94 protein-coding genes and 1 tRNA gene (1 of these 95 only partly in view) are annotated in these 100,582 nt (G+C 59.8%); 41 read left to right on the forward strand and 54 right to left on the reverse strand.

Annotation, left to right across the window (positions count from 1 at the left end):
• Both E4O97_RS12145 and E4O97_RS12150 read left to right on the forward strand, forming a co-directional pair.
• Positions 1-214, forward strand: the final stretch of a protein-coding gene (locus tag E4O97_RS12145; protein WP_032879089.1) for a DUF2780 domain-containing protein. 359 nt of this gene lie to the left of the window's left edge; the window shows 214 of its 573 coding nt (coding positions 360-573); the start codon falls outside the window, past its left edge; the stop codon is at positions 212-214.
• A 194-nt stretch (positions 215-408) separates the two neighbouring features.
• Positions 409-1,239, forward strand: a complete 831-nt coding sequence (locus E4O97_RS12150; RefSeq protein ID WP_248161412.1) for a hypothetical protein — start codon at positions 409-411, stop codon at positions 1,237-1,239.
• Positions 1,240-1,331: 92 nt separating this feature from the next.
• Here E4O97_RS12150 and E4O97_RS12155 read toward each other — a convergent pair whose 3' ends face one another.
• Positions 1,332-2,240, reverse strand: a complete 909-nt coding sequence (locus E4O97_RS12155) for an acyltransferase (RefSeq protein WP_248131231.1) — start codon at positions 2,238-2,240, stop codon at positions 1,332-1,334.
• Positions 2,241-2,413: 173 nt separating this feature from the next.
• Here E4O97_RS12155 and E4O97_RS12160 point away from each other — a divergent pair, with 173 nt between their 5' ends.
• Genes E4O97_RS12160 through creD form a run of 4 tightly spaced genes read left to right on the forward strand, consistent with a single transcriptional unit; the run spans position 2,414 to position 6,432 of the window.
• Positions 2,414-2,914, forward strand: a complete 501-nt coding sequence (locus E4O97_RS12160) for an ATP-dependent zinc protease (RefSeq protein WP_005792112.1) — start codon at positions 2,414-2,416, stop codon at positions 2,912-2,914.
• Positions 2,915-2,922: 8 nt separating this feature from the next.
• Positions 2,923-3,591 (forward strand): two-component system response regulator CreB, encoded by a 669-nt coding sequence (gene creB, locus E4O97_RS12165; RefSeq protein WP_078822503.1) that lies wholly within the window; start codon positions 2,923-2,925, stop codon positions 3,589-3,591.
• Positions 3,591-5,030, forward strand: coding sequence for a two-component system sensor histidine kinase CreC (creC, locus tag E4O97_RS12170; protein WP_248131229.1), 1,440 nt, complete (start codon positions 3,591-3,593; stop codon positions 5,028-5,030). The genes creB and creC overlap by 1 nt, the downstream gene beginning before the upstream one ends.
• A 52-nt stretch (positions 5,031-5,082) precedes the next feature.
• Positions 5,083-6,432, forward strand: coding sequence for a cell envelope integrity protein CreD (gene creD / locus E4O97_RS12175; RefSeq protein ID WP_248161414.1), 1,350 nt, complete (start codon positions 5,083-5,085; stop codon positions 6,430-6,432).
• A gap of 186 nt (positions 6,433-6,618) precedes the next feature.
• On the opposite strand, the gene E4O97_RS12180 is transcribed toward creD, so the two are convergent.
• The 8 genes from E4O97_RS12180 to E4O97_RS12215 form a co-directional block, all read right to left on the reverse strand.
• Complete coding sequence (locus E4O97_RS12180) at positions 6,619-7,248, reverse strand: glutathione S-transferase family protein (protein WP_032879098.1); 630 nt, start codon at positions 7,246-7,248, stop codon at positions 6,619-6,621.
• 162 nt (positions 7,249-7,410) lie between these two features.
• A complete protein-coding gene (locus E4O97_RS12185; protein ID WP_078822500.1) occupies positions 7,411-7,593 on the reverse strand; it encodes a hypothetical protein in 183 nt (60 codons plus the stop codon).
• Positions 7,590-8,693, reverse strand: coding sequence for a PepSY-associated TM helix domain-containing protein (locus E4O97_RS12190; RefSeq protein WP_248131227.1), 1,104 nt, complete (start codon positions 8,691-8,693; stop codon positions 7,590-7,592). Before E4O97_RS12190 ends, E4O97_RS12185 begins: the two co-directional genes overlap by 4 nt.
• Before the next feature lie 62 nt (positions 8,694-8,755).
• Positions 8,756-11,194 carry a TonB-dependent siderophore receptor gene (locus E4O97_RS12195; protein WP_248161416.1) on the reverse strand — a complete coding sequence of 813 codons (2,439 nt, stop codon included), beginning with the start codon at positions 11,192-11,194 and terminating at the stop codon, positions 8,756-8,758.
• Between the two features lie 206 nt (positions 11,195-11,400).
• The gene (locus tag E4O97_RS12200) at positions 11,401-12,369 is read right to left on the reverse strand and encodes a FecR family protein (RefSeq protein ID WP_248161418.1); all 969 of its coding nucleotides are present in this window, start codon (positions 12,367-12,369) and stop codon (positions 11,401-11,403) included.
• Entirely contained in the window at positions 12,366-12,884 is a 519-nt protein-coding gene (locus tag E4O97_RS12205; RefSeq protein WP_216090398.1) for an RNA polymerase sigma factor, read from the reverse strand. Before E4O97_RS12205 ends, E4O97_RS12200 begins: the two co-directional genes overlap by 4 nt.
• 100 nt (positions 12,885-12,984) lie before the next feature.
• Positions 12,985-13,692 (reverse strand): 3'-5' exonuclease, encoded by a 708-nt coding sequence (locus E4O97_RS12210; RefSeq protein WP_005792102.1) that lies wholly within the window; start codon positions 13,690-13,692, stop codon positions 12,985-12,987.
• Positions 13,689-15,611: a putative nucleotidyltransferase substrate binding domain-containing protein gene (locus E4O97_RS12215; protein ID WP_216092203.1), complete on the reverse strand. Its 1,923-nt coding sequence runs from the start codon at positions 15,609-15,611 to the stop codon at positions 13,689-13,691. Before E4O97_RS12215 ends, E4O97_RS12210 begins: the two co-directional genes overlap by 4 nt.
• A gap of 245 nt (positions 15,612-15,856) precedes the next feature.
• On the opposite strand from E4O97_RS12215, the gene E4O97_RS12220 reads away from it, so the two are divergent.
• Positions 15,857-16,303: a response regulator gene (locus tag E4O97_RS12220; protein ID WP_032879104.1), complete on the forward strand. Its 447-nt coding sequence runs from the start codon at positions 15,857-15,859 to the stop codon at positions 16,301-16,303.
• 162 nt (positions 16,304-16,465) lie between these two features.
• On the opposite strand, the gene E4O97_RS12225 is transcribed toward E4O97_RS12220, so the two are convergent.
• Positions 16,466-18,643 (reverse strand): malate synthase G, encoded by a 2,178-nt coding sequence (locus E4O97_RS12225; RefSeq protein WP_216090397.1) that lies wholly within the window; start codon positions 18,641-18,643, stop codon positions 16,466-16,468.
• Between the two features lie 267 nt (positions 18,644-18,910).
• Here E4O97_RS12225 and E4O97_RS12230 point away from each other — a divergent pair, with 267 nt between their 5' ends.
• Entirely contained in the window at positions 18,911-19,423 is a 513-nt protein-coding gene (locus E4O97_RS12230) for an ACT domain-containing protein (RefSeq protein WP_078822494.1), read from the forward strand.
• 222 nt (positions 19,424-19,645) lie between these two features.
• On the opposite strand, the gene rarD is transcribed toward E4O97_RS12230, so the two are convergent.
• The 5 genes from rarD to E4O97_RS12255 form a co-directional block, all read right to left on the reverse strand.
• Complete coding sequence (gene rarD / locus E4O97_RS12235; protein ID WP_248161420.1) at positions 19,646-20,530, reverse strand: EamA family transporter RarD; 885 nt, start codon at positions 20,528-20,530, stop codon at positions 19,646-19,648.
• 126 nt (positions 20,531-20,656) lie between these two features.
• Complete coding sequence (locus E4O97_RS12240; RefSeq protein WP_248161421.1) at positions 20,657-21,631, reverse strand: serine/threonine protein kinase; 975 nt, start codon at positions 21,629-21,631, stop codon at positions 20,657-20,659.
• Between the two features lie 169 nt (positions 21,632-21,800).
• On the reverse strand, positions 21,801-23,699 hold the full coding sequence (locus tag E4O97_RS12245) for a PhoX family phosphatase (protein WP_078822492.1): 1,899 nt from the start codon (positions 23,697-23,699) through the stop codon (positions 21,801-21,803).
• A 70-nt stretch (positions 23,700-23,769) separates the two neighbouring features.
• Entirely contained in the window at positions 23,770-24,534 is a 765-nt protein-coding gene (locus E4O97_RS12250) for a TOBE domain-containing protein (RefSeq protein ID WP_216090395.1), read from the reverse strand.
• 57 nt (positions 24,535-24,591) lie between these two features.
• On the reverse strand, positions 24,592-25,329 hold the full coding sequence (locus E4O97_RS12255) for a ComF family protein (RefSeq protein WP_248131220.1): 738 nt from the start codon (positions 25,327-25,329) through the stop codon (positions 24,592-24,594).
• A gap of 92 nt (positions 25,330-25,421) precedes the next feature.
• Here E4O97_RS12255 and bioB point away from each other — a divergent pair, with 92 nt between their 5' ends.
• From bioB to E4O97_RS12300, 9 genes are all read left to right on the forward strand, one after another.
• Positions 25,422-26,477 carry a biotin synthase BioB gene (bioB, locus tag E4O97_RS12260; protein ID WP_005792092.1) on the forward strand — a complete coding sequence of 352 codons (1,056 nt, stop codon included), beginning with the start codon at positions 25,422-25,424 and terminating at the stop codon, positions 26,475-26,477.
• A gap of 11 nt (positions 26,478-26,488) precedes the next feature.
• Positions 26,489-27,670, forward strand: coding sequence for an 8-amino-7-oxononanoate synthase (gene bioF / locus E4O97_RS12265; RefSeq protein WP_248161422.1), 1,182 nt, complete (start codon positions 26,489-26,491; stop codon positions 27,668-27,670).
• Positions 27,663-28,394: an alpha/beta fold hydrolase gene (locus E4O97_RS12270; RefSeq protein ID WP_032879110.1), complete on the forward strand. Its 732-nt coding sequence runs from the start codon at positions 27,663-27,665 to the stop codon at positions 28,392-28,394. The genes bioF and E4O97_RS12270 overlap by 8 nt, the downstream gene beginning before the upstream one ends.
• A complete protein-coding gene (gene bioC / locus E4O97_RS12275) occupies positions 28,387-29,199 on the forward strand; it encodes a malonyl-ACP O-methyltransferase BioC (protein WP_078822490.1) in 813 nt (270 codons plus the stop codon). Before E4O97_RS12270 ends, bioC begins: the two co-directional genes overlap by 8 nt.
• Positions 29,196-29,876, forward strand: a complete 681-nt coding sequence (gene bioD / locus E4O97_RS12280; RefSeq protein ID WP_216090392.1) for a dethiobiotin synthase — start codon at positions 29,196-29,198, stop codon at positions 29,874-29,876. The genes bioC and bioD overlap by 4 nt, the downstream gene beginning before the upstream one ends.
• A gap of 105 nt (positions 29,877-29,981) precedes the next feature.
• Complete coding sequence (locus E4O97_RS12285; RefSeq protein WP_078822488.1) at positions 29,982-30,263, forward strand: pyrroloquinoline quinone biosynthesis protein PqqE; 282 nt, start codon at positions 29,982-29,984, stop codon at positions 30,261-30,263.
• Between the two features lie 334 nt (positions 30,264-30,597).
• Positions 30,598-32,403 (forward strand): phenylacyl-CoA dehydrogenase, encoded by a 1,806-nt coding sequence (locus E4O97_RS12290; RefSeq protein WP_103735243.1) that lies wholly within the window; start codon positions 30,598-30,600, stop codon positions 32,401-32,403.
• A 218-nt stretch (positions 32,404-32,621) separates the two neighbouring features.
• Complete coding sequence (locus E4O97_RS12295) at positions 32,622-33,911, forward strand: GGDEF domain-containing protein (protein WP_032879116.1); 1,290 nt, start codon at positions 32,622-32,624, stop codon at positions 33,909-33,911.
• 143 nt (positions 33,912-34,054) lie between these two features.
• Complete coding sequence (locus E4O97_RS12300; RefSeq protein WP_078822486.1) at positions 34,055-35,833, forward strand: acyl-CoA dehydrogenase C-terminal domain-containing protein; 1,779 nt, start codon at positions 34,055-34,057, stop codon at positions 35,831-35,833.
• A 226-nt stretch (positions 35,834-36,059) separates the two neighbouring features.
• Here E4O97_RS12300 and E4O97_RS12305 read toward each other — a convergent pair whose 3' ends face one another.
• Entirely contained in the window at positions 36,060-36,959 is a 900-nt protein-coding gene (locus E4O97_RS12305) for a LysR family transcriptional regulator (RefSeq protein WP_005792083.1), read from the reverse strand.
• A gap of 209 nt (positions 36,960-37,168) precedes the next feature.
• Between E4O97_RS12305 and E4O97_RS12310 the strand changes: the two genes are divergently transcribed.
• The 4 genes from E4O97_RS12310 to E4O97_RS12325 all read left to right on the forward strand — a co-directional run bounded on the left by E4O97_RS12310 (position 37,169) and on the right by E4O97_RS12325 (position 39,584).
• Positions 37,169-38,437 carry an aminotransferase class III-fold pyridoxal phosphate-dependent enzyme gene (locus E4O97_RS12310; RefSeq protein WP_248161423.1) on the forward strand — a complete coding sequence of 423 codons (1,269 nt, stop codon included), beginning with the start codon at positions 37,169-37,171 and terminating at the stop codon, positions 38,435-38,437.
• 225 nt (positions 38,438-38,662) lie between these two features.
• Positions 38,663-39,028, forward strand: coding sequence for a type II toxin-antitoxin system RelE/ParE family toxin (locus E4O97_RS12315; protein WP_032879120.1), 366 nt, complete (start codon positions 38,663-38,665; stop codon positions 39,026-39,028).
• Positions 39,012-39,332, forward strand: coding sequence for a DNA-binding transcriptional regulator (locus tag E4O97_RS12320; RefSeq protein ID WP_032879122.1), 321 nt, complete (start codon positions 39,012-39,014; stop codon positions 39,330-39,332). The genes E4O97_RS12315 and E4O97_RS12320 overlap by 17 nt, the downstream gene beginning before the upstream one ends.
• A 93-nt stretch (positions 39,333-39,425) precedes the next feature.
• A complete protein-coding gene (locus tag E4O97_RS12325; RefSeq protein ID WP_003194776.1) occupies positions 39,426-39,584 on the forward strand; it encodes a YqaE/Pmp3 family membrane protein in 159 nt (52 codons plus the stop codon).
• A gap of 5 nt (positions 39,585-39,589) precedes the next feature.
• Here E4O97_RS12325 and pqqE read toward each other — a convergent pair whose 3' ends face one another.
• The 9 genes from pqqE to E4O97_RS12370 form a co-directional block, all read right to left on the reverse strand.
• A complete protein-coding gene (gene pqqE / locus E4O97_RS12330) occupies positions 39,590-40,741 on the reverse strand; it encodes a pyrroloquinoline quinone biosynthesis protein PqqE (protein ID WP_005792079.1) in 1,152 nt (383 codons plus the stop codon).
• Positions 40,713-40,988: a pyrroloquinoline quinone biosynthesis peptide chaperone PqqD gene (gene pqqD / locus E4O97_RS12335; RefSeq protein ID WP_216090390.1), complete on the reverse strand. Its 276-nt coding sequence runs from the start codon at positions 40,986-40,988 to the stop codon at positions 40,713-40,715. Before pqqD ends, pqqE begins: the two co-directional genes overlap by 29 nt.
• On the reverse strand, positions 40,985-41,737 hold the full coding sequence (gene pqqC, locus E4O97_RS12340) for a pyrroloquinoline-quinone synthase PqqC (protein ID WP_017138042.1): 753 nt from the start codon (positions 41,735-41,737) through the stop codon (positions 40,985-40,987). The genes pqqD and pqqC overlap by 4 nt, the downstream gene beginning before the upstream one ends.
• Positions 41,738-41,748: 11 nt before the next feature.
• The gene (pqqB, locus tag E4O97_RS12345) at positions 41,749-42,660 is read right to left on the reverse strand and encodes a pyrroloquinoline quinone biosynthesis protein PqqB (RefSeq protein WP_005792074.1); all 912 of its coding nucleotides are present in this window, start codon (positions 42,658-42,660) and stop codon (positions 41,749-41,751) included.
• 71 nt (positions 42,661-42,731) lie between these two features.
• Complete coding sequence (gene pqqA, locus E4O97_RS12350; RefSeq protein ID WP_003194766.1) at positions 42,732-42,806, reverse strand: pyrroloquinoline quinone precursor peptide PqqA; 75 nt, start codon at positions 42,804-42,806, stop codon at positions 42,732-42,734.
• A 158-nt stretch (positions 42,807-42,964) separates the two neighbouring features.
• The gene (gene pqqF / locus E4O97_RS12355; protein ID WP_248161424.1) at positions 42,965-45,340 is read right to left on the reverse strand and encodes a pyrroloquinoline quinone biosynthesis protein PqqF; all 2,376 of its coding nucleotides are present in this window, start codon (positions 45,338-45,340) and stop codon (positions 42,965-42,967) included.
• A gap of 48 nt (positions 45,341-45,388) precedes the next feature.
• Positions 45,389-46,183, reverse strand: a complete 795-nt coding sequence (locus E4O97_RS12360) for a carbon-nitrogen hydrolase family protein (protein WP_032879127.1) — start codon at positions 46,181-46,183, stop codon at positions 45,389-45,391.
• A gap of 10 nt (positions 46,184-46,193) precedes the next feature.
• Positions 46,194-47,876: an NAD(P)/FAD-dependent oxidoreductase gene (locus E4O97_RS12365; protein ID WP_032881195.1), complete on the reverse strand. Its 1,683-nt coding sequence runs from the start codon at positions 47,874-47,876 to the stop codon at positions 46,194-46,196.
• A 167-nt stretch (positions 47,877-48,043) separates the two neighbouring features.
• Complete coding sequence (locus E4O97_RS12370; protein ID WP_003194755.1) at positions 48,044-48,490, reverse strand: Lrp/AsnC family transcriptional regulator; 447 nt, start codon at positions 48,488-48,490, stop codon at positions 48,044-48,046.
• A 281-nt stretch (positions 48,491-48,771) separates the two neighbouring features.
• Here E4O97_RS12370 and E4O97_RS12375 point away from each other — a divergent pair, with 281 nt between their 5' ends.
• A complete protein-coding gene (locus tag E4O97_RS12375; protein ID WP_082629601.1) occupies positions 48,772-48,954 on the forward strand; it encodes a type II toxin-antitoxin system HicA family toxin in 183 nt (60 codons plus the stop codon).
• A gap of 52 nt (positions 48,955-49,006) precedes the next feature.
• The gene (locus E4O97_RS12380; protein WP_216090387.1) at positions 49,007-49,408 is read left to right on the forward strand and encodes a type II toxin-antitoxin system HicB family antitoxin; all 402 of its coding nucleotides are present in this window, start codon (positions 49,007-49,009) and stop codon (positions 49,406-49,408) included.
• Positions 49,409-49,455: 47 nt separating this feature from the next.
• On the opposite strand, the gene E4O97_RS12385 is transcribed toward E4O97_RS12380, so the two are convergent.
• The 5 genes from E4O97_RS12385 to rpsU form a co-directional block, all read right to left on the reverse strand.
• Positions 49,456-49,532, reverse strand: a tRNA-Ile gene (locus E4O97_RS12385).
• A 15-nt stretch (positions 49,533-49,547) separates the two neighbouring features.
• Positions 49,548-53,291, reverse strand: a complete 3,744-nt coding sequence (locus E4O97_RS12390) for a bifunctional diguanylate cyclase/phosphodiesterase (protein WP_216090386.1) — start codon at positions 53,289-53,291, stop codon at positions 49,548-49,550.
• 121 nt (positions 53,292-53,412) lie between these two features.
• Positions 53,413-55,263: an RNA polymerase sigma factor RpoD gene (rpoD, locus tag E4O97_RS12395; RefSeq protein WP_005792068.1), complete on the reverse strand. Its 1,851-nt coding sequence runs from the start codon at positions 55,261-55,263 to the stop codon at positions 53,413-53,415.
• Positions 55,264-55,330: 67 nt separating this feature from the next.
• Positions 55,331-57,301 (reverse strand): DNA primase, encoded by a 1,971-nt coding sequence (gene dnaG, locus E4O97_RS12400; RefSeq protein WP_005792066.1) that lies wholly within the window; start codon positions 57,299-57,301, stop codon positions 55,331-55,333.
• Positions 57,302-57,744: 443 nt separating this feature from the next.
• Entirely contained in the window at positions 57,745-57,960 is a 216-nt protein-coding gene (gene rpsU / locus E4O97_RS12405; protein ID WP_002551877.1) for a 30S ribosomal protein S21, read from the reverse strand.
• A gap of 203 nt (positions 57,961-58,163) precedes the next feature.
• Here rpsU and tsaD point away from each other — a divergent pair, with 203 nt between their 5' ends.
• On the forward strand, positions 58,164-59,189 hold the full coding sequence (gene tsaD / locus E4O97_RS12410) for a tRNA (adenosine(37)-N6)-threonylcarbamoyltransferase complex transferase subunit TsaD (RefSeq protein ID WP_005792063.1): 1,026 nt from the start codon (positions 58,164-58,166) through the stop codon (positions 59,187-59,189).
• A 31-nt stretch (positions 59,190-59,220) separates the two neighbouring features.
• Here tsaD and plsY read toward each other — a convergent pair whose 3' ends face one another.
• Complete coding sequence (gene plsY, locus E4O97_RS12415; RefSeq protein WP_078822482.1) at positions 59,221-59,790, reverse strand: glycerol-3-phosphate 1-O-acyltransferase PlsY; 570 nt, start codon at positions 59,788-59,790, stop codon at positions 59,221-59,223.
• A 74-nt stretch (positions 59,791-59,864) separates the two neighbouring features.
• Between plsY and folB the strand changes: the two genes are divergently transcribed.
• Positions 59,865-60,218, forward strand: coding sequence for a dihydroneopterin aldolase (folB, locus tag E4O97_RS12420; RefSeq protein ID WP_032879173.1), 354 nt, complete (start codon positions 59,865-59,867; stop codon positions 60,216-60,218).
• A complete protein-coding gene (gene folK / locus E4O97_RS12425; protein ID WP_032879174.1) occupies positions 60,209-60,727 on the forward strand; it encodes a 2-amino-4-hydroxy-6-hydroxymethyldihydropteridine diphosphokinase in 519 nt (172 codons plus the stop codon). Before folB ends, folK begins: the two co-directional genes overlap by 10 nt.
• A gap of 114 nt (positions 60,728-60,841) precedes the next feature.
• On the opposite strand, the gene E4O97_RS12430 is transcribed toward folK, so the two are convergent.
• From E4O97_RS12430 to E4O97_RS12480, 11 genes are all read right to left on the reverse strand, one after another.
• Entirely contained in the window at positions 60,842-62,074 is a 1,233-nt protein-coding gene (locus tag E4O97_RS12430; RefSeq protein WP_248161425.1) for a multifunctional CCA addition/repair protein, read from the reverse strand.
• 63 nt (positions 62,075-62,137) lie between these two features.
• On the reverse strand, positions 62,138-63,703 hold the full coding sequence (locus E4O97_RS12435; protein ID WP_005792056.1) for a SpoVR family protein: 1,566 nt from the start codon (positions 63,701-63,703) through the stop codon (positions 62,138-62,140).
• Positions 63,700-64,971 (reverse strand): YeaH/YhbH family protein, encoded by a 1,272-nt coding sequence (locus E4O97_RS12440; RefSeq protein WP_122735999.1) that lies wholly within the window; start codon positions 64,969-64,971, stop codon positions 63,700-63,702. Before E4O97_RS12440 ends, E4O97_RS12435 begins: the two co-directional genes overlap by 4 nt.
• A 113-nt stretch (positions 64,972-65,084) precedes the next feature.
• Positions 65,085-67,007 carry a PrkA family serine protein kinase gene (locus tag E4O97_RS12445; RefSeq protein WP_003194732.1) on the reverse strand — a complete coding sequence of 641 codons (1,923 nt, stop codon included), beginning with the start codon at positions 67,005-67,007 and terminating at the stop codon, positions 65,085-65,087.
• 285 nt (positions 67,008-67,292) lie between these two features.
• The gene (gene glpE, locus E4O97_RS12450; RefSeq protein ID WP_032879179.1) at positions 67,293-67,622 is read right to left on the reverse strand and encodes a thiosulfate sulfurtransferase GlpE; all 330 of its coding nucleotides are present in this window, start codon (positions 67,620-67,622) and stop codon (positions 67,293-67,295) included.
• A gap of 9 nt (positions 67,623-67,631) precedes the next feature.
• Positions 67,632-68,483, reverse strand: coding sequence for a symmetrical bis(5'-nucleosyl)-tetraphosphatase (locus tag E4O97_RS12455; RefSeq protein WP_078822480.1), 852 nt, complete (start codon positions 68,481-68,483; stop codon positions 67,632-67,634).
• Positions 68,483-68,863, reverse strand: a complete 381-nt coding sequence (gene apaG, locus E4O97_RS12460; RefSeq protein ID WP_248161426.1) for a Co2+/Mg2+ efflux protein ApaG — start codon at positions 68,861-68,863, stop codon at positions 68,483-68,485. Before apaG ends, E4O97_RS12455 begins: the two co-directional genes overlap by 1 nt.
• A 190-nt stretch (positions 68,864-69,053) precedes the next feature.
• Entirely contained in the window at positions 69,054-69,866 is an 813-nt protein-coding gene (gene rsmA / locus E4O97_RS12465; RefSeq protein WP_005792048.1) for a 16S rRNA (adenine(1518)-N(6)/adenine(1519)-N(6))-dimethyltransferase RsmA, read from the reverse strand.
• On the reverse strand, positions 69,863-70,852 hold the full coding sequence (gene pdxA, locus E4O97_RS12470) for a 4-hydroxythreonine-4-phosphate dehydrogenase PdxA (RefSeq protein ID WP_248161428.1): 990 nt from the start codon (positions 70,850-70,852) through the stop codon (positions 69,863-69,865). The genes rsmA and pdxA overlap by 4 nt, the downstream gene beginning before the upstream one ends.
• The gene (locus E4O97_RS12475; RefSeq protein WP_164366076.1) at positions 70,849-72,183 is read right to left on the reverse strand and encodes a peptidylprolyl isomerase; all 1,335 of its coding nucleotides are present in this window, start codon (positions 72,181-72,183) and stop codon (positions 70,849-70,851) included. Before E4O97_RS12475 ends, pdxA begins: the two co-directional genes overlap by 4 nt.
• Complete coding sequence (locus tag E4O97_RS12480) at positions 72,164-75,004, reverse strand: LPS-assembly protein LptD (protein ID WP_122736004.1); 2,841 nt, start codon at positions 75,002-75,004, stop codon at positions 72,164-72,166. Before E4O97_RS12480 ends, E4O97_RS12475 begins: the two co-directional genes overlap by 20 nt.
• Before the next feature lie 130 nt (positions 75,005-75,134).
• Here E4O97_RS12480 and E4O97_RS12485 point away from each other — a divergent pair, with 130 nt between their 5' ends.
• From E4O97_RS12485 to E4O97_RS12495, 3 genes are read left to right on the forward strand one after another with little or no spacing between them, the layout of a single operon-like run.
• Positions 75,135-76,160, forward strand: a complete 1,026-nt coding sequence (locus E4O97_RS12485) for a phosphotransferase (protein WP_216090384.1) — start codon at positions 75,135-75,137, stop codon at positions 76,158-76,160.
• Positions 76,157-76,831 carry an N-acetylmuramate alpha-1-phosphate uridylyltransferase MurU gene (gene murU / locus E4O97_RS12490; RefSeq protein ID WP_223019017.1) on the forward strand — a complete coding sequence of 225 codons (675 nt, stop codon included), beginning with the start codon at positions 76,157-76,159 and terminating at the stop codon, positions 76,829-76,831. Before E4O97_RS12485 ends, murU begins: the two co-directional genes overlap by 4 nt.
• A 1-nt stretch (position 76,832) precedes the next feature.
• Positions 76,833-77,600: a TerB family tellurite resistance protein gene (locus tag E4O97_RS12495; RefSeq protein ID WP_248161430.1), complete on the forward strand. Its 768-nt coding sequence runs from the start codon at positions 76,833-76,835 to the stop codon at positions 77,598-77,600.
• A gap of 58 nt (positions 77,601-77,658) precedes the next feature.
• Here E4O97_RS12495 and E4O97_RS12500 read toward each other — a convergent pair whose 3' ends face one another.
• Positions 77,659-78,633 (reverse strand): alpha/beta hydrolase family protein, encoded by a 975-nt coding sequence (locus E4O97_RS12500; RefSeq protein WP_032879192.1) that lies wholly within the window; start codon positions 78,631-78,633, stop codon positions 77,659-77,661.
• A 183-nt stretch (positions 78,634-78,816) separates the two neighbouring features.
• On the opposite strand from E4O97_RS12500, the gene E4O97_RS12505 reads away from it, so the two are divergent.
• The 4 genes from E4O97_RS12505 (at position 78,817) to trpE (ending at position 83,090) form a co-directional block, all read left to right on the forward strand.
• Positions 78,817-79,965, forward strand: coding sequence for an iron-containing alcohol dehydrogenase (locus tag E4O97_RS12505; protein WP_248161432.1), 1,149 nt, complete (start codon positions 78,817-78,819; stop codon positions 79,963-79,965).
• Positions 79,966-80,049: 84 nt separating this feature from the next.
• A complete protein-coding gene (gene rpe / locus E4O97_RS12510) occupies positions 80,050-80,724 on the forward strand; it encodes a ribulose-phosphate 3-epimerase (RefSeq protein WP_078822472.1) in 675 nt (224 codons plus the stop codon).
• Positions 80,721-81,539: a phosphoglycolate phosphatase gene (locus E4O97_RS12515; protein ID WP_005792030.1), complete on the forward strand. Its 819-nt coding sequence runs from the start codon at positions 80,721-80,723 to the stop codon at positions 81,537-81,539. The genes rpe and E4O97_RS12515 overlap by 4 nt, the downstream gene beginning before the upstream one ends.
• Before the next feature lie 69 nt (positions 81,540-81,608).
• Positions 81,609-83,090, forward strand: a complete 1,482-nt coding sequence (gene trpE / locus E4O97_RS12520; RefSeq protein WP_005792028.1) for an anthranilate synthase component I — start codon at positions 81,609-81,611, stop codon at positions 83,088-83,090.
• Positions 83,091-83,212: 122 nt separating this feature from the next.
• On the opposite strand, the gene estP is transcribed toward trpE, so the two are convergent.
• Complete coding sequence (gene estP / locus E4O97_RS12525) at positions 83,213-85,135, reverse strand: esterase EstP (protein ID WP_032879196.1); 1,923 nt, start codon at positions 85,133-85,135, stop codon at positions 83,213-83,215.
• Positions 85,136-85,545: 410 nt separating this feature from the next.
• Here estP and E4O97_RS12530 point away from each other — a divergent pair, with 410 nt between their 5' ends.
• The 4 genes from E4O97_RS12530 to E4O97_RS12545 all read left to right on the forward strand — a co-directional run bounded on the left by E4O97_RS12530 (position 85,546) and on the right by E4O97_RS12545 (position 88,871).
• A complete protein-coding gene (locus tag E4O97_RS12530; RefSeq protein ID WP_032879198.1) occupies positions 85,546-86,139 on the forward strand; it encodes an aminodeoxychorismate/anthranilate synthase component II in 594 nt (197 codons plus the stop codon).
• Positions 86,140-86,148: 9 nt separating this feature from the next.
• A complete protein-coding gene (gene trpD / locus E4O97_RS12535) occupies positions 86,149-87,198 on the forward strand; it encodes an anthranilate phosphoribosyltransferase (protein ID WP_003194694.1) in 1,050 nt (349 codons plus the stop codon).
• The gene (gene trpC, locus E4O97_RS12540) at positions 87,195-88,031 is read left to right on the forward strand and encodes an indole-3-glycerol phosphate synthase TrpC (RefSeq protein ID WP_248136217.1); all 837 of its coding nucleotides are present in this window, start codon (positions 87,195-87,197) and stop codon (positions 88,029-88,031) included. Before trpD ends, trpC begins: the two co-directional genes overlap by 4 nt.
• Positions 88,032-88,175: 144 nt before the next feature.
• Positions 88,176-88,871, forward strand: a complete 696-nt coding sequence (locus E4O97_RS12545; RefSeq protein WP_078822469.1) for a lipoate--protein ligase family protein — start codon at positions 88,176-88,178, stop codon at positions 88,869-88,871.
• On the opposite strand, the gene crp is transcribed toward E4O97_RS12545, so the two are convergent.
• Positions 88,868-89,512 carry a cAMP-activated global transcriptional regulator CRP gene (gene crp / locus E4O97_RS12550; RefSeq protein ID WP_103735280.1) on the reverse strand — a complete coding sequence of 215 codons (645 nt, stop codon included), beginning with the start codon at positions 89,510-89,512 and terminating at the stop codon, positions 88,868-88,870. The genes E4O97_RS12545 and crp overlap by 4 nt on opposite strands.
• A gap of 246 nt (positions 89,513-89,758) precedes the next feature.
• Between crp and E4O97_RS12555 the strand changes: the two genes are divergently transcribed.
• Positions 89,759-90,181 carry an OsmC family protein gene (locus E4O97_RS12555; RefSeq protein ID WP_003210947.1) on the forward strand — a complete coding sequence of 141 codons (423 nt, stop codon included), beginning with the start codon at positions 89,759-89,761 and terminating at the stop codon, positions 90,179-90,181.
• 49 nt (positions 90,182-90,230) lie between these two features.
• Here E4O97_RS12555 and coq7 read toward each other — a convergent pair whose 3' ends face one another.
• The 6 genes from coq7 to hemJ all read right to left on the reverse strand — a co-directional run bounded on the left by coq7 (position 90,231) and on the right by hemJ (position 94,647).
• A complete protein-coding gene (coq7, locus tag E4O97_RS12560; RefSeq protein WP_005792017.1) occupies positions 90,231-90,878 on the reverse strand; it encodes a 2-polyprenyl-3-methyl-6-methoxy-1,4-benzoquinone monooxygenase in 648 nt (215 codons plus the stop codon).
• Positions 90,879-90,963: 85 nt separating this feature from the next.
• Positions 90,964-91,302: a histidine triad nucleotide-binding protein gene (locus E4O97_RS12565; RefSeq protein WP_032879203.1), complete on the reverse strand. Its 339-nt coding sequence runs from the start codon at positions 91,300-91,302 to the stop codon at positions 90,964-90,966.
• Positions 91,303-91,347: 45 nt separating this feature from the next.
• Positions 91,348-92,136 (reverse strand): SDR family oxidoreductase, encoded by a 789-nt coding sequence (locus E4O97_RS12570; RefSeq protein WP_032879204.1) that lies wholly within the window; start codon positions 92,134-92,136, stop codon positions 91,348-91,350.
• A gap of 63 nt (positions 92,137-92,199) precedes the next feature.
• Positions 92,200-93,162, reverse strand: coding sequence for a DUF805 domain-containing protein (locus tag E4O97_RS12575; RefSeq protein ID WP_032879205.1), 963 nt, complete (start codon positions 93,160-93,162; stop codon positions 92,200-92,202).
• 68 nt (positions 93,163-93,230) lie between these two features.
• Entirely contained in the window at positions 93,231-94,193 is a 963-nt protein-coding gene (locus E4O97_RS12580; protein ID WP_005792009.1) for a nitronate monooxygenase family protein, read from the reverse strand.
• Between the two features lie 25 nt (positions 94,194-94,218).
• A complete protein-coding gene (gene hemJ / locus E4O97_RS12585) occupies positions 94,219-94,647 on the reverse strand; it encodes a protoporphyrinogen oxidase HemJ (RefSeq protein WP_032879206.1) in 429 nt (142 codons plus the stop codon).
• A 134-nt stretch (positions 94,648-94,781) separates the two neighbouring features.
• On the opposite strand from hemJ, the gene argC reads away from it, so the two are divergent.
• Both argC and erpA read left to right on the forward strand, forming a co-directional pair.
• Positions 94,782-95,816, forward strand: a complete 1,035-nt coding sequence (gene argC / locus E4O97_RS12590) for an N-acetyl-gamma-glutamyl-phosphate reductase (protein WP_078822468.1) — start codon at positions 94,782-94,784, stop codon at positions 95,814-95,816.
• A 164-nt stretch (positions 95,817-95,980) separates the two neighbouring features.
• Positions 95,981-96,331: an iron-sulfur cluster insertion protein ErpA gene (gene erpA / locus E4O97_RS12595; RefSeq protein WP_003176443.1), complete on the forward strand. Its 351-nt coding sequence runs from the start codon at positions 95,981-95,983 to the stop codon at positions 96,329-96,331.
• Between the two features lie 69 nt (positions 96,332-96,400).
• Here erpA and E4O97_RS12600 read toward each other — a convergent pair whose 3' ends face one another.
• Complete coding sequence (locus E4O97_RS12600) at positions 96,401-97,492, reverse strand: anhydro-N-acetylmuramic acid kinase (RefSeq protein WP_032879209.1); 1,092 nt, start codon at positions 97,490-97,492, stop codon at positions 96,401-96,403.
• 3 nt (positions 97,493-97,495) lie between these two features.
• Complete coding sequence (locus E4O97_RS12605; protein ID WP_005792000.1) at positions 97,496-98,908, reverse strand: peptidoglycan DD-metalloendopeptidase family protein; 1,413 nt, start codon at positions 98,906-98,908, stop codon at positions 97,496-97,498.
• 208 nt (positions 98,909-99,116) lie between these two features.
• On the opposite strand from E4O97_RS12605, the gene tyrS reads away from it, so the two are divergent.
• A complete protein-coding gene (tyrS, locus tag E4O97_RS12610) occupies positions 99,117-100,316 on the forward strand; it encodes a tyrosine--tRNA ligase (RefSeq protein WP_078822466.1) in 1,200 nt (399 codons plus the stop codon).
• Positions 100,317-100,352: 36 nt separating this feature from the next.
• Here the strand turns inward: tyrS and E4O97_RS12615 are convergent.
• Positions 100,353-100,582, reverse strand: a 230-nt coding sequence (locus E4O97_RS12615; protein ID WP_248161434.1) for a hypothetical protein, incomplete at its 5' end; no start/stop codon positions are given.

A 100,582-nucleotide genomic window follows, 5' to 3' on the forward strand; every position in this document is an offset into this window, starting at 1 on the left:
CGGCCAGAGCGGCGGCAGCAAGACCAGCGGCCTTGATGGTTTGCTGGGTAACGTGAAGAACACCAACGACCTGAATACCGCGTTCAGTGCCTTGGGCATGGACAGTGGGATGGTAAGCCAGTTTGCCCCGGTGATCCTCAAATACCTGGGCGGGCAAGGCGCCAGCGACTCGGTGCTGGGCAAGCTTGCCCAGGCTTGGGGGGCCAGCAGTTAAGCGGCCTTCTCCAAGAATCGCGTTTCCTATAGTTATTTCTGAATCATCTTTCATGATGCGTTGGATGTGGACGAAATAAATTGTAGTGAACCAGTAGGAACGGCAGGAAAGTTGGGTGCCACGTAGTAGTAACTTTCGCAGCATCACGTGGTGCTGTTCGAAGGTCAATCGACGAACTAACTACATGGTGCCTGATGAGTTCTATTAACCAGCTGCAAACCACACTCCAGAATATATACAACCAGGTTGGCGCCAATGTGCCGGCCAGCAAGGCTGGGCTGATCGACCACAATGTGTTGCATAACCTGGGGTTGAGCGCGAATTTGCTGCAGAACTTGCGCAACGATCTGAGTGCCGTCGCTAACGGATCGAATCCTGAGCGGGCACTCAATAACTTGATGTCTGGGCTGCAACAAATCTCGGGTTCTACCAATGCTCGGGCCAAAGAGTGGCCGGCAGACAAACTGTTGCCTGAAGGCGGCGTGCACCTTGTGAGGGGTGCGGACGGTCAACCAGAAGCAGTCACTGCTGCTAAAGAGTGGCCGGTAGACAAACCGTTGCCTGAAGGCGGCGTGCACCTTGTGAAGGGTGCGGACGGTCAACCAGAAGCAATCACTGCTGCTAAAGAGTGGCCGGTAGACAAACCGTTGCCTGAAGGTGGCGTGCACCTTGTGAAGGGTACGGACGGTCAACCAGAAGCAGTCACTGCTGCTAAAGAGTGGCCGGTAGACAAACCGTTGCCTGAAGGCGGTGTGCACCTTGTGAAGGGTGAGGACGGCCAACCAAAAGAGGTTGATGCATCCGGAGTGCCGCGCAGCGATTTGGCAAATGTGCCCTCGTCTGTGCAGGCTTCCGCTGACGCAGTGATTTCCAATCTCGTTGAGGTGTTGGGCGTCCAGGCCGCTGGAGGCGATATCTCGCAAGCATCAGCAAAGATGCGCACTGCTTTGGATTCCCTTTTTGACAGGACCAACCCTACGCAGGTACGAGATGCTCTGCGCAACAGCATAAATGAGCTGGCTTGAGCGGTAGCGTCGAAACAGTAGGGAGCTGCAGGAAGCAAGACACCACTATGGATTACCTTTCAAGGTCTCGTGTATGACCTTGGAAGGTTCCATCATCGTTGGCTTTCGCATTGCATGCCGTCGTTTTCCAGCAGTTCATGGATTCGACGGTCCTTTTCCGCCCAGAGCTGGTTGACCCAGTTCTGGACGGTCTGGCGAAACGCCGGATCATTCTCGTAATCCCCTTGCCACAACGCCGGGTCCAGCTCGCGGGTGCGGATATCCACGATCACCTTCGGCACCGCGCCACTGATCAAGTCCCAGAACCCCGGGATCTTGTGTTGCGGGTAGACCACGGTGACGTCGAGTACCGCGTCCAGCTGTTCACCCATCGCCGCCAGTACAAACGCGACGCCGCCTGCCTTGGGCTTGAGTAGCCGGGTAAAGGGTGAATCCTGTTGCGCGCGCTTGGCCTCGCTGAACCGCGTGCCTTCCAGGTAATTGACCACCGTCACCGGCTGGCGCTTGAATAGCTCGCAGGCCTCTTTGGTGATTTTCAGATCCTGCCCTGCCAGTTCAGGATGCTTGGCCAGAAATGCCTTGGTATAGCGCTTCATGAACGGGTAATCCAGCGCCCACCAGGCCAGGCCGAGGAAGGGCACCCAGATCAGCTCTTTTTTCAGGAAGAATTTGAAGAACGGCGTGCGCCGGTTCAGCGCCTGGATGAGTGCCGGAATATCGACCCAGGATTGGTGGTTGCTGATGACCAGGTAGGAGGTGTCACTGCGCAGGTCCTCACCGCCGCGGATATCCCATTGGGTTGGAATGCACAGCGAGAAAATCAACTTGTCGATCTCGGCCCAGGTCTCGGCGATCCACATTACCGCCCAGGATGCATAGTCACGCGAGCGGCCCGGCGCCACCAGCTTGAGCAGGGCAAACACCATCAAGGGGCCGATCAGGATCAGCGTGTTGAGTAACAGCAGCAGTGTGACCAAACAGCCGGTGAGCAGGCGGCGCATAAATAACTCTTGGAATCTTGTGGGTGGGCCATGATAAGCAAGGTCAGTCTAGAGGCCAAATCGCAAATCAGCGGACGAATGTTTCACAATGTGCCGTGTAGGGTGGCAGTCACTAACCAAGTGCCGCGTTTGCGGTCTAGAATCCGCCTACTTCTTTCCGAGGAACTCACTTCGTGAAACTGTTATTTGCCTCCCTCGCTCTGCTGGCCCTGCCTGTCATGGCTGCCGAACCGACCCTTTATGGTCGCTACGAATACATCCAGTTGCCGGAGATCGGCGAAACCTTCAAGGCCAAGATGGATACCGGCGCGCTGACCGCCTCGCTGTCGGCCCGGGACATCGAGACCTTCACCCGCGACGGCGACGATTGGGTGCGCTTCCGCCTCGGCGGCAAGGACGCCGGCAACAAGGTCTACGAGCACAAGGTGTCGCGCATCAGCAAGATCAAGAGCCGTGCCGACGAAGACGATGACAAGGACGAAGCCAGCGTGGCCAAGCGTCCGGTGATCGATCTGGAGATGTGCCTGGGCGACGTCAAGCGCACCGTCGAGGTTAACCTCACCGACCGCAGCAGCTTCAACTACCCGCTGTTGATCGGCGCCAAGGCCCTGCGTGAATTTGGCGCGGCGGTGAACCCGGCACGTCGCTACACTGCCGACAAACCGGACTGCTGATCGAACCCATGCCGCACATCCTGATTGTCGAAGACGAAGCGGCGATAGCCGACACGCTGATCTTTGCCCTGCAAGGCGAGGGCTTCACCACCACCTGGCTGACCCTTGGCCAGGCGGCGCTGGAGCATCAGCGCCAGAGCCCGGCCGACCTCATAATTCTCGACATCGGCCTGCCGGACATCACTGGCTTTGAAACCTGCAAGCACCTGCGCCGGTTCAGCGAAGTGCCAGTGATGTTCCTCAGTGCCCGGGATGCCGAGATCGACCGGGTGGTGGGGCTGGAAATCGGTGCCGACGATTATGTAGTCAAGCCCTTCAGCCCTCGGGAAGTAGCGGCGCGGGTCCGGGCGATTCTCAAGCGTGTTGGCCCGGGTGCGGCCCCGATGCTGTTCCAGGTGGACCTGGAGCGCATGCAGATCCACTATCGCGGGCAACCCCTGAGCCTCACGCGCCATGAGTTCCGCCTGCTGCAAAGCCTGTTGGAGCAACCCGAGCGCGTGTTCAGCCGCGAGCAACTGCTGGACGCCGTCGGTGTGCCCGCCGATGCCGGCTACGAGCGCAATATCGACAGCCACATCAAAAGCCTGCGCAGCAAATTGCGTAGCGTGGCGGCGCAGGCCGAGCCGATCCAGACCCATCGCGGCCTGGGCTACAGCTACAGCCCGAGCCACAGCTGATGCGCCTGGGGCTGCGGATTTTCCTGGTGTATGCGCTGTTTATCGGCCTGACCGGCTACTTCGTACTCAACACGGTGATGAAAGAAATCCGCCCCGGCGTGCGCCAGTCTACCGAAGAAACATTGGTAGACACCGCCAACCTGCTGGCTGAAATCCTGCGCGAAGATGTGAAGAACGGCACCCTGGGCCAGAGTCATTGGCCAGCGCTGCTCAAGGCTTACGGCAATCGCCAGCCGGGTGCGGTGATCTGGGGCCTGCCGAAAAACCAGGTCAACCATCGTATTTATGTGACCGACGCCAAGGGCCGGGTCCTGCTTGACTCCAGCGGTGAAGCGGTGGGTCAGGACTATTCGAAGTGGAACGACGTGTACCTGACCCTGCGCGGCGAATACGGTGCGCGCTCCACCCGCAGCGACGCGGACGATCCCACGTCATCCGTGATGCACGTGGGGGCGCCGATTCGCGATAACGGCCAGATCATCGGCGTGGTCACCGTGGCCAAGCCCAACAGCTCGTTGCAACCCTACGTGGATCGTACTGAGCGTCGCCTGCTGTGGTACGGCGCGGGCCTGGTCATTCTGGGCCTGCTGCTGGGGGCGCTATTGTCGTGGTGGCTGACCGTTGCCCTTCGACGCCTTACCGCCTATGCCGAAGCCGTAAGCGAGGGCCGCCGCGCCGAGTTGCCGCATTATCGCGGCGGCGAGCTCAAGCAGTTGTCCACCGCCGTGGAACACATGCGCACGCAGTTGGAAGGCAAGGCTTACGTAGAGCGCTACGTGCATACGCTGACCCATGAATTGAAAAGCCCGTTGGCGGCGATTCGCGGTGCGGCGGAGCTGTTGCAGGGCGATATGAGCCGTGAGCAGCAGCAGCGGTTTGTCGGCAATATCGACAGCGAAAGCGCGCGCCTGCAACAGTTGATCGAACGCCTGTTGAACCTGGCCCAGGTTGAGCAACGTCAGGGGCTGGAGGAACAGTCGAACATCCCGCTGGCGGTGTTGGTCGATGAGGTGCTCAAGGCCCAATGTGCGCGAATCGAAGGCGCCGGCTTGCAGGTGGAGCAGGTCATCGCCGCCGATGTGAAGGTGTTTGGCGAACCCTTCCTGCTGCGTCAGGCCCTGGGCAACCTGCTCGACAATGCGCTGGATTTCACCCCTCCCGGCGGCACGCTGAGATTCAGCGCCCAGGTGCGGCATAACGATGTGCAGGTCAGTCTGTTCAACCAGGCCGCGGCGATTCCCGATTACGCGCTGCCGCGCCTGAGCGAGCGGTTCTACTCGCTGCCACGCCCGGCCAGCGGGCGCAAAAGCACGGGCCTGGGGCTCAACTTTGTCGAGGAGGTGATGAAGCTGCACGGCGGCTCGCTGCAGATCGGCAATGTGCCAGGCGGCGTGCAAGCAGTGCTGCATCTCCACACAGTCTCCACATTGCCCACATAAATCCCCCATACCGGCTGGGCAGACTCTCCCCCATTCAAACAGGGAGAGACTCATGAACCGCAGCCTGCTTTTCAAACTTGGCGCGATTGCGCTGCTGATCCTGCTGTTGCTGATTCCGTTGCTGATGATCAATGGCATCATCACCGACCGCCAGCAACTGCGCGACGGCGTATTGATGGACATCGCCCGCAGCTCCAGTTACGCCCAGCGCCTCACCGGGCCGGTGATGGTGGTGCCGTTTCGCAAGACGGTGCGTGAATGGAAGCTCAATGAAAAGCTCAATAAACGCTACGAAGAAACCCGTGAAGAGCGTGGCCGGTTGTATTTCCTGCCGGAGCATTTCGAGCTCGACGGCAAGGTGCAAACCGAACTGCGTGCGCGGGGTATCTACCAGGCGCGGTTGTTCCATGCCGACAACCGTATCAGCGGGCGTTTTGAATTGCCTGCGCAGTTGGGAATCACCGAAGACTTTGCCGATTACCGCTTTGAGCCTGCGTTTCTGGCGGTGGGCATCAGCGATATTCGCGGCATTGAAAACGCTTTGAAGCTGGAGCTGGGTGATCAGCGCCTGGAGTTCTCGCCGGGCTCGCAGGTGGACTGGCTGGGCGAGGGCGTGCATGTGATGTTGCCGACGCAAGACGGCAAGAAACCTGCCGTGCTGGATTTCGCCTTCGACCTGCGTCTGCAAGGCACCGAACAACTGCAAGTGGTGCCGGTGGGCAAGACCAGCCAGGTGTCCCTGGCGTCCAACTGGCCGCACCCGAGTTTCATCGGCAACTTCCTGCCGGCTCAACGGGAAGTCAACGACCAGGGCTTCAGTGCCAGTTGGCAGACCTCATTCTTCTCCACCAACCTTGAACAAGCGCTGCAAAGCTGCCTGGACCGCCAGGGCTGCGAAGACTTCAACAACCGCAGCTTTGGTGTGAACTTCATCGACCCGGTGGACCAGTACCTCAAGAGCGACCGTGCGATCAAATACGCGCTGTTGTTTATCGCCCTGACCTTCGCTGGCTTCTTCCTGTTCGAAGTGCTCAAGAGCCTGACGGTGCACCCGATTCAGTATGCACTGGTGGGTGTGGCGCTGGCGTTCTTCTACCTGTTGCTGTTGTCGCTGTCCGAGCATGTGGGCTTTGCCTTGGCGTACCTGATATCGGCCAGTGCCTGTGTGCTGTTGATCGGTTTCTACGTGTGCCACGTGCTGCGCAGCGTCGTCCATGGGCTGGGGTTCTCGGCAGGGTTGGCGGCGTTGTATGGTTTGTTGTTCGGGTTGCTCAGTGCCGAGGATTACGCGCTGTTGATGGGCTCGCTGTTGCTGTTTGGCCTGCTGGGCACGGTCATGGTGCTGACGCGCAAGCTGGATTGGTATGGGGTGGGTAAGCGCAAGGTGGAGCAAGTGCAATGATTGGGTTGCGGGAGGATCAGCAAGCGGGGGCGCAGTTGGCCTCAAGGATCGCCACCTTCCTCAATACCACCACCGTCCCCTGTAGGAGCGGGCTTGCCCGCGATAGAGGTGGTTCAGAAGCAGATGTACCGAATGACACGCCGCAATCGCGGGCAAGCCCGCTCCCACAGGGGGTAGGTATGCATGTCAGGCGGGCGGTTGGGTCTGCTGCATCGAAGGCCGCTGGCTGACCTCGGCGTACCAGGCGGCGAGCTTGGGGTTGTCCGAGCGCCACTGCATATCCGGATGGCGAAAGTCGAGGTAGCCCAGGGCGCAGGCGACGCTGATCGAAGCGATATCGAAATGGCTGGCCAGTTCGGCGATGGCGTCCTGCTCCAGCTCGGCGAGAGCGCGACGAATCTTGTTGCGCTGTTCGTCGAGCCATTGATCCCAGTGTTTTTCCAGCGGGCGCATGGCGGTCTCGTAACGCACCAGCACGGCGGCATCCATGATGCCGTCGGCCATCGACGCCAACGTCAGGCGCCGCCAGCGCGCCGAGCCATCGCGAGGGATCAGCGGGTTGCCGACATGCTGGTGGTCGAAGTAATCGAGGATCACCCGGCTGTCGTGCAGTACTGAACCGTCGGCCAGGCGCAGGGCCGGGATCTTGCCCACCGGGTTGCCTTGCAGTACTTGGGCATCCGGGTTGACCGGTGTCGGCAGGCAAGCGTGCAGGGCCACGCGGTCCTGCTGGCCGGTCTCGCTCAGCAGCACGCGGACTTTGCGTACGAACGGCGAAGCGGGGTTGTGGAACAAGGTCATGCTGGGGGCGGACATGGGCATTCCTCGAAATGGACTGGGGCTAGCGTAGATGCTTGCGCAGTGGCTGGCGAGGGGGATTTTTGTGATCCAGAGGGCCTCATCGGGGGCAAGCCCCCTCCCACAGTGGACGGCGTTCACAAATCAAATGTGGGAGGGGGCTTGCCCCCGATAGCGCCCTCAGCCGCGCCGCTTGCCCAACGCCCAAGCGCCAATGGCAGCAGGTACGCCCAACCCCACCCAACTCAAGGAATCCCACACCCCATCCCCCAGCAACGCCGCAAACAACCCGGCGGCACTGAGCAGGCCAATCCCCATTGGTATGCCAAACACTTTCCAGAAATTCGACTGCCGAGGCTTCATACCTTGGCCGCCTTGCGCCGCACGATCCACAAGTAAATGCCGCTGACCAGCACGACGATGGTCAGCACATCCAGCACTGCCCACAAGATCTTCATCGGCATCCCGCCGTAATCACCGAAGTGCAGCGGTTGGGACATGCCCATGGCGTCCATGTACCAAGGGCGCTCGGCGATGGCGGTGACGGCCAGGGTGCTGGCGTCGATCAGCACCGGCGTGAGCAGATGGGAGGTGAGGTGCGTGCTGCCTTTCATGAACACCGCATAGTGATGCTCGCTGGAGAAGCGTGTGCCGGGGAAGGCGATAAAGTCCGGCTCCATGCCCGGCGCTGCCTGGGCGGCAATGCTCAGCAGCTCGGTGGCCGGTGCGCGGTGGGTCAGCGGCGGGGCGTTCTGGTAGGGTTCGATCATGGCGCTGAGGCTGTCCTGGCGCCAGGCGGCGATGATCAGGTCGGCGCAGGCGCTGATCACGCCGGTCACGCCCACCACCAGCGCCCACGTCAGGGTGACCACGCCGATCAGGTTGTGCAGGTCGAGCCAGCGCAGGCGGGTGGACTTGTCCTGACGCACGGTGGCGAACTTCAAGCGGCGCATGAACGGCAGGTACAACACCGTGCCCGAAACAATCGCCAGCACAAACAGAAGGCCCATGAATGCCAGCAACAACTTGCCCGGCAGGCCGGCGAACATGTCCACATGCAGGCGCAGCAGGAACAGGGTCAGCCCGCCATTGGCCGCCGGGGTTTCCACTGCTTCGCCAGTGCGGGCGTCAAGCATGAAGGTGTGCGACGAATTCGGTTCGGTGCCGGCCGTGGCGGCCATGATCGCGATCACACCGTTCTTGTCGTCTTCGTCCCACGCCAGGTACTGCATGGCCTGGCCGGGTCGATGGGCCTGGGCTTTGGCCACAAGCTGCTCAAGGTTGAGCTGCGGCGTATCGGCCGGCATCTGTGCCAACTCGGGCTCGTTACCCAGCAGGTGGTCGATCTCGTGGTGGAACACCAACGGCAAGCCGGTGAGGGCGAGCAGTAGCAGGAATACGGTGCAGATCAGGCTGGTCCAGGTGTGGATGAAGGACCAGCGGCGGATGGTTTTGCTTTTCATCACGGCTCCAAGGCAAAAGGGCCGCAGTTCAGGCGGCCCTTCATAAGCGGTTTTTCACCGTCTTAGAATTTGTAGTTCACGCTGGCGACCACGTTGCGCTGGTCACCGTAGTAGCAATAGAAACCGTCGCAGGTGGAGAGGTAGTCCTTGTTGAAGATGTTCTTGGCGTCCACGGCCACTGTGACACCCTTCATGGCGCTGTTCACACGGCCTAGGTCGTAGTGCACCGAGGCGTCGTAGACAGTGTAGGAACCTACATGGCCGAGTTCGGTGTTGGCGGCGTTGCCGTAGGTATCGCCAACGTAGCGCACGCCTGCACCCACACCGAAGCCGTCCAGTAACCCACTGCGCCACGTGTAATCGGCCCATCCTGTCGCCTGGTTGCGTGGTAGCTGGTTCATGCGATTGCCTTCTTCACCGGTCGCGCCCTTGGTGATCTCGCTATCGTTATAAGTGTAGGAGCCTACCAGTTTGAGGCTGTCGGTGACGTCGGCGCTGGCTTCCAACTCCAGACCTCGATTGCGCACTTCACCGATCTGGCGCGTGATGCTGCCCTCAGTCACCGTGGAGTTCTTTTGGGTCAGGTCAAATACCGCCGCTGTAAGCAAGGCCTTTGTGCCCGGTGGCTGGTACTTGATCCCTGCTTCGTACTGCTTGCCTTCGGTCGGCTTGAAAGCCCCGGTGCTGGCCACTTGTGTACCGGTACCAGCTTGGAACGATTCGGCATAGGACAGGTACGGCGTGATGCCGTTATCGAACACATAGCTCAGCGCGGCATTTGCGCTGAAATGCTTGTCGCGTTGTGTGTTGGTGACGTCGTTCAGGTTATGGAAAGTAGTGCCGGTGTGTACCCAGTCTTCCCGCCCGCCTAACGTCAGTCGCCAATTGTCCAGTGCCATCTGGTCTTGGATATAAAGGCCGGTCTGTTGGGTCTTCTGGGTGTAGTCATACATGGTGAAGTACTGGACATTGGAGAAGTCCTGTCCATACACCGGGCGATTGAAATTGATGGTTGGCACGCCGGTCGAGCCCCAGTCCCAGCGCGCATTGCTGGTGGAGCGCTGATGGTCCAGACCCAGCAGCAGTGTGTGGTTCACGGCGCCAGTCTTGAAGTCGGCCTGCAAGTTGTTGTCGACCGCGAACTGACTGATGTCCTCATCGACCTTGCCGGCTGAACGACGCACGTTGCCGTCAGCGTCAACCGCGGTTTCCGGGCCATTCGGAAAGAACGCACCACCGGCGGTCAGGCCCTGGAACGACAAGTCGTTCTTGGTATAGCGCAGGTTCTGTTGGAGCTGCCAAGTGTCGTTCAGGCGCGTTTCAAACGCGTAGCCCAGTGCGTAGTAAGTGCGGTCATAGAACTCCCAATCTGGATCGCCCAGGTTCTTATGATGGGAAATCTTGCCGGCTGGCGAGCTCAATTTGGTGCCTTGCAACGGCAGGAACTGGCCGGTAATACCGGTATCGTCGCGAGTAAACTGGGTGAGCAACGTCAGCTTGGTGTCGTCGTTGATATTCCAAGTGAGACTGGGCGCAACGTTGTATCGCTTGTCCGGGATGTGGTCCACCGCCGTATTGCTGTCGCGCACGACGCCACTGACTCGGTAAAGGAACTGGCCTTCGTCGTCGATTTTTCCGGTGCTATCGAAGTTGATCTGCTTGTGGTTATTGCTGCCGGCCTGTACTTCAATTTCGTTTGAGCTTTCGGCCTGGGGGCGACGGCTAACCATATCCAATAAGCCGCCGGGTGGGGTTTGCCCGTAGACCGACGAAGCGGGACCTCGCAGGACAGCGATACGCTCTAGATTCCAAGTGTCGATTTTCGGCGTTGCGTAGTTACCCTTGGGCAGTGGTAGGCCATCGAGGAATTGGGTGGGGACAAAGCCGCGAACCAGTAACCAATCACTACGCGAGTCGGAGCCATAGCCACTGCTCTGCACGCCGGCGGTGTAGCGCAAGGCGTCGTTGAGGTTGAGAACGGAGCGGTCTTCCATTTGCTGGCGAGTAATGACCGTGACGGAACGGGGCAACTCGGCAATAGGTGTATCAGTCTTCGTGCCCGCTGCTGTGCGAGTAGCCACATACCCCTCCACCGGCCCCCAAGCGCTTTCATAGTTGCCCTGGCCGGTGATGTTGGTAGTCGGCAAGGCGACGACGCCCTCCGGAACCGGCACCAGGGTGTAAGTGCCCGTACTGCTTTGTTCCAACTGCAAGCCAGTACCGCGCAAGGCCTCGCGCAACGCGCTCTGTGCATCGAACTGGCCCTTGACCGGGGCCGAGGTCTTGCCGGCGGCGAGTGCCGGGTTGAGGGTCAGCGCCAGGCCAGCCTGGCTGGCGATCTGGTTCAGGGTGCTGGCCAATGGGGCTGCCGGCAGGTTATAGGCGCGCACGCTCAAGGCTTGTTCAGCAGCGATCAGCGAAGTGCTCGCCAGCGGGGCGCTGAGGGCGATGGCCAGGGCTAACAGACTGGGACGCAACAAGGTGTCTAGCGTGCGGGACATAAGGGCGGCTCCTGAATGGAAATATTTCTCAATTGCCTAGGTGCCGAGCGAGAATCGGAAAGTGATAGGGTTGGGTGAAACTATTTTTTGGCGGTGTGTTTCAGGGCCTCATCGGGAGCAAGCTCCCTCTCACATTTTGATGCGTGAGTACCTTCCGATGTGGGAGGGGGCTTGCTCCCGATGGCGATTGCCCGGTCACACAGAATCTAAGGCTTGGCAGCGACAGTCACCCACCACGGCGTGTGCTGCTCGATCTGCACCGGCAAGGTCGGCAACAGCGCATTCAACGCCAGCGTGGTGTCGTGCAGGGGGAAGCTGCCGGTGATGCGCAGGTCGGCCACGTTGTCATCCACGCCCAAGTGCCCGGTGCGGTAGCGGCCCAGTTCTTCGATCACATCGCCCAGGCGGGCGTTGTCGACCACCAACATGCCGCGGGTCCAGGCGTCGGTGGCGGGTGTCACGGCCAGCAGCGGGCCAAGGCCATCGCTGCGCATCAACACTTGCTGGCCTGCTTTGAAAACGTGCTCCTGATGCAGCGCTTCAGGCTGGGCGGCCACGGCGGACTGCAACACGCTCAAGCGCGTAGCGTCGTCTTCGCGCTTGACGATAAACCGGGTACCCAGCGCTCGCAGGCTGCCGTCGCGGGTTTGCACATAGAACGGGCGTGAATCGTCGTGGCCGGTTTCGACGAGGATTTCGCCCTCCTGCAACACAATCAATCGGCGCTGTTCGTCGAAGCGCACATCTATGGCGCTATGGGTATTGAGGTTGATCGAGGTGCCATCGTCCAGTTTCAGCGTGCGTTGCTCGCCGGTGGCGGTGCGCTGGTCGGCCAGCCAATAGTGGATCGGCACATAACGCTCGCCGGCAAACAAGCCCAGGCCACACACCAGGCCGATACTCGCCAGGCCACGGCCCAGCTTGCGTACGCGCTGGCGAATGCCGTGGCGCGATTGCAGCAACGCCGCCCGGGCCGGGCCGGCGGCCACGCTGAAGCGCTGATCGAGCATGCCCAGTTGGCGCCAGGCGCGGGCATGTTCCTCATCGCTGGCCAGCCATTTGGCGAACTCTTGCTGTTCCACCGCGCTGCCGTCGCCCGAGTCCAGAGACAGTTGCCAGGCAATCGCGGCATCCAGCACCCGTGCCGAAACCGGTTTGGAGCCAATGGCTGTCACGACGGCTCGCCATACAGCGCGATGTAGCACTGACGTATACCTTGGGCCAGGTACTGGCGCACACGGGGCACCGACACACCGAGGCGCTGGGCGATTTCTGCGTGGCCCAGGCCGTCTAGGCGGTTATAGAGGAACGCGGCGCGGGCCTTGCTCGACAGCTTGCCGAGCAGGCGGTCGATGGCCTTGAGGTCTTCAAGGATCAGTTGCTGTTCTTCGGGCGATGGGTGTTCGCTTTCGGGGATCAGCATCAATTCGGTGAGATACGCCTGTTCCAGAGCGGCACGACGGAAGTAGTCGAACAGCAGGCCCTTGGCGATGGCCACCAGGAACGCCCTGGGTTCACGGGGCTCGCGCAAGCCGTCGCGGCCCAGCAGGCGCATGAAGGTGTCCTGGCTCAGGTCCTCGGCGCGGCTCGGGCAGGCTACATTGCGGCGTAGCCAGGCCAACAGCCAGCTACGATGGTCGCGATACAACGCGCCAACAAGCTCACTGTGTGGGGTCTGGACCGACGACAAGGCATCACCGAATAAATAGTAGGTTTAAACTAACGAGAATTATTCGCGATTGTGTCAGAGGCGTGGGGTGGGCGCAATTAGCGTCTGTCGGGAGGTGACATTAAAACGATGGCGCTTGTTGGCGCCGTTTCCACTGGGCCAAACGCTCTTGCAGCGCGTGGGGCGTGTCGATCTGCTGCTGCCGTGCACGGCTGAACAGGATCAGCATCAACTCCGCCGTGACCAGTGCATCGGCGCTGGCGTGATGACGCTCGCCGACCTGCAGCTGGAAATGCTTGACCCAGTCGTCCAACCCGGCCTCGCGCAGCGTGGCGTCGGGGCACAAGAGCGGTGCCAGGTCGGCCACGTCGAGAAACGGGTGGGCCAGTCGATAACCCAGGCTGTCCTTGAGCGCCCGGCCCAGCATGTGTTGATCGAACGGTGCATGGAAGGCCAGCAACGGGCTGTCGCCCACGAATGCCATGAAATCCAGCAGCGCCTCGGCCGGGTCGCTGCCGGCGGCAATCGCACTGGGGCCGAGACCATGAATCAATACGCTGGGGCTGAGTTTGGTGTCGGTACGTTGCAGGGTGCGTTCAAACAGTTGCGAAAAATCCACCGCACCGTCCTCGATCACCACGGCGCCGATGGACAGCACCTGGTCACGGTTTAGGTTCAGGCCGCTGGTTTCCAGATCCACCACGACCCAGCGTTGGTTGCGCAACGAACCATCGCCCAATGCGCAAGGCTTGGGCAGTTGTTCCAGGCGCTGTTGTTGCGCGGCATTCAGCCCCGGTTTTTGCTTATGAAACCAGCCGAACCAACTCACAGTTGATACCGCAAGGTCAGGCTGCTTTGCAGGCGCTGGGCCTGGCGCAGGGATTCACGCAGGATACGTCGGTCGAGGTGGTTGAGGCTGTCGGGGTCGACGCGGTTGGAGTAGGGCTGGTTCTCGCGGGTCTGCAATTGGTGCTGCTGCATACGGGTTTGCTGAATGAAGTGGTAGGCCTCTTCGTAGGCCGCGCCATCCAGGGGCTCGATCACTTGCTTGTCGACCAACTGACGCAGGCGCTCCAGTGTGTTGTTGACGTGGATACCATTGGCCAGGGCGAGCAGGCGTGCGCCGTCGACAAAGGGGGTCAAGCCCTGCACCTTGAGATCCAGGGTGGCCTTTTCGCCGCCCTTGCGGGTCAGCACGAACTCGCGAAAGCGTCCCACCGGCGGGCGCTGGCGTAATGCGTTTTCGGCCAACATGCGCTGGAACAAACGGTTGTCCGCGACCTGATCGAGAATGCCCTGACGCAGTTGCTCGCAACCACGCTCGTCGCCCCACACTGCACGCAAATCAAAATAGATGCTCGAGCTAAGCAGGTTCTCCGGCGTCGCCTCGCGAATAAACGCGCCGAAGCGCCGCGCCCACTCTACCCGGGACAAGCACAGCTCGGGGTTGCCGGCCATGATATTGCCTTTGCACAGGCTGAAGCCGCACAGCGCCAGGCTTTGATTGATGTGCTGTGCCAGGGGAAGCAGCCGCTCACGGATCTGGGCAGCTTCGACGGCGTCCTTGGCCTCGAACAGAATGCCGTTGTCCTGGTCGGTGTACAGCGTTTGCTCGCGGCGGCCTTCGCTGCCGAAACACAGCCAACTGAATGGCACGCCGGGGTCGCCTTTTTCCGCCAGGGTCAACTCGATCACCCGGCAGACGGTGTGGTCGTTGAGCAGCGTAATGATGTGGGTGATCTGTGTGGAAGACGCGCCATGAGCAAGCATACGTTCCACCAACTGACCGATTTCACCGCGGATTGCCACCAGGTTGTCGACCCGGGGCGCGTTGCGGATAGTGCGGGCCAGGTGCACCAGGTCCACGCGTTGCAACGAGAACAAGTCACGCTCGGACACCACGCCGCACAGGCGCTGGTCTTTGACCAGGCACACGTGGGCGATATGCCGTTCGGTCATGGCGATAGCGGCGTCGAAGGCACTGTGGTCCGGGCTCAGGAAGAACGGCGCCTGGGTCATATGGCCGTCAATGCCCTGGCTGAAATCGCTGGTGCCGTCGGCCACCACCTGGCGCAGGTCACGCAGGGTAAAGATGCCCAGGGGCGCCTTGTGTTCGTCCACGATCACAATGCTGCCGACCTGTTGCTCGTGCATCAACGTGACCGCTTCGCGCAACGGCGTGTGCGGGCTGCACGTCACCGGGTGGCGCATGGCCAATTCGCCCAGGCGGGTATTCAGGGAGTATTGGGTACCGAGGGTTTCCACGGCTTTTTGCTGCACTTGCTGGTTGACTTGGTCGAGCAGGCTACTGACACCACGCAAGGCAAAATCACGAAACGGGCTGGAAAGGGCAAACAGCTTGATAAACGCCGGCTTGTTCAGTTGCAGGCAGAAGGTGTCTTGCGCGGCTTTATGTTCGGTGCGGGTCGCACGTTCACCCAGCAATGCGGCGAGGGGGAAGCACTCGCCGGTAGTGATTTCGAAGGTGGGATCTGGCGAGTCTGGCCGCTCGCCAATCACCCGGCCCTGTTTGACGATATAGAAATGCTCGACCGGCCCGCCCGACGGTTTGAGGATGCTGTCGCCCTGGCCATAGAAGCGCAGTTGGCACTGTTCCACCAGAAAGGCCAGGTGCGCCGGTTCCATCTGGTTGAACGGCGGGAAGCGTTGCAGCAATTGCAAGGTGCCGTGGATGTTCTGCAACACAGCAGTTTTACCCGCCTGTGCGAATGCATCAGCTTTACTCATAACAGTGACCGCAGTTTTTTTGTCGTTATCGTGCTGCATGGTCGACTCCTGCACCGCGGGTGCCCATTGGACGTAAGTCTAGGTCGGTGAAAACGCTGCAAAACTAGGGAAAAACCTTACATGACTATCGTCCAAACCCCGTAGAACGCCCACTAGGCAAACTTTCCGACGAAGTGCACATTGTTCGACCTTGCACAGATGTCTGACGAGTGCTGGGAGATTGATTTAGAACTGCTGAGAAACGTATGTCCGACCACGATATTTTGAGTGATGCCGAGCGCGAGGCGTTGAGCGCCGTGATGCTCGAGCCTGATTTACCGCCCCAACGCGTATTGATCGTGGACGACGACAAGGATGCGCGTGAACTGTTGGCGGAAATCCTGGGGCTGGACGGTATTCGTTGCTTGACCGCCGACAGTGGTGAGGCGGCATGGGATTTGTTGAAATCGAGCGGCTCTATCGGTTTGCTGATCACCGACCTGCGCATGCAGCCCAGCAACGGCCTGGAGTTGATCCGTCAGGTGCGTGAGTCGACCCGGGCGGCGCTGCCGATCATCATCATGTCGGGTGACGCCGAAGCGCCGGATGTGATCGACGCGATGCACTTGAGTGTGGTGGATTTCTTGCTCAAGCCGATAGATAGCGTGAAGTTGGCGAAGTTGGTGAAGCGGGAGTTGGGGATGGCTTCCTGATTTTTGTGATGCTGTGATGGCCTCATCGGGAGCAAGCCCCCTCCCACATTTTGAACTGCGAACACTTTTAGAATGTGGGAGGGGGCTTGCTCCCGATTGCGCCAGTTCAGTCATCCTCAACCCAACTAAAAAGCCCTGATCTCTCGATCAGGGCTTTTTCATTTACAGGCCGTTTTTAGCCTTGAACTCCCGACGCCTGCGGTGCAACACCGGCTCGGTATACCCATTGGGCTGCTTGGTCCCTTCAATCACCAACTCCACCGCTGCCTGGAACGCGATATTGCTGTCGAAATCCGGCGCCAACGGACGATACAACGCGTCCCCGGCATTCTGACGGTCCACCACCGGCGCCATGCGCTTGAGGCTTTCCATCACTTGGTCTTGGTTGACGACGCCGTGGCGCAGCCAGTTGGCAATGTGCTGGCTGGAGATACGCAGGGTGGCGCGGTCTTCCATCAGGCCCACATCGTTGATGTCCGGTACTTTCGAACAGCCAACGCCCTGGTCAATCCAACGGACCACATAGCCAAGGATGCCCTGGGCGTTGTTGTCCAGTTCATTGCGGATCTCTTCGTCCGACCAATCGGTGTTGCTGGCCAGAGGAATGGTGAGGATATCGTCCACCGAGGCGCGTTCGCGCTTGGCCAGTTCGGCCTGGCGGGCAAATACGTCGACCTTGTGATAGTGCAACGCGTGTAGCGCCGCAGCGGTCGGCGACGGTACCCAGGCGGTGTTGGCACCGGCCAATGGATGGGCGATTTTCTGCTCAAGCATCGCCGCCATCAGGTCGGGCATGGCCCACATGCCTTTACCGATTTGTGCACGGCCTTGCAGGCCGGTGCTCAAGCCGATATCGACGTTCCAGTTTTCGTAGGCGCCGATCCATTTTTCCGCCTTCATGGCGGCCTTGCGCACCATCGCCCCGGCTTCCATGGAGGTGTGGATTTCGTCGCCGGTACGGTCGAGGAAGCCGGTGTTGATAAACACCACGCGCTCGCTGGCGGCCTTGATGCAGGCCTTGAGGTTGACCGTGGTACGGCGCTCCTCGTCCATGATCCCGACTTTGAGCGTATTACGCGCCAGGTTCAGCACCTCTTCGATGCGACCGAACAGCTCGTTGGTGAACGCGGCTTCTTCCGGGCCGTGCATCTTCGGTTTGACGATGTACACCGAACCTGTGCGGCTGTTCTTGCGCGTGTTGTTGCCATTGAGGCTGTGGATCGCCGCCAGGCTGGTGATCAGGCCGTCGAGGATGCCTTCGGGCACTTCGTTGCCGTCTTTATCGAGGATCGCATCGATGGTCATCAGGTGGCCAACGTTGCGCACGAACAACAGCGAACGGCCGTGCAGGGTCACGTCGTTACCGTCGATGCCGGTGTAGGCGCGATCAGGGTTCATGGTACGAGTAAAGGTCTTGCCGCCCTTGGCCACTTCTTCGGCCAGGTCGCCCTTCATCAGCCCGAGCCAGTTGCGGTAGATCACCACCTTGTCATCGGCATCCACGGCGGCAACGGAGTCTTCGCAGTCCATGATGGTGGTCAGCGCGGCTTCCATCAGCACGTCTTTGACGCCGGCGGCATCGGTCTGGCCGACCGGGGTGCTGGCGTCGATCTGCAACTCGAAGTGCAGGCCGTTGTGTTTGAACAGGAGCGCAATCGGCTCGGCCGCGGGGCCCTGGAAACCGATCAACTGGGCATCGTCACGCAGGCCGCTGTTGCTGCCGCCTTTGAGGCTCACGATCAGCTTGCCGTCGACGATCTTGTAGCCGGTGGAATCGACGTGGCTGCCCGCGCTCAGCGGTGCGGCTTCGTCGAGGAAGGCGCGGGCGAAGGCGATGACCTTGTCGCCACGCACCTTGTTGTAGCCCTTGCCCTTTTCGGCGCCGTTGGCTTCGCTTATGGCGTCGGTGCCGTACAACGCGTCATACAGCGAGCCCCAGCGCGCATTCGAGGCGTTGAGGGCGAAGCGCGCATTCATCACCGGCACCACCAGTTGCGGGCCGGCCATGCGCGCGATTTCGTCGTCGACGTTTTGCGTCGAGGCCTCAAAGTCTGCGGCTTCTGGCAGCAGGTATCCGATGTCTTGCAGGAAGGCTTTGTAGGCCACCGGGTCGTGGGCCTGGCCGGCGTGAGTCTGGTGCCAGGTATCGATCCGCGCCTGGAAATCGTCGCGTTTGGCGAGTAGGGCTTTGTTCTTCGGTGCCAGGTCGTGGATGACCTTGTCGGCACCGGCCCAGAACTGGTCGGCAGTAATGCCGGTACCGGGAATGGCTTCGTTGTTCACGAAGTCGAACAGGACTTTGGCGACCTGCAGGCCACCGACTTGAACGTGTTCAGTCATTGCTTGCCTCACTCTGCGGAGCTTATGCGCTTTTTCAGATTTTCATTATGTAGTGCACGGTTGGGCATACTACATGATGACTTGCGGTTGTGAAAATTAGACTAAATACGTCGTTTAGCGACCCACTTTGGTCGTACGGTCACAGCGGAGAACCGGATGTTCTCAAAAAACTATTGGATTGTTCCAGATAAATATAAAAATGGTACACGATTTGTTTTCGAGGGCTCCCGGGTCCACCTTGTAGATTGAATTCCAGAGGGCTTCGCCATGGACCATCTTGTACTCACAATTATCGCCGCCGACAAACCCGGCCTGGTTGAACGCATCGCGCAGAACATTGCCGCCCACGGTGGTAACTGGCTGGAAAGCCGCATGGCCCACATGGCTGGGCAGTTTGCCGGGATCCTGCGGGTCAGCGTGCCGACGGAGCAACGTCAGGCACTGGTGGGCGCGCTGGAAGACTTATCCTCACACGGCATACGCGTGCTGGTGGGCGAGGGCAGTACAGGGCAGGCGGCAGTGTCCAAATCGATTGTGATGACGCTGGTGGGCAATGACCGCTCGGGCATCGTGCGCGAGATTACTGCGCTGTTGAGCCAGCAGGGTGTCAACGTGGAGCGCTTGAGTACCGATGTACGCCCGGCGCCCATGAGCGGGGACCCATTGTTCAACGCCGAGGCTTTGTTGCAGGTGCCGTCCACGTTGTCTCTGGAGCGCTTGCAGGAATCGCTTGAGACCTTGGCCGACGACTTGATGGTGGAACTGCGCAACGAGGAATAACCACCCACAAGGTTATGCATGGAAATCTTGCATGGGCCTGTGGATAACCTGTAGAGACCCGGCGCCAGGCCACGTCGGCCGGACTTCTCCGTCAGCTGAGCAAAAAGCGAGCAGTTTCAAGGGCTTGTGCACAAATGGCGGGGATCAGGTTGTGGATAACCTTGGGGTGAAACGCTGCAAGCCACGGGCGCCGTGGCTTGCAAAGGTTTGTGCGTTATTTGATCAGCGTTTGCGCACCGTCAGCCATGCATCCATGCTGTAGATCACCAGCCCGGCCCAGATGAAGGCGAAGGCAATCAGCGTGGCCGGCGCCAGGTGTTCGCCGAACAGCAATACCGCTTCCAACAGCACCAGGGTCGGCGCCACGTATTGCAAAAAGCCCAGTGCGGTATAGGGCAAATGCCGTGCTGCGGCGTTAAAGCAGACCAATGGAATCAGGGTTACCGGACCTGCGGCCACCAACCACCAGGCTTCGGAGGTGCTCCAGAATTCCAGTTGTGCACTGTGGGCCGATGGATTGAACAGCAACCAGGCGACGGCAATCGGCACCAGCATCCAGGTTTCCACCACCAGCCCCGGAAGTGCCTTGACCGGGGCCTGTTTACGGATCAAGCCGTAAAAACCGAACGTCAACGCCAGCGCCAGCGACACCCATGGCAAGCTACCCACCTGCCACACTTGTTGCGCCACACCGACCGCCGCCAACCCCACCGCCACCCATTGCAGGCGGCGCAGGCGTTCACCGAGTATCAACATACCCAACAGTACATTCACCAGCGGGTTGATGTAGTAACCCAGGCTGGCTTCAAGCATGCGCCCACTGTTCACCGACCACACATAGGTCAGCCAGTTGGCCGCGATCAGCGAACCGCTGAGTGCCAGGATCGCCAGGCGCTTGGGGTTGTCACGCAGTTCGCGAAACCAGCCAGGGTGCTTCCACACCATCAACAGCAAGCCGCCGAACAGCGCTGACCACAGCACGCGGTGCACGATGATCTCGGCGGCGGGCACGCTGGCGATGGCTTTGAAATAGAGCGGGAACAGACCCCAGATGACGTAGGCGCTCAGGCCCAGGATGTACCCCTTGCGAGGGTTGGCGGCTTGCATTGCAGAATCCTTGCTTAGGCAGCTAACAAAGCGCGATTGTAAGGATATTTGTCAGACAATGGGGACTTGCTTGGCAATGGGGATTTTTATGTGGGAGGGGGCTCGCTCCCACATAAAGCAAAGCAGTCAGAAGGGTTTTAGCGGTTCTTCATTGAGCGCCGACAGTTGCTCACGCAACGCCAGCACCTGGTCGCCCCAATACCGCTCGGTGCCAAACCACGGGAAGCTGTGGGGAAACGCCGGATCGTCCCAGCGCCGTGCCAGCCAGGCGCTGTAGTGCATCAGGCGCAAGGCGCGCAACGGTTCGATCAGGGCGAGTTCGCGGGGGTCGAAATCGTGGAACTCCTGATAGCCGTCCATCAGTTCCGACAGCTGGCCCAGGCATTCCTGGCGGTCGCCAGCGAGCATCATCCACAGGTCTTGCACCGCCGGGCCCATGCGGCAGTCGTCGAGGTCGACGATATGGAATATCTCGTCGCGGCACATCATGTTGCCGGGGTGGCAATCGCCGTGCATGCGGATGTTCTTGTGCGGCGTGGCTTTATAAACCTCTTCCACACGCTTGAGCAGGTCGCGGGCCACGGATTCATAGGCCGGCAACAGGCTTTTGGGAATGAAGTTGCCTTCGAGCAAGGTGTTGAGGGAATCGTGACCGAAGTTCTTCACGCCCAGGGCTTCGCGATGTTCGAACGGGCGGGTTGACCCCACGGCGTGCAAACGGCCGAGCAACTGCCCAAGGCGATAAAGCTGGTCGAGGTTGCCTGGCTCTGGCGCGCGGCCGCCACGGCGGGGAAACAGGGTGAAGCGGAAACCTGCGTGTTCGAACAGGCTCTCGCCGTTGTGAATCAGCGGGGCCACCACGGGCACTTCGCACTCGGCCAGTTCGAAGGTAAAGCGGTGCTCTTCGAGGATCGCCTCGTTAGTCCAGCGTTGGGGCCGGTAGAACTTGGCGATCAGCGGTTCGGCGTCTTCGATGCCCACCTGGTACACGCGGTTTTCGTAGCTGTTGAGCGCCAACACGCGCGCATCGCTGAGAAAGCCGATGCTTTCGACGGCGTCGAGGACCAGATCAGGGGTGAGTGTTTCAAACGGGTGAGCCATGCGAACTCCTGCGCGCAGCAGGGCGCCGCGTCCGGCCGGGTATGGTAACGCACCGGGGCTGGGATAGGTGGTGGCTGTGCTATTGCAATCGGGGGCAAGCCCCCTCCCACATTTGAATGTATTCGCAATTCAGAATTGTGGGAGGGGGCTTGCCCCCGATGAGGCCCTGTCAGGCGCCTACGATCCCGCCATCATCCCGCCGAATCGCCATCACCGACGAACGCGGCTTGCCGTTCGGCAGATGTTCAGGCCAAGTCGAACCACCGGTTTCTCCCGGATGCTGAATCCCCACAAACAACGTCTTCTGATCCGGCGCAAAGCTGATCCCGGTGACCTCACACGCCACCGGCCCGACCATGAAACGGCGGATTTCCCCGGTGCTCGGGTCGGCACACAGCATCTGGTTGTTGCCCATGCCGGCAAAGTCGCCCGCGTTGCTGTAGTCGCCGTCGGTGAGGATCCACAGGCGCCCGGCCTTGTCGAAGCCCAGGCCGTCGGGGCTGTTGAACATGTTCTGTGGGTTGATATTGGACGAGCCGCCCTTCGGCGTACCACCGTGCACGCCCGGGTTTCCGGCCACTACGAACAGGTCCCAGGTAAAGTCTGTGGCGCCGTGGTTATCGGCGTCGGCTTTCCAGCGCAGGATCTGGCCGTAGACGTTTTTCTCTCGCGGGTTGGGGCCGCCCACCGGCTGGCCGTCTTCGCCGCGCTTGGCGTTGTTGGTCAGGGTGCAGTAGACCTGGCCGTCGGTGGGGCTGACGACGATCCACTCCGGGCGGTCCATGCGCGTGGCCTTCACTACGCTGGCGGCCAGGCGCGCATGGATCAGCACCTCTGCCTGGTTGGCGAAACCGCTGCCGGCGTCGATGCCGTTTTTGCCATGGGTGAGTTCAACCCATTGGCCTTTGCCCTTGGGATGATCGGCGTTACCGTCGCCCGCATCGAAGATGGCCACGTACAAGGTGCCGTGGTCGAGCAGGTCTTTGTTGGCTTTCGGATTGCTGTGGTTGATCTGATCGCGGCTGACGAACTTGTAGATGAACTCGCCGCGTTCGTCGTCGCCCATGTACACCACGGCGCGGCCGTCGCGCGTTTCGGCCAGCGCCGCGTTTTCATGTTTGAAGCGGCCCAGGGCCGTGCGCTTGACCGGAGTGGATTGCGGGTCGAACGGGTCGATTTCCACCACCCAGCCATGGCGGTTGAGTTCGTTGGGGTTCTTGGCCATGTCGAAGCGTGGGTCGTGCGGGTGCCAGTTGATGTCTTTGCTGGCGGCCACTACGCCGTAGCGTTTCTGCCCGGCGTCGAACGCTTGCTGCGGGTTGCTACTGCCGAAGCAGTCGGTGAAGTTCTCTTCGCAGGTCAGGTAGGTGCCCCACGGTGTCTTGCCGTTGGCGCAGTTCTGGAACGTACCCAGGACTTTCTTGCCGGTTTTGTCGGCAGTGGTTTTCAACCAGTCATGGCCGGCAGCGGGGCCGCTCAAGCGGATTGGTGAGTTGCCATGGATGCGCCGGTTGTAGCGTGAGTCCTGGACGAACTGCCAGGTGTCGCCCTTGCGCCGTACTTCGATCACCGACACGCCCTCGCTGGCCAGGGCCTTGCGTACCTCCTCGGCCGATTGTGGCGCGCCGCCGTGGGCGTAGAGGTAGCGGTAGTTGGTGTATTCGTTGTTGATCGCCATCAAGGCGCGGTTGTCGTCGCCCGGGAACGGAAACAGGCTCATGCCGTCGTTGTTGTCGCCAAATTGCTGTTCCTGGGCCTTGGCCGTGCCATTGCCCGACGGGTCGAAAGCCGGGGCGTTCTTGTGCAGCGGCTGGCCCCAACTGATCAGCACCGAAGCACTGTAGCCAGGGGGCAGGGTAATGGTGTCGCTGGTGGCGGCGGCGATGCTGGTAAAACCCAGCAGCGGGCTGGCGGAGGCAGCATTCACCGCCAGGGCGCTGCGGCTCAGCAGGTTACCGCCGAGGAACATCGCGGCGCCGCACAGGGCGCCCGCGCCGATAAAGCGACGGCGGGTCAGGCCGACCATTTGTTCAAGGTCAGTGGCTTGGTTTTCTTCTAATAGGCTCATCTCAGGCTCCCGCGATTTTTGCAGATACCTTAAGGAGCGGTTGTGACCAAATTGTTGCAGCCTGAAGACGTTATACCGGGGTCCCGAGCAGCACATTGCTGGGTGCGAATTGCACCTGGATCGGCTGGCCCTCGGCAGCGTTGAGTACCAGGAGTGCAGCGGGCGGTGCCAGCGCGCATAACACCTGGCCGTTGGGCAAGGCGATACGCACCTCGCTGGGGCCGTCCTCGGCGTCGAGAATCGTCTCGATCACACCGCTCATGCAATTGTGTCCAGGTGTTTCTGGGTGCCCGATCGCCCGCAACTCCAGCCATCCCGCTTTGATCAGGGCGACCACTTCCACGCCAGCCTGCAGCTCCAACCGTTGGGTGCTGTCGTGGGTAATCTGGGCGTCGAGGTACAGGTCGCCGGCCAGTTGCAGTCGAATCCTGTCGTTGCGGCCCTGGCTGTCGATGGCGATGACCTGGCCGTGCAATTGGTTGCGTGCACTGGTGCGCAGCATCAAGCGGCCGAGCAGGTTGAAGTCACTGGCCGCTTCGTCCGAACCGAGCAGCTCGGCCTGCAGCACTTGCAGGCGCTGATAAAGGCGCAGCACTCGTTCACCTTCTTGCGTCAGCTTGGCGCCGCCACCGCCTTTGCCACCGACGCTGCGTTCCACCAGCGGTTTTTGCGCCAGGTTGTTCAGTTCATCGATGGCGTCCCAGGCGGCCTTGTAACTCAACCCCGCACTTTTGGCGGCACGGGTGATGGAGCCCTGCTCGGCGATATGCCCCAGCAAGGCAATGCGTTGGGGGCGACGGATGATGTGCTGGCTGAGTGGGCTGGGCAGAGACATGGGCATACGCTTGGATGAGATAAGCCGACGTTGCCGCCCTGAAGCAGGGGAGTCAAGTCAGGGGCCGGGTTTGGGGGTGCGGGCCAGGCAGTAGACATCGACCTGGCGTGCGCCGGCGCCCATCAATAACCGCGCCAGGCTGTGGGCGGTAGCGCCGGTGGTGAGTACATCGTCCACCAGCGCCAGGTGTTGCCCTGCGACTTGAGCGCCGGGCGCCAGGGCAAAGGCGTTGAGCAGGTTACGCTTACGCGTCTTGGCGTCGAGGTCTTGCTGCGCCACGGTTTCAAGCGGGCGCAGCAGCGCGTGCTCATTGAGGGGAATGTCGAGCGCGCTACTGAGCCAGCGAGCCACCATCTGCGCCTGGTTAAAGCCGCGTTGGCGCAGGCGTTTGCGGGCCATGGGGACCGGCAGTAGATAGTCGGGGCGGTTGAGTTCGGCGTTATCGAAGCGGTGCTGCAAGTGCTGCCCCAGCAGGCGCGCCAGCATGTGGCCCAGCGGCCAGCGAGCCTGATGCTTGAAGCGGCTGACCAGGGTGTCGATGGGAAAACTGTAGGTCCAGGGTGCGATCACCTGGTTAAAGGCCGGAGGGTGTTTTTGGCACTGGCCGCAGATCAACCCGTCCATCGGCAAAGGCAAGGCGCACTGTTCACAATGCTCAAGCAGCCATGGCAGTTCTGTTTCGCAGGTATTGCATACATTTTCGGCGGAGTCTGTGCATTCGTCACAGATCAGACAGATCTGTTTGTTTTTTGACCAGATGTAAACTTGGTGTTTGTACTCAGGTTGACAGTGCATGAATCTTCCTTAAATATGCCGAGCATCCGTGTCGTGCCTGTGGGTATTGCCCTTCCCGCAGCGTTAGCCAAAGCATAATCAAGGAATCGCCCATGAGCGCCAGCACCTCTGCCACCCTGCGTCACGACTGGTCTTTGGCCGAAGTCAAAGCCCTGTTCGTGCAGCCGTTCAATGACCTGTTGTTCCAGGCGCAGACCGTGCACCGCGCGCATTTCGACGCCAACCGCGTGCAGGTATCGACCCTGCTGTCGATCAAGACCGGCGCCTGCCCGGAAGATTGCAAATATTGTCCGCAGTCGGGTCACTACAACACCGGCCTGGAAAAAGAGAAGCTGATGGAGGTGCAGAAGGTCCTCGAAGAGGCCGCCCGCGCCAAGGCCATCGGCTCGACGCGCTTTTGCATGGGCGCGGCGTGGAAACACCCGTCGGCCAAAGACATGCCCTACGTGCTGGAGATGGTCAAAGGCGTAAAGGCCATGGGCCTGGAAACCTGCATGACCCTGGGTCGTCTCGACCAGGACCAGACCGAAGCGCTGGCCCAGGCCGGCCTGGATTACTACAACCATAACCTCGACACATCGCCAGAGTTCTACGGCTCGATCATCACCACCCGTACCTACAGCGAGCGCTTGCAAACCCTGGCCTACGTGCGTGATTCGGGGATGAAGATCTGCTCGGGCGGCATCCTCGGCATGGGCGAGTCCCTCGACGACCGTGCCAACCTGCTGATCCAACTGGCCAACCTGCCAGAGCATCCGGAGTCGGTGCCGATCAACATGCTCGTGAAGGTGGCCGGTACGCCGTTGGAAAACGCCGAGGACATCGACCCCTTCGACTTCATCCGTATGCTGGCGGTGGCGCGCATCCTGATGCCGCAATCCCACGTGCGCCTGTCCGCTGGCCGCGAAGCCATGAACGAGCAGATGCAGGCCCTGGCGTTTTTTGCCGGTGCCAACTCGATCTTCTACGGCGATAAATTGCTGACCACCGCCAACCCTCAGGCTGACAAGGACATGCAGCTGTTCGCACGCCTGGGCATCCTGCCCGAAGCTCGTGAAGAGCACGCCGATGAAGTTCATCAGGCAGCGATCGAGCAGGCGCTGGTGGAGCAAAAGAGCAGCGAGCAGTTCTATAACGCCGCTGTTTGATCGAGGCCAGCATGTCTTTTGATCTCGCCGCGCGCCTCGCGGCCCGCCGTGCCGAACATCTTTACCGTCAACGCCCGTTGCTTCAGAGCCCCCAAGGCCCTGAAGTGGTGGTGGATGGCCAGCCATTGCTGGCGTTCTGCAACAACGATTACCTGGGCCTGGCCAATCACCCGCAGGTGATCGAAGCCTGGCGCGCCGGTGCGGCTCGTTGGGGCGTGGGTGGCGGCGCTTCGCATTTGGTGGTGGGTCACGTCACGCCGCACCATGAGTTGGAAGAAGCCCTGGCTGACTGGACCGGGCGCCCGCGTGCGTTGCTGTTTACCACCGGCTATATGGCCAACCTGGGCGCGGTCACGGCGCTGGTGGGGCAGGGCGATACGGTGCTGGAAGATCGCCTCAACCATGCTTCGTTGCTGGATGCCGGCTTATTGTCCGGGGCGCGGTTCAAGCGCTATCTGCATAACGACGCGGGCAGCCTGGCCAAGCGCCTGGAAAAGGCCACCGGCAGTACGCTGGTGGTCACCGATGGTGTGTTCAGCATGGACGGCGACCTGGCCGACCTGCCAGCGCTGGCCCGGGAAGCCAGGGCCAAAGGTGCCTGGCTGATGGTAGATGATGCCCATGGCTTTGGCCCGCTGGGCGCCCATGGCGGCGGCATCGTCGAACATTTTGGCTTGAGTCAGGACGATGTACCGGTGCTGGTTGGCACCTTGGGCAAAGCCTTCGGCACCGCCGGGGCATTTGTGGCAGGCAGTGAAGACTTGATCGAAAGCCTGATCCAGTTTGCCCGGCCGTATATCTACACCACCAGCCAGCCACCGGCACTGGCCTGCGCCACCCTCAAAAGCCTGGAACTGCTGCGCAGCGAACACTGGCGGCGTGAGCACCTCAATGGGTTGATCCGCCAGTTCCGTCGCGGTGCCGAGCAGATGGGCCTGGCATTGATGGACAGCTTTACGCCGATCCAGCCGATCTTGATTGGCGACAGCGCCCGGGCATTGCGTCTGTCACAGATGCTGCGCGAGCGTGGGCTGATGGTGACTGCAATCCGCCCGCCGACTGTACCGGCCGGCAGTGCAAGGTTGCGTGTGACATTGACGGCGGCGCACAGCGAAGCGCAGGTGCAGCTATTGTTAAACGGATTAGAGCAATGTTTCCGGTTGTTGAACGCAGCGGAGCCCGACCATGCGTGATCGCCTGATACTGCTGCCCGGGTGGGGGCTCGGTGTGTCGCCGCTGGAACCGTTGGCCGCGGCACTGCAGGGCCTCAACGAGCACCTGCGGGTACAGATCGAGCCTTTACCGGCGCTGGATTCCAGTGATCTGGATGAATGGCTCGACGAGCTCGATGCGACGCTGGCGGACGACGTCTGGCTCGGGGGCTGGTCCCTGGGCGGGATGCTTGCTTCGGAGCTGGCGGCACGCCGTGGCGAACGTTGCTGCGGTTTGCTGACCCTGGCGAGCAACCCGTGTTTCGTCGCCCATGATGGCTGGCCCCACGGGATGCCCGCCGAGACCTTCGATGCGTTCCTGGCGGGCTGCCACGCCGACTCCCAGGTCACCCTCAAGCGCTTCGGCCTGTTGTGTGCCAAGGGCGCGCAGGAGCCTCGCGGGCTCTCGCGCTTGCTGGTCAGCGGTGCGCCGCATACCGCCCCCAGCGTGTTGATGCCCGGCCTGGAGCTGCTGGCCCAACTGGATACCCGCGCGGCCTTGCAGGCATTTCGCGGGCCGCAGTTGCATCTGTTTGCCGGCCTGGATGGGCTGGTACCTGCCGAAGCCGCCAGTGACCTGCTGGCGTTGCTCCCGGATGTAGAAGTCGGCCTGATTGAACAGGCCGGTCACGCGTTTCTTCTGGAAGACCCCCACGGTGTAGCGGGGGCCATCCAGGCTTTTTTGCATGAGTGTGTTGATGACTGACTTATCCCACCCTTGTTTGCCGGGTGCCTTGCCGGACAAGCGCCAGGTTGCTGCCTCGTTCTCCCGTGCAGCGGCCAGCTACGACAGCGTGGCCGAGTTGCAGCGCGCAGTAGGGCATGAGTTGCTCCGCCGTTTGCCCAGCGAGCTTTCGCCACAACGCTGGCTGGATATGGGTTGCGGCACAGGGTATTTCAGTCGCGTGCTGGGTGAGCGTTTGCCCGGGAGCGAGGGCGTGGCGCTGGATATCGCCGAAGGCATGCTCAACCACGCGCGTCCGTTGGGCGGCGCCGCGCATTTCATGGCTGGCGATGCTGAACGCTTGCCGCTGAAGGCTGACAGCTTCGAGCTGCTCTTCTCCAGCCTCGCCGTGCAATGGTGTGCCAACTTCGATGCAGTGCTCAGCGAAGCTCAGCGCGTATTGCAACCTGGCGGTGTGTTGGCGTTCGCGAGCCTGTGCGTGGGTACCCTGGATGAACTGCGCGAAAGCTGGCGAGCGGTAGACGGCTTGGTTCACGTCAATCGCTTTCGCACCTTCGAGGCTTATCAGCAGTTATGTGCGGCCAGCGGCTTGCGGGTGGTGAGTCTCGCGCGACAGCCCCATGTGCTGCATTACCCGGATGTGCGCAGCCTGACCCACGAGCTCAAAGCGTTGGGCGCCCATAACCTCAACCCCGGCCGCCCCGGCGGCTTGACGGGGCGCGCGCGGATTGTTGCACTGGTAGACGCATACGAGCAGTTCCGTCAGGCTCAGGGCCTGCCCGCCACGTATCAGGTGGTGTACGCCGTACTGGAGAAACCGCTATGAGCGTCGCTTACTTCATCACCGGCACCGACACCGATGTGGGCAAGACCACTATCGCGGCCGGCCTGTTGCATGCTGCCAGGCTCGCAGGCAAAAGCACGGCCGCCGGAAAGCCGGTGGCGTCGGGGTGCCGGTTGACTGCCCAGGGTTTGCGCAATGCCGATGCCCTGGCGTTGCTGGCCGAGTGCTCATTGCCGCTCAGTTATGCCGAGGTCAACCCGGTGGCATTCGAGCCGGCTATCGCGCCGCATCTGGCTGCGCGCGAGGCGGGCGTGGGGCTGACGGTGCAATCGTTGCTCAAGCCGATGCAACAGATTCTGGCCCGTGGAGCCGACTTTACCTTGATCGAAGGGGCGGGCGGCTGGCGCGTGCCCTTGGCCGATCAGGCCAACCTGTCTGACCTGTCCATCGCGCTCAAATTGCCGGTGATCCTGGTGGTGGGCGTGCGCCTGGGCTGCATCAGCCACGCGTTGTTGACCGCCGAAGCGATCGCACGGGACGGCTTGCCGCTGGCCGGTTGGGTGGCGAATATCATCGATCCCAAGACCTCTCGTCTGGAAGAAAACCTCGCCACCCTGGCCGAGCGCTTGCCGGCGCCCTGCCTGGGGCGAGTGCCGAAGCTCAAGGATGCCGGTGCCGCCGCCGTGGCGGAGTACCTGGAGTTGGACCTGCTTGACTGATTTTGGCTATCGCAAGGCATTATGCCATTAGTGTTTTTGACGAGCCTTTTGCCGGTATGTCTGCTTCAATCCACCTTCACGATTCTCTCAAGGCAGGCTTAAGCCATGGAAATCTCTGGAAGCAGCGCGTTTTATTCGGGCCTGAGCAGTATTCAGACCGGGCAGAACCGTGTCGACCAGGCGGCCGGCAAGATTGCCAGCGCCGCAACAGCCCAGCCATCGGCCGCGCAAAGCGATCGTCTGCAAGCCAATGACCGCGCCCAAGCGTCAAACTCGGCGAGCAATATGGTGGAAATGGCCCAGGGCAAGTTTCAAGTCGAGCTGGGGGCAAAAGTCGCCAAGGCTTCGGATGAAATGCTCGGTACGTTGATCGATACCTACGCCTGATCCCCTGCTGAACTCAATTAAAAATGTGGGAGGGGGCTTGCTCCCGATGCGGTGTATCAGCGTGCCCATTCATAGCTGACCTACCGCTATCGGGAGCAAGCCCCCTCCTACATTCGCCTGTGCCTGGCCCTGAGCTAGTTCTCTATTCGTTTTTTGCAGTGGCATCCCGCCGCAGGCCTTGCCGTGCCTGGCGATGACCTGCGTCAAGACAAACGGCATCTGGCCGACGCTTGACAACCCTGGGTCGTAAACGTATGTTTCAAACACCTGTTTGACCGCCATAACAAATCCACGCGGTTGTTCATCCCAGATACATCAGCAGAGGTTTATCGCTATGCCTGACTACAAGGCCCCCTTGCGTGATATTCGCTTCGTTCGTGACGAACTGCTCGGTTATGAAGCGCACTATCAGAGCCTGCCGGCTTGCCAGGACGCTACCCCGGACATGGTCGACGCCATCCTCGAAGAAGGCGCCAAGTTCTGTGAGCAAGTGCTGGCACCGCTGAACCGCGTGGGCGACATCGAAGGGTGTACCTGGAGTGAGTCAGGCGTTAAGACCCCTACCGGTTTCAAAGAAGCCTACAAACAGTTCGTCGAAGGCGGCTGGCCGAGCCTGGCCCATGACGTGGAGCACGGCGGCCAGGGCTTGCCGGAGTCCCTGGGCCTGGCCGTGAGCGAAATGGTCGGCGAAGCCAACTGGTCGTGGGGCATGTACCCTGGCCTGTCCCATGGCGCGATGAACACCATTTCCGAGCACGGCACCCCCGAGCAGCAAGAGGCTTACCTGACCAAGCTGGTGTCGGGCGAATGGACCGGCACCATGTGCCTGACCGAGCCACACTGCGGTACCGACCTGGGCATGCTGCGCACCAAGGCCGAGCCTCAGGCTGACGGTTCCTACAAAGTCTCCGGCACCAAGATCTTCATCTCGGCCGGTGAACACGACATGGCCGACAACATTGTCCACATCGTACTGGCCCGCCTGCCGGACGCACCGGCCGGCACCAAAGGCATCTCGCTGTTTATCGTGCCCAAGTTCCTGCCCAACGCCGATGGTTCAGTGGGCGAGCGCAATGCGGTCACCTGTGGTTCCCTGGAACACAAGATGGGCATCCACGGCAACGCCACCTGCGTGATGAACTTCGACGCGGCCACCGGTTTCCTGATCGGCCCGGCGAACAAAGGCCTGAACTGCATGTTCACCTTTATGAACACCGCTCGCCTGGGCACTGCCCTGCAAGGCTTGGCCCACGCCGAAATCGGCTTCCAGGGTGGCCTGAAATATGCGCGTGATCGCCTGCAGATGCGCTCCCTGACCGGCCCTAAAGCACCGGACAAAGCCGCTGACCCGATCATTGTGCACCCAGACGTACGCCGCATGCTGCTGACCATGAAAGCCTTCGCCGAAGGTAACCGCGCGATGGTGTACTTCACCGCCAAGCAAGTGGACATCGTCAAGTACGGCACCGATGACGAAGCCAAGAAACAGGCCGATGGCCTGCTGGCATTCATGACCCCGATCGCCAAGGCGTTCATGACCGAAGTCGGCTTTGAATCGGCCAACCACGGCGTGCAGATCTACGGTGGCCACGGCTTCATCGCCGAGTGGGGCATGGAACAGAACGTGCGCGATAGCCGTATTTCGATGCTGTACGAAGGCACCACCGGCATCCAGGCCCTGGACTTGCTCGGCCGCAAAGTACTGATGACCCAAGGCGAAGCGCTCAAGGGCTTCACCAAGATTGTGCACAAGTTCTGTCAGGCCAACGAGGGTAACGACGCGGTTAAAGAGTTCGTTGCACCGCTGGCGGCACTGAACAAGGAGTGGGGCGAGTTGACCATGAAGGTCGGCATGGCCGCGATGAAAGACCGCGAAGAAGTCGGTGCCGCTTCGGTGGATTACCTGATGTACTCCGGCTACGCGTGCCTGGCGTACTTCTGGGCCGACATGGCGCGCCTGGCCGCCGAGAAACTGGCTGCCGGTACCAGCGAAGAGGCGTTCTACACCGCCAAGTTGCAGACCGCGCGCTTCTACTTCCAGCGCATCCTGCCGCGTACCCGTACCCACGTGGCGACCATGCTGTCGGGCGCCAACAACCTGATGGACATGAAAGAAGAAGACTTCGGCCTAGCTTACTAAGCCTTACCGGTTCTTTCTGCAACCGCCGCCTCTTTCGGGACGCGGCGGTTTTTTTTGCCCTCCTACAGAGTACGGGCATAAAAAACCGCAGTAATGCACTCAGGGATTACAACCCGCTGCCGTTACAGTAGTGGCAATGTGATACGTGTCAGCCCGGTTGTGCTTAACTGGCTGCATAAAGGCACAGTGCCATTATTTTGCGGGTCGGAGTTTTACCCTTGTCACGCGTGTCTGCTGTACGTTTCAGTCATTTCCTACCTTCGCTGCTGCTGTTGCTGGCCGGGCTTTCGGCTGCGTACGTCAAGGACCTCAACGTCTTCTTCACCTCGCTCTTCAACGTGTTGCCGACCCTGGTCCTGCTGCTCGGCGGCGCGTACTGCGCGGTCTATCGGCGCCAGCGTGAACTGTTCCTGATGATCACGGTGTACGTCGCCTATTTCCTGCTGGATACCCAGACCGATTTCTACCGCGACAATGGCCGCGTGCGTGACGACGCCGCGGTGGTGTTCCACCTGTGTTGCCTGCTGTTGCCGTTGCTGTTCAGCATCTATGCGCTGTGGCAGGAAAAAACCCATCTGTTCCGTGACTTCGTCGCCCGCTGCGCGGTGTTGCTGGCGGTGGGCAGTGTGGCGCTGGCCCTGGAGCAAAGTTTCCCCCAGGCTTTGCTGGGCTGGTTGGCGGAGATTCGCTGGCCGATGCTGCATGGCGCGTGGATGAGCCTGATCCAGCTGTCCTATCCCATGTTCCTGATCGGCTTCCTTACCCTGGCCGCCCAGTATTGGTATCAGCCGCGCCCGCTGCACGCCGCCCAATTGGTGGGGTTTTTGGGCCTGTTCTGGATGTTGCCGCAAACCTTCATCCTGCCGTTCACCCTCAACATCATGTGCAGCCAAGTGATGTTGATGATTGCTGCCGGTGTGGCCCACGAAGCCTATCAAATGGCGTTCCGCGACGAACTGACCGGCTTGCCGGGACGACGCGCCCTCAACGAACGCATGCAACGGCTGGGGCGCAACTATGTGCTGGCGATGAGTGACGTTGATCACTTCAAACGTTTCAACGACACCCATGGCCACGACGTGGGCGACCAGGTGCTGCGCCTGGTGGCGAGCAAGCTGTCCAAGGTCAACGGCGGCGGGCGCGCCTACCGGTATGGCGGTGAAGAATTTGCCGTGGTATTTGCCGGCAAGACCTTGGATGAATGCATGCCGCACCTGGAGGAGATTCGCGAGATCATTGCCGGCTACGCCATCAAGTTGCGTAACCCGGATCGTCCTCATGACGACCACCAAGGCCGTCAACGGCGTGCGGGCAGCGGAGCCTCCAGCGTGTCGGTGACGGTCAGCATCGGCGTGGCCGAGCGTCAGGCCGAGCAGCGTAACCCTGAAGAGGTGCTCAAGTCCGCCGACCAGGCGCTGTACGCCGCCAAGGGCGCCGGGCGTAACTGCGTGATTGCGGCCGGGCAAACCCGTCGTGGCGCGGTGCGCACGCAAAGCGCTGCGGGTTGAGTCAGCGCGCTGTATTTACTGTGACTTAAAAATACCAGATAGTCACAAGCAGACCCTATGTGTCTGAAAAGTTGTTCGGGTACACTCGGGGTCTGTAAAACCGATCCTATCGAATCACTTTTCATGTTCCCACGAGGTTTGCCATGGCTGATTACAAAGCGCCGTTGCGTGATATGCGCTTCGTCCTCAACGAAGTTTTTGAAGTCGCCAAGACTTGGGCCGAACTGCCGGCATTGGCAGACACCGTTGATGCCGAAACCGTTGAGGCGATCCTCGAAGAGGCCGGCAAGGTTACCGCCAAATCCATCGCGCCCTTGAGCCGCGGCGGCGATGAGCAAGGCTGCCATTGGACCGACGGCGCGGTGCGTACCCCGGACGGTTTCCCCCAGGCTTATGCGACCTACGCCGAAGGCGGCTGGGTGGGTGTGGGCGGCGATCCGACCTATGGCGGCATGGGTATGCCCAAGGCGGTGTCGGCGCAGGTTGAAGAAATGATCAACTCGTCGAGCCTGGCATTCGGCCTGTACCCGATGCTGACCTCCGGCGCCTGTGTCTCGATCAACACCCACGCCAGCGAAGAGCTCAAGGCCGCGTACTTGCCGAAGATGTATTCCGGTGAGTGGGCAGGTTCCATGTGCTTGACCGAAGCCCATGCCGGCACCGACCTGGGCATGATTCGCACCAAGGCCGAGCCTCAGGCGGACGGTTCCTACAAGGTCAGCGGCACCAAGATCTTCATCACCGGTGGCGAGCACGACCTGACCGAGAACATCATCCATCTGGTGCTGGCCAAACTGCCGGATGCACCGGCGGGGCCCAAGGGCATCTCGCTGTTTCTGGTGCCCAAGTTCATGGTGAACGCCGACGGCAGCCTTGGCGCGCGCAACCCGGTGACCTGCGGTTCGATTGAACACAAGATGGGGATCCAGGCGTCCGCGACCTGCGTGATGAACTTCGACGAAGCCGTGGGTTATCTGGTCGGTGAGCCTAACCGTGGCCTGGCGGCGATGTTCACCATGATGAACTACGAGCGTCTGGGGGTGGGCATCCAGGGCCTGGCGTCCGGCGAGCGCTCCTATCAGAACGCGATTGAATACGCCCGCGACCGCCTGCAAAGCCGCTCCCCGCTGGGTGCACAGGCCAAGGATAAAGTGGCAGATCCGATCATCGTGCATCCGGACGTACGCCGTATGCTGCTGACCATGAAGGCGGCCAACGAAGGCGGTCGTGCGTTCTCCACCTACGTGGCGACGCAGTTGGACATCGCCAAGTTCAGCGACGATGCGCAGGCGCGCGAGCGCGCCGATAACCTGGTGGCGTTGTTGACACCCGTGGCCAAGGCGTTCCTCACCGACCTGGGCCTGGAAACCACTGTGCTCGGCCAGCAAGTGTTTGGTGGCCATGGCTATATTCGCGAATGGGGCCAGGAGCAGTTGGTGCGTGACGTGCGCATCACCCAGATCTACGAAGGCACCAACGGCATTCAGGCGCTGGATTTGATGGGACGCAAGATCGTCGGCAGCGGCGGTGCGTTCTACACGCTGTTCGCCGATGAGATCCGCCAGTTCATCGCTGAATCGGGGGCCGAGCTGGCCGAGTTCACCACGCCGCTCAGCGCAGCGGTGGATAACCTGGATGAATTGACGGCCTGGGTACTGGACCGCGCCAAGAGCAACGCGAATGAAATCGGTGCAGCGTCGGTGGAGTACCTGCATGCATTCGGCTACATGGCCTACGCCTATATGTGGGCGCGCATGGCCAAGGCCGCGTTGGGCAAAGAGGCCGAGGAGGCTTTCTACGCCAGCAAATTGGGGACTGCACGTTTCTACTTTGCCCGTCTGCTGCCGCGCATTCATTCGTTGAGCGCGTCGGTAAAAGCCGGTAGCGAATCGTTGTTCCTGATGGATGAAGCACTGTTTTAAGGGCCTGTAGGGCGTGTAAGCAATCTCTTACATGACGTGCTGCTAATCGTCCTCTATCGCCAAATTGGATCCACGGATAATCTACTTCACATGGACGTCGCGCAGGAAGCGCAAAGCAACAACACGGACACGTAGGATTCTGCCAGGACGGCGGAGTGAAATGGATGTCAGGGAAACAGTCTGCAAAGCCCCGCTTCGGCGGGGTTTTCTTTTGCCCGCGAAAAAGTCAGGCGCTTGCCTGCGGGGCATTCATCACGTCTTCCAGCAGGGTGCGCAGCAATGCGACGGTGGCCTGTTGGCGTTGCACATCGCGGCACACCAGCCCCACCTTCAATGGCACCCTCGGTTCGCTCAAGGGTTTCCACAAAAGCGCCTGGCTGTTGTGTTCGTCCTGGGAACGCCCCGGTAGCACCGTCGCCAGCTTGGTGTGGGGCAGGCTGTCGAGTATTCCCACCATGGTGTTGAGCTCCGCTTGCACCTGCGGCCGCCGCCCCAGGTTGGCCAACTGGCCCTGCCAGATCTGCCTGACTTGAAACTCCTCCCCCAACAGCAGCATCGGTAACTCGGCAGCTTGTTTGAGCGAGACTTTCTTGAATTCGCGCAGCGGATGGTCGTCGGGAATCACCACCTTCAACTCATCTTCATACAGCAGCACACCGTGCAGGCCTGGCTGGCGTGGTGGCAGGTAGCTGATGCCAATGTCGAGGGAGCCGTTGAGCAACCGCCGCTCAATCTCAAGCCCCGTCAGCTCGTAAATCTGCACCACCAAATGAGGCTGGGCCTTGCGCACGCGCTCAAGCATTTGCGGCACCAGGCTGGTGTGCACGGTTTGCAGCACGCCGATGGCCAGGGTCCGCATGGCCTGGCCCTTGAAGTTGCGTAGCGCTTCGACGGCTTGCTGCATGCCATCAATGAGCGGCAACGCGTGGTTGTATAAGGTGTGCGCCGCCAGGGTCGGCAGCAGCCGCTTGCTGCTGCGTTCGAACAGACTTACATCAAGGTTCTGCTCCAGCTGGCGAATCTGTTGTGACAAGGCCGGTTGCGAGATCGAAAGACGCTCCGCAGCACGCCCTACGTGGCCTTCCTCATACACCGCGACGAAATAACGCAGTTGCTTGAAATCCATAAGGCTTACTTATCGAAAAAGCTGGAAAATCGAAATGGCCGCTGGCCCCCGAGACGCCTAGTCTAGCGCCTATTCGCAGGGCTTACAGGGCCGGATCGGACAATGAACAGCGTTTTTGTTGATAGCGTTTACATAGGCAAGGCAAAAAAACCTCAGGTGCAATGGTCCGGCCGTAACCACCAAGGTCAGGTTGCCAATGGGGGTAAGTTGTGAATCTGTTCAACATCCGCCGCCCCGCCCCGAGCCTGGATGACCTGATCCAGGATGCCCCACGCGACACGCATTCAACCGAGCATTTGATGCCCACTGTGGCGCGCCCACCTCAAGTGTTTGTGCGAGGCCAGGGCTCGTGGCTGTGGGACAGTGATGAGCGTGCCTATATGGACTTCAGCCAAGGCAATGCCGCCAACAGCCTGGGCCATAGCCCACAGGTATTGATCAAGGCCCTGGCTGCGCAAACCCAGGCGCTGATCAATCCCGGCAATGGCCTGCATAACCGTGCCCAACTCAATCTCGTCGAGCGTCTTTGCCAGCATACCGGCAGCGACCAGGCTTACCTGCTCAACAGCGGCGCGGAAGCCTGCGAGGCGGCAATCAAACTGGCGCGCAAGTGGGGGCAACTGCACCGTGGCGGGGCCTATCGCATTATCAGCGCCAGCAACGGTTGCCATGGACATGGCTTCGCTACGCTAGCCGCTTCGGCTGGTACCTTGGTAAACCGCTTCGAACCGCAATTGTCGGGCTTCAGTCACGTTCCCTTCAATGATCTTCCCGCCCTGCATGCTGCCGTGGATGCCCAGACGGTGGCCATTCTGCTGGAACCGATCCAGTGCGAAGCCGGCGTGATCCCGGCGACCGAACACTATCTCAAAGGCGTCGAGCGGCTGTGCCGCGAACTGGGGGTCCTGCTGATCCTCGACGAAGTGCAAACCGGCATGGGCCGCTGTGGCACCTTGCTTGCCGAGCAACAGTACGGCGTGCATGCCGACATCATCACCCTGGGCAAGGGCCTGGGCGGCGGTGTGCCGTTGGCGGCGCTGCTGGCACGGGGCAAGGCCTGTTGCTTTGAAGTGGGTGAGCTGGAAGGCACCCATCATGGCAATGCATTGATGGCCTCGGCTGGGTTGGCCGTCACCGATACCGTGCTTGAGCCCGGTTTTCTTGAGCATGTACGCGTGTTGGGCTGTCACCTGGGCGAAGGGCTTGCCCGTCTGGCCTATCGCTACGGCCATGGCCCATTGCGCGGGAATGGCCTGATGTGGGGGCTTACCTTATCGGATGATTCTGCGGATGCGGTGGTAAAAGCCGCGCTGCAAGAGGGACTGATCCTCAGCGCGCCGCAACCCGACTGCCTGCGCTTCACACCGGCGCTGACGGTGAGCAAAAGCAACATCGACGAAATGCTCCTGCGCCTGGCCCGCGCCTTCTCACGGGTGCGCACCGCGCAACTGCAATGCCGAAAGGGCATTGCTGTTTAACCGTCCAATTCCTGAACCGTCTCGCGGTATACGCGGCGCCCTCAGCCTGATTCTTTTGGCTGGGGGCGTTTTTTTGCCTGAGTAATTTCTGGTGTGAAAACGTTTATTGAGTCTCTTTGGAAACGATGGCTTTTTAGCGAGCGTCGGCAAGGACTGCCGGAGGGGCACGACGTGCTCGACTTTTAATCTATGCCACTGGGTGGTATGTTTTAGGAAGGGATCTCCATGAGGCTCAGGTTGTTCAAAACAAGGCGATTTGCCGAGGCGGCCACTAAAGTCTGGATCTGCGATTCTGAGTTGAGGAAGGCGTTTGGCGAAATGTTGAGGGGGCAGGCAGATAATCTGGGAGGTGGTGTCTGGAAAAAACGTCTCAACCAGAATCGGCATCGGTCTGTTGTATTGGCCAAGGGCAGGCATTATTGGGTTTATCAGTTTCTGTTCGCGAAGCAGGATCAAAGCAATATAACGCAGAGCGAACTTGTCTGGTTTCGAACACTTGCCAAAACTTATGAAGGGTTAAACGAAGCACAGATTCAGCGCATGCTGGATCTCAGGGAGTTTGTGGAGATACATCATGACCAAGAAGTATAAAAGTGAGGCGCTTGAGTCCATTCATCAGTCTGCCGAAGCGCTTCATGCCATCGGCGCCATCAGCAAAACCACGCTTCGAGAATATGATGAAGCATGCTTATCTGCCATGCCGGACCAAATCCCTGCCGAACAGATCAAGCAACTGCGTGAAAGCAGCCATGTCAGCCAACCTGTATTTGCCCGCTACCTGAACACCAGTGCTTCCACGGTCAAAAAATGGGAGTCGGGCGAGAAACGGCCCAGCGGCATGGCACTCAAGTTGTTGAGCGTCGTGAAGAAGCATGGTCTGCAGATTCTGGCGTGAGATGGCCCGATGCCAGAATCCACTGAACCCTCACGAACCGCCAATGTCGATTAGCTACACGGCTCACACGAGCCGATTTTCTGGAGCTGACCCATGGACATTATTCGTATCATCATCGCTATTCTGCTGCCGCCACTGGGTGTGTTCCTGCAAGTAGGCTTCGGCGGTGCATTCTGGCTGAATATCCTGCTGACCCTGTGCGGTTACTTCCCTGGCATCATCCACGCGGTGTACATCATCGCCAAGCGTTGAAGCCCTCAGCCTTTTGCAATGAGCCGTGAGTTGCGCTCATTGCGAAAGGCCAGTTGCTCGATGGTCTGGGTGGCATGTTCGGCTTCTTCCCGTGCCTGCAGGATGATGCCGTGCTGCTCGGACTTACTGCATACAGGGTCGGCATTGCTGGCGTCACCGGTGAGCATGAACGCCTGGCAACGGCAGCCGCCGAAATCCTTTTCCTTTTCATCGCATGAGCGGCAGGGCTCGGGCATCCAGTCGTAGCCGCGAAAGCGATTGAAACCAAACGAGTCGTACCAGATGTGCTGCATGCTGTGGTCGCGCACATTGGGAAACTGCACCGGCATCTGCCTCGCGCCGTGACAGGGCAGGGCGGTGCCGTCCGGTGTCACCGTCAGAAAGATGCTGCCCCAGCCGTTCATGCAGGCTTTCGGACGCTCTTCATAATAATCCGGTGTCACGAAGATCAGCTTGCACGGATGACCTTCGGCTTCCAGTTTGGCGCGGTATTCATTGGTGATGCGTTCGGCGCGCACCAACTGGTCTCGGGTCGGCAATAAGCCCACGCGATTAAGCTGCGCCCAGCCGTAGAACTGGCAGGTGGCGAGTTCGACAAAATCCGCTTCCAGCGCGATACACAGCTCGATGATGCGGTCGATCTTGTCGATATTGTGCCGATGGGTGACGAAGTTCAACACCATCGGGTAGCCGTGTGCCTTGACCGCACGGGCCATTTCCAGCTTTTGCGCGAAGGCTTTTTTCGAGCCGGCCAACAGGTTGTTCACCTGTTCGTCGCTGGCCTGGAAACTGATCTGGATATGGTCCAGCCCGGCCTTTTTGAAGTCGCTGATTTTCTGCTCGGTCAGGCCGATACCGGAGGTGATCAGGTTGGTATAGAAGCCCAGCTTGCGGGCCTCGGCGATCAGTTCGGCCAAGTCCTGTCGCACCAGTGGTTCACCCCCGGAAAACCCCAGCTGTGCGGCACCCATCTCGCGGGCTTCGCGAAACACCTTGATCCATTGCTCGGTGCTCAGCTCTTTGCCCTGCTCGGCGAAATCCAGCGGGTTGGAACAGTACGGGCACTGCAGCGGGCAGCGATAGGTCAACTCGGCCAGTAGCCACAGCGGCAAGCCGATGGCGGGTTTTTCAGGCAAGGGTGATCCAGTGCTCAGCACGGGCGACCTCCATGAATTGCTCGATGTCTTCACCGAGCTCCGGTACGTCGGGGAATTGTTGGTCCAGCTCGGCGATGATGGCTGCCACGTCGCGCTCGCCGTCGATCAAACCGCCGATCAACGCGGCGCTGTCGTTGAGCTTGATCATGCCTTCCGGATAGAGCAGCACATGGCCTTTTTGCGCAGGCTCATACTGGAAACGGTAGCCCTGGCGCCAGGTCGGTATTTTGCTGCGATCAAAGCTCATAGGGTGATCCCTTTATGCCACACCCGCTGCTCGGTCACGCTGTGATAGGGCGGGCGTTTGAGTTCGTAGGCCATGCTCATTGCATCGAGCATGCTCCATAGAATATCCAGTTTGAACTGGAGAATTTCCAGCATGCGCTCCTGACCCTCGCGGGTGGTGTAGTGCTGCAAGGTGATCGCCAAGCCATGTTCCACATCGCGACGAGCCTGGCCCAGGCGGGTGCGGAAGTATTCGTAGCCGGCCGGGTCGATCCACGGGTAGTGCTGCGGCCAGCTGTCGAGGCGCGATTGGTGGATCTGCGGCGCGAACAGCTCGGTCAGCGAGCTGCTGGCAGCTTCCTGCCAACTGGCGCGGCGGGCGAAGTTGACGTAGGCGTCCACCGCGAAGCGTACGCCGGGCAGCACCAGTTCCTGGGAGCGCAGCTGGTCCGGGTCGAGGCCAACGGCCTGGCCCAGGCGCAGCCAGGCTTCGATACCGCCGTCTTCCCCCGGTGCGCCGTCGTGGTCGAGCAAACGCTGGATCCACTCGCGGCGGATCTCACGGTCCGGGCAGTTGGCCAGGATCGCGGCGTCTTTCAGGGGGATGTTCACCTGGTAATAGAAGCGATTGGCGACCCAGCCCTGGATCTGCTCGCGGGTAGCGCGGCCTTCATACATCGCCACATGGTAGGGGTGATGGATATGGTAGAAGGCGCCCTTGGCCCGCAAGGCTGCTTCGAACTCGGCGGTCGTCAGCGGTGTGTCAGTCATTTCAGTGGCTCCTACAATTCAATGCTCATGCCGTCGTACGCCACTTCGACATTGCGCCGCACCAACTCGGCTCGCTCGGGGGAATCTTCATCGAGGATCGGATTGGTATTGTTGATGTGGATAAGCACCTTGCGCTGCTTGGGCAACTGCTCCAGCACTTCGAGCATACCGCCCGGGCCGTTCTGCGCCAGGTGGCCCATCTCGCGCCCGGTGCGGGTGCCGACGCCACGGCGCTGCATTTCATCGTCATCCCACATCGTGCCGTCTACCAAAAGGCAATCGCTGCCGCCCATGATATCCAGCAGCGGCGCGTCGACCTTGCCCAGGCCCGGGGCGTAGAACAGTTTACCGCCGGTGCGCAGGTCTTCGACGATCAGGCCGATGTTGTCACCGGGGTGCGGGTCGAAGCGGTGCGGCGAGTAGGGCGGCGCTGCGCTGCGCAACGGCAGTGGGGTGAAACGCAGGTTGGGGCAGGCCGGAATGGTGAAGCTGGCGTCCAGTTCGATGCGGTTCCAGGCCAGGCCGCCGTTCCAGTGGGTCAGCATGGTGAACAACGGGAACCCGGTGCTCAGGTCTTCATGGACCATGTCGGTGCACCACACCTGATGCGGGCAGCCTTCACGCAGGCTCAACAGGCCAGTGGTGTGGTCGATCTGGCTGTCCATCAGGATGATTGCGCTGATACCGGTATCGCGCAGGGCGCGCCCGGGTTGCATGGGCGCAAAGCCCTGGAGTTGCGCGCGGATATCCGGCGACGCGTTGCACAGTACCCAATTCACACCGTCGTCGGAGATCGCGATGGACGACTGGGTGCGCGCCTGGGCCCGCAGGCTGCCATCGCGAAAGCCTGCGCAGTTCACGCAGTTGCAGTTCCACTGCGGGAAGCCACCGCCGGCGGCGGAACCTAGAATCTGGACAAACATGATCGCTCCATCAAGCGCAGCTCAAAACAAAAACGCCCCGGGCGAACCGAGGCGTTGTATTACTCAGCCAATCAACGGCTGGCGAAGTACATGGTGACTTCGAAACCAATACGCAGATCAGTGTAAGCAGGTTTGGACCAGGTCATATTCTTACTCCTATCAAGGGATGGGACGTTCACTACCAAGTAATACATATAGTCCACCTCCCACTGGAGATGTTCAGATATTGCTGCGCAATGTTACGCAATTCTTTTCAAGTTAGCGCTGTCTCGATGGAAAAAGCCTGTTGCAGGGTTGGCAACGATCATTGTGCCGCTTGCCAGTCATCGCTGATACGCGGGCCGTTAGCTACGCAACGCCAGCCGCCTGCTGCTTCAAGGAGTTGTTGGGCTGCGTGCTGCAAGTCCTCGCGTGTGCGGCTTTGGATCAGGTGTTGAAGTTGATCCAGGTAACTCGACGAATGACCCGCCAACTGCGCGTGCCAAAGCAAATCGGCGGCTTGGCTGACGGGGAGTGCCTGCGCCGTGAATTGCTGCGCAAGAGGCTGATTGCCCACGTCTGCGCTGCGTTCGATCAAAGACGGCAGTTGTTGCAGGAAGGCTTGCAGGTGTTCGGCGATCCTGCCCAGTGACAGGCTGGGCGATTGCACGCCAAACAACAGGCCGGTTTGCCCGTTGACTTGTCGGATGCCGCTGAACACGGCGTAGCCGATTTGCAGCTCAACTCTCAAACGTTGGTAGAACGGGCCCTGGAGCATATGCCCGAGCAGTCGCCAGTTGGCCTCATCGACGAGAGATTGGCTCGGCACTGGACAAAAAAGCAGCAGCGCAGCGTCGCTGGATGCGGTGTTCACCGGGTGCCAGATCCGCTCCCCGTCAAGAACTTCAGGTGTGCATTGAATGTTGGCCGGCTGCCCTGGCAAGCGGGCGGCGGCGATTTTGATCGCCGCTTCACAGGCCGCAGGCAAACCCGCACCCAGCCCCTGCCAGTGAGCGGTGGACCACGACGCTGGTGTCTCCGAGGAGTCGGCTGAAACACCGACGCAGCAAGCCGGCAACGCCTTGAGAAGTTCGCGAATGGCGATCATTGGCGTGGGCGTCGGTGATGACAGATGTGCATCCGAGCTGCTCAGGCTGCGCGCCAACGCTTCGAGCACGGCCGGCATCGGTTCGTGAAGGCCGTGCATGTTCACCCGCCAATCGTTGCCAATGGTTTCGCAAGACAACTCGACACCCGCTTGACGGGCTTGCTCGCGCAACGGCTGCAACAGGCTTTCCAATCCGGCGGGTACGGCAGCGTCAAACCGCCAATGCAGGTACAGCGCGCCTTCGTCGGTGTCACCTGCCAGTGCGTTGCTGAAGGTCAGCGCCGATAACTCCCTCCGGCCCCGTAAGCGATCCTGGGCAAAGGTACGCAAGCCCCGATGGGCGCTGGTTTGGCCGCGGATCAAACCGGCGCGTTCTTCCTTGGCCGGCGCACGAAGAAAGGGGTTACCCGGTGGGAGTTGCCAACCGTGTTCAGACGCGGGCAGATGCAGCGATGCCAGCATGGTCTTGAGGGCTGCAATGCCTTGGTCCGACAGGTCTTCGCTGTCGTCGCGAGCCAATGTCAGGGCGCCTTGAACCTGCTGTTGACGCGCATTGAGCAAGGCAAGCTCTTCACGTAATGGATTCCAGTCGCTGTGTGCGAAAAAGCTCAGCCAGTCATACAACAAGGCTTCGATCTGCGTCGCCGGTTGGCGGTCGCTATCGAGGGTAACGTCGATATCCAGTACCGCCTGGTCCGCGTAGTGGTACAGCACAGACGCATGCAGCGCGCTGGCCAGTTGGCTAGCTTTCAGTTTGGCCAACAACCCGCCTGCCGCCGAAGCGTTGAGCCAGGTGCAGAGAAACTCCAGTGCTTGGCGGGGGGCGTTACAGGTGATGACCTGATGCAGGTGCTGGCTGGCGGTGTGTTGATAGCTGCGTGCCTGGCCGTGCATCAGGGGTGGTGGTGCGGTTTGCGGGTGCAGGGGGCCGGCAATCAGTTCGTCACCGAACTGCTGGGCAAGGGTTTGCAAATCTGCCAGCGATTGCGGACCGGCGAGGCTCAAGGTCATCTGCCCGCTTTGATAGAAGTGCCTATGGAATTCGCGCAAGGCTTGCTGAAAATCGTCGCTTTCCACCGTCAGGCTGTCGCGGTTGCCGGCATGGAATCCTCGCAGCGGGTGATCGGCCGCTAAACCTTGCAACAACGCAACTTGGTGTTGTGCCCTGGCGTCCTCGGACCAGGCCACGAATTCCGCGTGCAGCACTTCGCGTTCACGTCGTTGATCGTCGAGCGTCAGGCGTGGATGAGTCACCATGTCTGCCAACCGCGCCAGCCCGTCAGCGAAGGCCGACACCGGCAGCTCAAAGAAATACTCGGTGGTTCGCTCGCGGGTACTGGCATTGACCTGCCCACCGAGGCGCTGCACGTAGGCCATCAATCCTTCCCCGGCCGGAAAACGCTCGGTACCGAGAAACAGCAAATGCTCAAGAAAGTGTGCCAGCCCCGGCCAGGCCAATGGCACATCGTGACTGCCGGCAGCCACGCGCAGAACGGCGGCGCAGCGCTTCAAGCGCGGCGCATGGCGCAGGGATACTCGCAGGCCATTGGCCAGGGTCAGATGAACGGGGTGAGGGTGAACCGGCGCAGGCATGGGCACTTCCGAGGCGTGAGAAGTGCCTATGCTAGCAAACCCGTGGGGTCAGGGCTTGTGCAGCGCGCCGTAGAGTTCGGGGCGTCGGTCTTGCAGGTAGTGGTTGGCGGCGCGTGCGCTGAGGATTGACTGGCGATCCAGGGTGCCGACGATCAAGGCTTCGTCCAGGCCGGCCTGGGCGATACGTTGGCCATCCGGTGCGGCAATGCTGCTTTGTCCACAGTAATGAATCTCGCCTTCGTGCCCGCAGTAATTGGCATAGGCCACAAAGCACTGGTTTTCAAACGCCCGCGAACGCACGGTGACGTCGGCGACAAAATCGAACGGCACCATGTTGGCGGTGGGCACCAGAATCAGTTCGGCGCCGGCCAGGGCCAGACGCCGGGTATTCTCCGGAAACTCCAGGTCGTAGCAAATCAGAAACCCCAGCTTCCAGCCGTTGAGTTCTACCACCGGAAAATCATCGTCGCCTGCGCTGAACATGGCGTGATCCAGATCGCCAAACAGGTGGGTCTTGCGATAGTTACACAGGCGCTGCCCCTCGGCGTCGATCAACTGGACGGCGTTGTAGATCTGCCCATCGTCAGCCCGCTCCGGATAGCCGTAAAGAATGGCCAGCCCGGCGTTTTGCGCGATCTCGGCAATGGCTTGGGCAGACTCCCCATCCCGCGCCTCGGCCAACGCGCCAACGGCTTCGGCGCCGATGTTATAGCCCGAGAGAAACATCTCTGGCAGCACCAGCACATCGGCGTCGGATGCCTCTTGCGCCAGTTGGCGCAGGCGCTGGATATTACCGGCCACATCCAGCGGCAGCGGCGGGCATTGGTACAGGGCGACACGCATGTTCAGCTCCTTACTCGGCCAGGGCGATTGGCCCAATTTCATCGAACACATCGCCGGGGCCCGGGTTCTCTGGGTGGGTGCTGCCACCGAAGTGAGTCATGATGCCCCACACCGCGTTGAGCGAGGTTTGTACGGCGCCTTCGACCCACGCGGGCGTCCACGATACGTCGTCACCGGCGATGAAAATCCCGCGTTGTTCGGCGGGCATGTCTTTCTGCATGAAGTGCGCGTACATCCGCTGGTTGTAGCGATAGTGGCCGGGCAGTGCACCTTTGAAAGCCCCGAGGAAGTGCGGGTCGGCTTCCCAGGAAACCGTGATCGGGTCGCCGATGATGCGTGCCTTGATATCGACGTTGGGGTAGATCTTGTTCAACGCGTCCAGGGCCAGCTTCACCCGCTTGTCGATAGGCTGGGGAAGCATTTTCAGGGCGTCGCTCATCCACGAGTAGGAAAGGCAAATCACCCCCGGCTTGTCGTCGCCATTATCGAACAGATAGGTGCCGCGGGTCAGGCGGTCGGTGAGGGTCATGCTCATCAGGTCGCGGCCGGTTTGCGGGTCTTTGTCTTTCCAGAATGGGCGGTCAACCATCACGAAGGTTTTCGACGACTGCATGTAGCGCGTGCGGTCCAGGGCCATCCACATTTTTTGCGAGAACAAGGTTTCGTCGCATTCAATCTGGGTGGTCAGCAGCCAGCTTTGGCAGGTGGTCAGCACCGCGGCGTACTCGCGGGTATCACCGTAGTTGTCAGTGACGGCGAAACGGCCATCGGCCGCATGAGCAATGCGTTTTACCCCTGCCCGTGGTGCGCCTCTATGCAGCAAGCTGAGGCTGGTGCCGGCCGGCCAATGGGCGCAGCGCTCCGGCACATGACGCCAGATGCCCATGGGCACTTGCGCTACGCCGCCAACGACCAGGTGTTGATGGTCGTCGCAGTTGGTCATCACCACGCGGAAGATTTCCAGCATGGAGTTGGGGAAGTCCGAGTCCCAGCCGCCGGTGCCGAAGCCGACCTGGCCAAACACCTCGCGATGATGGAACGACAACTTGGCAAAGGCCTTGGAGGTTGCGACGAAGTCGTAGAAGGTACGGTCATCCCACAGCGGCACGAGCTTGTTCCACAGTTCTTTGAGCCGCGGTACATCACGGTCGCGGATCGCCTGCTGGATATCGCCGAACTGCGAGCCGGCTTCCAGTGCATCGGCCCAGGCATCGGCCACTTCCTGAAACAGCGCAGGCAAGTCGGAGAGTTTTTGTGCGTAGTGGGTCTGGCCTTCCAGATCAATCACAGTGCTGCCGGACGCCGGGGTCAGCGGGTTGGGAAAGGGTTTGGTTTCCAGCCCCAACTTGTCTACGTAATGGTAGAACGCCGTCGACGACACCGGGAAGCGCATCCCGCCCAGCTCGGCGATGATGCCTTCGGCGCCTTCGAAGGCCTGGGAGCGCAAGCGGCCACCCATCTTCGAGGCTTCATACACCACTGGCTTGAGCCCCAGCTTCATCAGCTCGTAGGCCGCGACCAAACCAGCGATACCGGCGCCCACGATCGCCACTTCGGCCCCATGGTTGGCGGCGGGAATACTGCCCAGCCCGGCGGGGTGCTCGATCCAGTCATCAAAGGCAAAGGGGAAATCCGGGCCGAAAATGGTGATGGGTTTCTTGCCGTCTGCTGGGTGACGATTGGTCTTGCTGATAGTGCTGGACGGAATGCTCATGGCTGACCTTACTGACGGCTCGGCGGGATATGGCCCGTTGAGTATAGGAAAAGATGGCAGCCAGTTTAGGGAGCGTAGCGCTCGTTAATAAGACGCAATGTGTCGTCGGATTGCACTGATTTTTGTCAATATGACGAAGTTATCGATCAGATTGGCTGTCCGCGATCCAATTTGTTGCTGAGGATGATCGAGGTGGTGGTTTTCTCCACACCGTCGACACTGCCGATCTGGTCGAGCAGTTGGTCCAGTTGCTCCGGCGAATCGGTGCGCAGCCAGGCCACGTAATCGAATTCGCCGCTGACCGCACACAACTGCTGCACCTGCGCCATGGCACTCAGCCTGCGCAGCACCTCTTTGCCTGAGCGTGGTTGCACGGTAATCCCCACATAAGCCTGCAAACCCCCATCCGCGACGCGCTGGCCCAAGCGCACGCCGTAACCGGTGATCACCTGGGTTTTCTCCAGGCGTGCCAGGCGTGACGTGACTGTGGTGCGCGCAATCCCCAGTTGCCGGGCAAGCATGGCCACGCTTTCGCGGGCATTGAGCTGCAGGGCGGCGATCAGTTGGCGGTCGATTTCGTCTAGGGCGGGCAAGGGGGGGACTCCGGTGCGGGGGGTAATCGGGATTTATGTTACAGGCATGTGTGGCCGAGATGGCAGGCACGGAAGTTTTGAGCGTGGGCCGTTAGGGAGCTTAACGCTCCAGTGCATAAAAACTGACAGAAGTTTGCTGGTGAGACGGTCTACCTCGTTGTCATCATATTTTGTCTGGGGCCCGTTCAAGGTTGGACGGTCTTTTCATTGGTATGTTTTGTGTGTGTAAAAAGCGCGCTGCCCATTGGCAGTGTGTAATATACACACTGCAAGGTGGGGCGATGAGAAGTAGAGAGGTAATTGATCTGCTGGTTGCGGATGGATGGTTTGAGGTGGCGACAAAGGGCAGTCATCACCAGTTCAAACATCCTATAAAGCGGGGGCGAGTGACCGTCCCTCATCCCAAGTCAGAGATTGCCAAAGGCACTTTGCATAGTATTTTTAAATCAGCAGGGCTTAAGTGATGAGCCAGGCTGACGGTGAAGGAGCCCAGTGGGCTTGTTCAGAGGAGGAATGATGAAATTTCCAGTGGTAGTACATAAAGATGCTGATTCGGATTACAGCGTAACAGTCCCTGATGTACCCGGTTGCTTCTCGGCGGGCTCTTCGTTTTCCGAAGCGTTGGATAATGTACGGGAGGCGCTGGCGCTGCACCTCGAGGGGCTGGTTGCCGACGAGGAAACCCTTCCGCAGGCGCAAGAGGTTGATGCTCATCTCGAAAATCCGGACTACGCCGGTGGTGTCTGGGCGATTGTTGATTTTGATCTCGCGCCTTACTTGGGTAAGTCGGTACGGTTCAATGCTTCTTTACCCGAGCAGCTTCTACACCGGATTGACGAACGCGTGCAAAAAGATCATCGCTACGCTTCCCGATCAGGTTTTTTGGCGACGGCGGCGCTGCGTGAATTGTCCGCTTGAGTGAAATGCCAGATGCACAAAAGCCGCGCAATGCGCGGCTTTCAAGTTGGTGGGCCCAGCAGGACTCGAACCTGCGACCAAGGGATTATGAGTCCCCTGCTCTAACCAACTGAGCTATAGGCCCTCAGTAGGTCGCGGATTATAACGATGGTTTGTTCACTGTGCCATCCGAAAAATCCTCCAGCTTCGTACGAAGGAAGCTCGCGGCAAAAAGCTCCGGCGGCAGGGGCAGGCTGACGATGTAGCCTTGCATCTGTTCACAGCCTTCGGCGGCGAGGAATGTTTGCTGTGCGGGGGTCTCTACGCCTTCGGCAATGATAGTGAATTGCATGCTGTGGCCCAGCGCGATGATGGCGCGCACGATGGCGACGTCGTGGGGATCGTCGGGCAGGCCTCGAACGAAGGATTGGTCGATCTTGAGGAAGTCCAGGGGCAGGCGCTTGAGGTAGCTGAGGGACGAGTAGCCAGTGCCGAAATCATCGATCGCCAGCTGGACGCCCAAGCGTTTGAGTTGATGCAGAACCCCCAGGGCTTCTTCGGCCTGGCTCATGATGAAGTTCTCGGTGATCTCCAATTGCAGGCAGCCAGGTTCAAGGCGGTAATCGCGCAGCAGTTGTTCGATGCGTGACAACAGGTTGGGGTGACGCAGCTGCGCGCCTGCGAGGTTGACCGACAGTGGCCCGAAATCGTCGAAAGCCTCTTGCCAGGCGTGCAACTGCCGACAGGCTTGTTCCAGCACCCAGTCGCCAATCTGCAGGATCGTGCCGTTCTCTTCGGCCAGGGCGATGAAGTGTTCGGGCGGGACGTCGCCCAAGGTCGGGTGATGCCAGCGGATCAGGGCTTCGGCGCCGATCAACTCCTGGGTCAACAGGCTGCGCTTGGGTTGGTAATAGAGGCTCAGTTCTTCACGTTCGATGGCACGGCGCAGCTCGTGCTCCAGCGCTACGCGTTCATTGGCTTGGGCCGTCAAGTCGCGGGTATAGCTTTCGACACGGTTGCGGCCCTTGGCCTTGGAGCGATACATCGCAGCATCGGCGTTCTTGACCAGAGTGGCGACGTCGGTGCCATCCTGTGGGTAAAGGCTGGTGCCAATACTGGCGCTGATAAAAAACTCATGGTCACCGGCCTGGAATGGGGGTGTAAAGCAGTCGAGCAGTTTGTTCGCCAGATACTGGGCATCGCCGGCCTGCTGCAAGCCGGGCAGCAAGATGATGAATTCATCCCCGCCCAGGCGGGCAACGGTGTCGACGTCGCGCAGTTGCTGCTTGAGGCGTACGGCGATGTCTTTGAGCAGCAGGTCGCCGACCGGGTGGCCGAGGCTGTCGTTGATGTGTTTGAAACGGTCCAGGTCAAGAAACAACACCGCGCCTTGCCTGCCGCTTTCCTGCTGGCCGTTAAGGGCGGCCTGCAGTCGATTTTCAAACAGGGTGCGGTTGGGCAGACCGGTCAGCGGGTCGTGGTGGGCCTGATAGTCCAGGCGTGCCTGGGCCAGCTTGAGGCTGGAGATGTCGGCAAACACGGCAACGAAGTGCGTGATCAATTGGTCGCGGTTACGCACGGCGCTGATGGTCAGCCAGCTTGGGTACACCTCGCCGTTCTTGCGGCGGTTGGAAATCTCTCCCTGCCAGTGTCCATGGGCCGTCAATTGGTGCCACATCGCCGCATAGAATGCGCTGTCATGCAGGCCCGAGGCTAGCAGGCTCGGGGTATGGCCGAGTGCTTCGATTTCGCTGTAGCCGGTGATCTCACTGAAGGCGCGATTGACGGCACTGATGTTCTGTCGTGTGTCGGTGATCAAAACGCCTTCAGCGGTGCTCTCGAATACCGTGGCGGCCTGTTGCAGTTTTTCCTGCATCTGCTGGCGTTCGGTGATGTCCCGAGCGATGGTCAGCATGCAGTCTTCGTCACCGATGGGCAGCGGGCGACTGGAGACTTCGCAGAGGCGAAGCTGGCCGTCGGCGCGACGGATATGGCAGATGAAATCACGCACGAAGCCGTCGCGCTGCATCAATTCCAGCATGTGCTTGCGTTCGTTGAGGTCGACCCAGATGCCCAGGTCCAGGGTTGATTGGTCGAGGGAAGAGGCGCTGGTGAATCCGGTCAGATGGCTGAAACCTTCGTTCACCTCAATCAATAGGCCATCCCTTTGGCGACTCAGCAGCAAGCCGTCGGGGGACGCATGGAACGCCTTGGCGAACTTCTCTTCGGAGGTTTGCAGTTGCTGTTGGGTTTCCTTGAGCTGGGTGATATCGCGCACTACCACCACCAGAGCTTCGGTGGTGTCGAGTTGGAAAGGCTCAGCTGAGATCAGCCCCGTAAACGCTTGGCCGTTGCTGCGCAGAAAGGACATTTCCAGGTTGCGGATACTGGTGGTCTGTACCCGCTGCAACAAATCCGGCCCGACGCCCTGAATGTCCCATATATTCAGATCTGAGGCGGCTTTGCCCACGACCTCGTCGGCGGTCAGGCCAATCTGGTCCTCGAATGCCTTGTTGACCTCCAGCAGGCAGCCATCGGATAGCCTGGCGATCACCAGAATGTCGGGGCATTGTTGGAACACCGACGCAAACTTCTGCTCGGACAGTTGCAGGGCTTCCTCCGTGCGCTTGGCTTCGCTGATATCGATCATCAGGCCGCGCAGCACTGGCTCATGGCCGTGTTCGATCAGGCTGACAATATCGCGCACCCACAGGCAACGGCCGTCCGCCGTGATGACCCGGTAATCGACGCTGTGATCACGATTGGCACGGGTTTCCCGGTAGCAATACGCTTCGGTGCGCGTGAGGTCGGCGGGGTGAATGATGTTGCGCCAGAAACCCGGAATCAGCCAGTGGGCGCGCGGATAGCCGAGCAAGTCTTCGGCATGGGGCGACACATAGCTGTAGGTGAAATCGCTGATGCTCGCTTCCCAGGCGATGGCGGACAAGCTCTCTACCAGGCCGCGATAGTGGTATTCGCTGCTGCGCAGTTCTTGTTCAAGGGCGACCCTGCGGGAGATTTCCGAACTGAGCCGGCGATTGATCCGAATGACCACCGCCAGCACGGTACTGAGCAACAATACAGCGGGCAGGCCGTACGTCAGCAGGTCGACCCAGAAGGTGCGGTGATCGGTGAAGCTGCCGACCCAATGTTGCTGGATCGCATCGGTTTCGGCTGAGCTAAGGTCGGCGAGGACTTTGTCCAGGATGCCCACCAGCATTTTCTGTTCCTGCGGGACGCCCATTGCCAATTGGTAGCGATAGGGCGTTTCGCCACTGACGTACAAGCCATCGAGCTTGAGTTGGCGCAGGCTCCAGACGCTGGATGCCAAGTCGCCGACGACTGCATCCACTTCATCGGTGGCCAGGGCTTGCAGCGTCGAACTGACGTTGGGCATCGCCACCAGATTCAGGTCCGGGTGGTGAGTGCGCAGCAATTCATGGGGCGCATAGTTTTCCACCACGGCAATTTTCAGCCCGTACAAACCCTTTAGGTTGCGTGGTTTCGCGCCGCCTTCATGGGCAAGGATGACAATGGGAAAGTCGAGGTAGGGGCGTGTAAAGGCCAGGTAGCTTTGGCGCTCCGGAGTGGACATGATGCCGGGTAGCAAGTCGAGCTGGTTGCTCCGGGCTTGTTCAAGTACAGCGGTCCAGTTTGCCGGTTCGATCAGCTTGATCCTGACACCCAGTCGGTCCTGGATCAGGCGTACATAGTCGGCAGCCAGGCCCTGGTAACGACCATTCTCATCACGGTATTCAAAGGGGGGCCAGGACGCGTCCACCCCAAGGCGAAGCTCCTGATGGTCCGCCAACCAGCTACGCTCATCCTCCGTGAGAGTCAACGCGCCAGCCGTTGCGGTCCAGGTCAGCAGCGACAGTAGCAACACGGTCGGCAATCTGGGCATAACGGTCTCGTTATGGCACGGGGAATAGTTCGAGTGTAGACGGGCATTTCAGGGGAGGGGTGTTGCGGGGAATTTTATCTGTGCAAAACAAAACCCCCGGCCTGGGCCGGGGGTTCTGGTATCACTCGTCGAGGAAGGAGCGCAGATGCTCGCTTCGCGTCGGGTGGCGCAACTTGCGCAGTGCCTTGGCTTCGATCTGACGGATCCGCTCGCGGGTCACGTCAAATTGCTTACCGACTTCCTCAAGGGTGTGGTCGGTATTCATGTCGATGCCGAAACGCATGCGCAGTACCTTGGCTTCACGGGCAGTGAGGCCGGACAGTACGTCGCGAGTCGCTTCTTTCAGGCTCTCAACGGTGGCGACATCGATTGGCGACTGCATGGTCGAGTCTTCGATGAAGTCACCCAGATGGGAGTCTTCGTCATCACCAATCGGCGTTTCCATGGAGATCGGCTCTTTAGCGATCTTCAATACCTTGCGGATTTTATCCTCAGGCATTTCCATGCGTTCGCCCAGCTCTTCCGGGGTCGGTTCGCGACCCATTTCCTGCAACATCTGCCGGGAAATACGGTTGAGCTTGTTGATGGTCTCGATCATGTGCACCGGAATACGGATGGTGCGGGCCTGGTCGGCGATCGAGCGAGTGATCGCCTGACGAATCCACCAGGTTGCATAAGTCGAGAACTTGTAGCCGCGACGGTATTCGAACTTGTCTACCGCTTTCATCAAGCCGATGTTGCCTTCCTGGATCAGGTCCAGGAACTGCAGGCCACGGTTGGTGTACTTCTTGGCGATCGAGATCACCAGACGCAAGTTCGCTTCAACCATCTCTTTTTTCGCGCGGCGGGCCTTGGCCTCACCGATCGACATGCGACGGTTGATGTCCTTGATTTCAGCAATCGTCAGACCGGTTTCGGTCTCAAGCGCAGTCAGCTTCTGCTGGCAGCGGATGATATCGGGCTGCAGGCGGCCGATGGCTTCGGCGTATTTCGCCTTGCCCTTGGCTAGTGCGTCGGTCCAGCTTTCGTCAACTTCGTTGCCCGGGAACTGGCGCAGGAAGTCGGTACGCGGCATACGGGCATCACGCACGCACAGCTGCATGATCGCACGCTCTTGTGCACGCAGACGCTCAAGGGCGCTACGAACGCGCTCGACCAAACCTTCGAATTGCTTGGGCACCAGCTTGATCGGCATGAACAGCTCAGCCAGCGCCACCAGCTCGGCAATTGCCTGCTTGTTGGAGCGACCATGCTTCTTCAGAGCCTTGCGGGTGATTTCCATTTGATCGGAAACCGCACCGAAACGCTGGGCCGCGACGATTGGGTCCGGGCCGCTTTCGACTTCATCTTCGTCGTCGCTGCTGGCTTCGGCGTCGTCGTCTTCGGCGTCGTCATCCGCTTTCGCGGCTTTGGCGTCGACAGGCGGCGGTACTTCGGCGGCAGGCGGCGCAATGCCGTCGTCCGGGTCGATGTAACCGCTCAGGACGTCGGACAGGCGGCCACCTTCGGTGGTGACGCGGGTGTACTCGGAGAGAATGTGGTCAACCGTGCCTGGGAAGTGCGCAATTGCGCCCATCACTTCACGGATGCCCTCTTCGATACGCTTGGCGATTTCGATTTCGCCTTCGCGTGTCAGCAGCTCGACAGTACCCATTTCACGCATATACATGCGCACCGGGTCCGTCGTGCGGCCGATATCGGTCTCTACTGCAGCCAGCGCGGCAGCAGCTTCCTCAGCGGCGGCCTCGTCGGTATCAGCGTCGGCCAGCATAAGGGAATCCTTATCTGGCGCGACTTCGAATACGTTGATCCCCATGTCGTTAATCATGCGGATGATGTCTTCCACCTGCTCTGGATCTGAAATATCCTCAGGCAGGTGGTCGTTGACCTCCGCGTAAGTCAGGTAACCCTGCTCACGACCAAGTGTGATCAACTCTTTGATACGAGACTGCTGTTGCGCTTTTCCGGACATAACACCCTATCCACTGAAGGTCTTGGCGGGCAAAAAACAAGCCGAGGATTATACCCGAGCTATGACCTCACACGCCAGCTGAGGTCGGGTTTGATGCGTAAACATTCTGTTTTAAGAGGTCGCGCATCTGTTTTGCTATCTGAATCTGCTCTTCAGCCGACAATCCCGGCTGCCTTGCTCTCTTAATGAGCTCATCGAGGGTCTGAGTGTGTTGACCCGCAGATAACCTATTAATGGTGTCTAAAAACTGTTGTTCAAGGTTGTCGCCGTCAATTAGCCACTCCTTTTCCGCCAATGCTTTCAATAAACGGCCTTGTTCCGTGCCGTGCCAGCGAGCCATCAGCTGGATTGAGTTTAGCTTGGGATTTTTCTGCACCGCCTCGATCAGGGCAATCAGCACCTGGGCGTAGGTGTTGCTTTCGTTGGCAAAGTGGTCGGCGCTTTCAACCTTGCCGGCCAGTTGTGGGTGATGAATCAGCGTACGCAGCGCAATAAGCGTCGGGGCTTCCACTGCTACGGGTGTGCGTGGAGCGTAGGCTTCATCGCGATCACCGCGCTTGCCATTTTTGCTCCAGGGTTTCTTGTCCCATTTCTTGCCGCCGGCCCCGGGCTTTTTCGGCGTCCACTCCTGTTGGGGGGCAAAGGCCTCCTGAGGCTGGTGAAAGTCGGCATAGTCCGGCATGGCGTCGTAATCCATGCCTGGATCGTAGGCTGGCGGCGCATCTTGCGGTGCGCTATGCACCAGCTGGCTCACGGCTTCGCCACTCAAACCGGTAATTTCCAGCAGGCGCTGGCGCATCAGCGTGCGCAAATTGGCGCCTGGCACCTTGTCGATCAATGGCGCAGCGAGGGTGGCCATATGAGCCTTGCCTTCGAGCGAGCGCGGGTCGGCTTCTTCGGTCAATTGCTGGAAAAAATAATCCGCCAGCGGCTGCGCATGTTGATTGATGCGCGCACGGAACGCGTCGGTACCCTCCGAACGGACCAGGGTATCCGGGTCTTCGCCTTCGGGCAGGAACAGGAAGCGTGCGCGGCGCCCGTCCTGCAGGCTTGACAGTGTGGCCTCAAGCGCACGCCAGGCGGCGTTACGGCCGGCCTGGTCGCCGTCAAAGCAGAACAGCACGCTGGGCACAACGCGGAACAGGCGCTTCAAATGCTCTTCGCTGGTGGCGGTGCCCAGGGTTGCCACGGCGTTGCGCAGACCTTGCTGGGCCAGGGCGATCACGTCCATATAGCCTTCAACCACGATGATTTCGTCGAGGTTGCGGTTGTTCTTGCGCGCTTCGAACAGGCCGTAGAGTTCCTGGCCCTTGTGGAACACCGGGGTTTCCGGGGAGTTCAGGTACTTGGGCTTGTCGTCCCCGAGTACGCGGCCACCGAAAGCGATGATGCGGCCACGGCTGTCGCGGATCGGAAACATCACGCGGTCGCGGAAACGGTCATAACGCTTGCCGGTCTCGGCGTTTTCTATCAGCAGGCCGGCATCGATCATGGCCTTTTGCTGCAGGGTGTCGCTGCTCAGGTGTTTGTACAGGTTGTCCCAGCCGGGCGGGGCGAAGCCGAGGCCGAAGTCGCGGGCGATTTCACCGGTGAGGCCGCGGCCCTTGAGGTAGTCAACGGCGGCCTTGCGCTGCGGATGGCTTTTAAGCGCCTGGCGATAGAAGTCGGCGGCCGCGGTCAGCAGCGGATACAGCGGCGAATCGGTGGGTTGCCGGGGTTTGTGCGGGCGGCCACTTTCTTCCCGGGGGATTTCCATGCCCGCGGCTTTTGCCAGATCCTCGACGGCCTGGGGAAAGTCCAGGTTGTCGTGGTCCATCAGGAAGCCGAGGGCGTTACCGCCAGCGCCGCAACCGAAGCAATAATAGAATTGCTTGTCGGGACTGACACTGAATGACGGCGTTTTTTCTTTATGGAACGGGCAGCAGGCGGTGTAGTTTTTGCCGGCTTTTTTCAGCTGTACGCGTGAGCTGACAACATCGACGATGTCGGTGCGGTTCAGAAGGTCGTCAATAAAGCTCTGGGGAATCAGCCCGGCCATGGCGTTCTCGTCATCACTGCGTGTAAATGAGGGCCCGTGAAGTGTTCAAGCGCACGTATGGAGTGCTTGATCATCATCGTCTGCATGGGTCTTCAGGAAGTGTATCTGCCGAATATTCACTGAGGGTAGTTTCTGATCAGTGTTCGGCATGGAAATGTTGCCCGGGCGTCCGGTCTTGGCCAATGGTGGGCCTCGGAAACGCATCGATGGGCACAGCCGATACAGTTGATCGCCTGCTTGAAGAATAGGTGTGCTCGTCAGTAGCCTTGTTAGGCTCGTCAGAAGAGACGTGCACCGCTGGCAAAAGAGCCAGCCCTGACGTGTGAAGCAGTGTCTCGGTCGCATGTGCGGCGTCGACGGTGAAGCATCAAGCGATATCCGCAAATGCCAACAGCCCGGCTGAGGGCCGGGCTTGGCAGAAGCTTGCTACGAACGTCTGTGTATTAGTACAGACGAACGGCGCGGCGCTGTTCGCGCTGAACTTTCTTGGCGTGACGCTTAACAGCGGCTGCTGCTTTACGCTTACGCTCAGAAGTTGGCTTCTCATAAAATTCGCGGCTACGAACTTCAGCCAGAACACCGGCTTTTTCGCAGGAGCGCTTGAAACGACGCAGAGCTACGTCGAAGGGTTCGTTCTCTTTTACTTTGACGGCTGGCATCCAGAGCTACCTTCTTTCATTACCGGGAATCAACGTTCTCGTCGCAAAAAATTCGCGGCTGAGGTCGTCGGTTTTTAAGGGTTGCGGATGTTAACCCCTCATTGGCCGGAATGCAAAGCCTCTGATCGAAAACCGCTAGTCGGGAGGGGGAGTGGCGACTATTATGCGCGCCTTCGAATTCAGCCTCTACAAGGCGCAAACCCATGCTAGTACTGGGACTTGAAACCTCCTGCGACGAAACCGGAGTCGCACTATACGACAGTGAACGCGGGCTTTTGGCCGATGCACTGTTCAGTCAGATCGACCTGCACCGCGCCTATGGCGGCGTGGTTCCGGAGCTGGCCAGCCGTGATCATGTCAAACGCATGCTGCCGTTGATTCGCCAGGTGCTGGATGAGGCCGGCTGTGTGCCGACCGAGATCGACGCCATCGCCTACACGGCAGGCCCCGGATTGGTCGGAGCCCTTCTGGTTGGGGCTTCTTGCGCCCAGGCGCTGGCCTTTGCCTGGGGTATTCCCGCCCTTGGCGTGCACCACATGGAAGGCCATTTGCTGGCGCCGATGTTGGAAAAAACACCTCCAGAGTTCCCGTTCGTCGCTTTGTTGGTGTCGGGTGGTCATACGCAGTTGGTTCAGGTCGATGGAATCGGCCAATACACGCTGTTGGGCGAGTCCCTGGATGATGCCGCCGGTGAAGCGTTCGACAAAACCGCGAAGATGATGGGGCTTAACTATCCTGGTGGTCCGGAAATCGCCCGTCTGGCCGAGAAAGGCGTCGCCGGGCGCTACGTTTTCCCGCGTCCGATGTGTGATCGGCCGGGGCTGATGTTCAGTTTCAGCGGTTTGAAAACGTCCGCGCTGAATACCTGGCAGCAGAGCGTCAGCGCCGGGGACGACGGTCAGCAAGCCCGTTGCGACATCGCACTGGCGTTCCAGCAGGCCGTGGTAGAGACTTTGACCATCAAGTGCAAGCGCGCCCTCAAGCAGGCAGGTATGAAGCGGCTGGTGATCGCAGGCGGCGTCAGCGCCAATAAGGCGTTGCGCAGTTCGCTTGAAAAAATGCTCGGCGACATGCAAGGCCATGTGTTCTACGCCCGCCCGGAATTCTGCACTGACAACGGCGCGATGATTGCCTACGCCGGCTGCCAGCGCTTGCAGGCCGGGCAGCATGAAAGCCTGGCGATCAGCGTGCAGGCGCGCTGGCCGATGGAGCAGTTGCCGCCGCTGTAGGGCTTACGTGAACCGGTTTCGCCCGGCGTATTTAAAAATGCCGTTCGCGCCCGGCAAACAGGTCGCGTAGATTGCCGCGGTGGCGCCAGACGATCAGCAGTGTCAGCACGCTCATCGGCAGTAACGCCTGCGGTGCCTGCCAGGCCAACAGCGGCAGGGTAAGCGGGGTGGCAATCAGCGCGGCCAACGAGCTGGTACGGGTCAGGTAGAACGTCAGCAGCCAGGCGAGCATGGCCAGCAATGCTGCCGGTGGGTAGATGCCCAGCAGCATCCCGGCCGCGGTGGCGACACCCTTGCCACCGCGAAAGCGGAAGTACAATGGGAACAGGTGACCGAGGACGGCGCATATGCCCACCCAGGCCTGCTGTTGCAAGGCAAGACCGGCGAGACTGGCGATCAGCACGGGCAGCAGGCCCTTGCAAACGTCGCCCAGCAGGGTCAGGACGGCAAGTTTCTTGCCGGCCAGGCGCAACATATTGGTGGCGCCGGCATTGCCTGAACCACTCATTCGCGGATCGGGATTTCCCGTCAGGCGGCTGAGCAAAATGGCGAAGGACAGCGAGCCGAGCAGGTAGGCGAAAATCGCCAGTGACCAAAACATGCTAACTATTCCGGGCGAGGACGCCCTGATTCTAACGGGGCATCGCGCCCTTGTCGTGCTGCGGAGAAGAGTGCTTGGACAGAGTGTTTATCGAAGGCCTGGAAGTGGACACCGTGATCGGGGCCTACGACTGGGAGCGCGGCATCCGTCAATGCCTGCGCCTGGACCTGAGCTTTGCTTGGGATAATCGCCCGGCCGCCGCGGGTGATGACCTGACCCTGGCGCTGGACTACGCCAGTGTATCCGCGCGTATCCAGGCCTTTGCCGAGCATTCCCAGTATCAGTTGGTGGAAACCTTTGCCGAGCGCCTGGCCGAAGTGCTGATGAGCGAATTCCAGATTCCCTGGTTGCACCTCAAGTTGACCAAGCCAGGCGCGGTGCCCGCTGCCAAGGGCGTGGGCGTGGAGATCGAGCGCGGATGTCGTTGACTCAGGTTTACCTCGGGCTTGGCAGCAACATCGAGCGCGAGAGCCGTCTATGTGCCGGCCTGGATGCGCTGGCAGGGTTCCTGACGCAGATGCGCTGCTCGGCGGTGTTCGAGAGCCAGCCGGTGGGTATCAAGAGCGGGCCGTTTTTCAACCTGGTGGTGTCGGCCTATACCGACCTGCCGTTGATGGAGCTGGACCGTCGACTCAAACTCATCGAGGCCGATAATGGCCGGTATGCACCTGACCGCAAAGGGTTACCGCTGGATATCGATGTGCTGTTGTATGGCGACTTGGTGGGGGATTTTGATGGATTGATCCTGCCGCGAGCCGAAATTCTGAAAAATGCCTTTGTATTGTGGCCGCTGTCGATGATGGCGCCGGACCGTGTTCACCCTGAGGCTGGCAAGACAATGGCCGAGCTGTGGCGCGATGCGCAGATCGATCAGGTGCTGGCGCCTGTCGGCTTTGAGTGGCAAGGCCAGCAACTTACACCGGACACCCTCCTGTAGAAGCCGAGCTTGCCGTGGCGAGGGAGCTTGCTCCCGTTGGGCTGCGCAGCAGCCCCACTATTTTGGGAGCGCTTCGCACTCCAGCGGGAGCAAGCTCCTTCGCCACAAAGGCCGTTATTTCGGTGAAGGCTGTTCCTTGTAGGCTTTCAGCGCGTTCAGCCGTTCGCGCTTGAGCGCTTCTCCCAGCTCGGGGCCTTTGAAACCTTTTTCCAGCAGTGGTGCGACCGGTACTTCGCGTGCAGCCTTCGCCGCGCCGCGCAAATAATCCGCCTGTGGATAACTGCGCTGCTCAAGACCCTTGCGGCCCCGGGCATCCATTTCGCAGGCCACCACAAACTCTTCGAAGCGTTGCGGCCGGCGGTACACGTCAAAGCTTTGCAGCAACTCCAGCAAAGTCGAGGCTTTCAGGTCCAGCGCTCGATGCCCATGGGTATGAAATTGCCCCACCAGCAAGGCCAGTTCCTGGCAATCCCTCGGTACCTTGAAGCGTTCGTTCACCGCCTTGATCAGCTTCAAGCCACGGTGCTCATGGGCAATGTGCTGCGGCAACTTATCCACAGGCGTCAGGCCCTTGCCCAAATCGTGCAGCAGGCAGGCCCAGCGTACGGTCAGCGGCTGTTTGTGCAATGCAGCTTGTTCCAGCACGCTCAAGGTGTGTACGCCAGTATCTATTTCCGGGTGATGGGCTTCGGGTTGCGGTACGCCGAACAGGGCATCTACCTCCGGCATCAGGGTTTTCAGCGCATCGCAGTCGCGTAGCACCTGGATGAAAACCTGTGGCTGATCCTCCATCAGTGCGCGGGAGATTTCCTTCCAGCTGCGCTCGGGGGTAAGGGCCTCCAGTTCGCCGGACTCACTGAGCTGGCGCATCAATTCCAGCGTCTCGGGTGCGACCTTGAAACCCAGGTGTGCATAACGTGCGGAAAAGCGGGCGACGCGCAGTACTCGCAGAGGATCTTCGGCGAACGCGGGGGAAACATGACGCAAAATGCGCGCTTCAAGATCGCGTTGGCCGTGATAAGGGTCGGTCAGGGTGCCGTCATCGTCTTCTGCCATGGCATTGATGGTCAGGTCGCGACGAATCAGGTCTTCCTCCAGCGTGACATCGGGGCTCGCGTGAAACACAAAACCACCGTAGCCTCGGCCACTCTTGCGTTCGGTGCGGGCGAGGGCGTACTCATCGCCGTTTTTCGGATCGAGAAATACCGGGAAATCGGCCCCTACGGGCTTATAGCCTTTGGCGAGCATCTCTTCGGTGGTTGCACCTACGACGACACGGTCGATATCGGTGACCTTGATGCCCAGCAGGCGATCACGCACCGCACCGCCGACTTTGTAGATTTTCATGAAAAAGCCTCCATTAGCGGCACAGGATAACGCCTGTGCCTGAGCAATGGAGGCTTTGCTGTTTCAGAGATGAACGACGGCCATGTCCAAGCGGCCGTAGTCGTTGTCGTTATGATCGCTGCGCGGGGGCACATGATGGGTTTTCATCACCTGATCGCCTTGCAGGGTCTCCAGGTGGATGTCAAACCCCCACAGTCGGTGCAGGTGCTTGAGCACTTCCTCGGTGGAATCGCCCAACGGCTTACGGTCGTGTTGCTGATGACGCAGGGTGAGCGAACGGTCGCCGCGCACATCGATGCTGTAGATCTGCACGTTGGGCTCGCGGTTGCCCAGGTTGTATTGGGCGGCCAGGGTTTCGCGAATGATGCGGTAGCCGGGTTCATCATGGATAGCCGGGACCACAAGGTCGTCTTTCAGGTCGTCATCCAGAATGCTGAACAGCTTGAGGTCACGAATCACCTGAGGTGAGAGGTACTGCAGGATGAAACTCTCGTCCTTGAAGCTGCTCATGGCGAACTTGATGGTCGACAACCAGTCGCTGCCAGCGATCTCCGGGAACCAGCGACGATCCTCCTCGGTGGGGTGTTCGCACATGCGACGGATATCGCGGTACATGGCAAAGCCCAGGGCATAGGGGTTGATGCCGTTGTAATACGGGCTGTCGAAGCCGGGTTGGAAGACTACGCTGGTGTGGGACGTGAGGAACTCCATCATGAAGCCGTCCGTGACCAGGCCCTCGTCGTACAGGTCGTTCATCAGCGTGTAGTGCCAGAATGTTGCCCAGCCTTCGTTCATCACCTGTGTTTGACGCTGCGGATAAAAATACTGGGCGATCTTGCGCACGATACGCACAATCTCACGTTGCCAAGGCTCCAGCAGCGGGGCGTGTTTTTCCAGAAAATACAGGATGTTTTCCTGGGGTTCGGCGGGGAAGCGTGCATTGTCCTTGTCGTTGTTTTTGCCGGCGCGCTTGGGAATGGTGCGCCACAGGTCGTTGATCTGTTTCTGCAGGTGCTCCTCGCGTTCCTTCTGGCGCAGGCGCTCTTCCTCGGCTGAAATCGGATAGGGACGCTTGTAGCGGTCGACCCCGTAATTCATCAGTGCATGGCAGGAGTCCAACAGGTCTTCCACCGCATCAATGCCGTGTCGTTCTTCGCATTGCATGATGTACTGCTTGGCAAACACGAGGTAATCGATGATTGAGCTGGCGTCGGTCCAGGTTCGAAACAGGTAGTTGCCTTTGAAGAAACTGTTATGTCCATAGCAGGCATGAGCCACCACCAGCGCCTGCATGCAGATGGTGTTTTCTTCCATCAGATAGGCGATGCACGGGTCGGAGTTGATCACGATCTCGTAGGCCAGGCCCATCTGGCCTCGCGTATAGGACTTTTCGGTACTGAGGAAGTGTTTGCCATAGGACCAGTGGTGATAACCCAGCGGCATGCCCACCGAGGCATAGGCATCCATCATTTGCTCAGCGGTGATCACTTCAATCTGGTTGGGGTAAGTGTCCAGGGCATAACCTGCCGCAATACGGCTGATTTCCCGGTCATAGGCCTGGATCAGTTCAAAGGTCCACTCGGAGCCAGTGGATAGGGGTTGGCGCTTGTTCTCTTTTTTGGCGGTCATGTCACTAACCTGCGCTGGAAGAGTTCACGGAAGACCGGATAGATATCGCCGGCCGAGACCAGTTGCTGTTGGGCGAACGTGTCGGCAAAGGCTTCGCCGATGCGCTCGTATTCGAACCACAGGGCCTGATGCTCACGGGGGGTGATTTCAACATAGGTGTAGTACTGCACGAACGGCATGATCTGGTTGATCAGAATGTCGCGGCAGATCGGCGAATCGTCGTTCCAATTGTCGCCATCCGAAGCTTGTGCAGCGTAGATGTTCCATTCGTTGGCAGGGTAGCGCTCGGCCATGATTTCCTGCATCAGCTTCAAGGCGCTGGATACGATGGTGCCGCCGGTTTCCCGCGAATAAAAAAACTCTTCTTCATCCACTTCCCGTGCGCTGGTGTGATGGCGAATAAAAACTACGTCAATCTTGTCGTAGTTCCGTTTCAGGAACAGGTACAGCAGGATGAAGAAACGCTTGGCGATGTCCTTGGTGGCCTGGGTCATGGAGCCGGAGACATCCATCAGGCAGAACATCACGGCCTTGGAGCTGGGGTTGGGTTGCTTGACCAGCAGGTTGTATTTCAAGTCAAAGGTGTCGAGGAACGGGACGCGGTGAATGCGTGCGCTGAGTTTCTCGATTTCCGTCTCGATTTCCTGGATATCGCCGAAGTTGTCTGGTTCTTCACGCTTCAAACGCGCCAGCTCTTCCTTGGCCGCCTTCAGTTTTGCGCGGCTGCTGCCCGAGAGGGCGATGCGTCGTGCATGGGCTGAACGCAAAGTGCGGATGATGTTGATGCGCGAGGGGTTGCCCTCGTTGCTGATCCCGGCGCGTACGGTCTTGAACGTGTCGGTGCCGGTCAGGTTGCGCTTGACCAGGTTGGGCAACTCCAGGTCTTCGAACATGAATTCGAGAAATTCCTCCTGGGTGATCTGGAACACGAATTCGTCCATGCCTTCGCCGGAATTACCGGCCTTGCCCGGACCTTTGCCGCCACCGCCGCCTTGTGGGCGCTGGATGTGTTCGCCGGTGGTGAATTCCTTGTTGCCGGGGTGCACGACGGTCTGTTTGCCGCCGCGCCCGTGGTGAAGCACGGGCTCGTCAATGTCCCGGCCGGGAATGCTGATTTGCTCGCCATGCTCCATGTCGGTAATGGAGCGGCGGCTGACGGCTTCTTCTACGGCCTTTTTGATGTGGTCACGGTAACGCCGCAGGAAACGCTGGCGGTTTACCGTGCTCTTGTTCTTGCCATTAAGGCGTCGGTCGATCACATAGCTCATGGGGAGCCCTCCGGGCAGCTTCACGTTACAAGCTTCAAGCCGCGAGCTGGAAGCTTAGAGACAAGCGGTCAGCCGCCAGGCCGGATGCCTGGCAGCGTTGGCTTGTCGCTGCCTTACTGCGATTTACGCACCCGCAAGTACCACTCGGAGAGCAGTCGTACCTGTTTGTCGGTGTAGCCGCGCTCGACCATTCGTGTGACGAAGTCGTTGTGTTTTTGCTGATCCTCCTTGCTGGCCTTGGCATTGAAGCTGATGACCGGCAGCAGATCCTCGGTGTTGGAGAACATTTTCTTTTCGATGACCACCCGCAGCTTCTCGTAGCTGAGCCAGGTGGGATTCTTGCCATTGTTGTTGGCACGGGCGCGCAGTACGAAGTTGACGATTTCGTTGCGGAAATCCTTTGGGTTGCTGATGCCGGCCGGTTTCTCGATCTTCTCAAGCTCTTCGTTGAGCGCCACTCGATTGAGGATTTCGCCGGTTTCCGGATCGCGGTACTCCTGGTCCTGAATCCAGAAGTCGGCGTACAGCACATAGCGGTCGAAGATGTTCTGACCGTACTCGCTGTAGGACTCCAGGTACGCGGTCTGGATTTCCTTGCCGATAAACTCGATGTAGCGCGGTGCCAGGTATTCCTTGAGGAAGCGCAGGTAGCGTTCGCGGGTTTCCGCCTGGAATTGCTCCTGTTCGATCTGCTGCTCCAGTACATACAGCAGATGCACCGGGTTGGCGGCGATCTCGTGGGGGTCGAAGTTGAAGACTTTGGACAGGATCTTGAACGCAAAGCGTGTCGACAGGCCATTCATGCCCTCATCGACGCCCGCTGTATCGCGATACTCCTGGATCGACTTGGCCTTGGGGTCGGTGTCCTTGAGGTTCTCGCCGTCATACACCCGCATTTTCGAATAGATATTCGAGTTCTCCGGCTCCTTGAGGCGCGACAGTACGGTGAACTGGGCGAGCATCTTCAACGTGTCGGGTGCGCAGTGGGCCTTGGCCAGGGAGCTGTTGAACAGCAGCTTGTCGTAAATCTTGATCTCATCGCTGACCCGCAGGCAGTACGGCACCTTGACGATATAGATCCGGTCGATGAAGGCTTCGTTGTTCTTGTTGTTACGGAAGGTGTGCCATTCCGATTCATTGGAGTGGGCCAGCAGGATCCCGGTGAACGGAATCGCGCCCAGGCCTTCGGTGCTGTTGTAGTTGCCTTCCTGGGTAGCGGTGAGCAGTGGGTGGAGCACCTTTATCGGCGCCTTGAACATCTCCACGAACTCCATCAAGCCCTGGTTGGCCCGGCACAGCGCGCCGGAGTAGCTGTAGGCGTCAGCGTCGTTCTGTGGGAATTCTTCGAGTTTGCGGATATCGACCTTGCCCACCAGTGCAGAAATATCCTGGTTGTTTTCGTCGCCCGGTTCGGTCTTGGCTACGCCGATCTGGTTGAGGATCGACGGGTAGAGTTTCACTACGCGGAATTGGCTGATATCACCGCCGAACTCGGCCAGGCGCTTGGTGGCCCAAGGCGACATGATGGTGTTGAGGTAGCGCCGCGGGATACCGAAGTCTTCTTCGAGAATCGCGCCATCTTCCGTGGCGTTGAACAGGCCCAGGGGCGACTCGAAGACCGGCGAGCCCTTGATCGCGTAGAAGGGCACCTTCTCGATCAACTGCTTGAGCTTTTCCGCCAGGGACGACTTGCCGCCGCCGACTGGCCCGAGCAGGTAAAGGATCTGTTTCTTCTCTTCCAGGCCTTGGGCGGCATGGCGGAAGTAGGAGACGATCTGGTCGATGCATTCTTCCATGCCATGGAAGTCTTCAAAGGCCGGATAGCGGCGGATCACCTTGTTGGAGAATATTCGCGACAGGCGCGAATTGTTGGCGGTTTCCACCAGCTCCGGCTCGCCGATCGCCAATAGCAGGCGTTCGGCGGCAGAGGCATAGGTGCTGCGGTCTTGCTTGCACAGCTCGAGATACTCTTGAAGCGTGAGTTCTTCCTGCTGCGTGGACGCGAAGCGTTGTTGGAAGTGGCTAAAGATACTCATGACGTCGTCACCTCGCTCGATACGTGGAGCCGACGCCGGATCAATCAGCGGATGCTGGCAGTCATTGACACGCGCCAATGGCTGTTTTCCCCCCAGAACACCCTGAAACGCTACCGATGACCCGTACGCCGGTGTACCGGCTCTCCCCTGATTCGGATGGCCTGCGCTTAAGGATAGTTCGGAATCCGGGAGGTCAAGGCGCGATGCGCAATTAGTTTGGCTGCGCCGTTCGTCAGAAACGGCGCAAGCCCAAGCGTCACGCGGGATAGCGGGGTGTGAAAAAAATTATTGCGAATCGCCTTCGGAAATTTCCGAAGGGTAGGTCCCACGCCACAGCTCAAAGCCGCCGTCCAGGCTATAGACGTCGGAGAAGCCCTGGCTGACCAGGTAAGCGGCCGCGCTCTGGCTGGAATTGCCGTGGTAGCAGGCTACGATCAGCGGCGCATCGAGGTCGGCGGCGCGGATGAAGTCGGCGATGTTGACGTTGTCCAGATGCTTGGCGCCGGGGATATGAGCTGCCGCATAGGTAGGCTGGTCGCGGATATCGACGACCACCGCGCCTTGCTCGCGCAGCGCTTGGGCTTCTTGGGGAGGGATACGTTTGAATTCGGTCATGGCGGGCTCCTATGGTTTGGCGGCGGCCGGCTGGGTAATGGAAAGAGGGGGTTCACACTGGCAGCCGAAGCGCTCGCCGGTGTCGATGTTCATCAGGGTCATGGCGCCGCCCCATACGCAGCCGGTGTCGAGGGCGAACACGCCGGGTTCGTCGCATTTGCCTTCCAGGGCGGCCCAGTGACCAAAGATGATCTTCGTATCACGGGTCTTGCGCTCCTTATGGGCGAACCATGGCTTGTAGCCGGGTAGCGCGGTGTCGGCGCCTTCCTTGCTCTTGAGGTCCAGCTTGCCTTCAGCGGTGCAGAAGCGCATCCGCGTAAAGTAGTTGGTGATCACGCGCAGGCGGGTTACGCCCGTGAGGTCGTTGTCCCACTTCACCGGTTCGTTGCCGTACATGCCGTCCAGGTAGGTGGTGTACAGGGTGTCATCGGCCAGTGCACTTTGGACTTCAGCGGCGCATTTGAGGGCTTTTTTCAGCGTCCACTGAGGTGGGATGCCTGCATGCACCAAGGCCATGTTGCGGCCCTCATCGTAGTGCATGAGTTTTTGCCGGCGCAGCCAGTCGAGCAACTCGGCGCGGTCCGGCGCTTCGAGGATTTCGCGCAGGGTGTCGCCCTTTTTCAGGCGCTCGATGTTATTGCCGGCCGCGAGCAGGTGCAGGTCGTGGTTGCCGAGTACGCATACCAGCGAGTCACGCAGGCTATAGAGATAGCGCAGGGTCTCCAGGGAGTGGGGGCCTCGGTTGACGAGGTCGCCCACCAGCCACAGGCGATCGCTTGCGGGGTCAAAGGCTACGCGCTCGAGCAGGCACTTGAGAGGTTCCAGGCAACCTTGCAGGTCGCCGACCGCGTACGTCGCCATCAGTGCAGGGCTCCGGGCACCGCGAGGCGGAAGGGCTTGATCGTTGCGTCGAACAAATGACCGTCGGTAGCTTTCATCTGATACGAGCCCTGCATGGTGCCGACCTTGGAGGTCATCACCGTGCTGCTGCTGTAGGTGTGGCTGGCGCCGCTGTTGATCAAGGGTTGCTGGCCGACAACGCCTGCTCCACGCACTTCCTCGACCTGGCCGTCGCCATCGGTAATGACCCAGTGGCGCGACAGCAGCTTGGCCGGGACCAACCCGTTGTTTTTTACGGTGACGGTGTAGGCAAAGGCAAAGCGGTTCTGTTCGGGTTGCGATTGGTCCGCCAGGAAGCGGGTGACGACGCTGACGTCGATCTGATAGCGAGGATCGGACATGCAAGAGGCCTTAAAAGCAGGGGACAGCAGATGCGGGTCAGTCTAGGCCATGAGGTGGGCACTAGGCCAGATACGTGATCCAAATGTGGGAGGGGGCTTGCTCCCGATAGCGATGTGTCAGTTGAAAATGTATCCACTGATACTCCCCTATCGGGAGCAAGCCCCCTCCCACATTGGATCGCGTTGAGCCTTATCCTTCTGTCGGAGCTGGCTGAATCGCCAGTTGGTCAGCCAGGCGTACGAACGCGGCCAAGTCCAGCTGTTCGGGGCGCAGGCTGCCATCGACACCGGCAGCTTCGATTTCAGCGTTGCTCAGCAGGGCCTTGAGCGTGTTGCGCAGCGTCTTGCGGCGTTGGTTGAACGCTTCACGCACAACGCGCTCCAGCAGCTTGTGATCCTTGGCTGGGTGGGGCAGCACGGCATGCGGCACCAGGCGTACGATGGCTGAATCAACCTTCGGCGGCGGGTTGAACGCGCCCGGGCCGACGTTGAACAGGTGCTCCACGCGGCAATGATACTGGACCATGATCGACAAACGGCCCCAATCGCCACCGCCAGGGCCTGCGGCCAGGCGCTCCACCACTTCCTTCTGCAGCATGAAGTGCATGTCGCGGATGATCCCGGCGTTGTTCAGCAGGTGGAAAATCAGCGGTGTGGAGATGTTGTACGGCAGGTTGCCCACCACCCGCAGGCTATTGGGGGCGGCATTCAGGCTATTGAAGTCGAACTTCAGCGCATCACCCTGGTGCAGGTTGAAGTTGGGCTTGCCGGCGAACTGCTGGTTCAGGATCGGGATCAGGTCCTTGTCCAGTTCCACCACGTCCAGTTGCCCGCCGCTGGCAAGCAGGCCTTGGGTCAGCGCGCCCTGGCCCGGGCCGATTTCCAGCAGGCGGTCTTCTGGCTTGGCGTGGATGGAGCGCAGGATGCGGTCGATCACGCCCGCGTCGTGCAGGAAGTTCTGTCCGAAGCGCTTGCGCGCCCGGTGTTGGTAATGCTCAGTCATATACGGGTCTCGGCCATCTGATAGGCGGTTTCCAGGGCTACGTGCAGGCTGCCGGTATCGATCTTGCCGCTGCCCGCCAGGTCCAGGGCAGTGCCATGGTCGACGGAGGTGCGGATGATCGGCAGGCCCAGTGTCACGTTGACTGCAGCACCGAAGCCTTTGTACTTCAGCACGGGCAGCCCCTGGTCGTGGTACATCGCCAGCACTGCGTCGCAGTGCTCCAGATATTTGGGGGTAAACAGAGTGTCTGCAGGCAATGGGCCGCGCAGGTCCATGCCTTCTTGGCGCAGGCGCTCTAATGTCGGTTCAATGATGTCGATTTCTTCATGGCCCAAGTGGCCGCCTTCACCGGCATGGGGGTTTAGCCCGCAGACCAGGATACGCGGTCGGGCAATGCCGAATTTATGTTGCAGGTCGTCATGCAGGATGCGCGTGACGCGCTCTATGCGCTCGGCGGTGATGACGTCGGCAATATCGCGCAGTGGCAGATGTGTGGTCACCAGCGCAACACGCAGGCCACGGGTCGCCAGCATCATCACGACCTGTTCGGTATGGGTCAGCTCGGCCAGAAATTCGGTATGGCCGGAAAACGCGATGCCGGATTCGTTGATCACGCCTTTATGCACGGGCGCGGTGATCATGCCGGCAAAGTCGCCGTCGATGCAGCCTTGCCCGGCGCGTGTCAGGGTTTCCAGCACAAAGGCTGCATTGGCCTTGTTCAGTTGCCCGGCGACCACCTTGGCCTGTAAAGGGGTGTCCCATACATACAGGCTGCCGGCCGGGGCGGGCAGGTCCGGCCAATTGCCCGGTGCCACTTCCAGCAAGTTGACAGCCACGCCCAACTGCGCGGCCCGCTCAAGGAGCAGGTCGCGGCTGGTAATGGCAATCAGGGGGTGTGGCTGAGGTTGCGAGGCGAGCAGCAGGCACAGGTCTGGACCAATGCCGGCCGGCTCGCCGGGTGTCACCGCGAAACGCTGGGGTTTCACTGGGCTGCCTGGTCGGTGCCTGTTTGCTCGGCGCCTGGCAGCTTGTTCTCTACGTAGGCTTCGTCACGGATCTGACGCAACCAGGTTTGCAGCTCTTCGTCGTATTTGCGGTTACGCAGCACGGTGAGGGCTTGCTGCTCGCGGGCCTGGTTGGTGTTGTCGGTGGCGCGACGGCCAAGGACTTCCAGCACATGCCAGCCGTATTGAGTCTTGAACGGCTTGGACAATACGCCTTGTGGCGTGTCGGCCATGACCTGTTGGAACTCGGGCACCAGGGCTTTCGGGTCGATCCAGTTCAAGTCACCGCCGTTAAGGGCAGAACCTGGGTCTTCCGAGAAACTTTTGGCCAGGGTGGCGAAGTCTTCACCGCTTTCGATGCGGTCGTAGATCTTCTGCGCCAGTTCCTTGGTTTGTGCCTCGGTACGGATTTCGCTTGGTTTGACCAGAATGTGACGAACGTGTACTTCGTCTTTCAGCGAGGTCTCGCCGCCGCGCTTGCCCAGCAGCTTGAGGATAATGAAGCCACCTGGGGTACGTGCCGGTTGGGTGATGCCGCCGACTTCCATGGAGCTCAGCTCGCGATCAAACGGAGGTGGCAACTGTGCGGCTTTACGCCAGCCCATGTCACCGCCGTCCAGTGCGTTATCGCTGCCGGAGACGGCAATGGCGGTCTGGGCAAAGTCAGCACCGGCTTTCAGGCGGTCGTACACCGCTTGAGTCTTGGCAGCCGCCGCATTCAGTTGTTCGGCGCTGGCGCTGTCTGGCGTCGGGATCAGGATATTGGCCAGGTGCAGCTCCTCGGAGAGCTGCATCTTGCCAAGGTCCGAAGCCAGGAAGTTCTTCACTTCCTGCTCCGATACCTGGACCCGCTCGGCCACACGGCGCTGGCGCACACGGCTGATGATCATCTCGCGCTTGATCTGGTCGCGGGCGTCCTCATAGGACAGGCCATCGTGGGCCAGCGCGGCGCGGAACTGATCAATGCTCATATTGTTGCGCTGAGCGATGGTGCCGACGGCCTGGTTCAGTTCTTCGTCCGAAATCCGGATGCCGGAACGTTCGCCGATCTGCAGTTGCAGGTTTTCAACGATCAGGCGTTCCAGCACCTGGGGTTCCAGGACGCTGGTCGGCGGCACACCACCGCCACGCTTGGCGATGGTTTGCTGAACTTCCTTGACCCGTTGGTCCAGCTGGCTCTGCATGATCACGTCGTTGTCGACAATGGCCGCTACTTTATCCAGCTGTTGAACCGCGGCGTGTGCCGAAACAGTACCCAGGAACAGCGCGCCCAGCACTAGCGGGCGCAAACACTCAGAAAGCTTTGTCTTCACGTTCACGATAACCTTCAATGCCTTTGTCGAGGAAGCTCTCTACCTTGGCGCCGGTCAGGCCGCCGAGTCCTTTGAGGACGATCTGGAAGAAGAGCCCGTGGTCACCCTTTTCGTTAAGCGGGGCGATCTGGCTGTATTCGTCGTTGGAAACCCAATAGCGATTGATGACGCGCAGTTTCCAGCAGCAGTTGTCGTACTCGAAACCACCGAAGGCTTCCAGGGTGCGGTTGCGGGCATAGTCATACTGCCAGCGGGTGATCAGGTTCCACTGAGGAATGATCGGCCACATCATCGAGAAGTCGTGTTGCTGGATTTTGTAGTAATCCTTCACGTAGTTCTCTTGACCCGGAGTGCCGTAGTCACCACCGAACTGCCATTTGCCGGTCAGCTGGTTGTAGACCACCTGGTCATTGCGATAGCGGTAGCCGAGGTTGACGACCTTGTTCGGGTTGTCTTCTGGCTGGTAGTGGAACATCGCACTGCCAGAGCGTGGGGCATGGCTTTCAGTGTCCCAGTTATAATCGGCCGTGGCACGCCAGTCGCGGTTGAAGCGGAATGCGTATTCCAGGGCGATCGGCGAGACATCTGTTCGGGAGTCATCTCGGTCAGCGGCCAGGACTCCTGGCAGTTGAACCTCGCGATCCTTGAAGTACAGTGCCTGGCCCACGGAAACACGCTGGCGTTCGAAGCCATTTTCTTCGATCCACCGGCTGGTTACGCCTAGGGATAACTTGTTCTCGTCACCGATCCGATCGTTACCGGCGAAGCGGTTATCACGGAATAGAGAGGCATAGCTGAACGAATATTCACTGGTGTCGAAAACCGGAATATCGCTTTGATCTTTGTTCGGTACGTAGAGATAGAACGCCCGCGGCTCAAGGGTCTGGTTATAGTCTTTACCGAACCAATTGGTTTTGCGGTCGAAGTACAACCCGCTGTCTACGCTCGCGATAGGAACAGCGCGATCTTGCGAACTCTTGAACACTCCGCCAGCGTAAGGGGCTGCACCGGGCCGGGTAGCGGCCAGTTGCGCGGCGACAATGTCATCCTTGCCTTTGCTGTCCAGGTCAAGATCATATTTGGTATAGACGTATTTGAGCTTCGGCGTAATAAAGCCATAGCTCCAGTTCATTGGGTACTCAACAGCGGGAGCTACGTTCAAGCGTGTTCCATTTGCACGGGTCAGGCCGTTTACGTAGGTATCCAGGCGTCGTTCACCTATAGTGCCATCAGGATTGAACGGCCCGCCGTCTTCGTTAACCACATTACCGTTTCGAAGGTCTCGGTCAAATCTTACGGCTTCAGTCTCGTAGGAGAAGTTGAGCCCCCCCGGATGGTACGGCAGCTGACCATTGAAGGTGATCTGCGGCAAACGGTCATACGGAGTGATCTGCGAAATCGTCGCCAGTTGATATGACTGCAGGTTCACGCGAGCTTGATAGTTATCACCACTATAAGTCACGGAGCCCTGCTGGTTCAGGAAGTCCTGGCTCTGGATGCCTTCCTGATACGACTTCAAGTCCTGGAAGTAGAACGGATCACTGATCTTGGTGTAATCGACCTGAGTCGTCAGACGCGAATCCAACCCACCCTTATGCTGCCAATTGAGCATATAGCGGGTTTTTTCGTAATCGGTCTGCTTCTTCCGCTCGTCGCTATCATCATTGAGATACGCCCCACCAAACTGCCCTTCACTCGACTTGGTCAGGTAGCGGAATTCGCCCTCCATCAACAAGCCGCGCTTGGTCATGTATTGCGGGTACAACGTGGCATCGTAGTTCGGTGCCAGGTTGAAGTAGTACGGCGTTACCAGCGTGAAGCCAGTCTCGCTGCCGGTGCTGAAGCTCGGCGGCAGGAAGCCGGATTGACGACGGTCGTCGATCGGGAAGTAGATGTACGGGGTGTACAGGATCGGGATGTTCTTGACCCGCAACGTCGCGTTGGTGGCCGTACCGAAACCGGTGGCCGGGTTCAACGTGATGTTGTTGCCCTTGAGCTGCCAGGCGTTGCTGTCCGGCTCGCAGGTGGTGTACGTACCGTCCTTGAGGCGGATGATCGCGTTCTCGGCACGCTTGGCGTACAGGGCGTTACCGCGAATGCGCGACTTGTGCATCACGTATTCGGCGTTGTCGATCTGGGCGGCGCCGGTGTCGAGCTGGACCTGGGCATGGTCGCCCACGATCAGCGCGCCGTTGTCGCGCAGTCGCACCTTGCCGTTCAGCTCGCCACGGTTCTCGGCCTGGTACAGGCTGGCTTCGTCCGCTTCAAGCTGCATGCTGCCCTGGCGCATGACCACGTCACCGGCCAGGGTGGCGACCTGCTGTTCCTGCTCGTAGCGCGAGGCCTTGGCACCGATGAAGGTCGGCGCATCGCTCTTGTCCGTCTTGTCGTTCATGCCAGGACGAGTCGGCTCGATGTAGGCACCGCCGCAGTAAGGGCCGGTCTCGGCCAGCTGCGCTGCAGTCAGCTTGTCGCGAGGCACCCAGTCCAGGTGGCTGTAGTCGGCGCTGCGCGAGCGCAGGCCACGGCCCTTGGATTCGGTGACCAGCACGGTCTTGGGCTCGGCGTCGACGCTGCCGCCAGCCTTGCCTTGCGGCGTGCCGTTGGCCGAGCTGACGGCAGAACCGTCATGCACCGGGCGCGGTGGCAATGGGGCTGCGGCGGTCTTCGGCGCGCAATCCCAGGCACCCGAAGCAGAGACTGAGCAGTCATACTGTTCCGCGGCGACCACGAATGAGGTGGCGAAAGGTTGCAAGGCCAGCAGACTGCCGGTTACCAGCAACGGAAATTTTCTACGAAACGCGGGGGATTTCAATGCCATCTTATTAGTCCGGGCTTCCTGCGTGCCATCTGCCCGCGGTTTGGGCCGCACGCCTCTCGATGGTCTGAAAAAGATGCGTGATAATAAAGCATGCCCCGCTTGACGGCTAGCGCCGTCGGAGACCCTTGTAATGCCCGAGCAAGATCTACGTTTACAACAGCTGGAAGTCTGGCTGGATGAGCAGTTGCCGATCCTCTTCAACGCTCAGGACTGGGGCCCCGTACCCCCGGCCACATTGACCGCGGCCAGCAGCGACGCGAGTTTCAGGCGTTACTTCCGGTGGGAGGGCGGTGCCCATACGTTCGTCGTAATGGACGCTCCACCCCCCCAGGAAAACTGCAAACCTTTCGTCGATATCGCGCATTTGCTGGCGAAATCAGGAATAAATGTGCCAAAAATTTATGCAGAAGACTTGCCTCGTGGCTTTCTTTTGCTCAATGACCTGGGCAGAAAAACCTATCTGGATGTGATTGACGCTGAAAATGCCGATCAATTATTTGCCGATGCCATCGATGCGCTGCTGGCTTTCCAGCAATTGCCGATGGACGCACCATTGCCCAGCTACGACGTGGCCTTGTTGCGTCGCGAGCTTGAATTATTCCCGGAATGGTATGTGCGCCGTCACCTGGGGATCGACTTCGACGCTGAGCAACAAGCCCTCTGGCAACGCGTCAGCGAAAAATTGATCGACAGTGCCCTGGCGCAGCCCAAGGTGCTGGTGCATCGCGACTATATGCCGCGCAACCTGATGATCAGTGAACCGAACCCTGGCGTACTGGACTTTCAGGATGCGGTCTACGGCCCGGTGACTTACGACATTACCTGCCTGTTCAAGGACGCTTTCCTCAGTTGGCCCCAGGCGCGTGTGCGTGAATGGCAGCACGGCTACTGGCAGCGCGCCGGGCGGTTGGGGATCCCGGTGCAGGACGACTTCGAAGACTTTCTGCGCGCCAGCGACCTGATGGGCGTGCAGCGTCATCTCAAGGTCATCGGTATTTTTTCGCGTATTTGCCACCGTGACGGCAAACCGCGCTACCTGGCCGACGTGCCGCGTTTCTTTGCTTATATAGACGCGGTGCTCGCCGACCGACCCGAGTTGAGCGACCTGGGCGAACTGCTCGCCAGCCTGCGCCAGCCCGCCGAGGCCATTGTATGAAGGCGATGATCCTTGCGGCGGGCAAGGGCGAGCGCATGCGTCCGCTCACCCTGCATACGCCCAAGCCGCTGGTGCAAGCCGGCGGCAAGCGGTTGATCGAGTATCACCTTGAAGCTTTGGCGAAGGCCGGCTTTACCGAGATCGTGATCAATCATGCCTGGCTAGGCCAGCAAATTGAGAAGTACTTGGGTGACGGCGCCCAGTTCGGGCTGCGCATCCGCTACTCGCCGGAGGGGGAGCCGCTGGAAACGGGGGGCGGGATATTCCAGGCGTTGCCGCTGCTGGGGGATGACCCCTTCCTGGTGGTCAATGGCGATATCTGGACTGACTACGATTTTACCCGCCTCGGGCAGCCGATCCAGGGCCTGGCGCACTTGGTGATGGTCGACAACCCTGAGCACCACCCGTCAGGCGGGGATTTCTACCTGGATAAAGGTCTGCTTCATGATGCCGCGCCCGGTGCCGATAACCTGACCTTCAGTGGCATTTCAGTGCTCGACCCCAAATTGTTCGCGGGTTGCAGCGCCGGTGCCTTCAAGTTGGCGCCGCTGTTGCGTGCGGCCATGGCTAAAGGTCTGGTAACGGGGGAGCACATGACGGGACGCTGGGTGGATGTCGGGACGCTGGAGCGTCTGGCGCAAGTCGAAACCTTGCTGACAGCGGAGCAGTAGGATGTTGTGGCCAGGGACGCTGATCGGCGCCGGGGCTGGCTTTGCCATTGCCAGTATTCCGGGGGGCTTGTTGGGTGCATTGCTGGGGCAGGCGCTGGATCGTCGCCTGCAACTGCACAGTTGGGCGCAGTTGCGCGAACGCCTGGGCGGGCGCCCGGCGTTGCGCAACGACGAACTGTTGTTTGTGCTGTTGGGGCGGTTGGCCAAGAGTAACGGCCGGGTTGTGGATGGGCATATCCAGCAGGCGCGTCAGGAGATGCGCGCCTTGGATATGTCCGAGCCGGCCCAGCGTCGCGCTATCAGCGCCTTCAACCGGGGCAAGTCTGGCAGCGACCGTGTGCGCAGCTACCTGCGTGTGCTCAAGGCGCAACCCCATGCGGCGGAAGGCGTGCTACGTGCCTGTTGGCGCATGGCCTGGGCGGACGGGCGGGCGGATGACGCCGAGCGCGACCTGATCGACCTGTGGGGCAAATGGCTGGGCTGGACGCCGCAACAACTCCAGGCACTGGCAACCGATTACGCGCCGCAGCGTAAGCCGCTGGCCAATCGTGGTGGAGCCTATCAGGAGGCGTTGCGGGTTCTGGGTGTGACGACGACCACTGAGCCCTCGGTGATCAAACGCGCCTACCGTCGCCTCCTCAGCCGCCACCACCCGGACAAGATCGCCGGCACGGGCGCCAGCCCTGCACAAGTGCGTGAAGCCACCGAACGCACCCGGGAGCTGCATAACGCTTACGCGTTGATTCGCGAGCGTCGGGATTTTCGCTGAGGCTATCGGCCTGAGAGGCCCCTCCCACATTGTTTCTGCAACAGGTTCGAAGACATGATCAGTCTGCGCCGCCCTGCGGGCTGAGCCATCCGCGAACCCGCCGATACAACTGTTCCTGCTCTGCTGCGCTATTGCCGGGCAACGCCGTGAGCGATACCTGCTTGTAACCGTCATTCTTCGAGCGCTTGGCCGCCTGGATACGCTCCTGCGCGTTTTTGCGTTCCTGGGGTGTGTCTTGATAAAACACATCCGCCGTGGGCACCTTCAAGCTCGGCGCCAGTTGTTGCAGGTCCGGTTGGCGAGCCGCCGGCGTCTTCCCGGCCACCATGATCAGCTTCTGCACCTGGGATGGCTGTTTCTCGCTCAGGTAACGTGCGGCCCACCAGGCACCGGTGCCGTGGCCGAGCAGCACCACACTGCGGGCGCTTTGGGTCTGGGCGAAGGCGACGGCGGCGTCGATGCGGTCGAAGATGCGCTTGGCGTCGGTCTTGTCCTGTTCATCCGCATCCGGCACCACCGCCGGATCAGTACCTTCGGCCTCGGCGCTGGCGGCCTGTTCGACAGGTTTGGCAGCCGTGCTGCCGTCCTTGCTGCTGGTGTCGACCGCAGCTTTTGGCGGTTCGATGACCCGTGGCGGCAAGGTGTCTACATTTACGTCCGGCAGTGACAGGCTCAAGGTGCCCCAGGCCGCATCCGGTAACTTGCGCCGCAAGGGGGCGATTGCTTGCGGCCAGTCGGCGTTCTCCCCGGCGCCCGGTACGATAATCACCACACCTTCGGCCTCTGCGCCGTTGGCGGGTTTCCAAAGGGCCAGGAACGAATCGCTACCGGCTTGCAGCTGTTGTTGTTCCGGTTGCGGAATCTGGCGCTCCAGAGCGCTGGCTTGCGACTGGCTGCGCTCGGGCAGAGGTTGGCGCTCAGCAGGTTTTTCGGCAGCGGGCGCGGGCGCGTCGGCGGCGTGAGCAGGCAGGGCGCTGGCACATAGTAGCGACAGGCACAACGTTGGCAGTGCCGAACGGTGGAGAAAAAGCATCGTTAATTTCCGGCCATAAGTGATGTGAGCAGCCTAATGGGTTGGTCAGTATTTGTCAGTGATGTGGGGCGTGGTTTTCTGCCAGCAGGTTATCGGCGATGACCATTCAACCAGTGAATGGCAGACAACACGCGATGGGCAGCTATTCTTGTGCCAGCCCATCATTCATAAGAGGCCGCGCACATGAGTACTTCCTCATTCAAGATCGCCCATAAACTGCTGACCGGCGCGGGCGCCATCGAGCAATTGGCCGCGGAACTGACCCGGCTGGACGTGGATAACCCGCTGATCGTTACTGATGCGGCCCTGGTCAAGTCTGGCACCGTGGCCCTGGCCCTCGAACAGCTGGGCGATCGTGCTTACGAAATCTTCGATCGCGTACTGCCCGACCCGGAAATCGCCATCGTCGAAGACTGCATGCGTGCGTACCGCGAAGGCGGGCATGACGGCCTCATTGGTGTGGGCGGCGGCAGCGCCATCGATATCGCCAAGAGCGTGGCGGCGTATGCCGGCTACCACGGTGCGCTGGCGGATTTGTTCGGGGTCGACCAGGTGCCGCGCAAGGGCCCGCCGCTGATCGCCATCCCGACCACGGCGGGCACCGGTTCGGAGGTGACCAATGTGGCGATCCTCTCCGACAAGGCCGCACAGCTGAAAAAAGGCATCGTCAGCGACTACCTGCTGCCGGATGTCGCGCTGATCAGCCCGCAAATGACTCTGACCTGCCCGCGCAGTGTCACCGCGGCCAGTGGTGTGGACGCCTTGGTGCATGCCATTGAGTCCTATCTGTCACTGAACGCCTCGCCGATCACCGACGCCCTGGCCATCGGCGCCATCAAGCTGATTGCCAACGCGCTGCCCAAGGCTTACGCCAACTCGGCCAACCTGCAGGCCCGTGATGACATGGCGACCGCCAGTCTCATGGCCGGCATGGCATTCGGGAATGCCGGAGTCGGTGCCGTGCATGCGCTGGCTTACCCGTTGGGCGGGCGTTTCAATATTGCCCATGGTGTGAGCAATGCGCTGTTGCTGCCGTACGTCATGCATTGGAACAAGTTGGCCTGCGTCGAACGTATGCAGGATATTGCCCAAGCCATGGGCGTGAATGTGACGGGGCTGAGTGTCAACGAGGCTGCCGACCAGGCCGTGGAGGCAATGACGCGACTATGCGCCGCCGTCGAGATCCCCGCCGGGCTGCGCAGTTTCGGGGTGCCCGAAGACGCCATTGCGGCCATGGCCACGGAAGCTGCGGGCATTGAGCGTCTGATGCGCAATAACCCGCGTCAGCTCAGCGCGGCCGATATCGAGAAAATCTACCGGGCGGCTTACTAACCATTGAGGTAGGTCACGGTGCGCGCAGCAAAGCATGAGGTATACAATGCGCGCCATCGTGATTTAGCTCAAAAAAGGTGCGTCATGCAGCCCTTCGTCATTGCTCCATCGATTCTCTCCGCCGACTTCGCCCGCCTGGGTGAGGAAGTGGACAAGGTGTTGGCCGCGGGTGCCGACTTCGTGCACTTCGATGTCATGGACAACCACTACGTACCCAACCTGACCATAGGCCCGATGGTCTGCGCAGCGCTGCGCAAATACGGCATCACCGCGCCGATCGACGCCCACCTGATGGTCAGCCCCGTGGACCGCATCGTCGGTGACTTCATCGAGGCCGGCGCGACCTACATTACCTTCCACCCGGAAGCCACGCTGCACGTCGACCGCACCCTGCAACTGATCCGCGAAGGCGGCTGCAAGGCGGGCCTGGTGTTCAACCCAGCCACTCCGCTGAACGTGCTTGAGTACGTGATGGACAAGGTCGACATGGTGCTGCTGATGAGCGTCAACCCAGGTTTCGGCGGGCAGAAATTCATCCCGGGCACCCTGAACAAGCTGCGTGAAGCGCGAGCGCTGATCGACGCCTCAGGGCGCGATATCCGCCTGGAGATCGACGGCGGCGTCAACGTCAACAATATTCGTGAAATCGCTGCCGCCGGCGCCGATACCTTCGTGGCAGGCTCGGCGATCTTCAACGCACCGGACTACCAAGCCGTCATCGACACGATGCGTGCCGAACTGGCGCTGACGCGTCCATGAGCGGCTTCGAGCAGCTGTTCCCCGGCAAGCTGCCACGGCTGGTGATGTTCGATCTGGACGGTACGCTGATCGACTCGGTGCCTGACCTGGCAGCGGCGGTGGACCAGATGCTGCTCAAACTGGGGCGCAAGCCGGCGGGGATCGAGTCGGTGCGCGAGTGGGTCGGCAATGGCGCGCCGATGCTGGTGCGCCGGGCCCTGGCCAACAATATCGACGCTTCGGGTGTCGATGAGGTGGAAGCCGAGCACGCTCTGGAATTATTCAATGTCGCGTACGAAAACGGCCACGAACTCACCGTGGTCTACCCCGGCGTGCGTGACACTCTCAAATGGCTGAGCAAGCAGGGCGTGGAAATGGCCTTGATCACCAACAAGCCGGAGCGCTTTGTCGCGCCGCTGTTGGACCAGATGAAAATCGGCCGTTATTTTCGCTGGATCATCGGTGGCGATACCTTGCCGCAGAAAAAGCCTGACCCGGCTGCACTGTTCTTTGTGATGAAAATGGCGAATATCCCGGCGTCCCAGTCATTGTTTGTCGGCGATTCGCGCAGTGATGTACTGGCGGCAAAAGCTGCAGGCGTGCAGTGCGTAGCCTTGAGCTACGGCTACAACCACGGGCGCCCGATTGCCGAAGAGTCGCCGGCGCTGGTGATTGATGATCTGCGCCTGCTAATCCCCGGTTGCCTGGGAGCGGGCGCTGAGATAACGTTGCCCGACATTGATCCGTCCCCTTCTGGAAACGCCATCGTGGTGGTCACTCGCAAACTCTGGATGAAAGTCATCAAGGCCCTGGCCCGCTGGCGTTGGCGCGCCTGACTGATTCTCGCCGCGCTGCGGCACGTTTGCCTACCTGACCGTTTGACCCTCAAGCCACGAGGCTCCCCCATGATCCGTGAAGAATTCCTGCGTTTGGCCGCTGCCGGCTATAACCGTATTCCCCTGGCCTGCGAAACCCTGGCCGACTTCGACACGCCGTTGTCGATTTATCTGAAGCTTGCCGATGCGCCCAACTCTTACCTGCTCGAATCGGTACAGGGCGGCGAGAAATGGGGCCGTTACTCGATCATCGGCCTGCCATGCCGCACAGTGCTGCGCGTGCACGACCATCATGTCAGCATCACCCACGATGGCGTAGAGATTGAAAGCCATGACGTTGAAGACCCGCTGGCCTTCGTCGAAGCTTTCAAGGCGCGCTACAACGTACCGACCATTGCCGGCCTGCCGCGTTTCAATGGTGGCCTGGTGGGGTATTTCGGCTATGACTGCGTGCGCTATGTCGAAAAGCGTCTTGGGAAATGTCCGAACCCAGACCCATTGGGTGTGCCGGACATTTTGCTGATGGTCTCCGACGCAGTAGTGGTGTTCGACAACCTTGCCGGCAAGATGCATGCGATTGTCCTTGCCGACCCTGCTCAAGCGGATGCCTTCGAGCAAGGCCAGGCCAGTCTGCAGGCGCTGCTGGAAAAACTCCGCCAGCCGATCACCCCGCGTCGCGGCCTCGACCTGAGCCGCCCACCTGCGGCCGACCCGGTGTTTCGCTCCAGCTTTACGCAGGATGACTACGAGCGCGCAGTCGATACCATCAAGCAATACATCCTCGCCGGTGACTGCATGCAAGTGGTGCCGTCACAACGCATGTCCATCGACTTCAAGGCCGCGCCGATCGACCTGTATCGTGCGCTGCGGTGCTTCAACCCGACGCCGTATATGTACTTCTTCAACTTTGGCGACTTCCACGTGGTGGGCAGCTCGCCGGAAGTGCTGGTGCGCGTCGAAGATAACCTGATCACCGTACGCCCGATTGCCGGCACACGCCCACGTGGCGCGACCGAAGAGGCAGACTTGGCGCTGGAAGAAGACCTGCTCAGCGATGACAAGGAAATCGCCGAGCACCTGATGCTGATCGATCTGGGGCGCAATGATACCGGGCGTGTTTCAGAAATCGGTTCGGTGAAGTTGACCGAGAAGATGGTCATCGAGCGCTACTCCAACGTGATGCACATCGTGTCCAACGTGACTGGCGAACTGAAGGCCGGGCTGACGGCGATGGATGCACTGCGCGCGATTTTGCCGGCGGGCACCTTGTCGGGCGCACCGAAAATCCGTGCGATGGAAATCATCGACGAACTGGAGCCGGTCAAGCGTGGCGTGTATGGCGGTGCCGTCGGTTACTTCGCCTGGAACGGCAATATGGACACTGCGATCGCGATCCGCACCGCGGTGATCAAGGATGGCGAACTGCATGTACAGGCCGGTGGCGGGATTGTGGCGGACTCGGTGCCGGCCCTTGAGTGGGAAGAAACCTTGAACAAGCGCCGGGCGATGTTTCGTGCTGTGGCGCTGGCAGAGCAAACCCCACAAGACTAAAGCTGGAATAAAAAGTGTGGGAGCTGGCTTGCCCGCGATGGCGGTGTATCAGTCGAGATATTCAGTGACTGATCCACCGCCATCGCAGGCAAGCCAGCTCCCACATTTGTTTTGCGTGGTATTTAGAAATCCAGACTCACCCCCACATTGACCCCTTGCTGGGTCAGGTTGTCATCCTTCCTCACGTTATATGCCGCCCGCAACGCCAGCTCCTGAGTCAGTTTGTGGCTGACCCCAAGGCTCAAACGGTCAGAGTTGCTGCGAGGCGTGTAGCCGTCCAGCTTGAAGTCGATCCCCTGAACACTGTTGAGCGAAATGTTCACCTTCTGGGTGTCATTTTCGAACTCATGCTCGTGGGCCACTTCGCCAAATACCTGGGTTTGCGGGGTGATGCGGTAGCTACCTTGCAGGCCGACGCCCAGGCGCCTGGAGTCGCGTTGTTGGTCATCAAAGGTCAGTGCGGTGGAGCGACTGTTTTTCTCCGAGTAGCCATTCACTTCGACGCGTGCGTAATCGGCGCTGACGAAGGGTGACAGGTGCCAATCGCTACCCGGTGCAGCAAGGTCGTAACCCAAGCGAGCGCTCAAGGCCCAGAGCCAACCGTCGGTGTCGCCTTTCTCGGACGCTTCGTTGACGCCCAGGGCGAACTTGCGTTTGAGGCTGTCGAAGTCCAGCTTGCCACCCGTTAACGCGGCGTCGGCCCACCATTGATTGTGCTGATATTGCGCGAATGCCGTGCCCATGTAGCTGTTGAGCTTGTAGTCCGAGTCGCTGGCCCCGGCTTCGAGTGTCTGCCGGTACAGGCCGGCTGCAACGCCCACACGCCAATTGTCATCAAGCCGGTAGCTGCCACCGATATTCAGGTTATAGCCGCTGCCGTCACCACTGGCTGAACTGCTCTGATCATCGAAGTCCAGGCGCTGACCGCCGCCGGCCACGATTGCGCGCCATTGGCCGACGGCTTGCCAGTGGCCGTTGTCTGCTTGCCATTGGTTGCGTAGTTCGTCCTGATGGGCGCGCAACGTGCCTTGGGCCATTTCCGGCAGCAAGGTCAGCTCCCAGGGCGCTGCGAGCAGCGAGTAAGCATAGTCGGCGATCAGCTGTTGCCCGGCTACGGTGGGGTGGACCGAGTCGTTATAGACCAGCTTGGTCGGGTCCGGGTTGGTACCGCCGATGCCATAGACCGGGTTGGCGGTGCAGCTGTTGCCGCTGAAGCAGGTGGCGGTCAGGTTTTGCCCGGTTGCGAGGCCGAAGCGCGCAGGATCGGCGAAGGCTTCGTTCAATAGCAGCGGGATGTTCAGTGGAATAACCTGGGCATCGATTTGCGACAGGCGCTGTACCAGCGATTGGTTGAAAATATTGCTCAGGGCAGAGGTCGCGGCCTGCTGTGGGGTGCCGTTGATGGCGGGCGTCAGCCCCAGGTCGGGCAGCATCCACACCATGATGTAACGCGCACCGGCTTGCTGCAGCACTTGGGCACTGTCGGCCAGTCTCCCGCCTGCGGCGACTGCTTGCGCGGGGCTGAGCACGCGGCCTTGAAGGAAGTCATTGCCACCACCGGAAAGGAAGTAGAGCGCGTTCGGGTCGGCTCGTCCGCCGTTAGCCGGTAGATAGCCCTGGCGACTGCGCAACACTGTGCCACCGCCAGGATTTCCGGGTGGGATCGCGGCGTTGGAGACCGAGGTAATAGAGTCCAGGATGTTATCGGTGCGGTAGCCACCGACCGCCCAGTTGCTTCCATCTGGCAAGCCTTGGGCCGCCCGAACCGGTGAGGTGGAGGCATTCAAGTCGTTGGGGGCCACACCCAGTTTGGTGCCCAACAGGGTTGATGAAACCAGGCCGTACTCACCCTGGAAGTTTGGACCTGTCCGGTTGGTAAAACGTAGTGTCGAGCCATTCGAACCATCGGGGAACTGGCCTGCATCGGCCAGGCTGTCGCCGAAAACCACCATGGCTGAATAAGGTGACGGGGCGGCAAAGGCTTGGGTGCAGGCCAGTGCCAAGAGGCAGCCGGCAAGGGGTGTGAAAAACGCTGGTTTGAGCATGAGAATTCCATTTGGTTGTTTTTATGCAGGAAACGAAACACTAGCAAAACTTCCGGCATTTTCTGTAGGGATATGCGGAATGCGCCTACGCAGGCCCCCGTATTTGCTGCTCCATATTGCACCGCTGGCGAGGCTACGTTACTGTGCCTGAACGTATGAATGAGACCCTCCCCGTGTTGATCATCAGCAAACTCTTGATGCGAGTAGTCAAGGCACACGCCCGTTGGCGTTGGCGCGCCTGACATTTTTCTCTGCCGGCCTGGCCGGACCTGTACCGATCTGCCTTCTTCACCCTGTGTCTGACGCCCCTTGCCGGCCAACCCCGGCAACCGGAACGTGCGTTTGGCAGCGGGTTACCCTTCTGAAAGGCGGTCATTTGAAATCAGTGAATTCAAGAGGTTTGAACCCACATGTTGCTGATGATTGATAACTACGATTCCTTTACCTACAACGTTGTGCAGTACCTGGGCGAGCTGGGCGCGGACGTCAAGGTGGTGCGCAATGATGAACTCACCGTTGCGCAAATCGCCGCCCTGAACCCTGAGCGCATTGTGGTTTCGCCTGGCCCTTGCACGCCGACCGAGGCGGGTATCTCGCTGGAAGCCATCCAGTATTTCGCCGGCAAGCTGCCGATCCTGGGCGTGTGCCTGGGTCACCAGTCCATTGGTCAGGCGTTTGGCGGCGATGTGGTGCGTGCGCGTCAGGTGATGCATGGCAAGACCAGCCCGGTGTTTCATAAGGACCTTGGTGTATTCCAAGGCCTGAACATGCCGGTGACGGTGACCCGTTACCACTCGCTGGTGGTCAAGCGTGACACCTTGCCTGAATGCCTGGAGCTGACCGCCTGGACCCAGTTGGAAGACGGTTCGGTCGACGAGATCATGGGCCTGCGTCACAAGACACTGAACATCGAAGGGGTGCAGTTTCACCCTGAATCAATCCTGACCGAGCAGGGCTACGAGCTGTTCGCCAACTTTCTCAAGCAGAGCGGCGGCACGCGCTAAGGACTTTTCATGGATATCAAGACTGCCCTGAGCCGTATCGTCGGCCATCTGGACCTGAGCACCGCTGAAATGAGCGATGTGATGCGCGAAATCATGACCGGTCAATGCACCGACGCGCAGATCGGCGCCTTTATGATGGCAATGCGCATGAAGAGCGAGAGCATCGACGAAATCGTCGGCGCGGTCTCGGTGATGCGCGAGCTGGCGGACAAGGTTGAGCTCAAGACCCTCGACGGCGTCGTCGATGTGGTCGGCACCGGCGGTGACGGTGCGAATATTTTCAACGTATCGACAGCGTCATCCTTCGTGGTGGCCGCCGCTGGTTGCACCGTTGCCAAGCACGGTAACCGCGCAGTGTCCGGCAAGAGCGGCAGTGCCGACTTGCTGGAAGCGGCCGGCATCTATCTGAATCTCACGCCTGTGCAAGTCGCGCGCTGTATCGACAGCGTTGGCATCGGCTTCATGTTTGCCCAATCTCATCACGGCGCCATGAAACACGCGGCCGGCCCGCGCAAGGACCTTGGCCTGCGTACCCTGTTCAACATGCTTGGCCCGCTTACGAATCCGGCCGGTGTGAAGCATCAGGTGGTGGGAGTGTTCAGCCAGGCGTTGTGCCGGCCGCTGGCCGAAGTCTTGCAACGCTTGGGCAGCAAGCATGTGCTGGTAGTGCATTCCAAAGACGGCCTGGACGAGTTCAGCCTGGCGGCGCCGACCTTTGTTGCAGAGCTGAAAAACGACGAGGTCACCGAATACTGGGTCGAGCCTGAAGACTTGGGCATGAAAAGCCAGAGTTTGCACGGCCTGGCAGTGGAGAGCCCGGCAGCTTCGCTGGAACTGATTCGCGATGCCCTGGGGCGTCGCAAAACCGAAAACGGCCAGAAAGCTGCGGAAATGATCGTTCTGAATGCTGGCGCGGCACTTTACGCAGCCGACCATGCCTATAGTCTTAAGGAAGGTGTCGCGTTGGCCCACGATGCGCTGCACACCGGTCTGGCTCGAGAGAAGCTCGAAGAGCTGGGTGCATTCACTGCCGTATTCAAGATGGAGAATGAGGGATGAGTGTGCCAACCGTTCTGGAAAAGATCCTGGCCCGCAAGGCCGAGGAAGTGGCCGAACGCCGCGCCCGTGTGAGCCTGGCTGAGCTTGAGGCGCAGGCTAAAACCGCTGATGCGCCGCGTGGCTTTGCCAATGCTCTGATCGCCCAGGCCAAGCTCAAGCAACCGGCAGTGATCGCCGAGGTCAAGAAAGCCTCGCCGAGCAAAGGCGTGATCCGCGAAAACTTCGTACCAGCTGAAATCGCCGTCAGCTATGAGAAGGGCGGGGCGACTTGTCTGTCTGTGTTGACCGATATCGACTACTTCCAGGGTTGCGACCTATTCCTGCAACAAGCTCGCGCGGCGTGCAAGTTGCCGGTGATCCGCAAGGATTTCATGGTTGACCCGTACCAGATCGTCGAAGCCCGTGCTCTGGGCGCCGACTGCGTATTGCTGATCGTCTCGGCGCTGGATGACGTGAAGATGGCGGAGTTGGCGGCCGTGGCCAAAAGTGTCGGCCTGGATGTGTTGGTTGAGGTGCATGACGGCGATGAGCTGGAGCGCGCATTGAAAACCCTCGACACCCCGCTGGTGGGGGTCAACAACCGTAACCTGCATACCTTTGAAGTCAGCCTGGAAAATACCCTGGATCTGTTGCCGCGTATTCCTCGCGACCGCCTGGTGATTACCGAGAGTGGCATCGTCAACCGTGCCGATGTGGAACTGATGGAAATCAGCGGCGTTTACTCATTCCTGGTGGGCGAGACATTTATGCGCGCCGAGAACCCGGGAGCAGAACTGCAGCGCCTGTTCTTTCCGGAGCGCGGTACGACGGTCAGTGGTTCGACATTGGATTGATGTGAAATACGCTCGAAACTGTGGGAGCGGGCTTGCCTGCGATAGCGGCGGGTCAGCCAACCTCTGTGTAGCTGACACACCGCTATCGCAGGCAAGCCAGCTCCCATATTGGGTTTTGTGTTTATTCAGATAGGTAGGTGTTCGATGCTCCAGCCCGTGATCATGACTGTCGAAGCAGGCCTTGCCGCCGAGCAAGCCCTATTGGCAGCCGTTTGCGCGCATGAGCAGGAATTCGGGCTGCTGTTCTGGCAGCCCAGCGACCAAGCGCTGGTCATGCCGCGCCGTTTGAGCCGGCTGCCTGCCTTCGCGGCGGCGAGCCAAGTCTCGGCCGGTGCGGGTTGGCCGGTATTGCTGCGTGAAACCGGCGGTGAGCCTGTGCCGCAGTCCGGCGCCACGGTCAATATCGCCCTGGTCTATGCCCCGCCCCGTAGCGAAGGCGACCAAGGGCGCATCGAGACGGGTTATCAGCGCTTGTGCCAACCGATCTGTGATCTATTGATTGAATTGGGCGGCGATGCATCCGTCGGCGAAATTGACGGTGCCTTTTGCGACGGTCGTTACAACGTCAATCTCAATGGTCGCAAAATGGTGGGCACGGCCCAGCGTTGGCGACAAAGCGGTGGCCGCCCGGTCGGGTTGGTGCATGGGGCGATGTTGCTGGAGAATGATCGTGAGGAGTTGATTGCGGCGGTCAACCGCTTCAATCAAGCCTGTGGCTTGGAGCAGCGGGTTCGCGCCGAGAGCCATATCGCGCTGCACGAAGCCTTTCCGGCACCGGATGCGATCAATCGGCTCGATACCTTGTACCGTCAGATGCTGGCCAGCTTCCTGCCGGTTTAACGGGTGCCGAATACCACCATCGTCTTGCCTTTGACGTGTACCAGGTTGCGCTCTTCCAAGTCCTTGAGCACGCGGCCGACCATCTCCCTCGAACAACCGACAATGCGCCCGATCTCCTGGCGGGTGATCTTGATTTGCATGCCGTCGGGATGGGTCATGGCATCGGGTTGCTTGCACAACTCCAACAGGCAACGCGCCACACGACCGGTCACATCGAAGAACGCCAGGTCGCCGACCTTGCGCGTAGTGTCGCGCAGGCGCTGGGCGATCTGGCCGCTCAGGGCGTACAAGATATCCGGATCTTGCTGGGCCAATTCGCGAAATTTCGCATAGCTGATCTCGGCCACTTCGCACTCGACTTTGGTTCGGACCCAGGCGCTACGCTCCTGTTCTTTGCCTGCTTGTTCAAACAACCCCAGCTCTCCGAAGAAATCGCCGGTGTTGAGGTAGGCAATGATCATTTCGCGACCGTCTTCATCTTCGATCAGGATGGTGACTGAGCCCTTGATAATGAAGAACAGGGTTTCCGAGCGCTCGCCGGCGCAGATGATGTTGTGCTTGGCCGGATGACGCCGACGCTGACAATGCATCAACAGCTTGTCGAGGTTCTTGATCTTGGGTGTGGGAGTAAGAGCAACCATGGTTGTATCCCGAAAAGACTGCACGGTGTAAGTGGCGTTGTTTTTATCCAGCGGCATCGGCATTGATGCCGGCTGTAAGAATCATGGCAATGCGCCATTGATTTGGCGCCAGCTTACCAGACACATTCTGCCTCGATTAGCCAATTTAGCGGCAAACGCAGTCATTTATCGATTTTATCCGGGGCGCTGCTGTTTCAAGGGCCTGTGCTAAGCTGGCGCCCCTTTTTTAGCAGTGGAGTCTGGGCGATGAAGGCACGCATCCAATGGGCGGGCGAAGCCATGTTCCTCGGTGAGTCGGGCAGTGGCCATGTGGTGGTCATGGACGGTCCGCCGGAAGCCGGTGGCCGTAACCTGGGTGTACGCCCGATGGAAATGTTGCTGCTGGGTGTTGGCGGTTGCAGCAATTTTGATGTGGTCAGCATCTTGAAGAAGTCCCGCCAGGCAGTGGAAAGCTGCGAAGCCTTCCTGGAAGCCGAGCGCGCCACTGAAGACCCCAAGGTATTTACCAGGATCCATATGCATTTCGTGGTCAAGGGCCGGGCGTTGAAGGAAGCCCAGGTCAAGCGTGCAATCGAGCTGTCGGCCGAGAAGTATTGCTCGGCGTCGATCATGCTGGGTGCCGCGGGTGTGGCCATCACTCACGATTATGAAATCATCGAGTTGGGCTGATTGCGGTAATTGGCAAAAGAAAGGGCGCTTCGAGCGCCCTTTTTTGGGTTTAGATCCTGTAGGTACTTTTGGTCATGACCTTGGCTAAAACGCTCATGCCGAAGCGCACCGGTGCTGGAAAGCGGAAGCCGCCCGCGTCCAGCGCGCTATCTGCATGGTGTTCTTCATCGATGCGCATCTGCTCAAGGATGGCGCGGGACTTTTCATCTTCGGCCGGCAGTTGCTCAAGATGCTCATCCAGATGCTTGCACACCTGATGTTCTGTCGCGGCGACAAATCCGAGGCTGACTTTGTCGCTGATCAAACCAGCGGCGGCGCCGATACCAAATGACAAACCGTAAAACAGCGGGTTCAGCACGCTGGGGTGGCTGCCCAATTGGCGGATACGTTGTTCGCACCAGGCCAGGTGGTCGATCTCTTCCTCGGCCGCATGCTCCATCGCTGCACGTACCTGCGGCAATTTGGCAGTTAACGCCTGGCCTTGATACAGCGCCTGGGCACACACTTCGCCGGTGTGGTTGATGCGCATCAGGCCGGCGACATGGCGGGTGTCCGTTTCGCTCATCTGGGCATCGGGCTGTACGATGGCCGGTGACGGGCGGTACGGTTGGCCACTGAATGGCAACAGCGTGCGCATGGCCATATCGGCTTGCAGCAGCAGACGGTCAATCGGCGAGTAGTGACGTTGGGTAGTCATGCTGACCTCCGGGAAGAATCTCGGCGGCCAGTTTACCGCAAGAGAGGACGAAGCGTTTGCGCTGAGTCAATTTGACCCTGGGCACTCAACCCGGCGGCCAGTTCATCTGACGTTGACCCAGCACGTGCATATGGATGTGGTAGACAGTCTGCCCACCGTCTTCATTGCAGTTCATCACCACACGAAAGCCTTTTTCGCAGCCCTGTTCCACGGCCAGGCGCTGGGCGGTGAACAAAATATGGCCGGCCAGGGCTTTGTCTTCCTCGGTCAAGTCATTGAGGGTACGAATCGGCTTTTTCGGAATAACCAGAAAATGCACCGGCGCCTGTGGGGCGATATCGTGGAAGGCGAGGACTTGATCATCTTCATAGATAATCCTGGCGGGTATTTCTCGGTTGATGATCTTGGTGAACAGAGTATCCACAGCTGTTTCTCCAGGGTGAAAGTGTAGGTAAGTGTAATCAGGCGGTTAGCGTGGGCAATAGGCTTTGTTGATGGCGCCGGCAATCTTGCGGGTCAGCCAGCGTGGACTGAAACGTGGGCTGAATGCCAGCCAGCGGTTGCGGCGCCCGGGAATGATGATGGCTTTGTTCTTTTCCAGCGCGCGTACGGTGTAGAGCGCGACTTCCTCCGGGCTCATTAGCTGCTGGCTGCGGTCGAGTTTTGCGGTGTCCATCTGCGCAGTGCCGAAGAACGCGGTGCGCGTAGGGCCGGGGCACAGCACTGAAACCTTGATGCCGCAGGTCTTCAGTTCTTCGCGCAAGCCCTCAGAGAAGTGCAATACATAAGCTTTGCTGGCGTAGTAGCTGCTCATCCACGGGCCTGGCTGAAAGGCGGCGATCGAAGCGACATTGAGTATCTGCCCGCCGCCTTGCAGCGCCATGGAGTTGCCGAGGGCATGGCACATACGGGTTAGCGCCAGGATGTTGACTTCGATCAGGTCTTGCTCGGTCATCCAGTCCTGGGCCAAAAATGGCCCGCTGGTGCCGATGCCTGCGCAGTTGACCAGCAGGTCGATCTGCCGCTCGCCTTCTTCGAGTTCCAGCAAAAAACCGGACAAACGCAGCGGCTCGCCCAAGTCGCAGGCACGAAACAACACCTCGACACCGAAGCGTTGGGTCAGTTCGATGGCAATGCTTTCCAACTGATCACGTTGACGGGCCACGAGAATCAGGCTGCGGCCGCGTCGAGCCAGCGCTTCGGCCAAAGCCAGGCCGATGCCGCTGGAGGCGCCGGTGATCAGAGCGTAACGGGTCATGCCTTTCTCCATCGCAACGTCGCCTGCCTGTGACAGTGGCGTCACAGGCAGGCGGGCGTTTCTTCACTGTTGCGTAGAGTCTACAGGTTCGGCTGCGTCGTCAGCACTTTGCTCTGCGGCCTCATCAGTGATGACGCTTTGATCGGCGCCTTCATCGGAGGTCATTGAGCTGCTTTCGTAGCTGCTGTCCATGTTGGCTTCAAGTTGATCCAGGTAGCCGTTCATGCCCAGGGTCAGGCCGATGATGAGCATCAATGGAATAAACGCCAGCCACAGCGAGGCCAGGATTTTCACCGCAGTAGAATTCGGTGGTGGCGGTGCGCCGTATTGGTTGGCACCCGCGTTCCCCGGCAATACCAGCAACAGGATAGGGAACACGCTATTGACCACTGGAACCAGGTTCAGCAAGTACAGCCAGCCAGACCAGCCCATATCGTGCAAGCGTTGCACACCGATTTGCACGCTCACGACTACCAGAGCAACAAACAGTGCGAAACCCAGTAGCGAGCCGAGGATGATGGCTATGGTTGGCGAGGCTGTCGCCACTGCGAAGCCGACGGTACTGATGATGCCTGCGGCTACCAGCAACGCGACGGTCAGCGCCAGTGTCCAGGCCAGATAACGCAGGCGCCCGATGCGCCCGTGGATGGTGAAGACCTTGAGTGTGGCGAACTCCGGCAAGTCATCGCCAACCGCTGCGCGTGGCGGGGCATAAGGCGAAGCTTCGGAGCGGGAAAAGTCGGAGCCAGGGGAGCTCGTCTCGTGGGTTTCAGCGAGGCTGAACGCCACGGGCTGTTCGGCTTCGATGCGTGCGTCGACCCCGGCGTTTTTCAATGCCGTCAGGTAGGTTTCGGCATCGGGGCGGGAAAGATCGCGTTTGAGCGCGACCGGGCGGCCGGTAAAGAGTTTTTCGATCGCCTCGACATCGCTCTTGAACAGCTCGGCGAGGTTCAGCTTGGCGGTGGTGCTTTCGACACCCGGAAGCAAGGCTCCGTCAAACACAATCTTGAAACGGTTGTCGCTCATGCGGGCATCCTTGTCACTTAATCAGGGAGGGTGTGCAGGCCCGTCCAATCGGCGGGCCGTGCAGTGGGTCAGCGTGGCCAGCGCAGTTGCGCGGCATGCTCGCGTGCTTTGCGGTATTCGGCATCCAGGCGGGCGACGAGTTCATCGACGCTGGGTAAATCATCGATTTCACCGACGCCCTGGCCCGCTGACCATACAGTTTTCCACGCTTTGGCCTCATCACTCAATGGTTTGAGCTTGGAACCGAAATTGACTTCACCTTTGCCTTGCAGCGCGGCGAGGTCGAAACCGGCATTTTCCAGGCTCTGGCGCATAAAGCTCGCAGGTACGCCGGAGACTGCCGGAGTGTGAACGATGTCGGCGGCGCGCGATGTGAGCAGCATCTCTTTATAGGCATCTGGCGCGTGGCTTTCGGTAGTACCGATAAAGCGCGTGCCGAAATACGCCAAGTCGGCGCCCAGCAACTGGGCGGCGAGAATTTCGTGGCCGTGGTTGAGGCAACCGGCCAGCAGCAGGGTTTTATCAAAGAACTGGCGAATCTCGGCAATCAGAGCGAAGGGGCTCCAGGTGCCAGCGTGGCCACCGGCACCCGCGGCTACGGCAATCAGGCCATCGACGCCCGCCTCAGCGGCTTTCTCGGCATGTCGCCGGGTGGTGACGTCATGAAACACCAGGCCGCCGTAGCTGTGGACGGCATCGACCAGTTCCTTTACCGCGCCGAGGCTGGTGATGACGATGGGTACCTTGTGCTCTACGCAGATTGCCAGGTCTGCTTCCAACCGTGGGTTGCTGTTGTGCACGATCAGGTTCACAGCATAGGGAGCAGGGTTGTCCAACTGGGCCAAGCCCGCTTCGATTTCTTCCAGCCAGGCCCTGAAACCACTGCTTTCACGCTGGTTGAGCGCCGGGAAGCTGCCAACCACGCCATTACGACAGCAGGCCAGGACCAGTTGCGGATTGGAAATCAGAAACATCGGCGCCACCACGACGGGTAGGCGCAGATGTTGTTCCAGTAAAGCGGGCAGCGACATTGGAAGTTCCCCCGAGTAATTGAAACTAGAACGGTTTGACCACGACCAAAATTACGATAGCCAGCAATATCAGAACCGGTACTTCATTGAACCAGCGATAAAAGACATGGCTGCGGGTGTTTTCGCCACGGGCGAAGCGTTTTACCTGCGCTCCACACATATGGTGGTAGCCGATCAGCAGAACGACCAGGGTCAGTTTGGCGTGCATCCACGCGCCTGACTGGAAAATGCCGGGGTTGAGCGTCAGCATCCAGATACCGAAGACCAGTGTGGCAATCATCGCCGGTCCCATGATGCCGCGGTACAGTTTGCGCTCCATAACGCTGAAGCGCTCCTTGCTGACGCTGTCTTCGCTTTGGGCGTGGTAGACGAACAGGCGCGGCAGGTAGAACAGCCCGGCAAACCAGCAGACGATGCTGACGATGTGGAAGGCTTTGACCCATAGATAGAGCATTTTGGTTATTCCCAGGTTCACGGTAGCGAAGATAGTAGTGGCTCATGCGCCCGTACGTCACGTTGACGGTTGTCGCAGGACGATACGGCCCCTATTATCGACGGCTTTCCAGTGGGTTCGTTGAGGGCAGGTTTATGGTCAAGGTCGGTATCGTCGGCGGCACGGGTTACACCGGTGTCGAATTGCTGCGTCTGTTGGCTCAGCATCCGCAAGCTGAGGTGGCGGTCATCACTTCCCGATCCGAAGCTGGGCTGGCCGTGGCCGATATGTACCCGAACCTGCGAGGCCACTATGACGGCCTGGCGTTCAGCGTGCCGGACATCAAGACCCTGGGCGCGTGCGACGTGGTGTTCTTCGCCACGCCTCACGGTGTCGCCCATGCACTGGCCGGTGAGTTGCTGGCGGCCGGCACCAAGGTTATCGACTTGTCGGCCGACTTCCGCCTGCAGGACGCCGATGAGTGGGCCAAGTGGTACGGTCAGCCTCATGGAGCGCCGCAGTTGTTGGAGGAGGCAGTGTACGGCTTGCCGGAAGTCAATCGTGAGCAGATCAAGCAAGCACGCCTGATCGCGGTACCAGGTTGCTATCCGACGGCGACACAGTTGGGGTTCCTGCCATTGCTGGAAGCTGGCTTGGCGGATGCGTCGCGCCTGATCGCCGACTGCAAATCGGGCGTCAGCGGCGCTGGTCGTGGTGCGGCGGTGGGGTCTTTGTACTCCGAAACGTCGGAAAGCATGAAAGCCTATGCGGTAAAAGGCCATCGCCACTTGCCTGAAATCCGCCAGGGGTTGCGTCGCGCCGCGGGCAAGGATGTGGGGCTGACCTTTGTGCCGCACCTGGCGCCAATGATCCGTGGGATTCACTCCACGCTTTATGCAACCGTCACTGATCGCTCGGTCGACTTGCAGGCGCTGTTTGAAAAGCGTTATGCCAATGAGCCGTTCGTCGACGTGATGCCGGCGGGCAGCCACCCGGAGACTCGTAGTGTGCGTGGTGCCAATGTGTGCCGTATCGCCGTGCATCGTCCGCAGGATGGCGACCTGGTTGTGGTGCTGTCGGTGATCGACAACCTGGTCAAAGGCGCGTCGGGCCAGGCGGTGCAGAACATGAACATCCTGTTCGGTCTGGATGAGAAGTTGGGCCTGGCCCACGCGGGAATGTTGCCTTAACGCAGTCTGGTGGTTACGCAAAAGGCCCGGTGATCGGGCCTTTCGTTTTTTTATGGCGGCTGCACAGATTGATATACCGTAACAATAGTTGACCGCTTTTCTAGGAGAAGCGGATAATGCCGGTCATTACGCATATGGCGGCGCTACGCCGGGAGATTATCAGCATGAGCGTTGAATCCTTCACCCCCACGGCTTTGCAATTCACCCACGGTGCTGCGCACAAGGTGAAGAGCCTGGTCGATGAAGAGGGTAATGATCGCTTGAAGCTGCGCGTATTTGTTACGGGCGGCGGTTGTTCAGGGTTTCAGTACGGTTTTACCTTCGATGAAGATGTGGCCGATGACGACACCATCGTCGAGCGCGAGGGCGTCAGCCTGGTCGTGGATCCGATGAGCTTCCAATACCTGGCTGGTGCCGAGGTGGATTATCAGGAAGGTCTGGAAGGTTCGCGTTTCGTGATCAAGAACCCTAATGCCACCACTACCTGTGGCTGCGGATCTTCGTTCTCGATCTGATCGGTAGCGGATACAGAAACGCCGCTTGGCTTTTATGGGCCAAGCGGCGTTTTGCTGTCTGAAGCTAGTTTAGGCCGGGTAGATGGCGCCGAGCACCCGTAACCCACGGGCGCCGGTTACGCTAGGGCGGTTGGCGGCGATGCCTTCCAGGCAGCAGTGCGCCAGCCAGGCGAAGGCCATGGCTTCGACCCAGTCCGGGTCTACCCCGTAAGTGGCTGTGCTACTGACGTGAGTAGAAGGCAATAGCGCGGTCAGCCGATTCATCAGCATCGTGTTGTGCGCGCCGCCGCCGCAGATGAGCAACGTCTCAGTGCTCGTCTGTGCGCTTTGCAGAGATTCGACGATGGTGAGGGCCGTCAGCTCCAGCAGAGTGGCCTGCACGTCTTCGGGCTCAAAGACGGGCAACGGGCTCAGGTGCTGTTGCAGCCAGGCCAGATTGAACACTTCGCGACCTGTGCTTTTGGGGCCTTTGGTCAAGAAGAACGGGTCGCTGAGCAATGCGTTGAGTAGTTGAGGCTGAACCTTGCCGCTGGCGGCCCATTGCCCGTCGCGGTCGAAGTGTTCACCGCGCTGGTGGTGAATCCACGCATCCAGAAGAACATTCCCGGGACCGCAGTCGAAACCCGCTACAGGCTTGTTCGCCTCGATAAGGCTGAGGTTGCTGAACCCGCCGATATTCAACACTGCGCGATTGCCAGTGTGCTCGCCAAACAGAGCTTCATGAAACGCTGGAACCAGAGGGGCTCCCTGGCCTCCGGCGGCAACATCACGGCTGCGGAAGTCGCTGACTACGCTGATCCCTGTCAGCTCGGTGAGCAGGGCAGGGTTGCCGATCTGCACGGTAAAGCTTCGAGCGGGTTCATGGCGGATCGTTTGCCCATGGCTGCCAATTGCGCGGATGTCCTGAGGCTTGAAGCGGTTTTGCTCCAGCAAGGCCCGGATGCCTTGCGCGGCGAGTGTTACCCACTGTTGCTGGGCGATTGCCGAGCGGGCGATTTCATCCGGGCCGCTGGCGCACAGGCTCAGAAGTTCAGCCCGCAAGGTGTCTGGCATCGGGATGTAGTGCGTGGCGATCAGCTTGATCGCCGCACCTTGCTCGATAAGGGCGATATCCAGTCCATCAAGGCTGGTTCCGGACATCACACCGATATAGAGCGGCATACCTTAACGCTTCGCCGAAGCCAGCAAGGTGGAGCGCTCTTGATCCATCCGTGCCATCAACGGCTGGCTCTGTTGCATGAAGCGTGCGCGTTCGGCCTTGGCGATCGGATCGGCCATTGGCAGTTTTTGACCCAGGGGGTCGACGTGTACGCCGTTGACCTGGAACTCATAATGCAAGTGCGGTCCGGTGGACAGGCCGGTGGTGCCGATGTAGCCGATCACTTGACCTTGCTTCACGTTGCCGCCGGTTTTGACGCCCTTGGCGAACCCTTGCATGTGGCCGTATAGCGTACGGTAAGTGTTGCCGTGCTGGATGATCACCGTATTGCCGTAACCACCCCGGCGCCCCGCCAGCAGTACCTTGCCGTCGCCCGCCGCCTTGATGGGTGTGCCACGCGGAGCGGCATAGTCCACACCCTTGTGTGCGCGAATTTTGTTCAGAATTGGATGCTTGCGGCCCATGGAGAAACGCGAGCTAATACGGGCGAAGTCCACGGGCGTACGGATGAAGGCCTTGCGCATGCTATTGCCGTCGGCCGTGTAATAGCTGCTATTGCCTTGTTTGTTTGTGTAGCGAACGGCTGTGTAGGTTTTGCCGCGGTTGGTGAAGCGCGCAGAAAGAATATTGCCAGTGCCCACCACTTTGCCGTTGGCCACTTTCTGTTCGTAGATCACATCGAATTCGTCGCCCTGGCGGATGTCCTGAGCGAAGTCGATGTCATAGCCAAATACGCTGGCCATGTCCATGGTCATGCTGTGGGACAAGCCGGCTCGGGCAGCCGATTGTGACAAGGAGCTGTTGATCACCCCGTGTACGTAGGCGGAACGCATAACCGGCTTGGTGGTGATGCGGTTGAAGGCGAAGCCTTTGGCACCTTTGCTCAGGCTGATGCTTTCCAGGTCGCTGAGGCTGGTGTGCAGGTTGTTCAACTGGCCGTCTGGCGTCAGTTCAAATTCAAGCTTCTGGCCGCGTTTGAGCTGGGTGAATTGCTTGGCTTGCTTATCGCTGGCCAGCACTTCATTCACAGCGGTGGCAGGCAGCCCAACCTTTTCGAACAGGGTGGATAGCGTGTCGCCTTTGCCCACGATGACTTCGCGATGCTGGGGATTCTTTGCGGCAGCTGCCGCAGGTGCTTCCTGGGCGGCTTGCTGGGTGTCTTCGGGAGCGCTTTCGATCTGTGCGAAAGGTGATTCAGTTGCAGTGTTTGTGGCTTGTTGGGCGTCGGAAGCGTCTTGATCTTGTGTCAGTTGTTCAACTGGGCTTTCCAGATCAAGGCTCAGGGATGTTCGTTTGGCTTCTACGTCACTGGAAGGGAATACCAGCAGTGCCAGGCTGAGAAGGGCGGCGATACCACTTGCGGCGAGCAGGTGGGTCTTCGGGTAAAGCGGCGGCGCTTTAGACGGTTCAGTGGTCATAGGTAATTTGACTTTGAAGATGAAATGGAAAAGATGAATGACATGATGAAGATGAAATAACTGTATAAAATATAACCAAATCATCTGTGGCGCAAGCTCGCGAATGCTGGGCTCGCTGAACGGTGTCCGTGCGCAGGGCAAAACTTGTAATTAGTCCCTGATCTTGTATGGTTGGTTCCCTTTTGAATCTGAGCCTTGCGGGTCTGTTATGAAGTCGGTTGAAGAGCAGCTAGCGCTGATAAAACGTGGTGCGGAAGAACTGTTGGTTGAAGCTGAGCTGATCGAAAAGCTTAAGCGTGGCCAGCCCCTGCGTATCAAGGCTGGCTTTGATCCGACTGCGCCGGATCTGCACCTTGGTCATACCGTGCTTATTAATAAGCTGCGTCAGTTCCAGGAGCTGGGCCATCAAGTCATCTTTCTTATCGGTGACTTCACGGGAATGATCGGTGATCCCAGCGGCAAGAGTGCTACGCGCCCGCCGCTGACTCGTGAGCAGGTTCTCGATAATGCCGAGACCTACAAGACCCAAGTGTTCAAGATCCTTGATCCGACCAAGACCGAGGTGGCATTCAACTCCACCTGGATGGACAAGATGGGGCCGGCAGACTTTATTCGCCTGACCTCCCAGTACACCGTGGCACGTATGCTCGAGCGCGATGACTTCGACAAGCGCTACTCCACCAATCAGCCGATCGCGATTCATGAGTTCCTCTACCCATTGGTCCAGGGGTATGACTCGGTGGCTCTGCGTGCGGATGTTGAGTTGGGCGGTACCGATCAGAAGTTCAACCTGCTGATGGGGCGTGAGTTGCAGCGCGCATACGGTCAGGAGGCTCAGTGCATTCTGACTATGCCGTTGCTGGAAGGATTGGATGGCGTCAAGAAGATGTCCAAGTCCCTGGGTAACTATGTCGGTATCCAGGAGGCGCCGGGCGTAATGTACGGCAAGCTGGTTTCCATCCCTGATGCGTTGATGTGGCGTTACTTCGAACTGTTGAGTTTCCGCTCGATGGACGAAATCAATGCGTTGCGTGCGGACGTAGAGGCAGGCGCCAATCCGCGTGATGTGAAGATCAAGCTGGCTGAGGAGATTGTCGCGCGCTTCCATGGCGAAGAGGCTGCTGCCAGTGCGCATCGTGCAGCTGGTAACCGTATGAAGGATGGTGAGCTGCCGGACGATCTGCCGGAGATTGAACTGACCGCTGCCGAGGCTATGCCGATTGCGGCTGTCCTTAATAAGGCGGGCTTGGTGAAGAACTCGGCGGTCGCTCGTGATCTCTTGGGGTCGGGTGGTGTACGTATAGATGGTGAAGTGGTTGATCGCACATTTATGTATGAGCTGGGCGCCACTCACGTTTGTCAGGCGGGTAAGAAGGCGTTTGCGCGAATTACGCTCAAATCCGAATAAGTCTGAAATTAGATGTTGACGGCGAATTATATCTGTCTATAATTCGCCCCACTTCCGGCGCAGTCGAAACGGAAAACTCCTTGGTAAACAATGAGTTGCGTAGTTTTCGGCAGCAAGTTGCTTCAGTTCATCGAAGCCAAAAGGAAGTTGAAAAAGAGGTGTTGACAGCAGCGTGTAACGCTGTAGAATTCGCCTCCCGCTGACGAGAGATCGGAAGCGCAAGTGGTTGAAGTTGTTGAAGAAATCTTCGAAAGCTTCTGAAAATA

This window comes from Pseudomonas sp. W15Feb34, assembly GCF_023127765.1.
Classification (GTDB): Bacteria; Pseudomonadota; Gammaproteobacteria; order Pseudomonadales; family Pseudomonadaceae; genus Aquipseudomonas; species Aquipseudomonas synxantha_A.

Coding starts and splice junctions, on each gene's coding strand:
- pqqB (WP_005792074.1), bottom strand. CDS start 42,660: ATGTTTGTCCAGATTCTAGGTTCCGCCGCCGGCGGTGGCTTCCCGCAG.
- E4O97_RS12555 (WP_003210947.1), top strand. CDS start 89,759: ATGAAGGCACGCATCCAATGGGCGGGCGAAGCCATGTTCCTCGGTGAG.
- E4O97_RS12325 (WP_003194776.1), top strand. CDS start 39,426: ATGGACATTATTCGTATCATCATCGCTATTCTGCTGCCGCCACTGGGT.
- bioB (WP_005792092.1), top strand. CDS start 25,422: ATGAGCGCCAGCACCTCTGCCACCCTGCGTCACGACTGGTCTTTGGCC.
- E4O97_RS12250 (WP_216090395.1), bottom strand. CDS start 24,534: ATGTCTCTGCCCAGCCCACTCAGCCAGCACATCATCCGTCGCCCCCAA.
- E4O97_RS12225 (WP_216090397.1), bottom strand. CDS start 18,643: ATGACTGAACACGTTCAAGTCGGTGGCCTGCAGGTCGCCAAAGTCCTG.
- E4O97_RS12220 (WP_032879104.1), top strand. CDS start 15,857: ATGTCCGACCACGATATTTTGAGTGATGCCGAGCGCGAGGCGTTGAGC.
- E4O97_RS12440 (WP_122735999.1), bottom strand. CDS start 64,971: ATGAGCTATGTGATCGACCGACGCCTTAATGGCAAGAACAAGAGCACG.
- E4O97_RS12300 (WP_078822486.1), top strand. CDS start 34,055: ATGGCTGATTACAAAGCGCCGTTGCGTGATATGCGCTTCGTCCTCAAC.
- E4O97_RS12315 (WP_032879120.1), top strand. CDS start 38,663: ATGAGGCTCAGGTTGTTCAAAACAAGGCGATTTGCCGAGGCGGCCACT.
- E4O97_RS12305 (WP_005792083.1), bottom strand. CDS start 36,959: ATGGATTTCAAGCAACTGCGTTATTTCGTCGCGGTGTATGAGGAAGGC.
- E4O97_RS12495 (WP_248161430.1), top strand. CDS start 76,833: ATGTTGTGGCCAGGGACGCTGATCGGCGCCGGGGCTGGCTTTGCCATT.
- rpe (WP_078822472.1), top strand. CDS start 80,050: ATGCAGCCCTTCGTCATTGCTCCATCGATTCTCTCCGCCGACTTCGCC.
- E4O97_RS12575 (WP_032879205.1), bottom strand. CDS start 93,162: ATGAGCGACAACCGTTTCAAGATTGTGTTTGACGGAGCCTTGCTTCCG.
- trpE (WP_005792028.1), top strand. CDS start 81,609: ATGATCCGTGAAGAATTCCTGCGTTTGGCCGCTGCCGGCTATAACCGT.
- tyrS (WP_078822466.1), top strand. CDS start 99,117: ATGAAGTCGGTTGAAGAGCAGCTAGCGCTGATAAAACGTGGTGCGGAA.
- creB (WP_078822503.1), top strand. CDS start 2,923: ATGCCGCACATCCTGATTGTCGAAGACGAAGCGGCGATAGCCGACACG.
- trpC (WP_248136217.1), top strand. CDS start 87,195: ATGAGTGTGCCAACCGTTCTGGAAAAGATCCTGGCCCGCAAGGCCGAG.
- E4O97_RS12360 (WP_032879127.1), bottom strand. CDS start 46,183: ATGCGTGTCGCCCTGTACCAATGCCCGCCGCTGCCGCTGGATGTGGCC.
- bioD (WP_216090392.1), top strand. CDS start 29,196: ATGAGCGTCGCTTACTTCATCACCGGCACCGACACCGATGTGGGCAAG.
- estP (WP_032879196.1), bottom strand. CDS start 85,135: ATGCTCAAACCAGCGTTTTTCACACCCCTTGCCGGCTGCCTCTTGGCA.
- E4O97_RS12270 (WP_032879110.1), top strand. CDS start 27,663: ATGCGTGATCGCCTGATACTGCTGCCCGGGTGGGGGCTCGGTGTGTCG.
- murU (WP_223019017.1), top strand. CDS start 76,157: ATGAAGGCGATGATCCTTGCGGCGGGCAAGGGCGAGCGCATGCGTCCG.
- E4O97_RS12255 (WP_248131220.1), bottom strand. CDS start 25,329: ATGCACTGTCAACCTGAGTACAAACACCAAGTTTACATCTGGTCAAAA.
- E4O97_RS12230 (WP_078822494.1), top strand. CDS start 18,911: ATGGACCATCTTGTACTCACAATTATCGCCGCCGACAAACCCGGCCTG.
- hemJ (WP_032879206.1), bottom strand. CDS start 94,647: ATGCTCTATCTATGGGTCAAAGCCTTCCACATCGTCAGCATCGTCTGC.
- E4O97_RS12390 (WP_216090386.1), bottom strand. CDS start 53,291: ATGCCCAGATTGCCGACCGTGTTGCTACTGTCGCTGCTGACCTGGACC.
- creD (WP_248161414.1), top strand. CDS start 5,083: ATGAACCGCAGCCTGCTTTTCAAACTTGGCGCGATTGCGCTGCTGATC.
- bioC (WP_078822490.1), top strand. CDS start 28,387: ATGACTGACTTATCCCACCCTTGTTTGCCGGGTGCCTTGCCGGACAAG.
- E4O97_RS12530 (WP_032879198.1), top strand. CDS start 85,546: ATGTTGCTGATGATTGATAACTACGATTCCTTTACCTACAACGTTGTG.
- argC (WP_078822468.1), top strand. CDS start 94,782: ATGGTCAAGGTCGGTATCGTCGGCGGCACGGGTTACACCGGTGTCGAA.
- E4O97_RS12240 (WP_248161421.1), bottom strand. CDS start 21,631: ATGGCTCACCCGTTTGAAACACTCACCCCTGATCTGGTCCTCGACGCC.
- E4O97_RS12185 (WP_078822500.1), bottom strand. CDS start 7,593: ATGAAGCCTCGGCAGTCGAATTTCTGGAAAGTGTTTGGCATACCAATG.
- folK (WP_032879174.1), top strand. CDS start 60,209: ATGTCGTTGACTCAGGTTTACCTCGGGCTTGGCAGCAACATCGAGCGC.
- trpD (WP_003194694.1), top strand. CDS start 86,149: ATGGATATCAAGACTGCCCTGAGCCGTATCGTCGGCCATCTGGACCTG.
- E4O97_RS12480 (WP_122736004.1), bottom strand. CDS start 75,004: ATGGCATTGAAATCCCCCGCGTTTCGTAGAAAATTTCCGTTGCTGGTA.
- E4O97_RS12445 (WP_003194732.1), bottom strand. CDS start 67,007: ATGAGTATCTTTAGCCACTTCCAACAACGCTTCGCGTCCACGCAGCAG.
- E4O97_RS12500 (WP_032879192.1), bottom strand. CDS start 78,633: ATGCTTTTTCTCCACCGTTCGGCACTGCCAACGTTGTGCCTGTCGCTA.
- pqqF (WP_248161424.1), bottom strand. CDS start 45,340: ATGCCTGCGCCGGTTCACCCTCACCCCGTTCATCTGACCCTGGCCAAT.
- rpoD (WP_005792068.1), bottom strand. CDS start 55,263: ATGTCCGGAAAAGCGCAACAGCAGTCTCGTATCAAAGAGTTGATCACA.
- E4O97_RS12245 (WP_078822492.1), bottom strand. CDS start 23,699: ATGAGCCTATTAGAAGAAAACCAAGCCACTGACCTTGAACAAATGGTC.
- crp (WP_103735280.1), bottom strand. CDS start 89,512: ATGGTTGCTCTTACTCCCACACCCAAGATCAAGAACCTCGACAAGCTG.
- apaG (WP_248161426.1), bottom strand. CDS start 68,863: ATGTCCGATCCTCGCTATCAGATCGACGTCAGCGTCGTCACCCGCTTC.
- E4O97_RS12580 (WP_005792009.1), bottom strand. CDS start 94,193: ATGTCGCTGCCCGCTTTACTGGAACAACATCTGCGCCTACCCGTCGTG.
- pqqD (WP_216090390.1), bottom strand. CDS start 40,988: ATGAGCTTTGATCGCAGCAAAATACCGACCTGGCGCCAGGGCTACCGT.
- E4O97_RS12485 (WP_216090384.1), top strand. CDS start 75,135: ATGCCCGAGCAAGATCTACGTTTACAACAGCTGGAAGTCTGGCTGGAT.
- E4O97_RS12155 (WP_248131231.1), bottom strand. CDS start 2,240: ATGCGCCGCCTGCTCACCGGCTGTTTGGTCACACTGCTGCTGTTACTC.
- E4O97_RS12215 (WP_216092203.1), bottom strand. CDS start 15,611: ATGAGTAAAGCTGATGCATTCGCACAGGCGGGTAAAACTGCTGTGTTG.
- erpA (WP_003176443.1), top strand. CDS start 95,981: ATGAGCGTTGAATCCTTCACCCCCACGGCTTTGCAATTCACCCACGGT.
- E4O97_RS12150 (WP_248161412.1), top strand. CDS start 409: ATGAGTTCTATTAACCAGCTGCAAACCACACTCCAGAATATATACAAC.
- rsmA (WP_005792048.1), bottom strand. CDS start 69,866: ATGACTGAGCATTACCAACACCGGGCGCGCAAGCGCTTCGGACAGAAC.
- E4O97_RS12320 (WP_032879122.1), top strand. CDS start 39,012: ATGACCAAGAAGTATAAAAGTGAGGCGCTTGAGTCCATTCATCAGTCT.
- E4O97_RS12375 (WP_082629601.1), top strand. CDS start 48,772: ATGAGAAGTAGAGAGGTAATTGATCTGCTGGTTGCGGATGGATGGTTT.
- E4O97_RS12190 (WP_248131227.1), bottom strand. CDS start 8,693: ATGAAAAGCAAAACCATCCGCCGCTGGTCCTTCATCCACACCTGGACC.
- E4O97_RS12180 (WP_032879098.1), bottom strand. CDS start 7,248: ATGTCCGCCCCCAGCATGACCTTGTTCCACAACCCCGCTTCGCCGTTC.
- E4O97_RS12435 (WP_005792056.1), bottom strand. CDS start 63,703: ATGACCGCCAAAAAAGAGAACAAGCGCCAACCCCTATCCACTGGCTCC.
- E4O97_RS12605 (WP_005792000.1), bottom strand. CDS start 98,908: ATGACCACTGAACCGTCTAAAGCGCCGCCGCTTTACCCGAAGACCCAC.
- plsY (WP_078822482.1), bottom strand. CDS start 59,790: ATGTTTTGGTCACTGGCGATTTTCGCCTACCTGCTCGGCTCGCTGTCC.
- E4O97_RS12600 (WP_032879209.1), bottom strand. CDS start 97,492: ATGCCGCTCTATATCGGTGTGATGTCCGGAACCAGCCTTGATGGACTG.
- E4O97_RS12195 (WP_248161416.1), bottom strand. CDS start 11,194: ATGTCCCGCACGCTAGACACCTTGTTGCGTCCCAGTCTGTTAGCCCTG.
- glpE (WP_032879179.1), bottom strand. CDS start 67,622: ATGACCGAATTCAAACGTATCCCTCCCCAAGAAGCCCAAGCGCTGCGC.
- E4O97_RS12545 (WP_078822469.1), top strand. CDS start 88,176: ATGCTCCAGCCCGTGATCATGACTGTCGAAGCAGGCCTTGCCGCCGAG.
- E4O97_RS12455 (WP_078822480.1), bottom strand. CDS start 68,483: ATGGCGACGTACGCGGTCGGCGACCTGCAAGGTTGCCTGGAACCTCTC.
- pqqC (WP_017138042.1), bottom strand. CDS start 41,737: ATGACTGACACACCGCTGACGACCGCCGAGTTCGAAGCAGCCTTGCGG.
- creC (WP_248131229.1), top strand. CDS start 3,591: ATGCGCCTGGGGCTGCGGATTTTCCTGGTGTATGCGCTGTTTATCGGC.
- rpsU (WP_002551877.1), bottom strand. CDS start 57,960: ATGCCAGCCGTCAAAGTAAAAGAGAACGAACCCTTCGACGTAGCTCTG.
- E4O97_RS12285 (WP_078822488.1), top strand. CDS start 29,982: ATGGAAATCTCTGGAAGCAGCGCGTTTTATTCGGGCCTGAGCAGTATT.
- bioF (WP_248161422.1), top strand. CDS start 26,489: ATGTCTTTTGATCTCGCCGCGCGCCTCGCGGCCCGCCGTGCCGAACAT.
- E4O97_RS12505 (WP_248161432.1), top strand. CDS start 78,817: ATGAGTACTTCCTCATTCAAGATCGCCCATAAACTGCTGACCGGCGCG.
- rarD (WP_248161420.1), bottom strand. CDS start 20,530: ATGCAAGCCGCCAACCCTCGCAAGGGGTACATCCTGGGCCTGAGCGCC.
- E4O97_RS12430 (WP_248161425.1), bottom strand. CDS start 62,074: ATGAAAATCTACAAAGTCGGCGGTGCGGTGCGTGATCGCCTGCTGGGC.
- dnaG (WP_005792066.1), bottom strand. CDS start 57,301: ATGGCCGGGCTGATTCCCCAGAGCTTTATTGACGACCTTCTGAACCGC.
- E4O97_RS12515 (WP_005792030.1), top strand. CDS start 80,721: ATGAGCGGCTTCGAGCAGCTGTTCCCCGGCAAGCTGCCACGGCTGGTG.
- E4O97_RS12290 (WP_103735243.1), top strand. CDS start 30,598: ATGCCTGACTACAAGGCCCCCTTGCGTGATATTCGCTTCGTTCGTGAC.
- E4O97_RS12570 (WP_032879204.1), bottom strand. CDS start 92,136: ATGACCCGTTACGCTCTGATCACCGGCGCCTCCAGCGGCATCGGCCTG.
- tsaD (WP_005792063.1), top strand. CDS start 58,164: ATGCTAGTACTGGGACTTGAAACCTCCTGCGACGAAACCGGAGTCGCA.
- E4O97_RS12380 (WP_216090387.1), top strand. CDS start 49,007: ATGAAATTTCCAGTGGTAGTACATAAAGATGCTGATTCGGATTACAGC.
- coq7 (WP_005792017.1), bottom strand. CDS start 90,878: ATGACTACCCAACGTCACTACTCGCCGATTGACCGTCTGCTGCTGCAA.